Origin of the sequence: Paenibacillus sp. FSL K6-0108, assembly GCF_045040695.1 — a bacterium.
Taxonomy (GTDB): domain Bacteria; phylum Bacillota; class Bacilli; order Paenibacillales; family Paenibacillaceae; genus Paenibacillus; species Paenibacillus pabuli_B.
The window spans coordinates 634384-749726 of sequence record NZ_CP150288.1 but is presented as its reverse complement, the minus strand read 5'-3'; the positions used below and the strand labels follow the sequence as shown (position 1 = coordinate 749726).

Annotated in this window: 109 protein-coding genes and 1 riboswitch (2 of these 110 only partly in view); of the genes, 27 read left to right on the top strand and 82 right to left on the bottom strand. The window is 46.6% G+C overall.

The genetic code is table 11. The features are described 5' to 3' along the window. A protein-coding gene (gene cynS / locus MHB49_RS03670; protein ID WP_253497794.1) for a cyanase crosses the window boundary here: on the top strand, window positions 1-359 show its 3' portion. Its footprint begins 85 nt before the window's first position; only the last 359 of its 444 coding nucleotides appear in the window; its start codon lies beyond the left edge, outside the window; it ends in the stop codon at window positions 357-359. A gap of 52 nt (window positions 360-411) precedes the next feature. Next, a complete protein-coding gene (locus tag MHB49_RS03665; RefSeq protein ID WP_405155073.1) occupies window positions 412-1251 on the top strand; it encodes a formate/nitrite transporter family protein in 840 nt (279 codons plus the stop codon). A 286-nt stretch (window positions 1252-1537) separates the two neighbouring features. Here the strand turns inward: MHB49_RS03665 and cynS (MHB49_RS03660) are convergent, their stop codons facing one another. Together cynS (MHB49_RS03660) and MHB49_RS03655 are read right to left on the bottom strand one after the other, a co-directional pair. Beyond that, window positions 1538-1981 (bottom strand): cyanase, encoded by a 444-nt coding sequence (gene cynS / locus MHB49_RS03660; protein ID WP_405155072.1) that lies wholly within the window; start codon window positions 1979-1981, stop codon window positions 1538-1540. A 34-nt stretch (window positions 1982-2015) separates the two neighbouring features. Then, window positions 2016-2600, bottom strand: a complete 585-nt coding sequence (locus tag MHB49_RS03655) for a beta-class carbonic anhydrase (RefSeq protein ID WP_405155071.1) — start codon at window positions 2598-2600, stop codon at window positions 2016-2018. 159 nt (window positions 2601-2759) lie between these two features. On the opposite strand from MHB49_RS03655, the gene MHB49_RS03650 reads away from it, so the two are divergent. After that, window positions 2760-3176 carry an Lrp/AsnC family transcriptional regulator gene (locus tag MHB49_RS03650; protein WP_405155070.1) on the top strand — a complete coding sequence of 139 codons (417 nt, stop codon included), beginning with the start codon at window positions 2760-2762 and terminating at the stop codon, window positions 3174-3176. Window positions 3177-3860: 684 nt separating this feature from the next. Here the strand turns inward: MHB49_RS03650 and MHB49_RS03645 are convergent. Beyond that, window positions 3861-4955 (bottom strand): alpha/beta hydrolase, encoded by a 1095-nt coding sequence (locus MHB49_RS03645; protein WP_405155069.1) that lies wholly within the window; start codon window positions 4953-4955, stop codon window positions 3861-3863. A 33-nt stretch (window positions 4956-4988) separates the two neighbouring features. Then, window positions 4989-5510 (bottom strand): thiol peroxidase, encoded by a 522-nt coding sequence (gene tpx, locus MHB49_RS03640; RefSeq protein WP_405157032.1) that lies wholly within the window; start codon window positions 5508-5510, stop codon window positions 4989-4991. A 762-nt stretch (window positions 5511-6272) separates the two neighbouring features. On the opposite strand from tpx, the gene MHB49_RS03635 reads away from it, so the two are divergent. Beyond that, window positions 6273-6710 carry a MarR family winged helix-turn-helix transcriptional regulator gene (locus MHB49_RS03635; protein WP_405155068.1) on the top strand — a complete coding sequence of 146 codons (438 nt, stop codon included), beginning with the start codon at window positions 6273-6275 and terminating at the stop codon, window positions 6708-6710. Between the two features lie 281 nt (window positions 6711-6991). On the opposite strand, the gene MHB49_RS03630 is transcribed toward MHB49_RS03635, so the two are convergent. The 5 genes from MHB49_RS03630 to MHB49_RS03610 form a co-directional block, all read right to left on the bottom strand. After that, window positions 6992-7741, bottom strand: coding sequence for an amino acid ABC transporter ATP-binding protein (locus tag MHB49_RS03630; protein ID WP_405155067.1), 750 nt, complete (start codon window positions 7739-7741; stop codon window positions 6992-6994). Between the two features lie 35 nt (window positions 7742-7776). Beyond that, window positions 7777-8448, bottom strand: coding sequence for an amino acid ABC transporter permease (locus MHB49_RS03625; RefSeq protein ID WP_405155066.1), 672 nt, complete (start codon window positions 8446-8448; stop codon window positions 7777-7779). A gap of 14 nt (window positions 8449-8462) precedes the next feature. After that, window positions 8463-9302 carry an amino acid ABC transporter substrate-binding protein gene (locus MHB49_RS03620; RefSeq protein ID WP_405155065.1) on the bottom strand — a complete coding sequence of 280 codons (840 nt, stop codon included), beginning with the start codon at window positions 9300-9302 and terminating at the stop codon, window positions 8463-8465. Window positions 9303-9981: 679 nt separating this feature from the next. After that, complete coding sequence (locus MHB49_RS03615; RefSeq protein ID WP_253497856.1) at window positions 9982-10395, bottom strand: nuclear transport factor 2 family protein; 414 nt, start codon at window positions 10393-10395, stop codon at window positions 9982-9984. 37 nt (window positions 10396-10432) lie between these two features. Further along, a complete protein-coding gene (locus tag MHB49_RS03610) occupies window positions 10433-10849 on the bottom strand; it encodes a nuclear transport factor 2 family protein (RefSeq protein ID WP_405155064.1) in 417 nt (138 codons plus the stop codon). A gap of 179 nt (window positions 10850-11028) precedes the next feature. Between MHB49_RS03610 and MHB49_RS03605 the strand changes: the two genes are divergently transcribed. Continuing rightward, window positions 11029-12006 carry a GntR family transcriptional regulator gene (locus MHB49_RS03605; RefSeq protein ID WP_405155063.1) on the top strand — a complete coding sequence of 326 codons (978 nt, stop codon included), beginning with the start codon at window positions 11029-11031 and terminating at the stop codon, window positions 12004-12006. A 93-nt stretch (window positions 12007-12099) separates the two neighbouring features. Beyond that, on the top strand, window positions 12100-13011 hold the full coding sequence (locus MHB49_RS03600; RefSeq protein ID WP_405155062.1) for a pyridoxamine 5'-phosphate oxidase family protein: 912 nt from the start codon (window positions 12100-12102) through the stop codon (window positions 13009-13011). A gap of 157 nt (window positions 13012-13168) precedes the next feature. On the opposite strand, the gene MHB49_RS03595 is transcribed toward MHB49_RS03600, so the two are convergent. From MHB49_RS03595 to MHB49_RS03570, 6 genes are all read right to left on the bottom strand, one after another. Continuing rightward, window positions 13169-14737, bottom strand: a complete 1569-nt coding sequence (locus MHB49_RS03595) for an acetolactate synthase large subunit (RefSeq protein WP_405155061.1) — start codon at window positions 14735-14737, stop codon at window positions 13169-13171. A gap of 84 nt (window positions 14738-14821) precedes the next feature. Further along, window positions 14822-15274, bottom strand: coding sequence for a VOC family protein (locus tag MHB49_RS03590; protein ID WP_405155060.1), 453 nt, complete (start codon window positions 15272-15274; stop codon window positions 14822-14824). Window positions 15275-15412: 138 nt separating this feature from the next. After that, entirely contained in the window at window positions 15413-16510 is a 1098-nt protein-coding gene (locus MHB49_RS03585) for a GerAB/ArcD/ProY family transporter (RefSeq protein ID WP_405155059.1), read from the bottom strand. A gap of 1 nt (window position 16511) precedes the next feature. Continuing rightward, complete coding sequence (locus MHB49_RS03580; RefSeq protein ID WP_405155058.1) at window positions 16512-16733, bottom strand: hypothetical protein; 222 nt, start codon at window positions 16731-16733, stop codon at window positions 16512-16514. 14 nt (window positions 16734-16747) lie between these two features. Further along, entirely contained in the window at window positions 16748-17839 is a 1092-nt protein-coding gene (locus MHB49_RS03575) for a Ger(x)C family spore germination protein (RefSeq protein ID WP_405155057.1), read from the bottom strand. 13 nt (window positions 17840-17852) lie between these two features. After that, window positions 17853-19208, bottom strand: a complete 1356-nt coding sequence (locus tag MHB49_RS03570) for a spore germination protein (protein ID WP_405155056.1) — start codon at window positions 19206-19208, stop codon at window positions 17853-17855. Between the two features lie 491 nt (window positions 19209-19699). On the opposite strand from MHB49_RS03570, the gene MHB49_RS03565 reads away from it, so the two are divergent. Both MHB49_RS03565 and MHB49_RS03560 read left to right on the top strand, forming a co-directional pair. Next, on the top strand, window positions 19700-20269 hold the full coding sequence (locus MHB49_RS03565; protein ID WP_405155055.1) for a TetR/AcrR family transcriptional regulator: 570 nt from the start codon (window positions 19700-19702) through the stop codon (window positions 20267-20269). 196 nt (window positions 20270-20465) lie between these two features. Further along, window positions 20466-21302 (top strand): alpha/beta fold hydrolase, encoded by an 837-nt coding sequence (locus MHB49_RS03560; RefSeq protein WP_405155054.1) that lies wholly within the window; start codon window positions 20466-20468, stop codon window positions 21300-21302. Between the two features lie 530 nt (window positions 21303-21832). Here MHB49_RS03560 and MHB49_RS03555 read toward each other — a convergent pair. The 4 genes from MHB49_RS03555 to MHB49_RS03540 all read right to left on the bottom strand — a co-directional run bounded on the left by MHB49_RS03555 (window position 21833) and on the right by MHB49_RS03540 (window position 25504). Continuing rightward, complete coding sequence (locus tag MHB49_RS03555) at window positions 21833-22762, bottom strand: protein-ADP-ribose hydrolase (RefSeq protein WP_405155053.1); 930 nt, start codon at window positions 22760-22762, stop codon at window positions 21833-21835. A 60-nt stretch (window positions 22763-22822) separates the two neighbouring features. Beyond that, entirely contained in the window at window positions 22823-23692 is an 870-nt protein-coding gene (locus tag MHB49_RS03550; protein WP_405155052.1) for a Sir2 family NAD-dependent protein deacetylase, read from the bottom strand. Between the two features lie 34 nt (window positions 23693-23726). Then, complete coding sequence (locus MHB49_RS03545) at window positions 23727-24848, bottom strand: nuclear transport factor 2 family protein (protein WP_405155051.1); 1122 nt, start codon at window positions 24846-24848, stop codon at window positions 23727-23729. A 137-nt stretch (window positions 24849-24985) separates the two neighbouring features. Beyond that, window positions 24986-25504, bottom strand: a complete 519-nt coding sequence (locus MHB49_RS03540; RefSeq protein WP_405157031.1) for an NAD(P)H-dependent oxidoreductase — start codon at window positions 25502-25504, stop codon at window positions 24986-24988. Window positions 25505-25831: 327 nt separating this feature from the next. On the opposite strand from MHB49_RS03540, the gene MHB49_RS03535 reads away from it, so the two are divergent. Further along, window positions 25832-26278: an Rrf2 family transcriptional regulator gene (locus tag MHB49_RS03535; RefSeq protein WP_405155050.1), complete on the top strand. Its 447-nt coding sequence runs from the start codon at window positions 25832-25834 to the stop codon at window positions 26276-26278. 186 nt (window positions 26279-26464) lie between these two features. Here the strand turns inward: MHB49_RS03535 and MHB49_RS03530 are convergent, their stop codons facing one another. Continuing rightward, entirely contained in the window at window positions 26465-27148 is a 684-nt protein-coding gene (locus MHB49_RS03530) for an S-layer homology domain-containing protein (RefSeq protein WP_405155049.1), read from the bottom strand. Between the two features lie 237 nt (window positions 27149-27385). Between MHB49_RS03530 and MHB49_RS03525 the strand changes: the two genes are divergently transcribed. Continuing rightward, complete coding sequence (locus MHB49_RS03525; RefSeq protein ID WP_405155048.1) at window positions 27386-27847, top strand: DUF1348 family protein; 462 nt, start codon at window positions 27386-27388, stop codon at window positions 27845-27847. A 208-nt stretch (window positions 27848-28055) separates the two neighbouring features. Here the strand turns inward: MHB49_RS03525 and MHB49_RS03520 are convergent, their stop codons facing one another. Beyond that, on the bottom strand, window positions 28056-28955 hold the full coding sequence (locus MHB49_RS03520; RefSeq protein WP_405155047.1) for an alpha/beta fold hydrolase: 900 nt from the start codon (window positions 28953-28955) through the stop codon (window positions 28056-28058). Between the two features lie 667 nt (window positions 28956-29622). Here MHB49_RS03520 and MHB49_RS03515 point away from each other — a divergent pair. Continuing rightward, a complete protein-coding gene (locus MHB49_RS03515) occupies window positions 29623-30036 on the top strand; it encodes a nuclear transport factor 2 family protein (RefSeq protein ID WP_405155046.1) in 414 nt (137 codons plus the stop codon). A gap of 65 nt (window positions 30037-30101) precedes the next feature. Beyond that, window positions 30102-30515, top strand: a complete 414-nt coding sequence (locus MHB49_RS03510) for a nuclear transport factor 2 family protein (protein ID WP_405155045.1) — start codon at window positions 30102-30104, stop codon at window positions 30513-30515. A 52-nt stretch (window positions 30516-30567) separates the two neighbouring features. Here MHB49_RS03510 and MHB49_RS03505 read toward each other — a convergent pair whose 3' ends face one another. Further along, window positions 30568-31473 carry a LysR family transcriptional regulator gene (locus MHB49_RS03505; protein WP_405155044.1) on the bottom strand — a complete coding sequence of 302 codons (906 nt, stop codon included), beginning with the start codon at window positions 31471-31473 and terminating at the stop codon, window positions 30568-30570. Between the two features lie 1217 nt (window positions 31474-32690). Here MHB49_RS03505 and MHB49_RS03500 point away from each other — a divergent pair. Both MHB49_RS03500 and MHB49_RS03495 read left to right on the top strand, forming a co-directional pair. Beyond that, entirely contained in the window at window positions 32691-33161 is a 471-nt protein-coding gene (locus tag MHB49_RS03500; protein ID WP_405155043.1) for a DinB family protein, read from the top strand. Between the two features lie 68 nt (window positions 33162-33229). Further along, the gene (locus tag MHB49_RS03495; protein ID WP_405155042.1) at window positions 33230-33592 is read left to right on the top strand and encodes an iron-sulfur cluster biosynthesis family protein; all 363 of its coding nucleotides are present in this window, start codon (window positions 33230-33232) and stop codon (window positions 33590-33592) included. Between the two features lie 1109 nt (window positions 33593-34701). Here the strand turns inward: MHB49_RS03495 and MHB49_RS03490 are convergent. From MHB49_RS03490 to MHB49_RS03470, 5 genes are all read right to left on the bottom strand, one after another. Next, complete coding sequence (locus MHB49_RS03490) at window positions 34702-35997, bottom strand: ABC transporter permease (RefSeq protein ID WP_405155041.1); 1296 nt, start codon at window positions 35995-35997, stop codon at window positions 34702-34704. Beyond that, window positions 35990-36892, bottom strand: coding sequence for an ABC transporter ATP-binding protein (locus tag MHB49_RS03485; protein WP_090904353.1), 903 nt, complete (start codon window positions 36890-36892; stop codon window positions 35990-35992). Before MHB49_RS03485 ends, MHB49_RS03490 begins: the two co-directional genes overlap by 8 nt. 20 nt (window positions 36893-36912) lie before the next feature. After that, entirely contained in the window at window positions 36913-37809 is an 897-nt protein-coding gene (locus MHB49_RS03480; protein ID WP_405155040.1) for an ATP-binding cassette domain-containing protein, read from the bottom strand. 15 nt (window positions 37810-37824) lie between these two features. After that, complete coding sequence (locus MHB49_RS03475) at window positions 37825-38214, bottom strand: GntR family transcriptional regulator (protein ID WP_405155039.1); 390 nt, start codon at window positions 38212-38214, stop codon at window positions 37825-37827. A gap of 92 nt (window positions 38215-38306) precedes the next feature. After that, complete coding sequence (locus MHB49_RS03470; RefSeq protein ID WP_405155038.1) at window positions 38307-39020, bottom strand: hypothetical protein; 714 nt, start codon at window positions 39018-39020, stop codon at window positions 38307-38309. 245 nt (window positions 39021-39265) lie between these two features. Here MHB49_RS03470 and MHB49_RS03465 point away from each other — a divergent pair, with 245 nt between their 5' ends. Beyond that, window positions 39266-39604 (top strand): hypothetical protein, encoded by a 339-nt coding sequence (locus MHB49_RS03465; protein WP_405155037.1) that lies wholly within the window; start codon window positions 39266-39268, stop codon window positions 39602-39604. A 409-nt stretch (window positions 39605-40013) separates the two neighbouring features. On the opposite strand, the gene MHB49_RS03460 is transcribed toward MHB49_RS03465, so the two are convergent. From MHB49_RS03460 to MHB49_RS03425, 8 genes are all read right to left on the bottom strand, one after another. Continuing rightward, a complete protein-coding gene (locus MHB49_RS03460) occupies window positions 40014-40478 on the bottom strand; it encodes a DUF420 domain-containing protein (RefSeq protein WP_405155036.1) in 465 nt (154 codons plus the stop codon). Between the two features lie 36 nt (window positions 40479-40514). After that, window positions 40515-41438, bottom strand: a complete 924-nt coding sequence (gene ctaG / locus MHB49_RS03455; RefSeq protein ID WP_405155035.1) for a cytochrome c oxidase assembly factor CtaG — start codon at window positions 41436-41438, stop codon at window positions 40515-40517. A gap of 106 nt (window positions 41439-41544) precedes the next feature. After that, the gene (locus MHB49_RS03450) at window positions 41545-41865 is read right to left on the bottom strand and encodes a cytochrome C oxidase subunit IV family protein (protein WP_076290536.1); all 321 of its coding nucleotides are present in this window, start codon (window positions 41863-41865) and stop codon (window positions 41545-41547) included. A 3-nt stretch (window positions 41866-41868) separates the two neighbouring features. Next, window positions 41869-42495 carry a cytochrome (ubi)quinol oxidase subunit III gene (locus MHB49_RS03445; protein ID WP_192262929.1) on the bottom strand — a complete coding sequence of 209 codons (627 nt, stop codon included), beginning with the start codon at window positions 42493-42495 and terminating at the stop codon, window positions 41869-41871. Continuing rightward, window positions 42492-44342 (bottom strand): cytochrome c oxidase subunit I, encoded by a 1851-nt coding sequence (gene ctaD, locus MHB49_RS03440; RefSeq protein ID WP_405157030.1) that lies wholly within the window; start codon window positions 44340-44342, stop codon window positions 42492-42494. Before ctaD ends, MHB49_RS03445 begins: the two co-directional genes overlap by 4 nt. 71 nt (window positions 44343-44413) lie before the next feature. Next, the gene (gene coxB, locus MHB49_RS03435) at window positions 44414-45466 is read right to left on the bottom strand and encodes a cytochrome c oxidase subunit II (RefSeq protein WP_247900594.1); all 1053 of its coding nucleotides are present in this window, start codon (window positions 45464-45466) and stop codon (window positions 44414-44416) included. Between the two features lie 579 nt (window positions 45467-46045). After that, a complete protein-coding gene (gene map, locus MHB49_RS03430) occupies window positions 46046-46807 on the bottom strand; it encodes a type I methionyl aminopeptidase (RefSeq protein WP_405155034.1) in 762 nt (253 codons plus the stop codon). 237 nt (window positions 46808-47044) lie between these two features. Next, window positions 47045-47233 carry a hypothetical protein gene (locus tag MHB49_RS03425; protein WP_017690840.1) on the bottom strand — a complete coding sequence of 63 codons (189 nt, stop codon included), beginning with the start codon at window positions 47231-47233 and terminating at the stop codon, window positions 47045-47047. Window positions 47234-47630: 397 nt separating this feature from the next. On the opposite strand from MHB49_RS03425, the gene MHB49_RS03420 reads away from it, so the two are divergent. Continuing rightward, entirely contained in the window at window positions 47631-47912 is a 282-nt protein-coding gene (locus tag MHB49_RS03420) for a transposase (RefSeq protein WP_247900592.1), read from the top strand. A 103-nt stretch (window positions 47913-48015) separates the two neighbouring features. Here the strand turns inward: MHB49_RS03420 and MHB49_RS03415 are convergent, their stop codons facing one another. The 13 genes from MHB49_RS03415 to MHB49_RS03355 all read right to left on the bottom strand — a co-directional run bounded on the left by MHB49_RS03415 (window position 48016) and on the right by MHB49_RS03355 (window position 60659). Further along, entirely contained in the window at window positions 48016-49269 is a 1254-nt protein-coding gene (locus MHB49_RS03415; protein ID WP_405155033.1) for a hypothetical protein, read from the bottom strand. A 277-nt stretch (window positions 49270-49546) separates the two neighbouring features. After that, complete coding sequence (locus MHB49_RS03410; protein ID WP_405155032.1) at window positions 49547-50824, bottom strand: suppressor of fused domain protein; 1278 nt, start codon at window positions 50822-50824, stop codon at window positions 49547-49549. Between the two features lie 19 nt (window positions 50825-50843). Beyond that, entirely contained in the window at window positions 50844-51140 is a 297-nt protein-coding gene (locus tag MHB49_RS03405; protein WP_405157029.1) for a hypothetical protein, read from the bottom strand. A 94-nt stretch (window positions 51141-51234) separates the two neighbouring features. Further along, window positions 51235-51360, bottom strand: a complete 126-nt coding sequence (locus MHB49_RS03400; RefSeq protein WP_405155031.1) for a hypothetical protein — start codon at window positions 51358-51360, stop codon at window positions 51235-51237. A gap of 37 nt (window positions 51361-51397) precedes the next feature. Further along, complete coding sequence (locus MHB49_RS03395; protein WP_405155030.1) at window positions 51398-51787, bottom strand: hypothetical protein; 390 nt, start codon at window positions 51785-51787, stop codon at window positions 51398-51400. Window positions 51788-51863: 76 nt separating this feature from the next. Then, entirely contained in the window at window positions 51864-52247 is a 384-nt protein-coding gene (locus tag MHB49_RS03390; RefSeq protein WP_076290546.1) for a hypothetical protein, read from the bottom strand. A 339-nt stretch (window positions 52248-52586) separates the two neighbouring features. Then, window positions 52587-53276, bottom strand: a complete 690-nt coding sequence (locus MHB49_RS03385; protein WP_405155029.1) for an Imm3 family immunity protein — start codon at window positions 53274-53276, stop codon at window positions 52587-52589. Between the two features lie 23 nt (window positions 53277-53299). Further along, a complete protein-coding gene (locus MHB49_RS03380) occupies window positions 53300-56356 on the bottom strand; it encodes a deaminase domain-containing protein (RefSeq protein WP_405155028.1) in 3057 nt (1018 codons plus the stop codon). Between the two features lie 30 nt (window positions 56357-56386). After that, a complete protein-coding gene (locus MHB49_RS03375; RefSeq protein WP_064642503.1) occupies window positions 56387-56764 on the bottom strand; it encodes a DUF4280 domain-containing protein in 378 nt (125 codons plus the stop codon). Between the two features lie 20 nt (window positions 56765-56784). After that, window positions 56785-57435: a hypothetical protein gene (locus MHB49_RS03370; RefSeq protein WP_405155027.1), complete on the bottom strand. Its 651-nt coding sequence runs from the start codon at window positions 57433-57435 to the stop codon at window positions 56785-56787. Then, a complete protein-coding gene (locus MHB49_RS03365; protein WP_405155026.1) occupies window positions 57432-57929 on the bottom strand; it encodes an imm11 family protein in 498 nt (165 codons plus the stop codon). The genes MHB49_RS03370 and MHB49_RS03365 overlap by 4 nt, the downstream gene beginning before the upstream one ends. Next, window positions 57926-58843 (bottom strand): pentapeptide repeat-containing protein, encoded by a 918-nt coding sequence (locus MHB49_RS03360; protein ID WP_405155025.1) that lies wholly within the window; start codon window positions 58841-58843, stop codon window positions 57926-57928. Before MHB49_RS03360 ends, MHB49_RS03365 begins: the two co-directional genes overlap by 4 nt. A gap of 235 nt (window positions 58844-59078) precedes the next feature. Further along, complete coding sequence (locus MHB49_RS03355; RefSeq protein WP_405155024.1) at window positions 59079-60659, bottom strand: hypothetical protein; 1581 nt, start codon at window positions 60657-60659, stop codon at window positions 59079-59081. Between the two features lie 282 nt (window positions 60660-60941). Between MHB49_RS03355 and MHB49_RS03350 the strand changes: the two genes are divergently transcribed. Beyond that, window positions 60942-61280 (top strand): DUF4870 domain-containing protein, encoded by a 339-nt coding sequence (locus tag MHB49_RS03350; RefSeq protein WP_079348816.1) that lies wholly within the window; start codon window positions 60942-60944, stop codon window positions 61278-61280. 324 nt (window positions 61281-61604) lie between these two features. On the opposite strand, the gene MHB49_RS03345 is transcribed toward MHB49_RS03350, so the two are convergent. Together MHB49_RS03345 and MHB49_RS03340 are read right to left on the bottom strand one after the other, a co-directional pair. Next, window positions 61605-62966, bottom strand: coding sequence for a nucleobase:cation symporter-2 family protein (locus tag MHB49_RS03345; protein WP_405155023.1), 1362 nt, complete (start codon window positions 62964-62966; stop codon window positions 61605-61607). A 1-nt stretch (window position 62967) separates the two neighbouring features. After that, window positions 62968-63555: a xanthine phosphoribosyltransferase gene (locus MHB49_RS03340; RefSeq protein ID WP_024632141.1), complete on the bottom strand. Its 588-nt coding sequence runs from the start codon at window positions 63553-63555 to the stop codon at window positions 62968-62970. 299 nt (window positions 63556-63854) lie between these two features. After that, window positions 63855-63954: riboswitch (purine riboswitch) on the bottom strand. Window positions 63955-64223: 269 nt separating this feature from the next. On the opposite strand from MHB49_RS03340, the gene mscL reads away from it, so the two are divergent. Then, window positions 64224-64718 carry a large conductance mechanosensitive channel protein MscL gene (mscL, locus tag MHB49_RS03335; RefSeq protein ID WP_405155022.1) on the top strand — a complete coding sequence of 165 codons (495 nt, stop codon included), beginning with the start codon at window positions 64224-64226 and terminating at the stop codon, window positions 64716-64718. Window positions 64719-64889: 171 nt separating this feature from the next. Here mscL and MHB49_RS03330 read toward each other — a convergent pair whose 3' ends face one another. Continuing rightward, window positions 64890-65192 (bottom strand): hypothetical protein, encoded by a 303-nt coding sequence (locus tag MHB49_RS03330; protein WP_247900572.1) that lies wholly within the window; start codon window positions 65190-65192, stop codon window positions 64890-64892. A gap of 79 nt (window positions 65193-65271) precedes the next feature. Between MHB49_RS03330 and MHB49_RS03325 the strand changes: the two genes are divergently transcribed. Next, the gene (locus MHB49_RS03325; RefSeq protein WP_405155021.1) at window positions 65272-65955 is read left to right on the top strand and encodes an NUDIX domain-containing protein; all 684 of its coding nucleotides are present in this window, start codon (window positions 65272-65274) and stop codon (window positions 65953-65955) included. A 189-nt stretch (window positions 65956-66144) separates the two neighbouring features. On the opposite strand, the gene MHB49_RS03320 is transcribed toward MHB49_RS03325, so the two are convergent. Both MHB49_RS03320 and MHB49_RS03315 read right to left on the bottom strand, forming a co-directional pair. Continuing rightward, entirely contained in the window at window positions 66145-66942 is a 798-nt protein-coding gene (locus MHB49_RS03320) for a TrmB family transcriptional regulator (protein WP_247900570.1), read from the bottom strand. A gap of 68 nt (window positions 66943-67010) precedes the next feature. Continuing rightward, on the bottom strand, window positions 67011-67802 hold the full coding sequence (locus MHB49_RS03315; protein ID WP_405155020.1) for a zinc ribbon domain-containing protein: 792 nt from the start codon (window positions 67800-67802) through the stop codon (window positions 67011-67013). A 348-nt stretch (window positions 67803-68150) separates the two neighbouring features. On the opposite strand from MHB49_RS03315, the gene MHB49_RS03310 reads away from it, so the two are divergent. From MHB49_RS03310 to MHB49_RS03300, 3 genes are all read left to right on the top strand, one after another. Then, window positions 68151-70823: a UvrD-helicase domain-containing protein gene (locus MHB49_RS03310; RefSeq protein ID WP_405157028.1), complete on the top strand. Its 2673-nt coding sequence runs from the start codon at window positions 68151-68153 to the stop codon at window positions 70821-70823. 817 nt (window positions 70824-71640) lie between these two features. Then, on the top strand, window positions 71641-72009 hold the full coding sequence (locus MHB49_RS03305) for a hypothetical protein (RefSeq protein WP_405155019.1): 369 nt from the start codon (window positions 71641-71643) through the stop codon (window positions 72007-72009). Between the two features lie 207 nt (window positions 72010-72216). Then, entirely contained in the window at window positions 72217-73257 is a 1041-nt protein-coding gene (locus MHB49_RS03300; RefSeq protein ID WP_405155018.1) for a zinc-binding alcohol dehydrogenase family protein, read from the top strand. 114 nt (window positions 73258-73371) lie between these two features. Here MHB49_RS03300 and MHB49_RS03295 read toward each other — a convergent pair whose 3' ends face one another. Both MHB49_RS03295 and MHB49_RS03290 read right to left on the bottom strand, forming a co-directional pair. After that, on the bottom strand, window positions 73372-74442 hold the full coding sequence (locus tag MHB49_RS03295; protein ID WP_405155017.1) for a Gfo/Idh/MocA family protein: 1071 nt from the start codon (window positions 74440-74442) through the stop codon (window positions 73372-73374). A 38-nt stretch (window positions 74443-74480) separates the two neighbouring features. After that, window positions 74481-74957, bottom strand: a complete 477-nt coding sequence (locus MHB49_RS03290) for a GNAT family N-acetyltransferase (protein ID WP_405155016.1) — start codon at window positions 74955-74957, stop codon at window positions 74481-74483. A gap of 305 nt (window positions 74958-75262) precedes the next feature. On the opposite strand from MHB49_RS03290, the gene MHB49_RS03285 reads away from it, so the two are divergent. Next, window positions 75263-76324, top strand: coding sequence for a copper amine oxidase N-terminal domain-containing protein (locus tag MHB49_RS03285; RefSeq protein ID WP_405155015.1), 1062 nt, complete (start codon window positions 75263-75265; stop codon window positions 76322-76324). Window positions 76325-76486: 162 nt separating this feature from the next. Here the strand turns inward: MHB49_RS03285 and MHB49_RS03280 are convergent, their stop codons facing one another. The 21 genes from MHB49_RS03280 to MHB49_RS03180 form a co-directional block, all read right to left on the bottom strand. After that, window positions 76487-76903, bottom strand: coding sequence for a RidA family protein (locus MHB49_RS03280; protein WP_405155014.1), 417 nt, complete (start codon window positions 76901-76903; stop codon window positions 76487-76489). Between the two features lie 219 nt (window positions 76904-77122). Beyond that, window positions 77123-78097: a D-alanyl-D-alanine carboxypeptidase family protein gene (locus MHB49_RS03275; RefSeq protein WP_405155013.1), complete on the bottom strand. Its 975-nt coding sequence runs from the start codon at window positions 78095-78097 to the stop codon at window positions 77123-77125. A gap of 311 nt (window positions 78098-78408) precedes the next feature. Further along, a complete protein-coding gene (locus tag MHB49_RS03270; protein ID WP_405155012.1) occupies window positions 78409-79227 on the bottom strand; it encodes a hypothetical protein in 819 nt (272 codons plus the stop codon). A gap of 246 nt (window positions 79228-79473) precedes the next feature. Next, window positions 79474-82677, bottom strand: coding sequence for a DEAD/DEAH box helicase (locus MHB49_RS03265; RefSeq protein ID WP_405155011.1), 3204 nt, complete (start codon window positions 82675-82677; stop codon window positions 79474-79476). A 276-nt stretch (window positions 82678-82953) separates the two neighbouring features. Beyond that, the gene (locus MHB49_RS03260; protein ID WP_247900560.1) at window positions 82954-83406 is read right to left on the bottom strand and encodes a chemotaxis protein CheW; all 453 of its coding nucleotides are present in this window, start codon (window positions 83404-83406) and stop codon (window positions 82954-82956) included. A 215-nt stretch (window positions 83407-83621) separates the two neighbouring features. Further along, the gene (locus tag MHB49_RS03255; RefSeq protein WP_405155010.1) at window positions 83622-84590 is read right to left on the bottom strand and encodes an ABC transporter ATP-binding protein; all 969 of its coding nucleotides are present in this window, start codon (window positions 84588-84590) and stop codon (window positions 83622-83624) included. Further along, window positions 84587-85564 (bottom strand): ABC transporter ATP-binding protein, encoded by a 978-nt coding sequence (locus tag MHB49_RS03250; RefSeq protein ID WP_405155009.1) that lies wholly within the window; start codon window positions 85562-85564, stop codon window positions 84587-84589. The genes MHB49_RS03255 and MHB49_RS03250 overlap by 4 nt, the downstream gene beginning before the upstream one ends. A 111-nt stretch (window positions 85565-85675) precedes the next feature. Then, entirely contained in the window at window positions 85676-87013 is a 1338-nt protein-coding gene (locus tag MHB49_RS03245; protein WP_405155008.1) for a M20 family metallopeptidase, read from the bottom strand. Between the two features lie 95 nt (window positions 87014-87108). Then, window positions 87109-88692, bottom strand: a complete 1584-nt coding sequence (locus MHB49_RS03240) for an ABC transporter substrate-binding protein (protein WP_247900556.1) — start codon at window positions 88690-88692, stop codon at window positions 87109-87111. A 262-nt stretch (window positions 88693-88954) separates the two neighbouring features. Further along, entirely contained in the window at window positions 88955-89830 is an 876-nt protein-coding gene (locus MHB49_RS03235) for an ABC transporter permease (RefSeq protein ID WP_247903005.1), read from the bottom strand. Between the two features lie 51 nt (window positions 89831-89881). Beyond that, complete coding sequence (locus MHB49_RS03230) at window positions 89882-90892, bottom strand: ABC transporter permease (RefSeq protein ID WP_405155007.1); 1011 nt, start codon at window positions 90890-90892, stop codon at window positions 89882-89884. Window positions 90893-91200: 308 nt separating this feature from the next. Then, window positions 91201-92733, bottom strand: coding sequence for a PucR family transcriptional regulator (locus tag MHB49_RS03225; RefSeq protein WP_405155006.1), 1533 nt, complete (start codon window positions 92731-92733; stop codon window positions 91201-91203). Between the two features lie 401 nt (window positions 92734-93134). Then, complete coding sequence (locus tag MHB49_RS03220; RefSeq protein WP_247900553.1) at window positions 93135-93773, bottom strand: aspartate/glutamate racemase family protein; 639 nt, start codon at window positions 93771-93773, stop codon at window positions 93135-93137. Between the two features lie 223 nt (window positions 93774-93996). Then, window positions 93997-94950, bottom strand: a complete 954-nt coding sequence (locus MHB49_RS03215; protein WP_405155005.1) for an aminopeptidase — start codon at window positions 94948-94950, stop codon at window positions 93997-93999. Window positions 94951-94970: 20 nt separating this feature from the next. Further along, window positions 94971-95642, bottom strand: coding sequence for an AroM family protein (locus MHB49_RS03210; RefSeq protein WP_247900551.1), 672 nt, complete (start codon window positions 95640-95642; stop codon window positions 94971-94973). A 96-nt stretch (window positions 95643-95738) separates the two neighbouring features. Then, entirely contained in the window at window positions 95739-96689 is a 951-nt protein-coding gene (locus tag MHB49_RS03205) for a DUF1177 domain-containing protein (protein WP_405155004.1), read from the bottom strand. 239 nt (window positions 96690-96928) lie between these two features. Beyond that, the gene (locus tag MHB49_RS03200) at window positions 96929-98878 is read right to left on the bottom strand and encodes an alpha/beta fold hydrolase (RefSeq protein ID WP_405155003.1); all 1950 of its coding nucleotides are present in this window, start codon (window positions 98876-98878) and stop codon (window positions 96929-96931) included. A 103-nt stretch (window positions 98879-98981) separates the two neighbouring features. After that, window positions 98982-99548 (bottom strand): TetR/AcrR family transcriptional regulator, encoded by a 567-nt coding sequence (locus MHB49_RS03195; protein ID WP_247903004.1) that lies wholly within the window; start codon window positions 99546-99548, stop codon window positions 98982-98984. A gap of 499 nt (window positions 99549-100047) precedes the next feature. Then, window positions 100048-101346, bottom strand: a complete 1299-nt coding sequence (locus MHB49_RS03190; protein ID WP_405155002.1) for an ABC transporter substrate-binding protein — start codon at window positions 101344-101346, stop codon at window positions 100048-100050. A 552-nt stretch (window positions 101347-101898) separates the two neighbouring features. Further along, the gene (locus MHB49_RS03185) at window positions 101899-102735 is read right to left on the bottom strand and encodes a carbohydrate ABC transporter permease (RefSeq protein WP_405155001.1); all 837 of its coding nucleotides are present in this window, start codon (window positions 102733-102735) and stop codon (window positions 101899-101901) included. Between the two features lies 1 nt (window position 102736). Further along, window positions 102737-103618, bottom strand: a complete 882-nt coding sequence (locus tag MHB49_RS03180) for a carbohydrate ABC transporter permease (RefSeq protein WP_063567994.1) — start codon at window positions 103616-103618, stop codon at window positions 102737-102739. 143 nt (window positions 103619-103761) lie between these two features. Here MHB49_RS03180 and MHB49_RS03175 point away from each other — a divergent pair, with 143 nt between their 5' ends. Then, window positions 103762-105588: a sensor histidine kinase gene (locus tag MHB49_RS03175; protein ID WP_405155000.1), complete on the top strand. Its 1827-nt coding sequence runs from the start codon at window positions 103762-103764 to the stop codon at window positions 105586-105588. Window positions 105589-105593: 5 nt separating this feature from the next. Beyond that, a complete protein-coding gene (locus tag MHB49_RS03170; RefSeq protein ID WP_405154999.1) occupies window positions 105594-107225 on the top strand; it encodes a response regulator in 1632 nt (543 codons plus the stop codon). Between the two features lie 162 nt (window positions 107226-107387). Here MHB49_RS03170 and MHB49_RS03165 read toward each other — a convergent pair whose 3' ends face one another. Beyond that, a complete protein-coding gene (locus MHB49_RS03165; RefSeq protein ID WP_405154998.1) occupies window positions 107388-108353 on the bottom strand; it encodes an arsenic resistance protein in 966 nt (321 codons plus the stop codon). A gap of 694 nt (window positions 108354-109047) precedes the next feature. Here MHB49_RS03165 and MHB49_RS03160 point away from each other — a divergent pair. Beyond that, entirely contained in the window at window positions 109048-109806 is a 759-nt protein-coding gene (locus MHB49_RS03160; protein ID WP_405154997.1) for a tryptophan-rich sensory protein, read from the top strand. Window positions 109807-109908: 102 nt separating this feature from the next. Here MHB49_RS03160 and MHB49_RS03155 read toward each other — a convergent pair whose 3' ends face one another. The 4 genes from MHB49_RS03155 to MHB49_RS03140 form a co-directional block, all read right to left on the bottom strand. Next, window positions 109909-110283, bottom strand: a complete 375-nt coding sequence (locus MHB49_RS03155) for a RidA family protein (protein WP_024632179.1) — start codon at window positions 110281-110283, stop codon at window positions 109909-109911. A 146-nt stretch (window positions 110284-110429) separates the two neighbouring features. Next, entirely contained in the window at window positions 110430-111110 is a 681-nt protein-coding gene (locus MHB49_RS03150; protein ID WP_405154996.1) for an oxidoreductase, read from the bottom strand. Window positions 111111-111128: 18 nt separating this feature from the next. Beyond that, window positions 111129-112394: an MFS transporter gene (locus MHB49_RS03145; protein WP_405154995.1), complete on the bottom strand. Its 1266-nt coding sequence runs from the start codon at window positions 112392-112394 to the stop codon at window positions 111129-111131. A gap of 100 nt (window positions 112395-112494) precedes the next feature. Next, window positions 112495-113910 (bottom strand): sensor histidine kinase, encoded by a 1416-nt coding sequence (locus tag MHB49_RS03140; RefSeq protein ID WP_405154994.1) that lies wholly within the window; start codon window positions 113908-113910, stop codon window positions 112495-112497. A gap of 233 nt (window positions 113911-114143) precedes the next feature. On the opposite strand from MHB49_RS03140, the gene MHB49_RS03135 reads away from it, so the two are divergent. Then, window positions 114144-114797, top strand: coding sequence for a phosphatase PAP2 family protein (locus tag MHB49_RS03135; RefSeq protein ID WP_405154993.1), 654 nt, complete (start codon window positions 114144-114146; stop codon window positions 114795-114797). On the opposite strand, the gene MHB49_RS03130 is transcribed toward MHB49_RS03135, so the two are convergent. Continuing rightward, window positions 114790-115343 carry the 3' portion of an HD domain-containing phosphohydrolase gene (locus MHB49_RS03130; protein ID WP_405154992.1) on the bottom strand. The gene runs 970 nt beyond the window's last position, so 554 of the gene's 1524 nt are visible here — the last part of the coding sequence; the start codon falls outside the window, past its right edge; its stop codon occupies window positions 114790-114792. The two genes, MHB49_RS03135 and MHB49_RS03130, sit on opposite strands and share 8 nt — an antisense overlap.

Genomic DNA, 115343 nt, shown 5'->3' with positions numbered 1-115343 from the left:
GACGCTCCGAATCGTGGACAGCGACGGCGCTATTAGGTCAAGCTACGCTTTCTGAAGAAGAAAGCGAAAAAGTAGGTTCTCTACTTGAATTGGATCGTGATGCAATTGAATCCTTGACGGTTGTGCCTTATCGCGGTACGACTGTATCCATGCCTCCTACAGATCCGCTGATTTACCGCTTTTATGAAATTCTATTGGTTTACGGACCTGCGATTAAAGATTTGATCCACGAAAAATTTGGCGATGGTATTATGTCTGCCATAGATTATGAAATGGACATCCAACGTGTTGAGGACCCGAAAGGTGATCGTGTACTCGTAACCTTAAACGGCAAATTCCTTCCCTATAAAAAATGGTGATTTAGCCCAGAGAAATAATTATATATTTACTATATTGGAGGAGAGCGATGTAATGTCATACATTAAACCTGAGCAGATCATCGATTCAATGATTCAAACGGGCACAATCAAATCTCAGCTGTCCATAAAGCGGCTGCTGCTGCGCGGAGTATTGGCAGGCGCATTGTTAGGCGTCGCCACTACCCTAGCCTATCAAACGGCGGTTCAGACGAAAATCAATATGGCAGGAGCACTGATTTTCCCGGTCGGATTTGTGATGATCGTGCTACTGGGCTTGGAACTGGTTACTGGGAACTTCGCTCTCCTTCCTCTTTCTGTTCTGGAACGCAAAACCAAAGTACTGCATATGTTGCGAAACTGGTCATGGGTTTTTGTCGGAAATATGGTCGGTGCCATCTTGTATGGCCTATTATATTACATAGCCATCACCAAATTTGGCCATGTGAAGGATGACCCAATCACGGCTATGATTATCAAAGCCGCAGAGACCAAGACGGTCGGGTACAAGTCGTTTGGTTTCGACGGATTCGTCACTGTGTTCGTCAAGTCCATGCTGTGTAACTGGATGGTATGTTTAGGCGCAGTCATGGCTATGACATCCCAATCTACAGGCGGCAAAATCGCAGCCATGTGGCTGCCAATCATAACGTTCTTTGGTCAAGGATTTGAACACTCTGTAGTGAACATGTTTGTCATTCCGACAGGCATGCTGATGGGTGCTAAAGTAAGCTTTGCAGATTGGTGGCTGTGGAATCAAATTCCCGTCACTCTAGGCAATCTGGTCGGCGGACTCCTCTTCACAGGTCTTGCACTATACTTTTCACACAAAAGAGCTGTGCCAACTCCACCGGTCGAGGAGCAACATGTAGCTAAGTCAACGAGCAACATGTAGCAATACTACCTGCCCATTGATATTAAATGTCGATAGCCTGACACTTTCCATTACTTTATTTTTTCTGAATACTGACAGGTTCCGCATAATGCGAAACTATATCGCTCGATGAATAAAAATAGGAAAGTGGAGGTACATAGATAACAAAATTAAACTAGCGAGTTGATGAAGAGAGCCATCAAAATGAGGGCTCTCCCACTATCACTTGCAAATCTCATATCCTCTGACAAAATAACATTATTTCAGAAAGTCAGCTTCCATGAGCGTGACTAAACCAAGTTAGAAATTACCACTTTCTATACGGCAAAAACTTTCCGTTTAGGGTAATAAATACGCGGTCGCCTCTTGGATCCTCTATTTTTTGAAGATCTAATTCGAAATCAATAGCGCTCATAATGCCTTCACCAAATTTTTCTTGAATTAATTCTTTGATGGTAGGACCGTACACCATTAGCGCTTCATAAAGGCGATACAACAGCGGATCAGTTGGTGGCATCTGAACAGCAGAACCTCTTTGAGGGATATGAGTAAGGGCCTCAATAACTTCCTTATCCAAATCCAAGAGAGCACCTACTTTCTGGGCTTGTTCTAGTGTCATGGTAGCTTGTCCAAGAAGCGCTGTTGTAACCCAAGTTTCTGCATTCTCTGTAACTGAAGCGATATCCAACCAAGTTAGATTTTTCGCAATTTTAGCATCGATAACCTTTTGAGCAGCTTGTTGTCTGTCCATATTCGTAACATCCCTTCTATATTTACATTGAAAACTAATTCTTCGTGCCAACGGGTACTTCTTTATATCCATCGACTAAGAGATCCAACTTACCAGTATCAGGAGCAATGACCAAACCATGCACAGGCACATCTTTAGGAATCAGAGGGTGATTGCGTACTAAATCAATGTTGGCTTTAATCGAATCAACGACATCAGAAAATCCGAACAACCATTTTTCCAGATCGATTCCAGTATATTCAAGGGTTTGGAGCGCTTCTGGTGTCACAACCCCACGATCAATTGCTTTTTGCAATGTTCCCTTTGGATTACTTTGGCTCATTCCACAGCCGTGATGACCAATAATATATATTTCTTCTGCACTCAGCTCGTATACTGCTGTTACGATACTGCGCATAATACTTCCAAAGGGGTGTGAAATGATACCACCTGCATTTTTAATGATCTTGGCATCGCCATTTTGCAAATTTAAGGCCTTAGGCAGCAATTCGACCAATCGAGCATCCATACACGACACAACGACCATTCGCTTTTTGGGAATCTTTGTTGCTTCGTAAGGCACATACTCTTCATTTTTCACAAAATGATCGTTGTGCTGTAGGATTTCATGTAAAATCATTTGGATTACCTCCTCTTAAATAATGTATTGCTATCCGCCTCAATTCCAAGGTAAGCTGTAAAGTGAGGATGAACTAAGTATAATAATTTGCGTAGAAAAGCAGAACAAGTTGGCGAAAACCTTTCCCTGCTTTAAATTTCATGATGAAAGGGTTTAATCATGTTAGATGAGATCGATCTGAAAATTTTGGATTTATTGAAGAGAAACTCGCGGATGCTTTGGAAAGATATTGGTCAAGAAATACATATGACCGGACAATCTGTTGGAAACCGTATTCGTAGGCTTGAGGATTTGGGAGTCATTGAACAATATACGATTACAACCAATAAAAGCAAACTCGGATTGCCTATAACCGCTTTCATTACTGTCTTTGTTGAAACTGCCAATCACAAAGAGTTCCTTAAGTTTTTTATGTCAGAAGAAGCGATCATTGAAGGGCATCGAATCAGTGGGGATGGATGTTTTCTGTTAACCGCTCATCTTACCTCCAATGATGAGCTTGACAATCTTCTGGCCAGGCTTCTAGAGCACGGGAATTATCGTGTTAACCTCTCCATTGGGAAGTTGAAATCCTAAGATCGTCTCAGGTCATGTCCCGAGGTACACGAGGACTATAAGCATCGTCCAGCACAATGGACATGATGCCGTCACACTTCTTATCATTATAAAAAAGTGAATCGGACAGAAAAAAGTAACTCCCTCTCAAACGGACCATCCGACAGCATAATGGCATTGCAACCACTCACAATGAAGTGTGCAGTTGCAATGATTGAATATCTATTCTCCAGCTTCCTTCAGATTCCACTTCACGGTGGGAACATTTGCTCTTGGCTAACGGTAGGTGTTCGCCAGCCCCGTTTTGGATTTCCACCTTAGAGATGACGCCCATTCTGGACGTACATAAAAGGCGATCATCAAGTATTCTCGATGATCGCCTTTTCATTACATGCGCGACGCAAGGCCGCGAATGGTATCATTTTTTCCGGCGGTGTAAGCTCAGATCGAACCCGGTGACTATCAAGTTGAGCACAAAGTTGAAACCACCGTAAGCACACCTGATCCCAAGCCGAGACAGTATATAAGCAATCCTCTGATTCAACTCGCAAGAATCGGAACATCAATGCAGTTTTTTTTCTATGTTCCACTGACGATCCGTATAACACTTACTCAATTCGTTAGCGCCACTCCCCGATGAAAAAAGCCAATGCCTTTACGGAATAAAAAAGAGGAGGGAGCATTCACAGCCCCTCCTCTTTCCATTTACTGAGCCAGCCAAGAATTGGCCAAAAGCAACGCCCCTCGTGCGGCATTCGTATCCTTTAATGCGTTCAGCATTACGAAATCGTGAATGATACCTTGGAAGCGCACGGCGGTTACGGGTACACCTGCTTCTCTGAGTTTGTTGGCATAAGCCTCGCCTTCGTCACGCAGGACATCAGCTTCCGCAGTGATGATTAGTGTTTCCGGCAATCCCTTCAACTCCTCAGTCGTTGCACGAAGTGGTGAAGCGTAGATTTCGCTTCTTTTCTTCGAGTCTGTCGTGTATTGATCCCAGAACCACTGCATACCATCACGGCGCAAGAAGTAGCCTGTAGCGAATTGTTTGTATGAGGCTGTGTCGAAATTCGCATCGGTCACGGGATAGAACAACAATTGTTTGCTAATTTTCGGACCTTGACGGTCCTTGGCCATCAACGTGATTGCTGCAGACATATTGCCCCCAACACTGTCTCCAGCTACCGCGATTTTATTCGAGTCCAGTCCGTAGCTGCTTCCTTCTTTCGCCACCCACTGCAGTGCGGCATATACCTCTTCGATGGCTACCGGATATCGCGCTTCCGGTGAAAGGCTGTAGTTTGTGAAAACGACAGCCGAGCCCGAGCCCACAGCCAATTCCCGAATGAGTCGGTCATGCGTCAGCTCGTCCCCAAAAACCCAGCCCGCGCCGTGCGTATACAAAATAACTGGCAACTCTTTTGAAGTATCTTTAGGGCGAACAATTGTGATTGAAACACTCCCTTTTGGCCCACCTTGAATGGTTAATTTCCGAATGTCTGCGTCTGGCTTCTGTACATCGCCCGATTGCACCTGATCAACAGTTTCGCGCCCCTTTTCCGGACCAAGATCAAACAAGTAAGGCGGGTTTGCCGTAGCCTCAACGAATTCCTGAGCCGCAGGCTCTAGGACTACTTTGTTTACATCGGCAGGAGCCGACGCGCTCACGCTCGCCGCAGGTGCTGAAGAAGGTTCGTTCGCCGTATTTGATTTCACACTATTGACCGTTCCGCACCCCGACAGCAGCATAATCGAAGCAACACTTGCAATAAAAATAGACTTCGCTTTTATTTTATTCATTGTAGTAATCCTCCCGTGTAATAGATTTAAGATTTAACCGACCAATTCTCTCAACGCATTCAATGCAGATTCATAATTAGGATGTTCCGACATCTCCCTCAGATACTCCACGTATTGGATGGTGTCGTCAGCGTCAATGATAAAGACAGCGCGATGGTCAAGCTGCAGTTCTTTAATCAGTACGCCATACGCTTGACCAAAAGATCCGTGTTTGTAATCCGACAAAGCAACGACCTTATCAATGCCCGCAATCGAACAAAATCGGCTCTGAGCAAAGGGCAAGTCGGCAGAGATCGTCAAGATGACAACATTTTCGCCTAGGTTCGCCGCCTCTTGGTTAAAACGACGCGTCTGAGCGTCGCAAACCCCTGTGTCGAGGGATGGAACGACAGAGATTAATTTGACTTTGCCCTTATAATCAGAAAGGCCTGCTTCCGTCATCAAATCTTTATTTATTTTAAAATCGGGCGCTTGGTCCCCTACCTTTAATTCAGGACCTAACAATGTAATCGGCTGCCCAACAAGCGTTGCTGCTCCTGTACGTTCTTGTACCATAATAATGACCTCCATATAAAATAATCTAAGTACTAAAAATGATTCCTTTTCCCGTTTCTTCTTTACTGCCGAAAGTCCGATAAAGACGCCCGCAACCTCTGCCTGACGGTAGGTACGATCCTGGAGGCGCCGGAGCAACCTCAATGTTACCCAGCTCGTCGTTTTCTAGCCGATCTTCCAGAAATCTAGTGGTCGGCTGATGGCCAGAAAGATATAATGCGCTCCCAAGAATTCTTCTTGGTCGTTCGCGTTATCGCCAACTTTCAGGACAGTGTAGAAACGACTCCTGTAGGCGTGTAACCGAGACTCCATTGAATTTCGTATTGCCCCTTCAGCTTCGCCTTCTATAGACAGGCGATCAGACCGTTCGACGTGTCCACGCGAGTTGCATATCCAGATTAAAACCCAGATGTCAAATTTTCTGCCTATTTCCGCATACTGTCCATAAGTTCAGCGCCTGTTATTCTTTCCGGAAATCCTAGGAGATTCTCGACTTCCGTTGTTTTCGTTATTTTCCTACCTGTAACGTAACAATCAATTAATAGCGCATAACGACCCCTCCATTAATATCTTGCACAATATATTTGTGCAAAATTCTTTTGTGCAAAATCAATATACCCGAATCATACACCCTCTTTTTTATTTCGTCAACAATTTAATTTTGCACAAAATAAATTTTGGTTGACAACTTCTCATAATAAGAGTATTTATTGAGATAAGTTCGCGCAAAATTTAATGATCGGAATAAGGAGATGTTAATATATGGACCCTAAAAACCTCTTAAAACTGGATGATCATATTTGCTTTTCCTTATATGCTTGTTCGAGGGCGATATTTCGCATGTATCGGCCACTGCTCGACGATTTGGAGCTAACGTACCCGCAATATCTCGTACTGCTGGTTTTATGGGATCATCAGGAATGTTCGATTAAGGAGATTAGCGAAATCCTCACCCTAGATTCGGGGACGCTTACTCCCATGCTCAAACGGATGGAGTCTGCAAAACTCATCGTCCGTAAACGCTCCGAAACCGACGAGAGAATTGTAATTATTCAAATAACCGATTCGGGGATGGCTCTTCAGGAGAGAGCTGCCTGTATTCCAGAAGCCATGTTGGCATCAAGCGGTATGGATAAAGAGGAATTCAACGCATTGAATCAGGCGATTAAAAAGTTAATGTCTCACGTTGAAAACGCTTGAACGGAACCCATGACTTCGACCTTTTAAGTACTCCTGATGATGCTTGAGTGAGGAGCATTATTGCACCAAAAACACGACTCTCGGTAAGAAGAGTCGTGTTTTTTTAGTGCTAATTAGACCACTTCTACCTTCACTACAGGGAGGCTTTAAGAAAAACATCGCTTCATTCGGGAGAACTGGATGATTATTATATCCCCTAACCAAATATTCCAGCTTGGCGCTATTGCCCGAGCTTAATGAGATGATCGTTCGTCATATTGAACGATGTACGGTATACATAGTTATTTCTGTTCCATCAACAGCGAGAGAAATTGCCGGGTACGCGCTTCGCGGGGCTGACTGAAAAACTGCTCCGGCGGCCCTTCCTCCACAATGACACCTTTATCGAGTAGAACAATACGGTCTGCCACCTCGCGGGCAAACTTCATCTCATGAGTAACAATTATCATCGTTCGCCCCTCTTCGGCCAATTCCCGGATAACTTTCAACACCTCACGCACGAGTTCTGGATCGAGCGCGGACGTCGGCTCGTCGAAAAGCAGAATCTCCGGGTCAATTGATATCGCCCGAGCAATGCCTACCCGCTGTTGCTGCCCACCCGAGAGTTGATGCGGGTACGCATCGATCTTATCGGCTAACCCAACCTTGGCAAGCAATTGTAACGCCTTTGTTCGTGCTTCGTCCTTTGGCCTGCGCCGTACCGCAATTTGCCCCTCCATCACGTTCTGAAGCGCTGTCAAATGAGGAAATAAATGATAAGATTGAAACACCATGCCTGACTGACGCCGTAATGCGAGAACCTCTGCCTTCCGTGGCTTTAAGTCCGGACGGAACTCCAGCCGAAGCTTCCCGATTGTGACCGAGCCCGATGTGGGAAATTCCAACACATTTAAACATCGCAACAATGTCGACTTGCCAGATCCTGAAGGTCCGATCAAAACAAGCACTTGCCCCTGTTCCAGAGTCAAATTGATACCACGAAGCACAGAGTTATCGCCGAACGATTTGGTTAATTCGCGGACTTCGATCATTTGGGGGAAACCTCCTAAACATGAACTCTACCCATTTAAGCCATAAAATAACGATTAAAAAATATCTCAAGTCGCCGCTGTAATACTGACAGCGCCGTGCAAAAAATCAAATATATCAAAGCAACTTCGCAGTAGATCAACAACGGCTCATAGACAGCCGCCGTGATTTGCTGCCCTTTTTGAAATAACTCAGTAACCGTCACCGTTGCTGCAAGCGACGTGTCCTTCACCAACGATATGAACGAATTAGACAATGGCGGCACCGAGACACGCGCCGCCTGGGGTAAGATTATACGGCGTAGCGCCTGCATTCTTGTTTCTCCAAGGGAGAACGCTGCTTCCCACTGCCCCTTTGGAATTGACACGATTGCACCTCGAACGATCTCTGACCCGTAGGCGCCGACACTAAGCGAAAAGCCAATGATCGCTGCCGGGAAGGCGTCAATCAGAATACCAAGGCTAGGGAGCCCATAGAATATAATGAACAATTGGACCAGGAGCGGGGTTCCGCGTATGATCCAGACGTAGAACCTCGCTACTAATACCAGAGGATAAAAATCCGACAGCCTTGCGATTGCCGTTAATAGCGCAAGTACAAGTCCCAGCACGAATGAAATCAAAGTGAGAGGAACAGTAAACGTGATTCCTGCTTGCAGCAGGGGGAGGAATGAATCAATGAAAATATCCAGGCTTGTTCGGTCATTCATGATGGCCCCCCCTTTTATTTCGAAACGTCCTCGCCGAAATAGGTTTTGGAAATTTCTAAGTACTTGCCGTCCGCTTTCATATCTTTAATTGCATTATTTACGGCGTCTATGAGCTCTTTGTCTCCTTTGCGGAAGAGCATGCCACTTTGCGAAACTTGATCCGTCTCCGCAACCACCTTGATTGGCACATCAGGACGCGCTTTTTTCAAGTCTAGAAATGACAATTTGTCGTTGATCGTTGCATCTATTCGTCCAGAAGTGAGCAAATCGACAGCCTGATTGAATCCATCAACTGAGATGAGCTGCGCGCCATTCGCTTTGGCGATGTCTCCAAGGTTACTGGTAAGTGACTGTCCGGACTTCTTTCCTTTGAGATCTGCCAAACTCTTAATGCTGGTATTGTTCTGATTCACAATCAGAACCGCTTTCGAAAGGATATACGGTTTGGAGAAATCATACTTTTCCTTCCGGTCATCTCGAATGGTTACTTCGTTTGCCACCATATCGAAACGCTTGGCGTCCAATCCGGCGAGCATACCATCCCATTTGGTTTCAACAAACTTCGCTTTAACCCCGATCCGCTTGGCGATCTCCTCAGCGATTTCAACATCGAAGCCCGTCAATTCGCCGTTTTGGTCATGGAACGTGAACGGTGCATACGTTCCCTCCGTGCCGATTGTGATTTCTCCATTTGATTTAATCATTTTCAGTGAATTGTCGGACGTCTGGTTGCTTTCATTATTGGTGCTGGTATTCTCCCCACTTTCGTTGCTTTTATTGCTACATGCCGATCCACCAAATAGAATTAACGCGGACAACACCATTAAACAGACGCCTTGTTGCCAAGTCTTCATATACAGTCCTCCTTTTGATGATAGTATTTCAGACATTCCCATTGTTTATCCCGGGCACATCCTTCTCCCAAGCAAACAAAAAGCTTTCGACGACTTCGAAACCTGTAGCTGTTATTCGAAATCTCGTTTTTATTCATTATCAGCCTTTCTTCTAAATGCTCCTCTAAGTCAATTGCCCAGCATGCATTTCGCAACATCTTCATACACAACATTCATTTCATGAAATCGGCTGAACAAGTGACAGGCTATATCTGCGTCTGAATACGCCATGATCCTCTCCTGCATCTGCACGGACAAGGCTTCCGTTGTTACATGTAGATGAACCGGATCCGAAATGTTCCCTCTGCAAGCGGCCACTAATGATTAACTTCCACTGGGGTCATTCTGATGTGTCGTCTCTTGTTAGCATGATTCAATTCCACATTACAATTTCGGATATTTTCACAACTTCCGGTGTTCCCATCAATTCCACTCTCGATGCCGTGTGGAGATGCCTCAATTTCATTATTGACTTAAATTGCAATGCGGGACTCTGCGTTACAATAAAATACATCCATCAATATAATGGATGTATTTTACCAAGGGGGAGGGGCTCCTTTTTATTGTATGACCTTGGAGAACGGGGCTGCCCTGAGTCTTCTTATGACTCGTGTGGGAGGACCCTTCTTTGTCACAACTGTTATTTATAACGGCGGTCGATTTCCTGGATTGGGTAATCGTTCGCGCTCATGTCCCGGCGCTTCATAAGGCCATCCTCGGCATACTCCCACAGCTCATTACCATGCGTCCGCACCCATTGGCCCGTATCGGCATCCCGATACTCGTATTCAAAACGCACGGCGATACGGTTGGCTGTATAGCACCATAGCTCTTTCTTTAGCTTATAGTCCAGTTCTTTCTCCCATTTGCGGGTAAGGAATGCCTTAATAGCTTCGCGTCCTGTGAAAAACTCCGTACGGTTGCGCCAGTTGGAGTCCTCAGAGTAGCCCATGGCTACCCGCTCCGGGTCTCTCGAATTCCAAGCATCCTCAGCGAATTGAACTTTTGCCAAAGCAGTTTCCAATGTGAACGGTGGCCGAATATCTTTACTCATGTTAAATCATCCTCTCCGTTATTTTTGTTTATGAATGTCACTTCTTATACTTACGTTCGCTTTCTTCAATCGGGAAATCATTGCCTGTCATTTCTCTTCTTCTCATTAATCCATCGTCAGCGAATTCCCAATATTCATTTCCGTGGCATCTCATCCACTGACCCGTCTGCGCATCCTGGTATTCATACTCGAAGCGTACGCCGATTCGGTTATCCGTATAGCACCACAATTCCTTCATTAACTTGTAATTCAGTTCTCTCTCCCACTTGCGGGTCAAGAAAACTTTAATGGCTTCACGCCCAGTGAAGAATTCCGTACGGTTACGCCAGTTGGAATCGATGGAATAGCCTAAAGCTACCCGTTCGGGATCGCAGGAGTTCCATGCATCCTCTGCAAACTTTACTTTCGCTAGCGCGGTCTCGTGGGTAAATGGAGGTCGAATATCTTTGCTCATCTTGTCATTCCCCTTTCACTTATTCATATTTTAATAGGTGTTTATATGTATATAATACTAGTTATTTAAAATATGTCAACACTAAAAGCGCGAAATATCTTCATTCCTTGCATTTCTATGGTGATTAAAGTAAATTTAAAGTACCAAACAAATAGTAATTAATGAAAGGAGCTATGGATATGGAGAACCATCTCGTTTTAAAGGTGAATCCCAAGCTTACCTTCTCGGTAAACACCCAAATTCGAGAACAGCTGAAGTGGCTGATCGGAGTCGGACAAATTAAACCAGGCGACATGTTGCCTCCCGCTAACCAACTAGCGGACCTGCTTGGGCTTAATCGGAATACGGTTAATCTTGTCTATAATCAGTTGCAGGATGAAGGGATTGTAGAACTGCAGAAGGGCCGGGGCACAACTGTCCTCAATGGCCTGAAGACCGACGAGCTGCGGAGACTTCGTCAGCCCATGCACGATCTGGTAAATACAACCATCCAGGAAGCAGAGCGGCTCGGAATTCCGCTCGATGAGTTTTTCACGGCAGGTCTTGCTTACATTTTGCTGCACAATTCGAAAGCATCTCATCCATTGCGGTTATTGTTTATCGAATGCAAGGAGCATGATCATATTTTTTATCGCAAGGAGATCGAGCGAGTCACAGGAGCAGATGCCATAACCGTCTTTCTCGAGGATGTCTCAGAGAATCCCGGAGTATTGACCGCTGCGTTGGAGCATGCTAATACGGTCGTCACCACATTGAATCATGCCGATGAGGTAAAAGTCTTGCTGGCTGGCTTCGATGTTAAAATTTTGGTCATCGGTGCTACCACCGAAATGTCTTTTTTGTTGGAAGTAGCCAAACTGGAGCCCGGAAGCAAAGTAGGCTTCGCGTGCCTCGGCAACGCCGGCGCTCAATGGATGTCAGAAAGAGTCGATGATGCAGGAATTAGGCAAATCGAAGCAATAAATGTTGGCTTGAATCATCCGGAGCAATTAAAGGATAAGCTTAAGCATTCAGATAAGGTATATGCTTCTGCCGCCGTCTTTGACGAATTGAAATCATTGGCGCCCAATAAGGTAGAGCTTTACCCTATGGTTCTTGAAAAAAGCAGCGAAACATTGCTCAAAGAAGCTGCCACAACAAATCTCAGTAAAATTTGAGCATACTAAAGCCATAATCCCTCGGATTATGGCTTTAGGTTTAATTCACACCCTTATCTTTCTGATCAGGTTTACTTTAGAGGAGGAATTTTGATGGATTCTGTATACCACCGTGGTGAGATTGCTGTTCAACAAATGGCCGGAGAGCTAAACATGGCCGAACAAACTGGTAGATCCGTCCGTGATTACATGCCCAAAGCAGCATCCGATTTTCTCGCGAATCAAACCTTTATCATCATAAGTACGATTGATGGCAACCATAGGGTATGGGCGACACTACTGATCGGTGCCCCTGGATTTGTCGAGCCGATCGACGAGCAAAACGTTCGTATTCATATCTCTCCACTCCAGCAGACTCAGCTTCGAGATCATTTGAATTCGATAAAGGAAATTGGCATATTGGCGATCGAACCTACAACCCGAAGAAGAATGCGGCTTAACGGCACAGCTGAGCTACACCCTGACGGAATTATGGTCAAAACCGAGCAGGTCTACGCCAACTGCCCAAAATATATTCAAGCCCGAGATCATAGAAGAGCAGGGCTTGAACAAACAGAAGCTGCAGTTTCCCGCACAGCCACAACATGGAATGATAAACAAATTCACTGGATAGAGCAGGCGGATACTTTTTTCATAGCAACGGCTAGTCCCGATCACAAAGCGGATGCTTCCCACCGGGGCGGTTCCCCCGGGTTTATTCGTGTCATTGATAATAAAACCCTTGTTTTCCCCGATTATGCTGGGAACTCAATGTACAACACCTTGGGCAATATTTATACTAATCCTCATTGTGGCATGCTCTTCATTGATTACGAGACTGGAGATACGATGCAGCTGACCGGAAAAGCAACGATATTACCGGACAGTGACGAACTTCTCTCAACATTTCCAGGCGCCCTGAGACTGACCCAATTCGAATTAGAACTTTCCATCGAATGGATGAATGCCAATCCGAACCCATGGCCAATGATCAGCTACTCCCCATTCAATCCGAAACTAGTGTGAGACCCTAACTTATCAATAATAATTTGCCATGGAGCGAAGACAGTCGCTTTGCTCCATGCCTTCCCTTTTCAGCTTCTCAGCAAGTTTCTTGTCAATTAAAAAAGCCGTCCTGGTCTGGACGGCTTTCTTGTTCTTGAGCTTTTGGTAGAATTTACAGTTACAGGACGATCTCCAATAAGTTCAGGTTCCCGCTTTCCAGAGCTTCTTGTAACGCCTGTGCAAATTCTTTGGCGTTACTTGCACGTCGGTGTTCAGCCCCAAAACTATGAGCAAATAACTGGAAATCCGGATTGGTGAAGGTTGTCTGCGTGACGGCCAAACTTGCTTCGCGCTGATGTTTCTCTATCAAGCTCAAGCGCTGATCATTAAATATAATTATGGTTATGACAAGACCGAGGCGTTTGGCCGTTTCCAATTCCTGAGCGTTCATGAGGAACCCGCCATCGCCGGATACTACAATAATCTGCGATTGGGGTCTAACAAGACCAGCTGAAATAGCTGCCGGAAGTGACGCGCCCATAGAGGCAAAACCATTGTAGATGATGGTTCTGCCCGGGGCTTTGGGTTGATACCAGCGAGATACCCAAACTTTATGCAACCCTACATCGGCAATGACGATTGCATCTTCGGGCAAAGTTTCACTGAGTGTTCTCATCACTGAGCGAGGAAGCTCCTGGTCTTCTGGCATTTGAAGCATTTCATCGATTCTTTGTTCTCGTAACGATACAAATGATGCGATATCGGGACGTCGCAGCACGGCCGCAGTCAGGGTCTCCAGTGAATTCCGTATATCACCAACAAGATCCAGCGCCACCGGGTAATGAGTATCAGTTTCTGCAGGAACCGTGTGAATATTCAGCACCTTGCGAGATGAATCCTCATTCCACACTACAGGATCATATTCGACTAAATCGTAGCCAACAGCGACTATCAAATCCGCTTCCAACAGAGGGAGTAGGCAATCCGCCCCTGATGTCCCTCCTACAGTAAACAAGTTATTAGGATGATCGAACGGCAAAATACCCTTCGCCATATACGTGTGAACTAAAGGCAGGTTTGCCTTCTCTATAAATTTCAGCAGCTGCACTGCTGCATGACTGCGGATAACCCCGTTTCCTGCAAGAACAATAGGTTTTTTGGCTCCCGCTATAAGCGATGAAGCATGAAACAGCGAAATCGGATCAGGGCTTGAAGCAGCCTGTCTTTTTACAGGGAGAGGAGAAGCTTCAATCTCTTCCTTCGCGACATCCGCCGGTAGTTGAAGATGAACGGCACCGGCTGATTCAGCCACTGCATGAGCAAAAGACTTGCGAATAATCTCAGGTATGGTTGATGCCGAGACGATTTGCTGGTTGTATTTGGTTATTCCGTTGAATAGTTTTATCGTGTCTATATTCTGGTGCGATTCTTTATGAAGACGAGTCGTTGCAGCCTGACTTGTTATTGCGATCATCGGAGAGTTGTCAAGATGAGCGTTGGCGACACCAGTAACAAGATTCGTTGCACCAGGCCCGAGCGTGGCTAGACACACACCAGGCTTTCCTGTCAGCCTGCCGTACGCATCCGCCATAAAAGCGGCTCCTTGTTCATGTCTAGTCAGCACAAATCGTATCGAAGATCGCGTCAACGAATCCATGAGATCAATGGTTTCTTCGCCTGGGATTCCAAATATATATTCAACCCCTTCCGCTTCTAGACAACGCACTAAGAGATCACTAGCCTTCATTTCGTACCTCCAGATGAATTTTATTGAACTGCTTGGAGCAAGTCTATCAAATGGCAGCCCAGTAGGGTTCTATTCTTGTTGCATTTAGAAAAAGCCGCAAGACGGGCCGCCATGTTCGGCCACCGATCCGTGATTCTGTGCGCCATTCGCCGTGAAAATTTCGAGCCGAACACCGTCTGGGTCCTCGAAGAAAATCCCCCCGGATTTACTTCCTTCTTCGTGCATTACAATATTGTCATAGAGAAACGGCGTACGGGCTTCCTTCAACCTGCCCTCGAATCGCTGGACCTCTTCGATAGAATCCACTTCAAACGCCAAATGGTGTAGCCCAGGAGTATTGGTGGAGAAGCGCCCCTCACTTTGCTCCCACAAGGTGATTAAATCACCACCCGTTTCTTTCCCGAGAAAAGCGTATTTACGCGGCCCTTCAAGAGACGCCGTTTTTACGACAAGTCCGAAAACGTCGGTATAAAAGGCGATAGATCTTTCAAGCGATGTGACATTGATGCCTACATGGCCAACATGAAAATTTGTCATTAATAATTACCCCCTTCTTTTTTTGCATAATACCTATATGTATAGTATTATAGGTATATAAGATTGTCAATTATCCTTCTTCAATATTCAGTAAAACATTAAATACCCGCGGTTACTGCAGTGGTGTGATTCTCTTTGTCACTGAAGTCTTGCTCGAATAATACCTTTCAACTTCAAACCTACCCATAGTACTACAGGAATAATGATTTGAAATACCGTAGCATAGATTGCATAGGTTTCCGGGAAGCGGATGATTTCGAGTTGATTTTGAAACATAATCATCGTGATGGACCACACAATCAATCCAACTGGGAAAAGGTAAAACGTGGAGCTTTCATTCCCATTCCCGGTTAGCTTAGAGGCAATCCTAACTAGAATATAGTACTCTATAGAAAACTTTATGATCGCAGTCGAGAACCAAGCAAGTATAACCAGTGATTCAATGCGAATTTGTGCGTTGCCAATGGTCAAAACACCGGACGCCACCGCTCCCGGTATGGAAACATATTGCAAATATTCACCCAAAAAACCGACGGAAACAACGTATTTGATCAGGTTTGTCATCATAATGCATAGTACCGGAAATAGATACCTTTTAATAGTTGTTCTGATTTCCGTACAAATTTGAGGCACTAGCAAAAACAGCATAATTTCACCGGAGGAGTTTGTGGAAATAGAGAAAGATTCCTGAAACAGGGGTTTCCATCCTTCATAAAATAGAGGAAAAAAATAATTGGCTTCAATATCTTGTATACTGAATACGAGAATAACTATATTAGTCAACAAGCATAACGTTGAAAAGAAAACGCTTAAGTGGAGAATGGTCTTCATTCCACCCTGAATACATATCAGAAAGATGTGAATGACCAACAGAGCGGCAACGAATTGTGGAGTCTGCTTCGGTAACATCATATTCCCGATCGTTCCCCAAACGATAGCTAAGTCCTTACCGATCATCAGCAGGACAAAGATCCCGTAAACGTAGATCATCAGTTTGGATATGACCCTGCCAAAAGCCAAACGGATCAGATCGAACAGATCATCATGTTCGTCACCGAAACGCAAGATCGACCGATAAAGGGTAAACAGTGCTAATATCCAAATTCCCCCAAGGATGATCGCCACCCCTTGATCTTGAGGCCGATTCATTAAGCTATAGGGGATTAATGCTGAAGTTCCGACGCAAACTCCATAGGTTAGGAATGAATCGGCGCCCAAATTAGCTCCTTTTCTCATTTCATGCACCTCCAAAAATGAAATAGGAAAGAGGTTTTACAAAGCGGGCCAAGTAGGTGCTAACGGAAATGTTGACGTTAAGCAAAGCGACGAAGAACAATATAATAGCCAAGCAGGACATGACCCAATCCCCCTTACGACTGCCGGAATGTCGTGCATATACGTTGCGTAAAATAACCAATCCAACAATGGCAAGCAGCGTAATCAAACCTGTTTTTATCATCAGTTGTTCGCCCCTCAAATATGCATTCCCACATTCTTAATATGAATCTTCATACGATAAGCAATATCGATATCTGGCAGAATCGTATCCCAATCCTTATTATGTTTTTTCCAATAGGAGGGCCGATATCGGTACAGATGGTCGGCAAGTCCCAATATATCGGATTGATATCGTGTGTTGACTTTATCTACAAGCTCGGTAAGCTTGAAATTCAGTTTTTGCGATAACAGCTCTTCCATCCTTGCAATGTCATCTGGCGAGACAACAGATCCAAGCTTTGACTTGTAGACGTTAAAAGTTAGATTACCCTCATAACTGAACTCGGGCCGCCCCCCCATTATTCGGGAGACCAGATTCAATTTGCTGTGGCTGATGATGAATTCTACCGGCTCTCCATTGTATTCTACCGTAACATGTACATTCGATTTCTGACGATTCAATAGAGCGACGAGGCCCATTTCCTCTTCATTCAGATGACCCTTTAGCTTCCCGTGGCTCAAAATCGCAGCGCCGGAAACCGCAAGACGTTTCTTACCTTCGGATTCGACAGTACCCAGCAGCGTAATAACCATGTCTTGAGGTTTGCCAGATGCCTCTTGGAGAAATTGCACCGCTCTGGCTTGAATGCCTTGGCGGTTGACTAGCTCTGTTATGGAGGTAGAGATAGACTGTTCCTCTACTGCCGTTGATTTCAGAAGCTCATGTGCAGTGCCTTTGGCAGCTACAATAGATGTGCCTCCACGAATGGAACGGATACGTAAAAAACCGGAAATGATGTCCGTGATTCCTTTTTGCAGCATTTTTTCTCCAAAAACCAAGACTGCATTATGTGAAGGCATCACTTCATTGGGATGTATCCCACTTTGTCTAGTCATGGCATCTGATATCGTTTGACCCGTTACCGATTCAAGAAAATATTTCGGAGATCCTCCACCTGTTTGACTGCTTCCTTCCTTTTGTATGTTGAGCAGCTCGGTCGTTACGGTAACTCCCTTCTCTTCCTTATCCATGCCTACCGACAACGTGATGGCCAAATCCTCAATTTGAGTCCCGTTATCGCATCCGATCAGAATGGTAAGCGCCAGCATCACAACCCCCTTCCTCAATGCAATCCCCCCCTCAGTCTTTCTTTTGGACCGAATTTATAAACCAAGCTGCAGTGGGCTTTCCGTGCACTTTACTGGTCAGGCTCATGTAAGGCTTTCCGAATGATGTCGTGTTAATAAAGTGAGCGACGATGACGGAAAAGCCCAGGAGCAGTCCCGGCAGACCCGCGAATGTAGCTACAGCTAGCAGTGGAAATCGCAGAAATCGGGTTAACGTACCAAAGCTGTATTTTGGCACGATATATGAGGCTATCCCAGTAAAGGCCACAACAATGATCGTAGGAGCGGATACAAATCCCGCTTGAACGGCTGCTTCTCCGATAACAAGAGCGCCAACAATACTTACAACCTGTCCAATATTTTTGGGAAATCTTATCCCTGCTTCCCGCAGCACTTCGAATACGAACTCCAACAGCAATATTTCCAAAATCAACGGATAAGGAACGCCGGATCTGGATGAAGCGAAGCTGATTAACAGATTGGTTGGAATCAATGACCAGTGATACGTTGAGATGGCGAGATATATGGAAGGCAAAGTGATCGAGAGTACAAATGCGAATAATCGAAGAAGTTTTACGACTGCGCCAAACATAGGCATTTCATAGTAGTCGTCAGGACTTTCCATGAAATTCAAAAAAACAGCCGGGAGCAGAATCGCCTCCGGTGTACCGTCAACGAGAATAACGATTCGACCTTCCATGAGATTACATACAACGGTATCGGGACGCTGTGTATGTTGAAGTATCGGAAGGAATTTCAGCTTACGTCTGTCGAGAGCTCTCTCAATCAAGCTTGAATCCGTTATGAAGGGCACATTCATGCTTTCGATTTGCCGTATAATGCCCTTGACCATATCTTGATCTGCAATCCCGTCGATATAGTAAATCTCCACAGGGGTATGCGAGTAACTACCTATAGTGACAGATTCAATTCTCAACTGATCCGTCTTCAGGCGTTTTCTTATTAAACTCCGATTAGCTGACAAATCTTCAACGAAGCCGTCTTTTGGCCCCCGTGTCGTAACTTCCATCTCAGGTTCCATAATGCTTCGTTTCGGGAAATTTCCCAATCGAATGTCAAGAAACTGATGATGCATCCTATTGATCAGGATGACCGATCCGTTCAGCAAAAGTTGAGGTATACTACGATCGTCTTCTTTTATACCCACATCCAAGGCAGCCAAAGAATCGATGATGTTTTGTAAAGAATCGCTGCTCGGAGAACATGTCAGCAAAGGCTTGACAACCGATTCCTGACAGAGCTGTAGATCGACGATCCCTCCAATATATAGCAGGCATATATCATGATTCAGAAGATACCGCACAAGCAGATCGGACGGATGCTGCATTGTTTCTTCAATTTGGTGCACCCTTACAAGTAACGAATCCATTTCCATCATATTCACCCAAGGACATTATGTCCCAGGGCAGCTTAGCCTATGCATAAGCTTCAAACAGCCCCCACCTTGTTTTCAAGATGAGGGCTGTTTCCCACAGGTTAGTGAGTATTTACATGTTCGGCACGTCGGCAGCAGTGCCCCGACCACGAAAGCATCTTGTTCCGACCCTATTCCTTGCCGGATCTTCGTTGTCTAGGTGCATATTGTCTTCGGGGTTAAACTAATGAGTATTTTGCACCTGCTATAAAATATAAACTTGCTTTCCTAAACCGATCAGTTTATAATGAAACAAATAGTACAGAAAGCGAGGAAAGTCTAATCAATTATTTAGCTCCCCCATTCACTCGCGAGACGGCGATCCTAAAATCACGTATAGCAGAAGGTAGCTGGAATAGCCATGAATTCCAATGGTCTCCTGGTTTGCATCCTGCTGATCATCCAGGCTTAGGCGGGTTGGAACTATGACTCGTACTGTTTTTGAAAAGTCTGATGTTATCCCTCTTGTTACCGAGGTTTTTCGTGAATTAGGTTATGAAGGTGCGTCTTTAAGTAAAATTACAGCCCGTACACGCCTATCTAAAGGAAGCTTATACTATTTCTTCCCGGGTGGAAAAGAACAGATGGTTGCTGAAATTCTTGCTCATATTGATCAATGGTTTATCAACAACATTTTTGAACCGCTCGAAAAGAATGAACCCCGAGCAGCCATTGATCATATGTGGAGAGAGGTCGATGCCTATTTTCAATCTGGACAGCGTATATGCCTTTTAGGTGCGTTCGCTATGGATGGAACAAGAGATCGGTTCGACACTGTAATTCGGCAATATTTCATGAGATGGATTGAAGCCTTAAGTACGGCACTGGTGCGAACAGGGGTTTCTAAGGAGACCGCTGATCAAATTTCAGAGGAAACAGTTGCTGGTATTCAAGGGGGATTGGTCGTGAGTAGGGCACTCAATGATGATTCTTTTTTCGAACGCACGTTGGCCAGGCTGGCACAGCGACTCTCGACATATCATTATCTTAACTAAGGTGCTTGCAATCAACTCTCGTAGCTCAGGGATCTTCTGCCTGCAGCCAACCACTGTACCATCTGGATAACTTTAGGTAGTGGGCCAGCGATGTCCGTCGCAACTGTCTTATTTAGAGTTCTGCAGATTAAATGGGGATGAAACGTGCAACACTGCTACAGATTCAATCAAAATAAAACTAACGGAGTGATTTCACATGGCTAAACTTAATGTAGGCGAAGAAAATGCACAACCAATTGAGCTGTATTATGAAGATCACGGTGCGGGAAAGCCAATCATTCTGATTCATGGCTGGCCCTTGAGTGGGCGGTCCTGGGAAATGCAAGTACCTGCTCTGATCGAAGCAGGTTACCGCGTAATCACGTATGATCGTCGTGGATTCGGTCAGTCTTCCCAACCTTGGGATGGCTATGAATATGACACCTTTGCTTCGGATTTGCATAAATTGATTCTGCACCTTGATCTGCGCGATGCCACACTAGTCGGCTTTTCCATGGGTGGTGGCGAAGTGGCGCGTTATGTAGGAACCTACGGAACAGAACGCGTTTCTAAAGCCGTTTTTGCGGGAGCGGTTCCTCCTTACCTCTATATAACCGAGGATAATCCTCAAGGAGGATTGGATGATGCAACGATTGCAGGATTCCAAAATGGGGTAAAAGCGGATCGTCTAGCGTTCCTGGATGGTTTTACAAGTAACTTTTTCGCTGCTGGGGAGCGTACAGATCTTGTGAGCGAGCCATTCCGCATTTATAACCGGGATATTGCTGCTCTGGCTTCACCTAAAGGCACGCTAGATTGTATTGCTGCCTTTGCTCTTACTGACTTCCGAAAAGATCTGGAGAAATTCAACATTCCAACGCTGGTTATTCATGGCGATTCAGATGCCATTGTACCTTTGGAGGTGAGTGGACAACGTACTCATGAGTCCATTCCTGGCAGCCGTCTGGTGGTTATCGAAGGTGGACCACACGGATTTAACGCGACCCACCATGAGCAATTTAATTCAGCATTAATTGAATTCTTGCAGGGATAAGTTTACTGCAAGGTACAAAACAAATGAGCAGAACACCCCATACAAGGATGGGGTGTTCTGCTTGTGTCTCATATGATGATTTGAAAGAATTTGTTACTTATAAAATAACAGTATCTCAGCCCAACTATCTTTTTTAACCATTTAATCTCTAAAAATTATACATACATGTAAAGGCAAAGTAATTCCCATTAACAGACGATGCACAAGGAATGTTTTGGCTACGTGGTACCTTATAAATACGAACCGATAACCGATGCATGCCACCTAATGCCATTGTTTTTCCTAATACAAAAATTGTGAAAAGAATAGCTGGATCTGGTGTCGAAAGCGAAAACTCAACATTGGGTATTCTTTTAGCTGAAGACACACTTCCCTCTTGTTCGCAGTACAAAGGTAAGATTTATGTGGGCTATTAAAAAAAGGCGTAATCCCAATGTTACCGGATTCTAGGCCGTCCTTTTACAACGGTCGCCAGGAATCCATTTTTCTGTTCGAAAGAATTTGATCCATCGTATTCATAACCCCCCTGATTATTTGCTATAAGCAGCTAATGCGCTCCTGTAAATCACTTCATCTTCTTGACTAAAGGCATTAAAAATAACCCGTTCGAAGCGTTCCTTGTGCTGGTTGACCCACTCACCTACCGTACGAATTGCTGTCTTAGCTGCTGGGAGCTTGGGATAACCAAATACACCTGTGGAAATAGCACAAAATGCGACTGACCGGATAGATTCAACCTGAGCAGCCAAATTTAGACAAGACGTATAGCAAGAAGCCAAGCTCTCTTCATCCGCTTCGCTTAAGGGTGTATGAGAAATAATAGGACCTACTGTATGAAGAACAAACCTTGAGGGAAGATGATGAGCTCTCGTTATTTTTGCATCCCCAGTCCACTCGGCATGGCCTTGGATAGACATAATGGTTTTGCAATCCTCACGAAGCTGCGGTCCTGCTGAGGTATGAATTGCATTATCTATGCATGCATGTAGCGGTTCAAAGCAGCCAAGCAGTTGGTTATTTGCTGCGTTCACAATAACATCAGCTTTTAACCTTGTAATATCCCCCTTCCAAATCATAAGTTGAGTCAACGGCAACCCTTCGGCAGATACTCCTTCTCCCTCCAATGAGGGGAGTGTATTGATATCCACTATTCCTTTTTTTTGCATTTCATAATCAAGTACGATGGCGAACCTTTGATGAATCATTGGATCGAGCGGTTTCGCCCATATATTTTGAATAGCGTGAAGAAGTTTTCGTTTCTCAGCTTTTTGGATGGGAATTTGAGTAGATGTAATGATGCCTTCAGTCGTAAAGAAATTCAGCAGATCATTTACTGCATCGATATATTGATCTTCCGTTACAGAGGAAGAATCTATTTTTTCTTTAGCTTCGTCCAATTTTATCATTTTCCGATAATCATCTAGTCTCAGACCGGGTAGATTTTTTAGAGTACCCTTCATTTCTGGCACACCCTCTCAAATGAAAGAGAAAAGCCAATGATGACTTTTCTCTTTATTTTTCTACATAACCATTAATCTACTTCTTAATTCAGATATGAACATACTCGCATTGCCTGAGTAAGATACAGCACGTTCTTCAATTTCCTTCGGTACCTGTGGTTCCTGCTGATTTACTCGTATGAGATGCGTATTCTTGTAGGTGTAAGTTAAATCTTGAAAAGGGAAACGTATAATAACGGGTGTGTTGTAACCCACGCCAAATTCCATAAAAACTGTTTTTTTGTTGACGTTCTTTTTTAGAAATTCAATATATTTGATCTCCTGTTCTTTATAAGGAGCGCCTATAAACCCTGCGTCAACTCTGACATTCAAAAAGACGGGACCGCCGCAATGTGGACAACGCGGAACGAGATCACTGTCCAGTATAGTAAATGTTTCTGGATCAATGTTAGGGAGGATCCGGTCCACGATTGGCTTCGTAGGCCAGGTTTCTTGGGTACAAGGCGTTACACACTGATACCTAGCATAATCACCTTGTGGTGTAAATAATCTCTCCTCATCGAAACCCGTCTTTTGAAACATTCCATCTACATTCGTAGTAATGACAAAATATTCTTTGGAGTTCACGATACTGCGAAGCCGTTCATACATCGGGCTTGGTGGGAACTGAAAACGAACATGATTGACATGTGTTGCCCAATAAGCCCACTTCTCTTCTTCCGACCAATTGTTGTAGCCTATTAGTTCATACTGTCTGCGAAATCCCTTTTTAAGCAATGGGGGGAACAATCTGGCGAACGTCTCAGTATCACCATAGTCCATCCCGGCAGCTGCTGACAAACCTGCCCCCGCACCAATTACAATACTGTCTGCTTGTTTTACCAACTCCACTGCCCTCTGGATCTCGCTAATGTTGATATTTCTCGCCATGATTTTATCTCCCCTGAATATAGTTCGCTTTTATTTAAAATTTCCCGTTACTATTTCCCCATTCACTTTGTGCGGGAATCGTTTCGAGCACATCCCAATGTTCAGCTATTTTGCCATCTTCCACTCGGAACAAGTCATAGTATGAAGTTGGTTTTCCTCCAAAGGCACCTTCACTGACAACCAGAACCATGTTGCCCTGACCGATTACTTTATGAATCTTGTCATATTCCATGGTAATTCCTTGAGCTGCCATTTTGCCGAGTGCTTCTCCTAATCCAGACACACCGTCCGCAATGGATGGATTATGTTGAATATAGTTATCACCATCAAAGTAACTATTCAGTTTCTCCGGATGTTCACCTACCAAGATATCTTTTACAAATCGCTCGACTAACGCTTTGTTTTCTTCTGTTTTGTCTCGATCTGAAATGACTGTTGTTCCATCCAACATTGTGTGTCCACTAGGGTTTGGATCAGATTTCATTTGAAGGTTGTCCCAGTGCTCGACAATTTTGCCTTCTTCAAAACGGAAAATATCAAAGCCCGCCTTTAATCCCCCAAAGTTGTAATCTGTATGAATGGCTACGTAATCACCATCAACTAAAACACGTTTGATATTAACCTTAGTCCCAGCTGCTTTTAATTGATCTAAAGCACCCAAAATTACATCACGACCATCCGGGAAGGATAGGTTATGTTGAATGTACTTATCAGGGTTGACATATGTTTGAATTGCTGTAGGATCTCCTGATTGCAAGCTTCTTAGAACAGCAATAGCCTTATCAGCATTGCTTACTGCTGTAACAGGCGTTACAGTAATAAATTTTTTAAGTGTATTTTCTACAAAAGAAGCTGGGATATAGAAACGGTTATCCTCGTTAATAAAAGGCATCTCTCCCAATTTAACATTCTCTCCGTTAACCAGCGCTGTACCATCATTTGCTTTGAGAATGACGGTTGCCCCTTCAACAAAAAGAGTTAGAGATTTATCCTTATTATCCCACTTGGCAGTTCCAGATTGAAGCTCATTCAAAACACTTGATACAGATTTAAAACTGTTATCTGGAATGTTCGGAGCGGCTGCGGATACGACATTTAGAGAACCTACTGTCAATGCAGCTCCCAAAAAAGCTGTTACGACCATTCTTTTATTCATACAATTCTTCTCCCTCACGATTTGACTGAAATCAAATTAGTTTTAGTTACTGTAACCAGTATAGTTTTAGTTTTTGTTTTTTGTCAACGAAAAATTCATAAAAAAACTGCCCCTTAATAGGGCAGTCTAATCATTCATTATGATAAAACAGTCTTAGCGTATTCGCGGGCTGAAATTTCCAGATCCTCATCGGAAATAGCCATAGCACCATGCTGAACAAAATATGGAAGGAGTTTTGAACCAATCAGATTGCTTGTCGCTTCTAATGGTCTTAAAAATTCTTCCATTGTGTATTTATTCATTCCATCATGCTGGTAACTTTCTTTAGGGCTTCCTGTCGATAGAGCTAGGAGAAGTTCTTTACCATGTAAATTCACACCATCACTACCATATGCCCAACCGTATGTTAAAACCTGATCTTCCCATTTTTTAAGGAGTGGCGGTGTGCTATACCAGTAGAACGGAAATTGAAATACAATTCGATCATGTTCAAGCAACAGCTTTTGTTCACGTTCAACATCTATCTGTTCATCCGGATAAGATCCATACAAGTTATGTATGGTTACATTCAGATTCCCATCCAATTCTTGAACCCAACGTTTATTGACACGTGATAGTTCATAATTTGGGTGGACGACAATAACTAAAGTTTTCATCTGTAATCCTTCTTTCATAGGAGTTTTTAACTAAAACCAAATCAGTTTCTGAAATCAATATAGTTTCAGTATTGTCTGTGGTCAGGCATTATATTTCAAAAGAATCCTCCCTGAATCAAAATTACAGGTAAAAAAAATGTGAACCTGATATTTCATCTTTAAATCTTTGAAGTTACATTGCTTGACTTTCAGTTTTATTGACAGGAAAAAATAAATTCTTTAGTATATTATCTGTAATTAGAGTGATTTTAGTTTACTTCTCGATTCAGCCGATCCCGATAGGTAATAATACTTACTGGATCGTGAAATTATTGGAGGTTTTGCCTTATGTCAGTGAGCTGGTTCCCTGTAGCGGTGCATGCCCTGGCACTGCTCTCAACATCTGAGGATGGGTATTCGAGTGCCTACATCGCTTCTAGCGTTAATACTCATTCTGTTTTCCTGCGTAGAGTTTTGGCTAAACTTGTGAAAAATGGACTTCTTGGAACCAAGGAGGGTGGCGGTGGTGGCTATCGTTTGTTAAAGCCAGCAAATCAGTTGACTCTTTCTGAGGTTTACAAATCACTAGAAGGTAATTCATTTATATCGGTGAGCCCAGCTGAACCAAACGAAGGCTGCCCTGTGGGCTCTGGTATCCGTCCAGCTTTTCAGGAAGTTATTGATGATGTTGATAACCTGGTTCTCCGGAAACTCGAAAACACTACAATAGCCGATGTTGCAGAACGTGCAATTGCACACGGGAGACACCGAAAAGCAACCGAGCCCACCAGTTAAGGTGGTTCGAAATAGACCGATTGTAAGTGCTATGCTTTACCACTCATATTAAACTAATATGCCTATTTATTTGAAATAAAAGCAGCCGCATGTCCCCCCCCCCGGGGAGCATGCGGCCATTTGCTGTGAGAAGCAGGAAGGATTGGGTGCTCAGCAACCATCATTTCCCTCTCTTCATTGCAAATCTTATTTTTCAGGTGTTTCGGGGATTTGCGGGGCATGGAAGCTTTCCATATATTCGATGGCGTTGTACATCATAACTGCAGCTTCTGCGCGAGTGATGGTTTCCTTCGGATTGAAGTTGCCATCCGCATCAAGCGTGTTGATTTTAAGAACCAGCGAGCGCTGAACGGCACCCTGAGCCTCCGGAGTAAGCTCCTGTTCATCTGTAATTTCTACCGGTTTGATATTAATCATCGGCAGGCCGCCTTTGGCTTCGATCCCCTTCATCAGGAACAGAGTGAATTGTTCGCGTGTCATTTCTGCAGTCGGATCAATGTCCTTGGGCATCTGAATTCCATTATACTGGGCACGAACGAAGGCATCGCTGTACCACACGCCGTCCTTGACGTTGCTGAAAGTGTCACTCGGGAGCGGTAGTTTGATAAAACGAATGGCATCTAGGTTCAGATCGAGACCATCGGTAATCAACTGCACTCCTTGTGCAGTATTTAATTGCTGTTCCGGCTTAAACAAGCCGTCGCTCACTCCCTTGACCAATCCATCCTGATGCAGAGCTTCAATTTTGTCAGCGCCTGCAATACCTTGAAGGTCAGTAAAATTGGCTTGAGCAGCGTTAATCGGGCCAGCACTCAGGGAGAGTGTGAGCAGTGCTCCGGCAGTTATAGTGGCTAGTATATTTTTTTTCATGTTGAATTCGCCTCACTTTTCTGGGAAGTTCCCTCGTATAAAATCATTTGCCCCTATAGACGACCCTTGTCTAAAAAAGGTTGCGGCAATTTTTCCCCATTACAATTAGTGATACATCAATAGTATTATTTTGCATAAAATCAGTGGCTATTTGTCACTCTATAAATATGAACTAATGCGTGCCATCTAAAGCCATTGGTTTACCTAATACACAATTGTAGAAAGTGAGGAAATTTTGTGAATATCATAACTCCCCCATTTACTCGTGAAACAGCAATCCAAAAAGCACGTGTAGCAGAGGACAGCTGGAATAGCCGAGATCCTAAGCGTTGCTCGCTTGGCTATACTGAGGATTGTTTTTGGAGAAATCGGAGTGAATTTGTAACAGGCCGCCAAGAAATCGTCTCTCTTTTAACTAGGAAATGGGCCAAAGAGCTGGACTACCGACTTATCAAGGAACTTTGGTCATTTACGGAAAACCGTATTGCTGTAAGATTCGCATATGAGTGGCATGATGATAGCGGAAATTGGTTTAGATCATATGGGAACGAAAATTGGGATTACGCTGATGATGGTTTGATGAAACGTAGATTCGCCTCGATTAATGATATGCCGATTAAGGAAGAAGAACGAAAGTTCCATTGGCCTCTCGGCTCGCGTCCAGCTGACCATCCGGGCTTAAGCGAGTTAGGCCTTTGATTCAATTGTTTTGGAACGTCAAATGTAGCTTCTCTCGTTCAGTGGAGTCTCACTCTGAGTAGAGCACTTAATGATTGTAAGTTGGCAAACTTTGCATAGTGAGTCTCGACTCAAATACCCCGATTGGGAAGGTACCATCGCTGTACCTCTTCTCCAATCGGGGTCTATCAACAAGTTCCTGCACATTCTTCTATGCATTCATCCTGTGTTATTTATTTAATCGATCATTTAGAAATTGAAGAATGAGAGTTGAACTAATCTCCAAGTCCTCTTCTAAAGGAAAGTGACCTGTGTTCAATAAATGTATTTCAACATCCTTCAAGTCCTTGTTGTACGCTAATGCTCCATTGGGTCCAAAGAACATGTCGTTTTTCCCCCATGCTACTAATGTTGGCGGCTGATATCTTCTAAAGTAATCGTGCCAGATAGGATATGCTTTCAGGTTGTTTTGATAATCGTAATGCAATGCGAGCATGATTTCACGATTACCTGGCTGGTTCATACGATACATATCGGAAACCCAATTGTCCGGGCTAATATGTTCAGGATTACGAGTTCCACTCACATACTGAAGCCTTACGATTTCCTCGCTAAACAAATCCATCACTGCTTTGATATTGTTCTCGTCTTTGGGGTTCTCCCAAAACGCACGCACGGGAGCCCATGCAGGCTCGAGTCCCTCTTCGTACGCATTTCCGTTTTGAGAAATAACAGTCTGAATACGTTCCGGATGCTTTGAAGCTAATATAAAACCAACAGGTGCGCCAAAATCGTGCACATAGATGCTGAATTTATCCATTTCCAGTTTTTCAATAAACGAATACATGACCTCAGACAAATTATCAAATGTATATGCAAACTCCTCAACGGTTGGCTGATCACTGCGTCCGAAACCGGGGTAATCTGGCGCAATAACATGATATTGTCCTGCAAGCTTAGGAATTAAATTTCGATACATATGTGACGAAGATGGATATCCGTGAAGTAAGAGAATCGTTGGGTTATCTTTATTCCCTGCTTCTCTGTAAAATATTGAAATACCATCCACCGATATGGTTTTGTGCTCAATTTTCATGTTCTCACCTTTTCTCATTAATTTTACAATCATGACAAAACGATTCGCGCTCCACTTTGAGCTGCCGCCAACCTGGCTATTGCTTTATGATAATGCTGGAATTTCCCGTTCAGTGTGAGCACTGTATGACCTGTTCTAATTTTACTGTAGATCATTGCTCTAACCATCTTTCCATAAACATGGATATTTCATACAGGCGATCCACCTTGATGTTGTCTTTAAAAAGTTACAAGTTGTGAACTGTTTCTTTTCTTCCCTGTTTCACGGCGAAGGAATCTACACATATTTAACTCTCTCGGCGCACAGCGATGCCTTAAGACGAAGCTTTCACTGATCCCCTCCAGCCGTAAAATGTTCCCCCTTCGATGAAATAGTATCACAACCCTTATATCAGAGTTATGAATAGTTTTGATTCTTAGTATTCGTATTTGAAATATCTCAGATTATCCTCTCAGAGGTACAACAAATGAACTAGCATCTTTTAGGAACGATGTAAGCATTCGCAGTCTCTATCTTGGTCATATAGTAGTAAATCAACTTTCTGCATATCAAAATTCAGTTTTGCAAGCAGATGTATTTCATTTTAGAATGGCAGCAATTGAATAGATTCATAACTGAAATACCTAACTTCGTGATACTATCGTCTTCGAGGATTACACTCAACTTGCCTGATGAAACATACATGAAGGGATGAGATGCTATGAGTAAAGACATACGACCTCCATTTACACACGAGTCGGCGTTGGCAAAGGTAAAGTTTGCTGAAGACGCTTGGAATTCACGCGACCCGGAACGGGTTTCCCTAGGGTATACTGTTGAATCCAACTGGCAAAATCGCGCCGAATTTTTCACGGGACGTGAAGCGATCAAGACTTTCTTGACCCACAAGTGGGCCAGAGAGCTGGATTACAAGTTGATGAAAGAGCTTTGGTGCTTCACGGATAACCGCATTGCTGTTCGTTTCGAATATGAATACCGCGATGCTGTTACAAACCAGTGGATGAGATGCCACGGAAATGAATATTGGGACTACGACGAGGAAGGTCTTATGCAGCGTCGCGTTATGGTCGGAAATGATTATCCAATAGAGGAAGCCGATCGTAAGTATAAGTGAGTTTGCAGAGCGGATGCGACATTAGTCAAATTTATCTAATTAGAAAAGGTAAAGGATGATGAAGGATGAGCAAAGACATACGACCACCGTTTACACTTGAAACTGCGTTAGCAAAAGTGAAATTTGCAGAAGATGCTTGGAACTCTTGCGATCCAGAGCGAGTATCCTTAGGCTATACTGTCGATTCTAATTGGCGCAATCGTACGGAGTTTTTTACGGGCCGTGAAGCGATCAAAGAATTTTTGACACGTAAGTGGGCAAAAGAGGCTAACTACAAACTGATGAAAGAGCTCTGGTGTTACACTGATAACCGTATTGCTGTTCGTTTTGAATACGAGTATCAGGATGCTAATACAAAGCAATGGATGAGATGCCACGGAAATGAGCTTTGGGAGTTTGATGAAGATGGGCTCATGAGAAGACGGGATATGGCTGGGAATGATTATCCGATAAATGAAATTGATCGGAGATATCGCTAATAAAGAGGAGCCTCGGCTCCTCTTTTCCTTATTTATTTTGTCTCTTGTAGCACTATAAGGTAGCCGGCTTTACGCTGTAATAATCTAACACTGCATTTTTAAATAATTTAGCAGCATAGCTTAGCTCCCTGTCCTTATTAACGATTAGACCGTGTAAGGAAGAAAGTTCAGCATTTAATTGCAGAGACTTGAATTCACCAGATTCAAGTTCTTCCTTTACAGATACTTCGGGTATCATAGCAAACCCTATTCCTTGCTTCACAGATTGTTTAATCATCTCAAGACTCGGAAGCTCGAGTGCATCCGCAGTGAGGATCCCTTCTTCCTCTAACACTTTACTAGATTGCGAATGATACAAACAACTTGTCCCAAAGCTGATAAGTGTTTGGTTATTCAATACATGAAGACCATCACTTTCAACCTCTTGTGACAATTGGTTCGAGGCAACAAAAATTAACTTTTCTTGTACTAAGGGATAGAAAAGTATTTCATGCCGCTGAGGATCACGAGGCACGATGCCAAAATCAACCCCGTGATCCAATACTTTATCAATAATATTCTGATTGAATCCTGATTCTATGCGTAATTTTATTAGAGGATGCTCATCTTTGAAAAACTGAATTAGTTCCGTCATACGAGTCAAGAAAAAGGATTCTTGCACCCGAAGTGATACTGTACCACGAGCTTGGTCTAAATCACTCATTTCTTCTTGTATGCAATTACCCAGATGGATATACTGGTTCGCATACTTTTCCAATTTAAGCCCAGCCTCCGTCGGGATAACCCCTCTAGCTACTCGATGAAATAGTTTTTGGTTACATAACCCTTCAAGGAGTTTAACATGGGTCGTCACCGTTGATTGCACATATCCCAGTCTATCTGCTGCCCGACTAAAGCTCTTTTCCTCCAAGACAGCAATAAATGTTTTAAAGTAACGTCCTTCTAATAATTCAACCAATGTGCGTAAAGCCTCCCTGCCGCTAAAGTATATTAAAGCCTCTAGTTAGTTCGACTCCCTCTGCTTCCAGAAACGTATCTTAAGATCGCTCACTTTCATATCCTACTTCCATGCTTTTGCATCAAATTTTCTTATATTCATGTCTTAAAACTCTAAAGTAGCACTAATTTAGACTGTACAGACTTATTCTTTTCTTAAAAACAATCTTTATGAAAACAATGCACAATTCCTCGTATACCTAAGTTCTTATCGAATTATGTGTTTTGAGTTTAGTTGTGAAATAATATTATGTCAACAACAGTCACATATTATTATCATTCTTGCATTGTAGGTTTAAGTTCCAATGCACTCAATTGATAATTCAAGTCGGAACAGTTTCACTTGAATCTCGGTCCAAAACTAACGTACAACATTACCAGGCGAATAAGAGAACAATTAAACAGTTCTGGCCAAGGACTTTCGAACAGTTATTCTGTGAATTCGGACCGATTGTGCTTGCTATAATCCTCATAGAGTGCTGCAAGCACGAAACGGGACTTAATTGTTCACTTGACGGTAGATCATGTCACTGAATTCCAACTTGTAAGATTAAACGGGCTTTCCAGCTGAATTGAATAAGTGTCTGAACCGCAAAGGCTGCGTGGAAACAACCTCGAATCACGCAGAGGAAGTTCGCTCCGCGCTTCATAACTGGTGATAGACGAGAGGTCATCGTTGTGGGGACTGTCGATTTCATGTTGTTTCTGGAACTATACAAGTTAGCAGATAGGATAAGATGCGACTTCGACTTGGGCTTCGATTGCTGCAGCCGGAGATGATTCTAGCCCCTCTCGATCAGTGATAATGAACAAAAGAGTCACTACGCATAAGATTGATGGCTATTGGATAAATTATGCATGTCAGAATCGATTCGAAGTTGGCACTTTAGTAGGGATGTACACTTGTATTTACAAACCGATCGGTTTATAATAATACAATCAGTACAGAAAGTGAGGGATTTAATGAATAATTTTCTCTCCCTGAACACTGTGAGACAGTGATCCTGAACACTCGTATGGCAGGAGACAGCTGAAATAGTCGGGGCCTAATTCGTCTCGTTCGTATGTGCTGAAGACTGTTGATGGAGAAATCGGAGCGGGGACTGGGTTAATTCCTTCAACTAAAGACAAGGATTTTTTCTAACGAATTCATTAGCGACTTTATGGGAGGTCATTATCATGAGCAATTTTATCGTAGATCAGTTGGAGTTTGTTCGCCGGCAGGCAGTTGATTATGTAAGGAATATAAGTGACTCTGCTTCGGAGATTATTCCAACCGGTTTGAGGAACAATATAAAATGGAATCTAGGCCACATGTATGTTGTACATGAGAAGTTCGCTTTCCAACTTACTGGGGAAAAAACCAAATATCCTTCTAATTTTAGTAATTTGTTTGATCCAGGAACTAAACCATCTGATTGGGATATAGAGCCTCCAACGTTGTCTCAGATCATTGACTTGTTAACTGAACAAATTGAAAGAGTTCGATCGATCCTTTCAAGCAAATTGAAAGAAGAGATCAATCCTCACTACAAGTCTTCTACAGGACTTATCTTTACGAATGTAGAACAATTACTAGGTTTTCTGGTTTACCATGAAGCAATGCACTTTGCAACAATTAAAAATATCAAGAGCATAATTGAAAGTTAGGTCTATAGAAGCTGAATGAATTCTTTTACCACTTACAATCATGACCACATATAAAGGAGTGTACCTATATGTATATTCAAATTACTGATCTGGCTGCAAAACGATTGACGGAAAGCCTGAATGACCAACCCGGATATTTCAAAGTGATCTATGACTTGGAAGGTTGCGGATGTAACGGAGTTATTGCGATTATCATTGTTGGTGAACTCGCGGCTCTTGACGCTCAAATAGAAACCAATCTGGTTCCGTTCTATGTTGATCCGAAACAGCAATTGAACCTGGAACAACACATGAAGCTCGATACAGAAGAAAATTATCCTTCCTTCAAATTAAGCAGTGACTCCGGTGTGCTCAGCGGTAATGTTCGTGTGCGCGATACCCGTGCCGTAGCTGTCGGAAGCGCCGGTGGATCTGACGCCTGCATGCTATAAGGCAATCGCCAGCACAAGCGAAGTAATCTCGTATTAACTCTCTTCACATCAAAAGCCGTTGCATCTAATGCAACGGCTTTTTTAACGTTCTCTTCCTTACATGCCTCTACGAGAGTTGCAAAAAAGACTCTATAAAAGATGAACTAAACATTTACACGAAACGGAGAGGACAGAAAAAACCTGAAACGAAGTGTTCGCCTAAAAGCTTTCTGAAAGAAAGCTGCATCGGAAGCATACGCTATCCTAAAATTTTCACCATTATAAAGAAGGTTGTTCTTTCATCGTAGTGTCCAGTGTAAATATCTTTGGTTCAACTTATATAGTAAAGAATTTATTGAAATGTTTCCATGAAATATTGAGTTATCTTACTCTTTACTGGTAGTGTTCCCCTTCACTAAAACAAACGAACCGACCTTAAATTCTACTGGAATCGGAATGAGGTCGGTTTCTTTTTTAACTTCACCTTTCTAATCGGAATGGCAATATGCTTTTTCAATTCGGCAATCAGACTATGTTCTTGTCCCGCGAATAATATGCCTATGAGAGTCGATAGTTGCGACCGTGGTTGTCATGTGTGTCTTTCTCTACAACCACTATTCTGTTCTAAAACCAGAATGGATTCCAAAAAAGTCCAAACGACCGTTTCTTTTAAAATTCTGCAGCAACAAAAGTTCCACTAGAAGCAGCCCGACCATCTTCTCCCTTTCAGCAAATTGATATTTCTTGATGCCGTCTCCTTCTTCTCTTCTTTTAGTAGTTCATATAACAAATCAAAATCATTCATATTGGATCCTTACCTGTTAGTCCTATTCAAAGAGGGAAGTAACTTAAAAGCTACTCCCAAAATATAGTGGTGGGATTAGCTTTGTTTTGTTCTTTCTTTATGGAAAAGGGACTACCTCCAGCAGTCCCTTTATTATTAAATCTAAAATTTTATAAAAACGACATAATACTGTAAAGCCAATTCGTTTCTAGTTTCATAATTACTTCGATGAAAAACCTTGATTTATCAAGGGAAAACGACATTTTAAAATAAAGTTACCGACATAACACCATCAAGTTACCGACATTTTAATTTAAAGTTAACACCGACGATTCTAATTCGCTGATCAGATTTTATACGCCTTCATCGCTTTGAACAATTCCTTAAACGTTGGGCGTTTACCATACATCAGCACACCTGTACGATAGATTTTCGCTGCGAGCCAGCCGAAGATCATAATGGATACCACGAGAATGGCCAGGGACGTCCAGATCTGCCAGGTTGGCGCAACGCCTGCCCCGATCCGAACCAGAATTGCCGTTGGCGATGTGAACGGAATGAAGCTTGCTACCTTCAACAACAGGATGTTCGGTGTAGCAATACTGAAGATCGCAATATAGAAGGAAACTAGAGACAACATCGTAATCGGCAATACGGCCTGACCCAGTTCTTCTGTCCGACTTACCATCGAACCAATGGCCGCGAACATCACCGCATACAGGAAGTAACCCAGAATGTAGAAGATGAGTCCATATACAATGACTGCGACGTTCACATCACTTAGATTCATGTTAAAATCACTCAGTACATCGCGGTTATGCGGTAACAGCATATTGCCGGCAACTACTGCACCGAAGATACCGATTTGCAGCAAACCTACCATGAAAATACCTATAATTTTACCAAACATCTGACTGAGCGGAGAAACACTCGTAATCAAAATCTCCATAATACGCGAACTCTTCTCGGCTGTAATCTCGGAAGCAATCATATTCCCTGTCATCATCGTTGATGTGAACAACAGGATAATGAGCAGGTATACCACAATGTAGTTGATGCCACTCATGGTACCTTCCGACTCCGCAGCAGCTCCGCTTTGGCTAGAATCCAGGCTTTGCTCTGTCAGTTTTACCGGCGTGCTGATGAGCTGTTTTTGCTCCGCCGTGAGTGTATCCTTCACCACCACATCCAGCTTCACAATTTGCAGCGCAGCTTCAATAGGTGCTACAACCTGCGGGGAAATATCTTCGTTTGCGTACAAGACAGGTTGTGGGAAATCTTGCCCTGCAACAGGTTCAAACTTCAGGTACCCATCCAAAAGCTCCGACTCCACATCGGCTTTGAGGGCCGCTTCATCTTTACTCACGTCGTTAACAAAACGATACGTCTGGTTGCCTTGTGCAGAGGAGTAGGTCTCCAGCTTCTCGGCTACCTCCGTTTGTCCCGTACTCAGCAGGCCGATATTCACCGGATTCGTGCTCGAGCCTCCACCGATGGAACCCCCATTAAATAACGTAATGAAATATGGAATATTGAGTCCAATCGTAATTAAAAGTGCAAGTACAATAGTCGTCACCATGAATGACTTCGTTTTCACTTTGTTTTTGAACGTAAATCCGATAATCGTCCCCATTTTATTCATTCGACTCACCTACCTCACGAATAAAGATTTGGTTAAGCGTTGGTTCCTTAATTTCAAAATGTTCAACGGTCGTCTGAGCCATGGCTGCTCTCAAAATTTCCTGAGCTGCTTCCATCTGACCAATATGGATCAGGTATCCACGCTCATTTTGCTCTACCTTTTTCACACCTGGCAGCTGTTCCAGACCGCCCACATTACCCGTGGTGCTCAGGAATACATGCTCACGTGGATAACGGCTCTTGATCTCCTTGATCTCTCCCTGCACAACGGTATTGGAACGATGCAGAATGGTTATCTGACGACATAATTCTTCAACGTGCTCCATACGGTGTGTCGAGAACAGAATGGCTGTGCCTTCGTCACGCAACTCCTTCACCGTAGATTTCAGCAATTCCACGTTGACCGGATCAAGTCCGCTAAAGGCTTCATCCAGAATGAGAATTTGCGGTCTGTGGACCACTGCGGCAATAAAGCCCATCTTTTGCTGATTCCCTTTGGATAGTTCCTCAATCTTTTTGTCGTAATACTCGGGCACTTCGAATCGGTCCAACCAATACTTCAGGCTCTGATCCGCATCCTTTCCATTCATACCGCGCAGACGGGCCAGATAGTTGATCTGTTCACTGACCTTTACCTTCGGATACAAACCGCGCTCTTCCGGAAGATAGCCCATAATTTGCTGCAACTCCGTGTTGTAGGGCTTGCCGTTGTACAGGATATTCCCTCCGTCCGGATGGATCAATCCGAGCACCATACGCATCGTTGTTGTTTTACCAGCACCGTTGGCTCCGAGCAGACCGTAAATCTCCCCTTCTTGTACATTAAGCGTCACACCATTAACTGCCGTTTTGTCTGCATATTGCTTGACTACCTGCTTCAATTCCAACCGGTTCATCATTTATCGTCTCCCTTCGGTTATTTCCACTGTACGGGTGCATACCCGGCAATCCAGAATGCCAGGACTTCATCCAATTCCAAGTTGCGGATTTTCAATACCCGGTTATTTGCCAGCTCCAGCCTTTCCTGCGCTTCGCTGATCCGGGTTGTAATGACGCGAACCAGACCCCTCTCTTCGAAAGAAGATTCCACAACACCGGGGATACTCTCTGGTCGCAGGTCTCCTTCATACCAGACTTCTTTCCACTGATCGAGCACCATATCTTTCTCGGCCATCCCCAGCGACTGACCACGGTGCATCAATACGATGTAATCCGCCAGCCTTTTAACTTCATCCGCAATATGCGTGGCAATCAGAATCGTGGTGTCTCCCTCAGCCATGAAGGTACGGAACTGCTCGACCATCACTTTCCAGGCAAAGGGGTCCAGTCCGGATGAAGGCTCATCCAAAAGCAAGAGTCTTGGGCGAGCTGCGATTGCGGCAGCGATCTCGAATTTCCGCCGTTCTCCCTTGGACATCTTGTTCAGCTTCACATCAACAGGTACTTCCATATCGTGAATCAGTTGGTCGAACAACTTCATATCCCAACGCGGGTACCAGTAGGCCCGAAAATTAGCTGCTTCCTGTGCAGTAATCCGGTTTTCCTCGAGCCCAGCGTTGTCAGCCACAAAACCGATCTGTTGTCTCAACTCAATGGGAAGAGGCCCCTCATGTTCCTTCCCAAACCATATAATCTGCCCTGCATCAGGCAGTACCACTTGTTGCAGCATGTTGAGAAGTGTGCTTTTACCTGATCCGTTATGACCCAGGATAGCAACTACATACCCTTCCGGGATGGTCAGATCAATCGGGCCAATGACTCTGCGTTTTCGCATTTTGGATACGCCGTTCAACTGAACTGCTATAGGTTCCATGTATGATTCACTCCCTCACTTCGAGTAAACAGCCTTCAGGACTTCCCGGAACAGAGTCTCCATTTCTTCTTCCGTACATCCTACCGATTTTCCAGACTGCACCGCTGCCTGCATGGCATCCTGCGCAGCCTTCAATCTATAATTTTCTCTGTCGCCGGCTTCTACCTGGGCCACAAATGTACCTGTCCCCTGCTTCGTACGAAGCAGCCCTTCATTCTCCAGATCCTGATAGACCCGCCTAACCGTAATAACACTGCAATTCAGTGCTCCGGCGAACTCACGAATGGATGGCAAATGTGTTCCCTCCCCCAACTGACCCGTAACAATTAACGATCTTAACTGATTTTCAATTTGGTGGTATAAAGGTTCAGCGCTATTTTCATTAATTTGAATGGGTATTTTCACATCCTGCACCTCGCCCTCCGGTACACTCCAGTCTGTTACCTGTCCGTGCCGGTTTCATCCTGTATTCATTTTTATGTTCATCGCTCATACCGTTAACTCAAATCCCGAGTGGACAGTTTCTTCAGCGTCAATCGACTGGAAAGCCATAATCCCGCTAGGCCAGCCACCAAAGCAATCCACATCATCGGGGAAAGCAGCCCCCATGTTTTACTCATATCGATTACAATCGAAAATCCGTAACTGCCGGACAATCGGATCAGCAAGGATATGATAATCGTAAGCGGCAAGAACAGCGAACTGAGAAGCAAATATTTTTTACCACTATACAGAAACTCTCCGTAAATATATAAGCCTGTCATGAGAAGTCCGTAACCTGTACAAGTTAGGCCAAAGGCCAGGTACTGATCCCACCGGAATCCTTCCTCGTGCAAACCAACCACATACAGTGATCCATAGAAAAAGATACCATTATACGTAAACGCCATCAGAGACTGCTGAAGTCTCGACCACATCACCGTTTCGTTTGGAATGGGAAGTCTGCGATAGTAGGCCAACATCTGTGTATAGGAATCCTCATGTATGTAACGGAAGGAACGCCTGCTGAACACAAATCCCTGAAATGGCACCATGATCAAAAAGAAAGTATCTACAACAGGATTAATGAAATCTGTCTTCTGTTGTCCTAAAAACAACACACCGCTCATGCTGCCCGTGTATATCATAAAAATTGCAGTCCACAGCCATTGGAGCTTATCCTTGTTCATCTCGCTGCGGGTCAACCACCACGCCTGCTTCCATGCGCTCATATCTTTGCCTGCCTTTCCATCATTCATTGGAACACTTTGATCACTGTGCCTACTGTATATATCAATATACACAGTATACAGACCGTCCTCATTCCCGTCAACCCCTTATTTTCCTGAATCAGGAAGATTGGATAGGATTCAGGTTAGAGTTACGATACAATAAAACTTGATTCTGAACGTACAATGATCCATTGTAATTTCGTTTGTTCAACTTAAATAGAAACATAGAAAGGATTGATTCACTTATGGATTCGCTGGTCGAAATCGGGTTTGTGTTCCTTTTTCTGATTGTGGTCATCTGGCTCATTGTTCGCGACGAACCCAAACGACATTCTGCCAAAAAAGGCAGACATCGTGTGCGGCGTAGCAGCGGCTACACCGACTCTTCTCCGGCATACCCGGTCATTACCACCAATGATGACTCCTATTCTCATCATTCCAAACACACTCACGATCACAAGCATCATGACAGTGATTCTTTTTCGGGATCTTATCACCATCACAGCAGCGATAGCGGAAGCAGCAACGACAGTGGGGGAGATAGCGGTGGTGGGGACAGTGGCGGTGGTGGTGGTGGAGATTAAGATGACTCCTCAAACTCCACAAACCCAAAAAAGAGCTGTATCCGATATTGTGCGAACACAATTCGGAACAGCTCTTTCCTGTTACCCGGCACCTGAATACAGAAGAGGTTTAATTCTTTAAATCAGCTCATAACCACTTGGCAGAGTACGATTCCTACGAATGGCACGAATCTCTTCCAGAGACAGCCGCTGATTGGTGGAGATGAGGGATTCCACATCATTGCCACGGATCAGATCAAGGAATACACCGTGAGACGTGGATACGTTTGACTTACATGGACTGTTTTTTTATTTATTTCCCCCTCTCGATCTCATTCTATGAATGAATGCGAGAGGAAGCTTGGACCAATCAACAGATAGATTCATCCATTTTCATATTTTCAAAGAATTCTATTCATCACATGAACTATTAAACACCTAGGATGACCTCCCATACCGGGTGTGTGTGACCACCAGGATACAGCAGGTACAACAGAACGTATACAATGACACCTGTGATAGCACTGCCAAACCAGATCATGGATGTGAATCGCCCCCAGCGGCGATGTGTCTTGAATTTCTTTTTGAACCCCAGCACCAAAGTGGAAATACCAAACACCGCTGCCACCGTGGCAAGGATAATATGAAAGATCAAAAATATTCGATAAAAGATCTCCATCTCGGGGTCCCCGCCCCAAGCTGTATTCCCGACAAAGATGGTACGAGACATATAAATGACAAAGAACAGCAGCGCAGCAACGGCCCCTGCAACCATGGCAGTCTGGTGGGCTTCCCGTTTGCCACGGATAATTAGCACCCAGCCAATTCCAACCAGCACCGCGCTAATCACAATGAAAGAAGTACTGATCGTGGGTAGCCAAAAATTCATATCCATCGTGTGTTTCCCCCTCTTGTCCAAACAATACTTGTGTTATTTCGCTGCTGGATTAAGTGGTCCTCCCGAATTCTCTACAGGATACGGATCATCATCATCTTCCCGTTTTTCCTTGCGGTACCATTGGAAAAAGACATACGCCAGCATGGAGACAAAGATGCCTTCCTGTATGAATTTCATCAAAATACCGCCCACCTGCTGATCCTCCTTGGCAGAGGACAGGAAGTTGAAGAACGCCGGCCCACCGAATGATCGCAGCAATGCCGTGGAATCCCCGGATACACAATACCGCATCGCCTCAGCCCACACGGCAGGGTTGCTGTAGGTCGCATACAAGGGCTCGGAAGCAAAAATAATCAGTCCACAAGCTGGTGTCAGCAGCACCATATTCAGAAAAATAAATCCAATCTTGGACAGCCCCGACGCTTGTCTCCCTTCCGGCAACGGATTGAGCAGCGTCCACCACATCAGCATGGAAGTAATGAAAAGTACAAGATAATACAACCGGTGAACCGTAAAGTTTAACATCACGTAATCATGTACAACGGGTAGATGATATAACGAGAACAGTCCGTTAAACAGTACAGCCGCTACAATTGGATGGGCCAAAAAAGAGAATTGACGTGTCGGCAGCCATCGAATGATTCCGCGCCACACCCAGAGGGGCAATCCCTTCATCAGCAGCGGTGGCGCTACAAGATAGGACAGAGCCATACTCACCATATGGAAGCTGAACATCACATGACCCAACAGATTGAATGGACCCGCTTGAGCCAGATACAGCACGGTAAGCCCCGTGAGAAACATGATTTTTTGCGTAGCTGTTGCTGGTTCTGCCCCCTTGATCCGCTCAATGAACGGACCTACGAGCACCAGATAAGCTGCAGCAATAAGCAGAAACAATGCCAGAATAAGTGGACTCCATAAATCGTTGAAACTAAAATATTGCAACCCGAGCATACGGGAAACCTCCCCGTGACCTGATTTGGTTGTTGCCTGAATCCATTGACGGATTGGTTCGCCTAAAAGGGGAAAAGACGGCGACACTGCGCCGCCGCCATCTCTTTTACCACCAAACCCAATAGAGTGCCATAATGATGCACGTAAAAGCTACGAAAAATCCGAAGCACATGAACAGGATCGGCATCAAATGCCCTTTATCCTTCAAGTGCATCCAGTAACCAAGCTGTACAAACACCTGAAGGATCGCCATAACCACCAAAATAATAATGGTAAAGGTCGTATTAACTCCTCCCGCGGCAGCAGCCGCGAACGCAATTAACGTCAGGACGATCGAGAAAATAAAAACAACGACGTGTTTCTGTGGCCCTTCCGCCCGGTGACGATGCTTCACAGGCTGCTGGTCACTCTTATCCTGTACCGACATGTGTTACCCCACCTTTCCGAGCAGGTACACGACCGTAAAGATAAACACCCAGACCACGTCAATAAAGTGCCAGTACATTGCGGAGACGTACACTTTAGGTGCAGTTACGACCGTTAATCCTTTTCTGAACAGCTGCCCGATAATGAGCCCGATCCACATAATACCGAATGCAACGTGAGCTCCGTGGAACCCAACCAGCGTATAGAACGCTGAACTGAATGCACTTGTCGTCATGCCGAACTCTTTATGTTTCACATATTCATAGAACTCGTAAATTTCCAGACCGAGGAATCCGAGACCCAGTACAACGGTAATGCCAAGCCAGAGAGCAAGAGCATTGCGCTTCCCCTTATGCATAGCCTGGATGGCAAATACGCTTGTCAAACTGCTGACGAGGAGAATAAAGGTCGCTGCTGCCACGAGCGGCAGATGGAACAATTCATTCGCCGTGGGACCTTCATTCGTCTGGCCACGGAGGGCCAAAAAGGTCGCGAAGAGGGTTCCGAACAATACGGTCTCGCCGCCAAGGAACAACCAGAAGCCAACAAGCTTGTTGCGCCCTTCCAGCGTCGCCTTTTCCGGCTCATGCGGCAGCTTGCCGTTTACCGGTTCGGCATGTGAAGTTGTCATGTTCTAACCCCCTTCTCATCCTGATCCTCCGGTTCGATATGCCAGCCATGATCATCGTAGAGTGACCGCAGCGCCATTGCACCAAATGTAATCAGAAGGCCAATAATGACCACAATATAATGGTTGAACAATCCGTTCATAAACGCATTGCCAAAATCATCCTTGCTGAACATGAGACCAAGTCCGGCAATGAATATACCAACAGACATAACAAACGGCAGTGGAGTCGCTGACGGCATATGGATCGAACCTACAGGTTCGGCCGGTGTCATCTCCGTATGTCCTGCCATCTTTTCCTTCCAATACGCATCAATTCCACGTACCAGAGGCGTCTGCTTAAAGTTGTATTCCGGTGGTGGAGACGGAATCGACCATTCCAACGTACGGCCATCTTCCCACGGATCATTCGGTGCATCTGCTGGTTTTCTCGTTGTAATTACGATGTTCACGAGGAACATGATAACCCCGACACCCATCAGGAATGCACCAACGGAGCTGACCAGGTTAAGCAGGTCAAAATCCTGATTCGGCAAGTATGTAACGATCCGACGCTGCATCCCCATCAAACCAAGGAAATGCTGTACAAAGAACGTTAGTTGGAAACCGATCATGAACGTCCAGAACGTCCACTTCCCGAGCGTTTCGCTCAGGACGCGACCGAACATCTTCGGCCACCAGTAATGTAACCCTGAGAACAAACCTAGCACCAATCCACCAACGATAACGTAATGGAAGTGAGCGACAACAAAGTACGTATCATGGAACTGGAAATCCGCAGGTGCAGAGGCCAGCATGACACCGGTAACCCCACCCATAACGAAGGTTGGAACGAATCCTACAGCAAACAGATTTGCTGCCGTAAAACGGATCTGTCCACCCCACATCGTAAAGAGCCAGTTAAATATTTTGATCCCTGTTGGTACAGCAATCAGCATGGTAGAGATCGAGAACAATGCATTCGCGACGGTTCCCAAACCTGTCGTAAACATGTGATGCGCCCATACCATGAATCCCAAGAAGGCAATCAGGATCGTTGCAAACACCATGGAGCTGTAACCGAACAATCTTTTACGTGCAAAGGTTGGAATAACCTCAGAGATAATACCAAATGCCGGCAATATGAGAATGTATACTTCCGGGTGCCCGAAGATCCAGAAGATATGCTGCCAGAGTACCGGGTTACCGCCACCTGCAACATCGAAGAAGTTGGCTCCCAGTATACGGTCAAACGTTAATAATACAAGTCCTACCGTAATGGCAGGGAATGCAAAAAGGATGATGGCTGATGTAATGAATGTGGTCCAGGTAAACATCGGCATCCGCATATAAGACATTCCCGGCGCACGCATCGTAATGATGGTCGCGAGAAAGTTAATGCCCCCGATGAGTGTGCCCAGACCGGCGATCTGGAGACCTATCGTATAGAAATCCACACCGTGCGTCCCACTGTACTCGCTGCCAGAGAGTGGCGTATACGAAGTCCAGCCGGCATCCGGTGCTCCTCCCATCAACCAGCTGAGGTTCAAGAGCAGTCCTCCAAACAGGAACGTCCAGAAGCCCAGCGCGTTAACAAAAGGGAAAGCTACGTCCCGCGCCCCAATCTGCAAAGGCACAACTGCATTCATAACGGCAAAAATAATAGGCATGACACCAAGGAAAATCATCGTTGTTCCGTGCATTGTAATCAATTCGTTGAAGACCTGTGCCGACACAAAATCATTCATCGGTTTCATGAGCTGAATCCGAATCAAAATGGCTTCAATGCCGCCGATTCCAAAGAAAAATCCACCCGCAATTAAGTAAAGCACAGCGATTTTTTTGTGATCGACGGTGGTAATCCAATCCATCAAGCCCCTATACCGCTTGACGCTGTGAGCATGAGCCAAGGTTGTGTACCCCCTTCTTCGTCCTTGCTGTTCTATTCATAGTCCAATTTGTAATTGGCCAGATATTCGGCAATTCCGTCGATTTCTTCATCTGTGAGTCCAAGGTCTTTGGGATTCGGCATCGTATTGCCCGGCTTCACGGATTGTGGATCATGGAGCCATTCTTTCATGTTGTCGAGCACCGGATTACCGTCTTCCTGGCCTTCGCCCTGATTCAGCAAAATGCCTGCCACGGATTGCTTCCCTCCAATACCTGTAAGGTTAGGTGCAACTGGCCCGCCCTGATCCCCAACTGCATGGCAAGAAAGGCAGTTCGTTTTGAACTTCTCAGCCAATTGGGTATCTTCCGGAAGTACTGCCGGAGCTTTCATTTCATTGACCCATTTGTCGAAGGACTCCTGACTGACCGCTTTTACCTTGAATTCCATAAAGGCATGCGATCTGCCGCATAATTCAGCGCATTTACCTCGGTAAACGCCTTCATTAGGTGCCGAGAAGCTGAACTTGTTAAGCGTTCCATCCGGGTTTGTGTCCATTTTACCCGCAAGTGACGGCACCCAGAAGGAGTGAAGCACGTCAGCGGTTTTCAATTCGAATGCGATTTTCTTTCCGGTCGGGATGATGAGATCTTGAGCGGTGGTTACATCATATTGAGGATAAGTGAATTCCCACCAGTACTGATGCGAGGTGACTTTGACCTGAATTGCATTTTTGTCATTGGACAGATCTTCGCCTTGGGCAAAAATTGTTTTTACCGTCGGTACTGCCAGGACAATGACGAGTAACAACGGAATGGCTGTCCATATTACTTCCAGCTTAAAATTGCCTTCAACCTGTTCGGGCATTTCATTCTGCCCGGCTCGTCTGCGAAACCGGATCAACACATACGCAGCAATAGCAAATACAATGATGAGCACCACGATCATAATCGTAATGGACAGCTTCATCAGATCATATTGGCCTTGCGCCACAGGACCCTGAGGTTTCATTACTGACAAGTCTTCCCGCCCGCATGCGGATAGCAGCAAAGAGAGCACCGCCAGCAAGGGGAGAATTCGCTTTGCAACCTGCCACTGTTTCATCATTGATCTACCCCACTTTTCTTACATTTTCGTAGATTGCCGTTGTCGCACGGAATAAACTCAACTCAGTTCATTTCAGCACGATGCACGTAATCCTGTCCGACATACAGAACGCTTACAAAAATAACGCTTCCACCACTCCCGTCATTTCCTGCTAAGGGCATGTCTGCGCATTCTTCCAATTCATTCTATATGGTTCAATCACTTATTAAATATAAGTTGAGGGTATGATTTTGTCAATCTTTGGACACATGTTCACAAATTGTTCACTATATGTAAAAAACCGCACCACAACTTGATTTGTAACCGATTTCAGTTAAAAATATTACTCTCTACTTTTGAAAATTTTTGCCAAATTTCGGTGATGAAATTGATTTTTTTAGCGATTTTTCTCACATTGAAAACATGCAGTATTATGCAAAAAGGAAACTCACGGTTACGGTTGCCTCTCTTACAACTCCTGGAAGCTCAGTAAAGCTCCATACCGCTTCCTTTTAAAACCAAAACGGCATGGAGCCCAAGCTATTGTACACCCCGCATTCCATAATGAGCATCCTTACCATCCTGCTATAGATAAACCTTTCAAGTCCCGTCTGTCAGTATAAGAGGACCATCACTTGTGATGGCTACCGTATGCTCATACTGGACGCCCCAGCTTCCATCCACTGTTCTCACAGTCCATCCGTCTTCATCCCATACAACCGCTCCAGAGCTTCCCTTTGTAAATATGGGCTCGATCGTGATGACCATGCCCTCTGTCAGCATCATGCCTGTTCTACGTTTCCCGTAAGGGAGGACATTAGGTGGTTCATGGATATATTGACCGATCCCATGACCAATAAGAGGCTTCACAATCCCATAACGATACAGCCTTGCTGTCCGTTCAATCGCGTTTCCGATATCCCCCAGCGTATTTCCTGGCACGGCCTGTGCAATCGCCTTATGCAGGGCCTTTTCTGTACGATTCATCAGCTTGCGAATAGACCTGCGTTGTTCACCGATCCCATACGTCCAGGCAGAATCGGCAAGCCAGCCATCTTTGTTCACCACCATATCAATGGTCACCACATCCCCTTCGACCAGTTTCCGATCATTCGGGAAGCCGTGGCAAACCACTTCATTAACTGAAGCGCATGTCGCATAAGGATAGCCCCTGTATCCCTTTTGCTCAGGTGTGGCCCCGTTCTTAGCCAAAAAAGCCTCTACCCGCTCATCAATGTCTCCCGTCGTTACACCAGGGGCGAGCCACTTTTCAATAAGATCGTGACAGCTTCGCAGGATTCGTCCCGCTTCCCGCATGTAGCCAATCTCTTCTTTCGTTTTCAAAATGGGGTCCACATGCATTCATCCTTCCTGCCATATGTGTGTGTACTTCCATGTATATGCAGCAGGCATGGAACAAAGCCCCCAAAAATGGAGTGAAGCTCTACAGCTTATTCGGTTTGCTTTTAGGTAAACGAGTGGCTCCTTTGAAATATTGTACATATCATTTTCCAAGCAAAAAAAACCGTCTGCCGGAGCTTAACGCCCGGGAGACGGTTCTATTCATATCGGAACAGTATAATCAGAGTTGTGTGTGTTTCAGGACACGGAAGAATCCATCTTGACAAGCTCATGCTCAACCACAGAAGTCAATTCTTCCTCGTATCCACCCGTAATCCGGTATTTTCTCACGTACTCCTTCACGAATTTTTTTGGATCTTTAGGACGGAAAATCCGAGTCATTTCCCTCAAACTTTCTTTGACCTCATTGTGACCTTTCGTTGCCATTGTAATTCCCTCCCAAAACGTTGAAAGTGAATGCTCCGTTTAGAGAATGCCGAATAAGTCTTAAATGCCATCCATGAAGTTGTGTGCGCGGCTCAAAGCAAGCTTTAGGTCGGGAACCCTTGCTGAAGCAAGTACCTGACACTATAAATACCCGATATGATCCAGTTTGAATCATAATCTTATTGTAGCATATTCGGAAGTATCTTTCGACTTGACAATTTTACCTAATATTTATAACGGTTTTTAAGCCCAAAAAGTTTAATTCCGAATCATATATTATACATATGGCATTTCTATACGGAATTAATATATCCAGCATAACACTGAACTATTCGGGGGATATTATCACGGACAACCCATACAGTTAAAATACTGGGATCTAAGGAGGCGTTGTTTTATGGATCAGAAAGAAAAAGAAATGCTGCCCCTTTCGCATGAAAAGGTGGAAGTGGACGGAATATACACCAATGAAGCAGGACAAGAAGAACATCTGCATCGCGGACAACACTTCCCGGCCGATCCCGTTCTCGGCAAGACCGAGTGGGAACTGACGGAATTCGCTTTTGACAATCATCACGAAGGTCGTACTGACGAGCGTTTGGTTCCCAAAGAGAATGACACCGATAAAATCGGCAAGATCACCCACCCACGAAGACACTTTCAGCGTGGCGACCGTTAAATTCTAAACGCAATAAATCACTTTAAAACTAGGGCGCATCATACCAATTATTGGTTGGTGCTGTCCTGTTTTCTATACTATATGCAATTGAGAATACAGAGGGTTAACTTGCATCCCTTAGATCGTTAAGAAGAATTTTCTGGGAACGCTGTTCCAGCTGTCGAAACTCCTCATTGATTCTTCGTTCTTTAGCAGCATCCGGCCGATATGCAGGAATCATCGCCCAGTGCTCACGTATCAATTCGATGCGATTTTTCATTGGAGGATGGTAACTACGGTTCTGAGTATCATTCATTTCCTGTATCCGCTGAATACGAAGAATTTCCTGAGTTGGAACGGCAGAAATCCGTTTTCTAAACTCCTCATACAGCTCTTTGTTATATTGATATTCCGCAACCTGTTCAGCCGTTTGTGCAAAAAGACCTTCCATCTCGGCCTTCAATAATAGAGATAATACTGCTTCACTGCCAGCTGTCTCCGATGCTTCATTATCTGCGATGTAGAATACTCGCTGCATCTCATTCCGCATGCTTTTGATTAATAATACATAGATACCGCCTATAACAGCAAATAACAATAAGCGTAGTATTATAAGTGGAAACACCACCCAATATAACAGGCCGCTACCTTGTGGATCAACGGTGTCAATCCAAGAATTCAGTACATGCATGGCTCTCTCGACCAATGAACTGTTGGAAATGTTCGGATGTGCAAATTGACTCATATGGTGACTGATGGCGGCTATCTTCTCCTGTAACGTTAGGGCTGCAAAAAAAGGAATGCCCAGGACAAGTGCTCTCTTTTTTCTTTTGAGATGCAGGTTGTATGCGTTATATTCTTCACTAATGATGACCATATCCACAGGTGGAACATTCAAGCGCTCCCCAATCTCGTCAATCATTCCATACAGTTCTGGATAATCGTCTCTAGAGATCACCCTGCCTGGAAGCCGCTTCCGGTATGGCAATATAATTGTGATCCAGAGGAAAAGCAATGCAATACCAAATATACCCAGCCATGTTGAATTAGTTGAAAAGAAAAAGATGGCTACGCCCAAAATGGATAACGTTGACAGATGCACGGTTAGAGCAACCAAATAGGTGTAAAACCTCTGTTTCGTGAAGGGAAGAACCCGATTGATATTATACTTAAACTCCTCTAACAATCGGTCTGATGATCGTTCATCAGCATTCCTGTTCATCCCGTTTAACCCTTCATCTTTTCCTTGTCCTCTTTCATCCTCATAAACATTCCAATTACACTTCTCACACCATGTGCTGTACCCCGGATTCACTTTCATCTTGTTTGCACATTCCGGACAAGTCTCTTGCTCTGTGTAATGCAAAATTCCTTTCACTCCTCAACTACACTATGTAATATCAAATTCCGAATGAAGCTTGCTGTTCCCTCCCTTTCATTTAAATCTAAATCTGTTATTTAAATGAATCGGAATTTTATGGAATATTTTGAATATGCAGAAAGTCTCAAATTGGATGTGTATATACGCACTTCTATTTTTCAAATATGTTCTTATCACCAAAGTTTTCAACAAAAAACAGATTGATCCCTTTGACCGAGATCAATCTGTTTTATTTAAAAGTTTCATATTCTATATCTTCAAGTATTTCAATTATCTACAGACAACTATTTTGCCGATCCCATTGATACACCGCCTCAACGCCATGGGCCATCAGCTTGCTGATCAGCGAATCCCGTCCCTTTTCAAAAAAGTGTATGACCTCCTCCCGGTACAAAGGCAGCAACGTATGGAAATAGATCGGCCATTCCCCCTCCATCTCCTTACCCGCATCCCGGTAAGGCATGGTTAACGCTTCTGCGCATTGCGGCAGCGGCGGGACAATCATGACTCCGCAGTAGGTAATACTGTCGTTATACGGTAGGATTTTTGTATGCGCAGGTACTCCTGTCTCGCTAAACATCTCACGATATGTGTCCGCCAGATCTTCCTCACTTTGGTTAGGGAAGACGAGCCACTGTCCTGTAAAATATCCACGCTGCATGATTTCTTTTACAAAATGTCTCATCATAGGTACGACCCAGCCGAGCGGCCGATTCTCCCAGTTCTTTTCCTTCAACTGCGCATCCACTGGTAGATGCATTACAATTTCCGCATATCCGGTATCCAGTGAAGCTGGCGTCATCCCCCGGAAGTAACTGTTCCCAAATGAAACCAGCGTTTGATATGGTACGGCAGCAGTCGGTTCAGTTATATAAATTTCCGGGTCGCCTGCATCGTTCGAATCGGCTGGAATCATATGCTGAATAGGTCCATAGAATGTGCTGATATGTGCCTCCGCATCCTGACGATCCGTTACTCGAATCCGTGGATTACGTTCTACGTATGCTTCGGGTTCGCTTGACCAAGCTAGGCGGAAGCGAAATCCCTGTAACCCTCCCTCTTCGACGCGTTGTTTGAACTCATCGGAAACAAACGTTTGACTCGAAATAATTGGGAGCTCCGTTAGCTCATAATCGTATGATATTGTCTTGAATATATGTTCGTTGTTAATTTCCTCTTCTATAAAAACATAATTTTTAAATCCCCCGTACTTGTCGGCAATAGAACTGTTTTTATCAATGCAATCCAGAATATTTATAACATTCATTACATAATGTTTTTCGTTATTATATTTTACTGGTAAAAGTTCTACCTTATTTTCTAGATAATCTTTTAACACTTCTATTGCCCGAGCGTTGATAACCATATCTGCTAGCTGACTAGTGATTTCGTAAATATCAGTATTATTTTCTCCATAAGTATGCTTCATTTCTAGTGTTGTCCATTGATTAATGAGAGAGACGCCACTACCAATATTATCTATAAAACCTCTTTCTTTGACAACATCGAGCTCTTTAGTATCAACTGCATTAGTCATTTTCCATATTTTCAACGACATTCCCCTCATTCCATTAATCTTGATATAAAATCTCCAGTTTACCTGTTAACAGGCCTTCTCTTGTTTCTTCTAGAAATGATAGTATACGCTCCTTCTTGACTTGAGAACTTAGAGGTAACTTGTCTATTTTTTTAAAATTTTCTCCTATATATTCAATATACTCCTGACCATGCCTGAACATAGGATTCCCTTTTTTATCTATGTTGTTAAACGGGAAATGCGTTACTTGCCCTGGCCAATCCGACATTGCTTTCTGAGGAAGAAAGACTCCGTTTGCCGAGGAATTGATGTTAATCCCATACTTCTCGATTAGCTCTCGGAGTCCTGCCTTGATGCAGGATATTCCTTACTGAGCTCCCATCCGTTACTTCCCTTAACTTTATCAGAATAATCTTCTGCAAGCTTCAAAGCTGATTGCGCAATGTCATAATCCGATCTGCATCCACATTTTTCCCAGCGATGAGCAGCTTATTAATTTCTTGTAACTCACGTTGTGTTAGATGATCCAGATCCCCACTCTTACATTCCAATTTCCCGGTCCATTGGTTGGGTGTAATGATCCCTTCATCAGCTGCTTAGTTTGGATATACTCTGTTGATTCAGATGTGGATCATCGTATTCATGGTGATTTCTAGTCTTCGGCTTGGTGCTTTCGGATGGACTATCTTTGGGAACCCATGTATTTTGGGGTTTGGATGCCCCAACCTTCGGTGAAGTTGATGAAGAACCAGACTCCACATTTTGTGGCTTCCCTGTCTTCTTCGAATCCACATGGGATGTGTTCGGCGATCCCTTCGAACTTCCAGAATCATTGCCTTTCCCACGATTTCCACCTGTATCCGAGAACATGTGACTGTCATTCTTCACAATCACAGGCACGGTCTGGCCGTTGCTCAGCCTCACCCGCTGAACCCGCCATGGAACACTGGCTGCTGCGCCTGCGGTCATTTTACCCATAGCCTGGTTGATTCGTTCCCCCAGTTCCGCAAGGATGAAGGCATTAATGCGGCATTGGTCTTGAGCTTGCCATCCTTCATGGCACCACCTGAGGTTCCATCTGGCCCATCTCCATTACCATGCGGAACACCGCCCTTGGCTCCATCTCCATCTGCATGGCCAGACTTCTGCCACCACCCTTGAGCACTTTGGCACCATTTTTGACCAGGGATGCTCCACCAGCTACAGCCGTTACCGTATCCACGACTCGCATCGTAGCACCAACATCGTTTAACCCAGCGTCGTAACTCTCTTGTTCCGTCAGGGTCAGCATTGTGCGATTGTCTTCACCTTTCAGATCCATGAACGGTTTGGCATACGCTTTTCCCGCGCCTGATACATCTTGCCAGATCTCTTCCCCTGATTTTTGAACCGTGACCAAGTCTCCCGTATAATCGATGACGTTATAGATTTTGGGCATGCAAAAAAAGCTCATTCCTACTCATGATTCAAGTGGGAAAGAGCTTTGAAAGTTAATCAAGTGTTTGAATTATTTATTGTTTGGTTTGTTGGTTGTATTGTACAATCTTACTATTACGATGTAAACCCAATCTAAATTCTTGTATCAATCATATGTGTTATTGGTTGAATGATGGATTCATTCGGCACTAGGTGGGGCTTTTAAACAGTCGCCGCTTGTATGATTGGATTGTTTGGATAATAAAGGCGGATAAAAAACCACAACACAGCGTTTAGCTCGTATTGTGGCGTTGTTGTTTGTATCATTCTAAATACAGATCGTTGAAAAAACAAATTGATCCTATAAATTTTGAAGTTTAGTTAAGACTTCCTTAATTCGCATAGAAAGATCCAACTTTTCATTTTCCGACAATTGTTCCCCCAAATCATTCATATCGAATTGCTCTAATTCATTTTTTATTTTCAAAAACTCGCCTTTAGCATTAATTCTATATCTGATAAGTAGTTCTGCAAGTGTTGTTCTAACAACTATTTTTTCACTTAATGTACTCCTACATTCACGCTCGAATCGTTCCATTATTTCCTCAACAAGCTCAATTGCATCTTTCTTCTCATTGAATACAATCCCAAAGAAATTTTTAACTTCCTTTTCTATTTCAAAGTAGTAATATCTTGTATTCGGACTATAATCTACAGGTATACTTTCAATTCCATCAAGCACCATATCTCTTCGTTCTAATATGTCCTGATAATCATCTGGAGCTATTTCATGTTGTAACTTATTTAAATCTAGAGAATTTAATGCATCAATTATCTTTTGTTTCGATTTAACAAAAATTTTCGAATGTGTTAAATGAATTCTCCCTTCCGCAATAGACAATACTGCTTTTTCCATTTCACCTCTTTTATCCATACCGAAGTATGCCTCACATGTGCAAGCAAGGGCTTCAGGACCACTCATTCCCTCACTTTTAAAATAAAAATAGTTTTCATAAAAAGCTCCAAATAAAGCCTCATAATTTCGTTTCACTTTATGTCCTCCCAATAAATTTCTTATGGCTCAACTATCTTATCACCATTATGGATTACCTCAATATCAATATTGGGATAATCTTTGTGGAATTTTTCTATAATTCTACTACAACTTCCACATGTATCTAATTCGGTAAATAATTTAATTTTTCCACGAGCTTTTGATGGATCTGGCAATTTATCAAGTCTAGATGCCAAATCATTGAGAATTTTATACTCAGTATCATTGTCTCTTAATCTTACATTACCACTCCTATCTGGTGCTTCAGTAGCCTCGTACTTTGGTTTTGTTGGTTTTAATGAATAATCAGCATAGGTCTTTTCCTTATTATCCCCGTTCAAACTACTGTGGGAATAAAATTCACCCTTGTCAATTCCTTCAATTTCTACCTTCGCATACGCAAAATTTAGATCACCTTTAATCCTATTAGAAAGCTTACTTCTTAACACTTTAACTTTATCAATAATAAAACCTTCTGTTTCTAAATCAATTACCCTTGTTGGGAATACTTTTCCATGACTTACATTTGGAACATTACCCGTCCCCTCAGTTTTTCCATCCCTGGCCTTAGTTCCATCTTCCGATGACGGAGCATCTTTAGGTTTAGAAGCATCCTTCGGCTTAACCGGCGTAACGCTTGAAGAATTAGACGATTCTTTAGAAATGGTTCCTTTCGATGGCGCACTACTTTCTCTCGAATCCACATGAGATGTGCTCGGCGATCCCTTCGAACTCCCGGAATCACTGCCTTTCCCACGATTCCCACCTGGTTCCGAGAACATGTGACTATCACTCTTCACAATCACAGGCACGGTCTGGCCGTTGCTCAGCCTCACCCGCTGAACTCGCCATGGAACACTGGCTGCTGCGCCTGCGGTCATTTTACCCAGGGCCTGGTTGATTCGTTCTCCCAGCTCTGCAAGAGATGAAGGCATTAAAGCCGCATTGGTCTTGAGCTTGCCATCCTTCATGGCACCGCCTGAGGTTCCATCTGGCCCATCTCCATGACCATGCGGAACGCCGCCCTTCGCTCCATCTCCGTGGCCAGACTTCTTGCCACTACCCTTGAGCACTTTGACACCATTTTTGACCAAGGATGCCCCGCCAGCTACAGCCGTTACCGTATCAACAACTCGTACCGCAGCGTTGACATCGTTCCGACCAGCGTCGTAACTCTCTTGTTCCTTCATGGTCAGCATCGTTCGGTTGTCTTCGCCTTTCAGGTCCATGAACGGTTTGGCATACGCCTTTCCCCCACTGGATACATCCTGCCAGATCTCTTTCCCTGATTTCTGACCCGTGACCAGGTCTCCCGTATAATCGATGACGTTATTTACGCCCGTAATCGTTCCTTGTACCGTGGCATTCCGCTCCGTTAATGACCCAACCTGTTCTCCCTTTACCCAGCTGTATAATCCCTGGGCATTGTCACCCCCGACGATCCCTGTAAATGCCAGGTCAGCCACATCACCGACCATACTGAGCAGGCTTTTCCCCTCTTCGATTACACCATCTCGTTTGCCCTTTTCACGTGCATCCCAGTTTCGTTTCAGCCGCGCTTCCTTCAGCGCGCTCTCTCCCATACTGGCCAGACTCTGGTCGAACGCAGACTGGATCATGTCAAAGGAACGATGGATCTCAGCTTCCAGGACTACATTCTCACTCTTTCCATTAACCTCTTCTACAAGCTCCACATGATCTGTCATCGTCTGAATATACAGACCTTCTGTACCCTCCAGACTGACGCTGGCTCCGCTGATGTTCAGTTCACCCATGCATTGGATCTGCACGTGGGTTGTGCTATTCAATGTAACCCCGTTACCCGCAGCCATCGAGATATACAAAGCGCCCTCTTGGGCGTTCATGACAAGTTCGCTGTCGCCAAGGGTGAACGATTTCCCCTGCGGGTTACCGAAAGACTTTACACCAGGGTCCTGCATCACTTTGCCGCTTTTCTCCACATGTCCCGCTTCCGTTGGTTCCTGACGAACCGACTGCATCACCATGGCTTCGTCTTCTTCTGCACTTGGGAAATACAGTTTCACCTTTGCTCCGGGTTCGGGCATCATGTACCATACTTGACTGCCTTCCGCGGCATACGGGAACCAGCGTGCCTCTCCGGCCTGCTGACCCTCATCCATATCCAGATGAACCTTCACCTGGTTACGTTTCACATCAATGATTTTCCCTTCAATAGCAGCACCCGTGATCATCGTTTGAAGCTGTCTGGGCAGTGGATGCGATGCTGGCAAAGCACATGTATATTTCCACTGTAGCAAGCTCCGTTCCAGCATCGCCTGGCGAGAGGTTATGTTGTAGATACGGCCATCAGAGGATACTTCATCCCCCAATTGAAGCTCCTGCCCCAAATCGAAGGTATACGTTGTATACTCCTCCTCGGTTACCGCATGTTTCCCCTGGGCTTCGGTATGAAAAAAACGCTCAATATTACGACTCTTCTCAAAAGGGATGGCTTTCAGCTCAAATGCCCCTCTGCCTTCGGGATAACCGATCCAGAACCTGGGCTTGTGTGCAGTCACATCCGGCACCAGATCTGCTCCCAGATGAGAAGCGAGCCGTTTCAGAAAGCTCCAATCGGTCTCCTGATACTGCATAATAAAAGCGCCCGTTTTTGTCTCATCAAAGGCAAAATCAATATAGTCTCCTTCAGGATAACCCTTCATAACACGATTAACAATGTCCAAATAACGCAGATTCTCGTTCTGATAGGATTTCGTTCTCTGTAAGGCATCCAGTTCGTAGGTATGTGAGATGACTACAGCCATCACATATACGATCCCTCTGGTGGCTTCGACTTTGATCTCATGGAGCTGTCCCTTGAACAGGGGCAGCTCCCTTCCGGATTCATCTATCTGGATGAATCCGACTCGATCGTGACTTCCAGCTTTCTGGATAATGGTCTCTTCCCATTCTTCATCGACCCATCCACTGAAGGATAACCGGGCATGGGCCCCTGCTTGCTGGATCAATTCCAGCTTATCCAGGCGTATCTTGCCATACGGCCAGTGGACATGGATATCCCCATAGGTTAGCGTTGATTTTTCCAAGGTCTGCACAGTGTTCCCCCTTTCTTATCCGTCTGCATCTTACAACTGACCATCGACCTCAATCTTGATAATCCCACCTTTTCGGCATATCAGTTCAGATCGACTAAGCAGAGCAGCCTCACCTTCCACCAGCACGTCCTCCTTGCCCTGACTCCATTTATTGAAGAACGTATCTGGTTCGCAGAGGGCGCCATCCATTTTGCAAAACCCGCATCGTCCAACGTTAGCCAGTGGAATCACGTCCGCAATGTTTAATACAGGCTGTTCCTTAATATAAATGCCGTGGGAAAGCGGCAGGTTCAGTACACCCGGATCTGATCCCTGACTACAGGAAATCTCGGCACCTCTGACCACATAGGTAAATTCACCACCGAAACCTCCTGACATCAACGCTTTGAACAGCATGGGTAGCAGCATTCTAGTCCCCCCTATGTTAATTAATGAATTGGTCCATTTCCGTTTTCACTCATCCGGGCACATGTGAATATCGCCCTTGTTAGAAGTCGCCATAGATGAAGCTGTTCAACCGGAAAACGGACATTCCCTGTGACCGCTCTTCCTTTTACCGATGTAACGATCACAATATCGTAAGCCATTCCCAAGGTTGAGGGCTGAATGGATTCTCCATAGAAGACAATCAGGCTATCTCCTTGTACCGTCTCTTCATGTAACCATTGCGCATCCTTTTTGAGCGTTCGAATCTGGTCTGTGATGATACTGCCCATTCCCTCAATCTGGCTTACGTGCAATGGATGAGATAATCTAGATAGGCTTAAGCTGATACCCTTTTGCTCATCAATCCACATGACCTCATCTCGTCCATGGCTGTTTCTGCCCTCCTGTAGTTTGCCTCGGGGAACCTGGACCAGATGATCCGGTAAAAGAAGGGTTATTATCCCCTCCCAGATTTGATGATTGTTCAACGTGATGATTTCTGCTTCGGTCTCAATCAGACCCTGGCGTACTCCGTATGTAACCTCTTCCTGCGTCATCAGCTCCCCACTCGCCGCTTCAGCTTCCTGAATGCGCTTTGCCAAACGCAAATCCCGATCCATTTTCAGCAGTATCTCATCACCATATCGGTTCATTCCAGATCCACCTTTCGTAAAACAAAGCCACTTAACCCTCTGCGAAGCATACTCTCTGCTACATCAAAACGCACGATTACACCACTCCCTCTTACACCCTCCAATGTAAATATGCGTTGATCTTTAACCGCCTCACCCTGCAATACAAGCTGCTGTATCGAACCATTCGGATAAAACAGGCTATGGTCAGACAAAGCCAGCACAGCAGGGATATGACTCGCCCAGTAGCTCAACTGTTCCCCACTCCCCTGATCGATGAAGGTGACGGATTTGAACAACATTGCTTCATCGACCATTTCCATCAGCCGCTTCATGCGATCACTAACAAAATATGAAGGCCTACTTATCCAATCCGTTGGCTCTTCATTCGGTTTGCGTTCAATCATCATGACAGATGAAATGGGCAACTCATCAAAACTGGTTTGTAGTGCAGGGGGCCTAAATGGATTCAATATCCGATGATCCTCGGTCAGTTCATAAAATCGTGGGATCATAACTCTTCCTCTTTCTCATGGGAGACAACCCAGCGTATTGATTCAATCTGCTCTTCACTCAAAACATGTGTATACCTCTCACGGTCATGAAGCCATATCTGTGCCTGACTCAGCCTAGCCCCCTGGAAATCAGCATGGAATAGCTGTGCTCCCCTGAGGTCGGCGCCTTCCAGATTGGCTCCTGCAAAACAGATTCCCTGAAGACCAAGAGCACCTTCATGGAATTCCATACTCGCTCCGTCACTGACATCAGACAGGTTGGCTCCACGCAGACTACATTCCCGGAACACAGCATCCATGAGTAGCGCCCCTCTGAGGTCAGCTCCACTCAGATCACTCTGTTCCCATTTGGTCCCAATCAATACAGCACCTCTTAAGTCGCTCTTGCTCAGATCAGCAAGACTGAAATCGGAATACCTGATATCAACGTGATCAAATAGTCCCTCTGTCAAGGATAGTGACGTATAGTCTGCATAGGCACATTCCAGCCCTTCTGCTAACGTCAATTTCTTGCGAATATTCTGAATATCCCTATACCGATAGTCCCTGACATACACAGGCTCACTCCAGTCCTTGTATTCACCTACCCTGATCTGAAACTGATCCCCACGGTGCAGGCGTTCCATCTCTTTCAAGTTCAACATATGAGGAACAGCCAAACGTACAATCGCAGTGACATAGGCATTGAAACGACCCGCAGACTGCAACATCATCCGTTCCGCGTCAGAAGCATTAAGTACACCCCCATAACGTCTCATTTCGATATGAAGAAACTCTTCTAACGAAGACAACGACTGGAATGCCCACGTCGCATCATATGTATGCAAACACTCTACCTCATCCCAATACCATTGATCGGAGTACGCTTCCAATAAGCAGATGTAACTCCCTTCCAATATTGATGTTCTCAACATGGAACAATGAAGAATTGAGATTGGTTCTTTCCCGAGTTCCTGTTGTGCCAACTCTGCTTTTAAACAGAGTTGCCGCATAGACTCTACGAAAGATTGAATTAACGAGTTTTGATGTTCCATAATGTACACCCGGAGGCTTGAGAGATGATCCTGAAGTACAGGTTCCAATGTTTCCTGCTGCAAATGTGCGATCGCTTCCGCTTTGTTCATATCTCTTCCTTTCTACCACTCTTGGCTAATTCATCTTGATCTCCGCCCCGTGCATCTTCAACTCTTCTTCCAAAGTGATGGTATTGCCCTTTCCGGTTAACTCAACCTTCTCGCCTGCGATTCGAATGGTTTGTCCAGACATGACGACATCCTGACCCGCTGTAATACTGACATTCTGATCGCTTACAATCTCGATGCCATTCTCGTCACTGACCGTGATATACATTCCACCCGCCGAGATCACAATTTTGTCTGGAGCCAGCATGATCTCTTTCCCATACTTGGTTCGGAATGTCTTGATGTCCGGATTGCCCATTCGATCTTCGGGCACCGGGGGTGGGGCTACTCTGCTGGCCGCACTAGATGTTCCTCCGCCTGCACTTGCGCCTGAACTATTTCGATTGCTCCCACTTGAACCTCCCCCAGACTGTCCTGAAGCACCACCCTTTCCAACCGCTGGTGATGCGGTTGAAACCTGCTTCGGTGCAGCCGGTACAATCTCAGGATCTTGCCTTTTTACAGAGCTTATGGCGATGCCATCTTCCTCTTTTTTGCTCGGAAAATAAATACGGATGTTGTCATTCACTTCAGGCATGCAATACCAGCCCGTATTGTTCTCGGAAGCATAAATCGTTGAATAGGGAAAGAAATAGGCCGTGCTCTCATCCTGCTGCTCATCCATATCGAGCTTCGCACGAACTTTGTCCCCCTTGACTTGAAGAACCGAAGCCTGAATAGAAGCGCCAATAATGGAAGTATTGTAGCTCTTCTTATAACGAAGCCCCTCTGCTGGGAATAAGGAATATGTATGATTTAGCAAACTATCGATGAATCGGGTCTTCGCCTCACCTACAATCCACTTTTTGGATTTAAACTCTACTTCATTCCCTACTTCGAACCATTGCCTGCTGTCCGCTTCGTATACGATATAATCCGGATCTTTGACACCCGGTACTTTGTTTTCCTTGGCAGATCGATAGTCGGCAATTCGTTTGGTTGCTGTGTAATGGGATGCTTGCAATTCTCCCTTATACTGGCCTTCGGGTAAGCCAAAATAAAACTTTGGCTTACCCGAAGCTGTATCCGGAACAACTCCAGTGTAGAAATGGGAAGCCATCCTTTTGATAAATTGCCAATCTGTTTCCTCATACTGCATCACAAAATCTCCGATCTTACGGCCGTCTGTAGCAAAGTCAATGACATCTGAACCTTCATAGGGAGAAATAATCTTGCGTACCAAATTCTTGTAGGACAGATTAGGGTTTTGAAAGGAACGCTTGTGCAGTTTTACATCCAACAAGTAGGTATGGGACACCGCTTCAACCATAAGTGTATGTACATCGTTAATGACGTTCACTTTCACGTGCAGCACCACACCGGAGAAAAAAACCTTCTCATGTCCATCGTCATCGGCAATTTTCACTTTAATATCGGTTTGGGATGTTGTTGCCTGCACATAGCTGTCTTTACGAGCTTCCGGTATCACTGCCGTCATTCTCATTCGTGCATGTCCGTTCATCGTTTTATTCACTTCAAGGGTCTGAAGACGAACGATTTCGTAAGGTGTTACCCGAACTTGACCGTACGTTGTTGCGGATATATTCATGAATAAGCCTCCTTATATCTCAAATTAATTAATGGTTTACCCTTTATAATTATATTTATATAATTCGGAATTTTATGGAATATTTTGAATATGTAGAAAGTCTCAAATTGGATGTATATATACGCACTTCTATTTTCAAATGAATCTATAGTCTCACGTGGTGTTACCTATATTCAGTGTTACATTTTCTTTGTCCATCTGGAACATTCCTTGATCAAACCGGTTCAGTTCTGTCCCCCTCCCTCATAGCCTAGTTAAAAAGGACAAAGGAGGCTGGACCGGATGTCCCCCATGAAATCGTCAAGCGGTCTGGATGAAAATATTGCCGGCATGCTCTGTTATCTGTTCACTTTTGTAGGTGGAATCGTCTTTCTGGCTGTAGAAAAACGTAGCCGTTTCGTTCTGTTTCATGCACTTCAATCCGTCACGGTATTTGGCATCATCATGGTTGGTCATGTGTTATGTGCATTCCTCCCGCTGTTTGGGCCACTGCTGGCATCGCTGTTGTCCCTGCTTGGTGTGGTGGTCTGGCTTCTCATGGTGGTCACCAGTCTGCAAGGCAAATGGCTGAAGCTGCCCTGGGTCGGAGACTTTGCAGAGAAACAGATGCGGCATCTGTAATATGTAACGAGTCTTTATCGGCTTCATCCAAAAGTAGTTCATCCCGTGAGTCTACATAATAATCCATCTTGTTTTCGGTAAAAAAAAGAAAAAACACCGGATCTCCTGCTCTCTAACGAGCAAGGTCTCCGGTGTTTCATGTATTATGCCATCAATAACATTTCACAGGATGGATGATTTATCCCCTGAATAGTTCAAGCCGTGTAACTTTAATATTCATAGCATTTATTATTTATCACATAAGGAATTTAAAGTTAACATAACATACATGTTGAAGGCGTTTCGTTCAGGCAAAGGATAACAACCCTATCATCTCTTTACACTTTACGCCGACTTGTTGTTATCTCCGAGGATCACATCCGCTTGGCGTTCAGCCATTTTGGCAGCCGTTGTTTGAGTACCCAGACCATTAAAGAGCAAATTCATGAAAATCGCCGTAAAACTACCCGCAATGATTCCGTTACCGAGCATAATCTGGGCCCAGTCCGGTGCACCTGCGAACAATTGAGGCACAACCGTTACACCCAGCCCCATGCCTACAGAGCAGGCGATGATGAACAGGTTCTCATGACGGTTCAGATCGACCTGACTGCCCAGAATACGAATACCAGAGGATACGACCATACCGAACAATGCAACCATGGCCCCGCCAAGGACAGAACCTGGAACAAGCTGTGCCAACGCAGCAATCTTCGGCACAAAGCCGATGACCACAAGCAGTCCACCTGCCACAACGATAACATCGCGCGTTTTGACACGAGTCATCTGCACAAGCCCTACATTTTGTGAATAGGTCGTGTAAGGGAATGAGTTGAAAATACCACCCAGCACAATCGCCAAACCTTCTGCACGATAGCCACGGGCGAGATCTTTGGAAGACAAGTCTTTATCCAAGATTTTGCCAAGAGCCATAAATACACCAGTGGATTCTGCCACGCTGACAATCGCCACCAGAATCATGGTCAGAATCGGTACAATTTCAAACGTCGGGGTACCAAAGTAGAACGGCTGCACGACATGGAACCAGCTCGCTTCACGAATTGGCGCAAAGTTCACTTCACCCATAAGCCCTGCGGCGACGGTGCCCACGAGAAGGCCGATCAGCACCGAGATGGAACGAACGAATCCTGTCGTGAACCGTGTCATCAGAATGATGAACAACAATACGCCGAATCCGAGCAGAAGATGAACACCACTGCCAAAATCTTCTGCACCCTGACCGCCACCAAGATCGTTGAACGCAACCGGAATCAGGGTCAAACCAATAATGGTCACGACTGATCCGGTAACGACTGGTGGAAAGAGCCGAATCAATTTGCCAAAAATGCCTGAGAACAATACAACGAATATCCCTGATGCAATGATCGCACCATAAATGGCAGACACGCCGCTCTTCATCCCAATTAAAATCATCGGTGATACGGCCTGGAAGGCACAGCCAAGCATGACTGGAAGCCCCACTCCGAAGAAACGATTGCCCCATACTTGAAGCAGTGTTGCCACACCACAGGCGAGCAGATCAATCGCAATCAGATAGGTTAACTGCTCCGTTGTAAAACCAAGGGCCTTGCTGACAATAATCGGTACAACGACAGCTCCTGCATACATCGCCAGTACGTGCTGGAGACCTAGCGAGAACGTTTTGATCGGATGCCGATGCCGCTGAAAAATACGTTCGCGTGCCATATTAGATCGTGACCTCCTCGTCCGCAAACGTAACTTGACCGTCTGACAACGCCCCGATGCGAACCAGCGATTCCACACGGTATCCTGCTTCTTTCAGCAAGCGGCCTCCCGGTTGGAACGCCTTTTCAATCACGATGCCAATTCCCACCACTTCAGCGCCTACTTGCTCCACAATGCGGGCGAGACCAAATGCTGCTTCGCCATTGGCGAGAAAATCATCAATGATCAGTACACGGTCACCTGGCTGCATGAACTTCTTCGCAACTGTAATTTCATTGGTCTCCTGCTTCGTAAAGGAGTACACCTTCTCAACCAGAATGTCTTCCGTGAGGGTAAGTGACTTCTGCTTCCGCGCAAAAATAAGCGGCACGTTGAGTTCCAGCGCAGTCATGATGCCTGGTGCGATCCCTGAGGATTCAATCGTCAGTACACGTGTGATGTTCTCCCCTTCAAAACGTCGGATGAACTCCTTACCGACTTCCTTCATTAGAACCGGGTCCATCTGGTGGTTCAGGAATGAATCCACTTTGAGTACCTGCTCGGACAGGACAATGCCTTCCTGTATTACTTTGTCTTTTAACAATTGCATCGTCATTCTTCCCCCTGTGCGCCCTCCCGTACAGAAGCCTGCATGACCCCGATCCCCGCTGAAAAAAAACAAAAAGCCCGCCTTTTTACACGCTGCGGAAGAACCGGAGACGGGAAAAGACGGACTTGTACGTATGTGGACAAGCCGTATGGATACTGCAAGTGTAGTGTAATGGACGAGCTTGATAACCGGTTAACTCCGAGCAAACCTCGAAACTCCCTATCCAAGAAAGGATATGAAAGGGCCTGAACATGCTTTTTTCAGACACGCTGCCCGAGAATCCTCTCTCCATACCTTAAAACGTTGCAGATCTTTCCCGTAGTCCGATCATTCCGGTGATCGGGTAGAAACATGCAGGCCTATTCCTGCACATATACGAGTCGGCATATTTAATTTTTAAGCTCCATGATTCGGTACAATGTATAATCGCGAACCTGAATGTAAAAGTGTGAACGGAACTGATAATGTTAGAAGTATACCGAATCGGCGCCGTGAAATAAAGAAGTATTTTCATGGAAGTTGCGGAAACTTGTCTTAATTTGCATAAAAGAGATGATTGCTGCGGTGTTTTTATGTACAATATGAGAACGGAAGCGCGTGTCCGAACGGAGAATCGATGGAAACGCCGCCTGTATTATGAATTTATTGGGTAAAGGAGATTTGCAGACATGAAAGGCGTACTGAAGGAATTTAAAGAATTTGCTGTACGTGGCAACGTCATCGACCTGGCGGTCGGGGTCATTATCGGAGCTGCTTTTGGTAAAATTGTCACGTCCCTCGTGAATGACATTATCATGCCGCCGGTAGGTAAGTTGCTTGGAGGGGTTGATTTCAGTCAGAAAATCATTAATCTGGATTGGGATATGCGTACTGCCAGCGGACAGGAGATCACAACACTCGCTCAAGCCAATGAGGCTGGCGCTACGGTAATTGCATATGGGCAGTTCATCAACGTGATGATTGATTTTCTCATCGTCGCTTTCTGTATTTTCATGCTGGTGAAGGGTATCAATTACATCAAAAGCAAGGAACACAAAAAGCCCGAGCCGCAAAAAACGACCAAGGCGTGCAAATACTGTCTCTCTGAAATTCCCGCTGCGGCTACTCGCTGTTCGCACTGTACTTCAGAGCTGGAAGCAGAAGGTAACGGCGCAACGGCTTAATCGTTTCCATACAGCATTATGTAAAAAAACTCCTGCTTGATCTGTCCGTCATTCTTTTTCATCCGAGTTGTTACAATCCCGCACAGGGCAGGGAATCAAATCGGTTCCCGCATGAAAGGTCTCACCATAAAGGTGGGGCCTTTCTTTATCTCACAAGCAGGGTCTTATAAACTAGAATCGACGCGGCAACAAGTGCTCCAAAATCGACTTCAAATCCCGATCTTCCTTATAAACCTCTTCCCCGGTATCGAGCTCTGTTACGCGGATGTAATCAAAATTCATCGATGCATCCACAGGTTTGAACAACAATTGGCTCTCGTCTTCCAAACGTACGTTGAATCCCATATCCTTGAACATCGTTATTAACTGGCTATTCGCCGGCTCTTGGCCTTGCCCTACCATAATCAATCCTCTAAGACTTTTGCGTTCCTGAGGTTGCGGATAAATGACCTGAAAGTGTACAATGCATTCCATAAGATGGTTCCCCTTTCGTTTAAAACATACTTTGTGAAATTTTGAACTTTAAAAATTGCTATATAAGGAGATACGTATCATGACCCCAGAACGTTTCGACATTTACGACGATCAGCAACATTGGATAGGTACGGAGCTGCGCAGCGTGGTCCATGCCAAGGGATTCTGGCACCGTTCATTCCACTGCTGGATCGTGCGGGACGAAGGTTCACAGCGGTTGGTTCTATTTCAGCGAAGACGGGATATCAAGGATACCTTCCCCGGATGTTACGACATTACAGCAGCAGGGCATCTCACTGCCGGCGAACAGCTGCATGAAGCCAGTCGTGAGCTTGAGGAAGAATTGGGTGTGCAAGTGCCCTTTGAAACGCTGACCTACCTGTTGACGGCAAGACAGCAACTTGAAGGACAGGTTCGCGGTGTACCTTTTATCGATCGGGAATTCAGCTCCGTCTTTGGGCTGTGCTTGAACCAGCCTCTTGAAGCCTATACCTTACAGGCAAGCGAAGTCGATAGCCTATACGAAGTGCCTTTGGATGACCTGATTGCCTTGTTCCGTGGTGAAACCCATGTGATTCAAGCCGCAGGAGTGCAGGCCGTACAATCAGTGTCCGACCAGATGGTTCAGGCCAATAGTAACCCTGTTCCTCTTCACGTTCAAACACGTCACATGCGCGAAATTAGAGCAGCCGAGTTCGTGCCACACGGTACGGAATATTATATCGATGTACTTGAAGCGTTAGTTCACGTGCCAAAAAATTAGCCAATTTTGCCTATGATGAAGTTACGTTCATAGCTTCATTTTCTCAAAAATAGCATGACTTCATACCCTATTACATTAGCTCAACAGGGAACATTTGCTGTGATGAACATCACTGCTTCTGTTAACTAGCATGAAGAGGCGTCTGCCTCATGGCAACGCCTGCTTCCTTTAAGCGATGTATTTTGGAGTTCATACTTCCTCTGAAGCGACTGTCCAATAACGTGCTGAGAGGTTTTGGTATCGATATCCGTAACGGGACTCCAGTTCTTCCCCCATGTCCTGCTCCAACTCATACAACACTAATTCCTGAGCAAAATGATTCAGCAGCAATCCGGTCATCACCGGATGTTCTGTCACCATCGCCTGAGTGGCACAAGATTCTCCGCGCATCCCTATCATGCACCAACGACGATCCACCACTAAAGAGAACTTTCGGCCATTACCTGTTCCGATAGAAGGCAGACCAGGCCAAGGAGCAGGCTGCTCTATTATGCCTTCTCCACCATCACATGACCATAACAGGCGCACGCCGCGGTCCTCGGCACGCTGCAAGTCAGCACGCAGCAACTCCGCTTCCTCACGCCACACGTCCACCACAATTTCATGTTTGGCCTCAGCCAGTTCGCGGCTCAGATTTTCCAAAACATTTTTGTCGCCTTCAATGTTGTAAAAGACCGGCTTCTCCGGCTCATGCTGTGGCATACTGCTCTGCACATATTCAAGGGATGCACGCATCTGACTGGAGATCATGCTTGTCATCTCCTCAGGCTTCAAGACACTGTATTTCGCAGGCTCTCCTGCGCTGCAGAGCAGGAATCCACGCTGTTCCAGCCTTTGCAGGGTAGCATACACATTGGAACGGGACACACCCAGCCTTTTCGCAACCTCATATCCCGAGGCTGAGCCTTGACGAGCAAGTTCCACCATAATTCTAGATTCCATCTCGGTAAACCCCAGATGACGCAAATGATGCAGCAGTTGGTCCATATTCCCGTCCCCCCATGCTGTAAGCAACCAGCGCTATCTCACAATAATTCGACAGCGCTTCTACTGCATCAGATCTGCTCTGCTCCGCAGCGTGGGCACCACTTCGAGCCTTTGGGCAGCTCCGCTGCACAAATCTGACAATTCACCATTTCACGTGGCACTTCGGTCTGTACGTCCACCGTGTTTACGACCGGATTGTTTTCTTTCCAGTACCGAATGCGCTCATCCAGCTCCTGCTGGCGTTCACGCTCCCGCTGCATTTCTTCATCCCGGCGGCGTTCCCACTCGGCATCGAAAGCTTCCTTTTCCTCTTGGGTAAACTCCGAACTATTATACTCAGATTCGGTCTCCAGGTCCGCAATGGACGGAATTACTGTGTGATACGGCTCCACTTCCTCCAGTTCCTCTTCAACTGGCGCATCATAGATCGGTTGCTCCGGGCTGTGGGCCACAGCCGCTTCCTGTCTCGCCGGGTTTGTCGTCCCCACAGACGCTGCCGCGGCTTTGAATTCACCCAACTTGCGTCCGCATTTCGGACAGAAGTTGGCATCCAGTGAAGCGACGTGCCCACACTCGCATAAACGCTCATTTTTGAGTAGTGCAATCTTGTTGCGCAGACCATCGATCTCATCCTGCAATTCATCGCAAAGCCCCGATAGATCCACCATCTCTTTTTCGGCACGCGTCATGTCCTGTGCGCGATAACCTTCATAGAAGATACGACCCATATCTGTAAAATGGACTTCCTGTTCCTGTTGCAAGCCCACAATCTGATTATTTATTTTTCCGATTTCAACGGCGTGCTGGGCACGTTCTGTTGCCTTGTTTGCTCCGTTCTTAATTCGTTGAAGCAGTTTCATGACTTCTCCTCCTCTGTCCCGTCAGAAGTTGAACCTTTTGATTCAACACCTATTTGTTCCACAATCCATTTTCATTTGATTTTTTTATAGTATATAACTTATACGATATCATGCCAAAAAGTTGCGAAATCTCGCGTGGATGCCCGTTTTCTGCCGATGCTGGATGAATTCGGGGGCTTTCGTCAGGACCATACGTTCGGGTATAATGAAGCTTTGGCCCTGTTAATCCGCCTAATTGGGCGGTTATCCCTATCATACCAATTTACAATGCGATTGTGAAAAGGGCAAATGAATTACTTTTAAGCCGGGATAGTCCTATCCCTGAATGCATATAGAGGTGGATTAATGATGTTAAGTCCGAACTCAACGTTTTACCCCCGTCCGCTCGGGGTTACCCCGGCGGCATCCTTGCCCCAATCCCCTTCAGCGCCACTGGAGACCAGCAGGCAGCTCGTTGCCAGTGATGAACGGGATGCACCCTATTTCCGTTCTCTGGAAGAGGTAGGCATCCGCCTGAATGGACCTCAGATCTCAGCGGTTCGCCACGGCAAAGGACCCCTGCTGACTCTCGCAGGAGCTGGCTGCGGCAAAACAACCGTACTGGCTGCACGAGCCGGCTACCTGATGGAGGTTCGTGGCGCTCACGCAGGAAGCATCCTGCTGGTGACGTTCACGAACAAAGCTGCCACGGAGATGAAAGAACGCATCGCATCGCTTCCTGGCATTCGGCCCGCATCCGCAAGAGCAGTGCAGGCCCGTACATTCCACTCGTTCGCGCTGACGCTGCTGCGTCATTACGGCGTGCAGGAGGAGATCTTTGGTGAGTCACGCGCGCAGCATACCGTGCTTAAGATGCTTCTGCGCCAGAATGGTATGAGTGAGGCGTTTCAGCCTGAGAGTCTGCTGGCTATGCTGTCCGCCTGGAAGATGCAAGGCTCAGAGACGAGTGATCTTCCCGAAAAATCACAGGAGGAACGAGATGCCAAACGTGTTCTCCTTGGTTATGAAACCTGGAAGCGGGACCGCAATAAAATGGATTTTGATGATATTTTGCTGCGAGCTGCCGCATTGTTACGTGATCCTGCTGTACTGGGGCCGCTTCAACAGCGTTTTCAGTATATTATGGTTGACGAGTTCCAGGATACCAACAGTCTCCAATATGAAATTGTACAAAAGTTGGCTGCCGCCCATCGCAATCTGATGGTAGTGGGAGACGATGACCAGACGATCTATACGTTTAACGGGGCACGTCAGGAATCCATTCTGGAATTCGATAAAGTTTACCCCGGTGCACGCATCGTGACGCTGGATATCAACTACCGCAGCGATGCGCGTATTCTGGGACTGGGCAGTGAATTGGTCGCCCGGAACAAACGAAGACGTGACAAGCGACTGCGCGCAGCTGGTCATCGCGGAGAAGCACCGCGCTTCGCAACTCCCTCCAATGCCGAGGAAGAAGCCGCCTGGGTTGTTAACCAGTTGTGTCAGCAAGTTGAGGAAGGTCTTCATACGTATCGAGATATCGCGATCCTGCATCGGACAGCCAGCAGCAGTCGAGCTATATTTGAGCAGCTTGTGTTGAAAGATGTGCCGTTTGTACAACATGGTGCTTCCCCGGTCTTCTATGATCAGTCCCTGATCAGACCTTTAATGGATCACATGCGCTTGTCGCTGAACCCACGGGCTATGGACGCATTGCCAAGTGCGCTAGGGCCTCTCTATGTGTCCCGAGATGCCGGACTGGAATGGATTCAACGCAGTGAAGAGCAGCAGGCGAAAAAATATCCGCTCATCCATCTGGCCAAATGGGACAAGTTGAAGCCCTTCCAACAAGAACAGGTCAAGGAACGCATCAAGCTGATCAAATCGCTGACGAAGCTGAAACCGGTAATTGCGATCCAGGAGATGCGCCGCCAGTTTTACGACAAGTATATGGAAAGCGGTGATCCAAGCATCATTACCCATTATAAGGAAACGATGCTGGAGACACTGGATGAGTTCGAAGCGGCCGCCAAAAAATTCGAAACCGTAGAAGAGTTCATTCAATTCGCCGATGAACTCTCCCGCAGACACCGCGAGATGGAATCGCTGCGCCGTGCACAGGACAGCGATGCAGTCCAGCTGATGACGATTCACCGGGCCAAGGGGCTTGAATTCCCATGTGTGTACTGGATCGGAGCCAGCGAAGGAATCGTGCCTCACAGCACGGCATTGCGGCAGGATATCCCCGAAGACCAGAAGGCTGCTCTTACGGTGCAGCAGACTGATGCCGAACTGGACATGGCGCTCGAAGAAGAGCGACGGCTTGCCTATGTCGCCATTACACGGGCCAAACAGCACTTGTACGTCACTTCTCCCGCCAGTCATCACGGAAAACCGGCGGACGTTTCCCGCTTTCTGCTGGAAGCCTTCGGCATGGAGGTTCCGGACAAACGCAAAAACCGCGAGGATGGCCCAACTGGCAATCACGCGTCATATGGCAGTGGTAGCAGCAACTGGAGGGGAAACGGGAACACGAATGGTAAAGCTAACGGCAGTGAGAATAGAAATGGAAATGCAGCATACGCCCGTTCAGGTTCACGGTCTCAGGGACGGGATGCAGTGAGTCCAGTCCAGCGTGGTTCAGATCTACGAAGTGCAGATCAGCGCAGCGCAATCCGTCAAAGTGATCGGCGTGATTTTGAAGTACTCGATGAACGTGACGAGGATCGTCTCAGTGAACGACGCGGGAGCGGTGTAATTGGCAACCACAAGGCGTTCAGCACAACAGGTGTAAGTCAGACAGCTTCGTCCTCCAACAGTTCGGAGTCGCATTCTTCAGGTGCAGAACACACGGAGACCGTAGCGATCTGGAAGTGCAGTTCTTCCACTTGTAAAGCCTGGCTGCGCCAGAAGCCGGATGGTCCTTCCGCCAAGGCATCCAAAAAGGCGGCGTCTGGTCCTCCGGCTTGTCCGTTATGTTCAGGCACAATGGAAGCCAGTACTCGTAAGGTGCCCGTGACGGGGCGGTTCGGAAGGTAAACATATGTTAGGACCGATATACATCATAGCGAACTTATATTATATGAAGATCGTAGGAAGGCCGTAGGAGATTTTAGGAAGATTTCAGGAAGATTTTAGGAGGATCTTGGGGAAATCTTAGACAGGACTTGGGTAGGTCATGGGTAGGACTGTCCTGTTAGTCATGCATAAGTACCTGAGATCGACCAACCTTTGTTAATTTTTGGGGATCTAAAGAACCTAACGCACGCTATTTGCTCCGTTATGTTCAGAGCTGAGGTGTAATGAATCACAGAGACCTTATATCTTCGATTTTGGCTGATTTCGAGCTTTTAATGCATTTTATACCGAAATAAGGTCATTGAAGTTCGTTAAAACTTGCAACCTTTGAGAATCGGCCTTTTAGGGTGCAGTAGGTTCGTTAGCGCTCAAAAAGTGAGAGGAAAATTTCTTTACCGATAGCCTTTCTTCTGTTGTAAGATCGATTGCCCTCTCCTCTTTTGCGATAGTTCCTGAATTAGTCCCTTTGCCATTAGAAGAGGTGAAATATGGAATTAGAAGCCGTAATTAAAGCGCGAATACAAGAAAGATTCGACATATTAGAAGAACTGTTCCCGTAGAAAACGAACCGGAAATGGTTGGAGTTCGTATCACAGTTGATGGAATTGATTTTTTTGAACAAGGCCGCTTGGATGGCAAAGGCAATGGATGGTCGGTTGTTACCGAGCACCTTGATGGGTAAGACGGAGACAAACGATAGCCATTCGTTTCAGGACGCTTCCTGCTGTTTATTAACAGAAGAAGCGTCTTTTTTCCATTTTAGAGTGGAGGTTGGATTATGCAGGACGTCAAAAAGCATTACTATGTGTCGGTAACCCATAATCTCATTGAACAGACCAAGAACGAATCAACACCGTTTGAAGTCATGGTGGACGATGAACAGTTAAATCGGCTGAAAGACCTGATGAAAGTGCTGGAGGATGAAGATGCCTATACACTGCAGCGAGCTCCAGTACCTTACAAATCGGCGGATCATGACGAAGCGACGGAACAATTCTCGGACGGCATAACGTTGCTGTATGCCTTTTTGTACGATCATGGCACTATGGATACCCGCCAGTCGATTGAAAGCATGAATGTACTTCCACGGCTGCAAGATACGGATTATGATAATCCGGGCTATGAGAATTCACCGCTGAATAAATGAACCCTTCCCTCAAAGACTTCCTCTCCAATGGACTCAGACCGATTGGTCTGCTTCAGGAGTGATTGAAGTCTTTATTTTTTTGCAAATCCAGCTCAATAGTATCATAATTGATACTATAATCCAAAAATGATACTACTATTAATTTTAGATATTATAATATATATTTACACATATGACCTATTTCTACGAGGAGGATAACTTATAGCGATGGAAAATCCAATCATGATGAAAGCGTTCGGATATTACGAGCCTGGATTAGAGAACGATATACCGCCATTTCAGGAGGTAAAAGTGGAGAAGCCACAACCTACAGGACAGGATGTACTCGTTGAGGTGAAGGCGGTGTCTGTCAATCCGACGGATTGGAGATCACATATTTCCAAAGATCCGGACGATTTATCCCTGACCATAGCTGGTCGTGATGTAGCGGGCGTGGTCGTGGACATCGGCTCCGATTGCAGTTTGTTTAACATTGGTGACGAAGTGTATTATGCGGGGAGCAATACGCGTCCTGGCGGACACAGTGAGTTTCATTTAGTGGATGAACGCATTGTCGGCAGAAAGCCGAAAAATCTGGATTTCGCCCAGGCAGCAGCTTTACCCCTGACAAGCCTTACCGCAGGCGAAGCTTTTTTTGAACGCTTGGGCATTTCCAGGAATGCATCGGATAACGAAGGCAGCAGTATGCTTATTATCGGGGCAGCGGGAGGCGTCGGATCGATCGCTACTCAATTAGCCAAGCTGGCTGGCCTTAAAGTCATAGCAACTGCCTCTCGTCCCGAATCGGTCTCTTGGGCAATATCAAATGGAGCAGACCATGTGATCAACCATCATCAACCATTTGGACCACAACTTAAAGATCTCGGACTCGCCGGTGTACAATATATTTTCGTGCTAAATCATATAGATGAGCATATGGAACAGATGGCAGACGTTATTTTGCCGCAGGGGAAAATTTGCTCCATTCTGCCCTTCGAAAAACCAGCCGAACTTCAAAAGTTATTCTCAAAAAGCGTAACGCTCGTCTGGGAAATGATGTTCACCCGTCCAATGTTCCAGACTGATGATATGATCGAACAGCATCTTCTGCTTAATGAAATCGCAGATCTGGTGGAGGCTGGCAAGATTCATACAACGATGGCAGAGCGGATTGAACCGATTAATGCGGCTAACCTGCTGGAAGCCTATCGAAAGAGCAAATCGGGCACTGCAATTGGCAAAATCGTATTGGAAGGGTTTGAAAAGTAAACATACGTCCGTCTTGTCTCATTACGACCAATAAATAACTTAAGGGTGTTGTCTCTCCAATGGTAAGATGGAGAAACAACACCCTTTGACACTACGTTAAACTCAACCTCTATATCAGTCCAGACGAATCTCCTGACCTTTTTCGGCCGACTCGTAGATGCCACACAGTATTCTTGTCGAAATCACACCATCCGCAATCGGACTGATTGGTTCTCTCCCATTCAGACAACAATCCACAAAGTGATCAATCTGATTCTGGAAGGCACCGTGAATATTGAGACCTCTATAGTCTGTCTGAGGTTCAATGTTCAGGATCGTATTGTTTTTCTCGGTGACAATTAGCGTCTCCGGCTCCAGTTCAAACCCACCACGCTCGCCGTACAATCGGACGGAAGACTCTTCCCCACGTGCATGCAGGGTAAAGCTCACATCTACCGCCAAAGAAGCCCCGTTCTCGAAGCGAATCAGCGCATTTGCCATATCCTCCACATTGTTGACAGAGGAACTGTAATCTGCGGCTTTGTAAAAAGAAAGATGCTCGATATGGGCACGATTGCCCAGTTTTCGATACGTATTGCCACTCACCGAAACAGGTTTCGGTTTGCCCATCAGGTACCAGCATTGATCGATAATATGTACGCCAAGATCAATGAGCGGGCCACCGCCGGAACGGTTTTTGTCTGCAAACCAGCCTCCGGGATTACCCAAGCGACGCAGGATAGATGCTTTGGCATAATACAACTCACCAAACTCGCCAGCATCAATGAAACTGCGCATCATCTGCATATTGTTGTCATAACGACGCACAAATCCCACGATAAAGGTACATCCGCTTTTCTTCACAGCCTCTTCAATCCGCAGCGCATCCTCCACATTGGTGGCTACCGGTTTTTCCAGCAGCACATGTTTGCCTGCCTCCAGAGCAGCGATGGCAAATTCGGCATGCGTATTATTCCACGTACAGATACTAACGGCATCCACATGCGGGTCCTTCAGCATCTCGCGATAATCGGTGTACACGGATTGTGCATCATACTTCTCCGCAGCCGCAGCTGCACGCTGTTCGTTCAGGTCACAGATGGCGTAAATGACGGCATGCTCGTTCTTGGCATAACACCTCATATGAAGATCCGAGATGGAGCCTGTACCGATCATGCCGATATGCAGCATTTTGCTCGTGGTCATCTTCTTCCTCCCTTCCTTTTCCAGAACATGAATATCGTCTAGTCTGCCCGGAGCATGCCTTTGTAAATCCCTGGTGTTGAATTTTCGATCTTAACAGCCCCCAGGGTCTGAGCATAGAAATCTACGGGTCCCGCCGATCCAATAATCGCGTAAGCGTAACCATCTGCCTTCATGGCATGCATACAGGCCAACAGCAGCGCTGTACCGACACCTTTGCCCCGTGCCTCCTGACTAACGCCTGTTGGACCAAAGAAATTACGACATGTTGCTTCATAACAAGCGAAACCGATCATTTTCCCATGCTCGATTGCAATATAACAGGAGACCGGTTGACGCGCAAAGGCTACATCACATTCATCCACCCACGGTTGACTAAAATGGGATTTCACCCAATCCAGCACAAGCTGCTTCTCCGGTGCGATGGCTCTTCGGATGACTATAGAGGACTCCTCCAGCTTCTTCAGTCCACTCTCTTGCTCTGGCAAATGGTAAAGCGCAACCAACATATCACTCATATGAACGTCCCCCTCGTATTAAATGGTACCAACCACATCAGAATTCATTGCAATATCAAGACGATTCAGAACTTGAATCACAAGTTATAACACTCACTTGAAACTTAACCCTAACTTGATGCCGATAACCTGAAAATATGGACGATATTGTAATTTAAAACGAACATACTGCCTCCATAACCTGCATCTTAAGTGCAACACTTGATCAAGTTGTCCCGTCTATAAGAATGAAGCGCGGCCTTAATTAGGAGTTTACCGCGATGTAACCAAGATGAGAAGGGATGAAATCAACGATGAACAACAACATGAAAAAAGTTAGCGCCCTAATGGTCCTGTCCTTGGCCCTGAGCGGGGGAGCTGCATACGCAGCAAACCTGGACAGCATTCAACCCGTCAATTCAACTTCCGTATCTGCCGATAGCAAAGGAACTGAAGCGGTAAAAGTATCTGTGAACGGTGCACCGATGACTGACGGTTATTGGAACAAGGATGGTCAAGAACCCATGATCGCGCTGCGTGATCTCACAGAAGCACTTGGCATTGAACTGAAATGGAACAAGGAAAACAAATCTGCTGAGCTGACCAAAGGCACGCTTTGGACAATCGTCACCACAGGCAAAGACCAGTATTCAGTTAATAAAATGCTGCTTAAGCTGGGAACAGCACCTGAAATCACAAATGGCACACTGTATGTACCCGCTTCTTTTGCAGATCAAGTACTGCACGCACAAGTGAATACAACAGATAACCAAGTAACCATCTCCAGTGAAGAGGAAGTGAAAACCGTTACTGAGCGTGGGGTCATTACGGGAATTAACAGCGAAGGCAAATATCAATCCATCCATATTGGTGGTGCAGGCACAGATGGTATCGTCCTTAATGTCGGTGAGGATACCACTTTCCAATCGGCGGATGGCAAGGATATCAAGCTTACCGATCTGACCATTGGCATGAACGTGGAAGCTGAGCATTCAGTGATTGCAACCTTTAGTTTACCGCCGCAAACACCTACTTACAAAGTCACTGTACTGGACAAAGCTGCTTCGGAATCCGAAGCACAACCAAAAGATGTTCTGGGTACAGCAGGCACGATTGAAAATGTAAAAACAACAGAAAATAACGGTACTCAGATCGAGATCTCCGGCTCCCGTCTGACAGAGACAGCTCCTGACCATGTTATTCTTAACATTAGCAAGGATACACAACTGGTGAATCATCAAGGAGAAACGATCAAACCAGAAGAACTGACCAAAGGGACCAAAGTGATCGGCTTCTACAGCCCGGTGCTGACTCGCAGCCTTCCTCCAATTGGAACAGCTTGGAAAGTGGTCATCGAAACGCCAGCGGAACAGCCTGAGGCGAAATAAGCTGCCAGAAAAGAAGGCTAGCCTGATTATGCGTAGAGCACAGTAGAGCTAGATCACACTATATCAATGCAGAAATAACCTTATCCCACGCTTCCTCCTTCATGGAGGTTGGGGTAAGGTTATTTCTCTATACTACATTTTGTGTATATGTATGTAATAGTTCTATTTCGTTATACGGGCATTAACTTCAGCTTCTGCCTCAACAATCGCTTCTGCCTCAATCTCCACCATCAGCAATGGATCAATCAGTGCACTAACCTCCACCATCGTGGCGACAGGCTGGATCTGACCAAAAAATTCACCATGAGCCTTGCCCACTTCTTCCCAACGGGAAATGTCGGTTACAAACATGCGGGTTCTGACGACATGGGACATGTCTGCTCCCAGTTCTTTCAGTGCATTTTCAATCGTCTGCAAAACAAATCTCGTCTGTGCATACGGATCGCCTGCTCCAACCACAACACCGTCCTGCATGGCGGTAGTACCCGCAACCTCAATCCGGTTGCCAACACGGATGGCACGGCAATACCCCACAAGCGGCTCCCATGGAGAACCGGTAAACACCTGCTGTCTGCTCATTCTGCTTTCCCTCGCTTCATTGTCATTTACTTGATTAATCTCTAAAGTATATCAGTCCATCGTTCTTCCCGGCAAACCAATCCAGTTTCATTACAGTTTGTTCTATGCATATCAAAAAGCCCTTGCTGACCACCAACTGCCCTCGGCAAATGGCGGTCTTACAAGGACCACGGAATAACAGCATTGGTGATATTTAAACACGAGACAAGCAGACTGTGTTTACAGCTTAATATTAGCCTCGTCAAAGTATTCTTCGAGTGTCAATCCGCTTTTTACAACATCAGGAGCCAGATCCGTGCCGACATAGCGAATATGCCACGGCTCGTACACATATCCGGTTATCCCTTCCTCACCTTTCGGATAACGGATGATGAACCCATATTCTGCTGCATGCTCAGCCAACCACTGGCCTTCTTTCGATGTGCCAAACACCTCTTCAATGGCATTACCTACACTTGGACTGGAAACATCAATGGCTAGTCCAGTCTGATGTTCGCTGTGGCCTGGCACAGAGCTTACACGATCCGTGTATTCTTTACCTTTGGTTTTGACATTGTTGTTATAGATTGAAACCTGACGCTCATACGAACGATATCCAGATACCGCACGAAGTTCAATGTCGTCTGCTTTGGCACCTGCAAACAGCTTCTCCAACGCCTCGGCAGCTTCCTTACGCATATGACGCTTTTCATGCGGTCCGTCGAAGGAGAACGGTACGTTAGGCTCCACCAGATCATCTGGCTCGTACCCTTCAGGCAAGCTGCGCTGTTTGTTAACGATAACGGTCATTGCCTCTGCATTGGTCACTACGGATTGTGCATCAATCGTCGTTTGCAGCGCGCTAATGCTGCGTTTCTCCATCATCGGATCCTCTGCTGTGGCCCCATTGCCTGCGTCAGAAGAACCTTGATCTTCTCCAGCTGAAGCATTGCCGGAACCACTATCGGCAGCTTCACTGCTATTGTCCGAAGATGAACTGCCTTCTCCGCCTGTATTGCTGCCATCATTGCCAGTATCCTCGGTAAAATGCACTGTGGTACCGTCCGACTCTTGCTGCGCGTTTCCTGCTGCGTTCAGATTCTGGTTCTCCTCTGATCCTGAACCGTCCTGGCAAGCAGACAGCAAGGCTCCGCATATCATAAGTGAGGACAGCATAACCGCAATATGGCGCTGTCGTCCTGTACGTGATTTCATGTAAAAACTCCTATCGCATAATGTATTAATGATTGCTGCAATCGTGCATATGGGCTTGTCTTCCCCTGCGACAGTATACCTTAAATTTTAACGAAGCTCCACCGGTAAAGACCTCCTTGAGAGGAGGTCACCGTATAGATATGCCGGGTGTACAGCTTGTACAGTCGTTTTTTGGACTTTTAAAGCCGTATCCCTTGGTGCGATACCAAAGAAGCGAATCGAAAACGTATGATATCCGTTTTCACCTTGCACCGATGCATATCACAAACAAGAGGGGATGATCTGAGATCTCCCCCGCTCCGAGTGGTGCATCATTTGGTTGCCGGGCTGTCCTTCTTCTTCTTTTGGACAGCCTCCCACATCCGTGCAGCTACGCGCTCACGGATCAATGCCAGCCCTGCGGTGGCAGGCACGCCTGGCAGCAGTGCCGCCAGCTCCGGCGTTGCCGGGGGTTTGCCCGGCTGCGCCAGCCGCACCTCCACGGCGCCGAAGCCAGGCCCCGGCTGGTGCATGGCGCCGTCCGCGGCGGCCTCGGCGATCCACTCGCCGACGGCTGCGCCGCCTTCGCCGCCCCGCGCCTGCGGGCGGCCGGCCGTTTCGGCTGCGCGGCCGGGGCCGCTTGGATCATGGGCGAGTTCTTCCGCCCATGATCCAAACACGCCGGCAAGCAGCGCTTCGCGCGGCAGGCCGGCGTGCGCCAGCTGCAGCAGCGGCTCGGCAGCGAAGCGCGCGGCCACGGCGCGCTCAGCGGCAGCAGCATGCGCGCAGCCTGGGCGGCCGCAGGTGCACGCCGCTGCGCCGCCCGCGCCAAGCAAGCTGCCAGCGGCGGCTGAGCCCAGCGCGGCCTCGCCTGGAGCAGCGGGCAGCAGCCCGGCGAGCTCCGCCGGGGCAGGGCCGCCGCGCAGCAGCGCGTACAGCGCCAGCGGGCGCTTGCGCAGCTGTGCCAGCACTGCCTCGCGCTCAGCCTCACTGAGCTGCGGCAGCGTGCCCGTTACCGTGAACAAGCCTTTGGCTGATTCAATCTTGCCTGCGGATGCTAACGCATCCTTTCCTGCATCAGCATCCGCACTAACTTCTGCTGTCCATCCACCGGGGGACATATGCAGCTCTACATTCCATTTTTCGCTCACAACAATCCCCCTTCCTATCATTACACTCTTCATGTATGTGAGTGTGTATCTATATATGTTTAACTAAACATTTACACAATAACGGAGAGGACAGAAATAACCTGAAGAAGCAAAGCGTTCGCCTTTATCCCCGGATTTCCCCTTTTATAAAGGAATTAAAGAAATCTGGGGATAACAGCGATCGGAAGGTTGTTCTGTCATCGGAGTGCCAGTGTAAATATTCATTAGTTGAACTTATATAGCAACTTACAGCCATGTCTCGCCCTGAAGCGAGATCAGGCCCCGCAGCTCGTCATCCGACATTTCGGTCAACCAGTTCTCACCAGAACCGACGACTTGCTCGGAAAGTGCTTTTTTACTCTCAATCAGCTCATCAATCCGTTCCTCCAGAGTACCCTGGCAGATCAGCTTATGCACTTGTACGTTGCGATTCTGCCCAATCCGGAATACCCTGTCTGTCGCCTGGTTCTCCACCGCAGGATTCCACCAGCGATCGTAGTGAATGACATGACTGGCACGAGTCAGATTCAAGCCTACCCCACCGGCACGAAGAGACAGGACAAACAAGGATGGCCCCTCTCCTTTTTGGAAGGTTTCCACCATATCATCCCTTTGCGCCTTCGACACACCGCCATGCAGGAAATATGGTTCCTCCTCATACCGCTGTGTAAGCCGGGAGACGAGCAGTTCCCCCATCGCCACATATTGGGTGAAAATCAGCGCCGACTCCCCGTTATCGCGAATCGCATCCACCAGTTCCAGCAGTCGTTCCATTTTGCCTGAAGCCTCAGCCTTGCCATGTTCCTTCCGGTTGCTATCTGCCAGCACCGGATGGTCACAGATCTGCTTCAACTTGGTCAGTGATGACAAAACAATCCCCTTACGAGCGATACCATTCCGGCCATCCAATCCACCCATCAGATCGTCCACCACACGCTGATACAGAACCGTCTGCTCTGGCGTCAGGGAACAATAGGATTTTAGCTCCAGCTTCTCCGGCAGGTCCTTGCGGATATCCGGATCACTTTTCAGCCTGCGCAGCATAAAAGGCGATACAAGCCGATGAAGCTCACGCAAAGAGGCTGCGTTTTCTTCAGAGGGGCCCAATCCGGTATACCGCTGGCGGAATGAAGAAGCCGTACCCAGATAACCCGGATTAAGGAATTGGAAAATGGACCACAGCTCGCTTAGTCGATTCTCCACTGGCGTGCCCGTCATCGCAATGCGATGCGGCGTAGACAGACGCATCACGCTTTGCGCTTGCTTCGTACGGTAATTTTTAATATATTGCGCCTCATCCAGCACAACGGTAGACCAGTGCAGCGAAGCCAGATCCGGGCCATCCCGGCCAGCCAGATGATAGGTCGTCAGTACAATATCATGGGACTGCGCTTCCGCCTGAAACGCATTGCCATGCAATCGTTGTCCTCCATGATGAATATATAACGACAGATTCGGGGCAAACCGCTTCAGTTCACGCTGCCAGTTCCCAAGCAGCGAGGTAGGGCACACAATAAGTGCTGGCAGATGTACGTCTTGGGCATTCGGCTGCTTACCGTTCGTGGACAGCTCTCCCATTCCCATAAATGCTTCGTGCTCGCGCGCTTCCTCAGCCGCGGCTTGTTGTTCCTCATGTTTCAGGTCCAGTAGGCAGGTAATGACCTGAATCGTCTTACCCAGCCCCATATCATCGGCGAGACATACGCCGAACCCAAGCTCACGCATCGCGGATAACCATTGGTACCCTCGCTCCTGATAAGGTCTCAACTCGCCATGCAGCTCTGCCGGAACCTGACGCGGCTCAATGCTGCGGAGCACCTGTCCGTCGAGCAGAAAGGAAAGTAATCCCTCGGATTCCGCACCAAAGACGGAAAGCCCCTTCCATGCGGTATCTTCGCCTTCTTCAGCTGCCAGATGCAGCCATTCGGAGAGAGGCATATATTGTTCTTCCTCTTTCTTCATATAACGCAAAACCTGGCGAATTTCTTTCGTATCCACTTCAATCCATTCGCCGCGGAACATCACATAAGGCACCGTTGCTTCCGCAAGGGCAGCCAGTTCCTCCGCCGTGACCGGTTTGCCGTCCAGCATCGGTTCCGCCTTAAAAGCAACCAGCTGCTCCATGCCCAGTGCAGACGGGGCCCCAAGCGGTCTTTCCGTTCCACGATTGAGCATTTGCAGACGCAATCCGGCACGGCGTTTCCCTGCACGGCTCCAGCGGGAGGGCATTAACACCGTTACTCCCGCCTTCTGCAGACGAGGCACAGCATAGGTCAAAAATTCAAAAAAGGCCTGCTGCTCCAGCTTCATTCCTTCCGGACGTGCATGAAGAAGCGCCGTTTCCAGTTCTGGTGCCAGTTCTGATGCATGCCCCAGCGCTATAAGGAGCTGTTCTGCAGCTGAACTATAACGCACTTTGCCACGCTCCAGATCCTGTTGCGGGTGCGCCCAGATCGTGCGCGCAGGCAATCTCAGACCCACTTCCTGCTCACTGTCTACCCAGAAAGTAATTCCCCACAAGGTTTCATGCTCACCCAGAGGCGGTTCGAGCCTCAGTACCAACTTCAGTTGACCTTCTGTCGGTACTGTCTCTTCAATGCCTATGACGGGCATCGCTGTTCCACCAGCTTCTTGCAGTGTGCCAATGAGTTCCGCCATTTCATCCGTTGGGCCCTGCACCGTGACTGGGCGGAACATCGAGATTAAACTATTCCACCACATCTCTGTTACCGGAGAGGACCCACGCCTGAATGGGGTGCGGTAACGAGATAATTCACTGTCCATGCCTTCCATCTCACCCGTGACAACCGCATGAACCATTCCGCTCATAAATGAAAACAGTACTGCCGCTCCCGCCTCTTCCCGTGATTCCGGTTCAGAAGAAGCGTATGCTCCCGGAGCAGATAATCCAATTGGCGGCATGGATTCCGCCAACTCTCGGAATCGCTCCACATCCACTTCTTGCAACAAACGCGGACGCCATACACCTGTCAGCGTTTCCTGTCCGGTGCGGCGGCGCGCACCCGTCTTGGCCGCAAACTCAGCAGAAGGAGCAAATTCTCCGCGCAGCAGCAGTTCCTGTGTAAACTGTGCTGCTTTTACCCAGTAGCGAATCTCTTCTCCAGCCTGAATTCCTGCCGCATTCAATATACTTTCGTCCCAATGAAGAAGAAGCTTGAATGTATCTTTGGGCGAGATTGCGAGCCCTTCTAACGTCCGTCCGAGCAATGGACGCCGCTTCGTACCCTTCGCTTCCGCGGCATTACGCATCGGATTGGGCCAACGAAGCTCTGCAAGGCGCAGAGCGGCAGGCTGAAACAGACGACCCCCGTCGCCAAATTTCAGCTTCCGTACCACGTGGCTCCACGCATCCACACGCGGCTCCGATGTTTCACCGGAAAAACAAAAAAATACGTCACCAAGCCATACTCCATACAGCGATTGCATCATTACAGTCTCCCGTCATCCCTTCGCATTGTTACTCTCCATCATATACGAAAATGCTCGGATTTAAAAACTTTTACGCATAAAAAGTGCTTCTTTTAACCCTTCCCTCTCTGATCTGTACCTGAATATATATCTTTTCCCGTTTTTCCTGTTCCCACATCATTCAATCAAGGATAGAATGTTCATACTGAAAAATGCTCCTCATCCCCAAAAAGGGATAAGGAGCATCTTCATAATCAGACGGTTTTTGGCTTTGGTTATCATATTTCAGAGTTACATTTACTGTGATTTGGTTAAATTACCGAGCAATACATCCAGATTAAGAATACCGGCCTCATGATCATCATTGTGTGCGATTTCCTTGAATATTCCAGTTGTGTAACGACGATATTCTTCCGTGGGCTCTTCAAACCGATCATACATCACCACGGAATCCACGGAATCAACTACCAGCGGCACATAATGGTCGTGGTAAGGCACCACGATAATGCGTGTGGAAGGTGTTGGCTCTTCGTCAGGCATACCCAGGAGGACACGTACACTCACAACGGAAACCACTTTACCGTACAAGGGTGTAAAGCCTTTAATCTCAGGACTCCCAAAAGGAACGGTGGTTACAGGGAGCATTTTGATAATTTCATGAACTTCATCAATACGAAGCGCACAAATCTGATTGCCAACCGAGAAATTAATGTATTGAACTTGAACTTCCTCATCCATAGATGTTTTCATACCCTTCTTGTTTTCAGTCTCAGTAAGAAGCTTCTTTATTAATCATATTAATCATGAATTATCACATTTCATGTTGCATTCTCTGTGATTATATCGGTTGAAACAAGAGAAATTTTTACCCTTCTTAATACATAGTATCTTTTTCAGAAATTGAAAAGACAAAGATGACAAAAAGACCCTCACCGATGGAATACGGAAAGGGTCGCGATTTCAATCTATCCCTGATATAAATGACAGGCCACCTGACGTCCTGGTGAAATCTCCCGCAGCTCCGGGATAACGGATCGGCACTCGTCCTTCACATACGGACAGCGGGTATGAAATGTACAGCCGGATGGCGGATTTTCCGGATTGGGTACATCTCCGCCCAGGACGATCCGTTCTTTTTGCACACTCGGATCAGGAACCGGAACAGCGGACATCAGTGCTTTTGTATATGGATGCAGCGCCTCGGTGAACAGCTCGGATGTGGGTGCAAGCTCGACCACTTTGCCCAGATACATAACAGCTACACGATCACTGATGAACTTGACGACGGATAAGTCATGAGAAATGAACATATATGTCAGCCCGAATTGTTCCTGGAGATCCTGCATCAGGTTCAGTACCTGTGCCTGAATGGACACATCCAGCGCTGACACTGGCTCGTCACACACAATGAACTTGGGGTTCAAAGCAAGAGCACGGGCAATCCCAATCCGTTGACGTTGTCCACCCGAGAATTCATGCGGAAAGCGGTGAGCCTGATAGGGAGATAATCCGACCACCTCCATCAGTTCTTCAATTCGGCTTTTCAACTCTTTTTTGCCCAGATTGTGGTGGGTGACCAGCGGCTCCTCCAGTGTACGCTGTACTGTCCAGCGCGGATCGAGTGAGGCATACGGGTCCTGGAACACCATCTGCATATCGGTTCGGAAACGGCGAAGCTCTTCTGGCGGCAGCTTCCGTACATCCTTGCCTTCGAAGAACACCTCGCCATCCGTCGGCTCAATCAGACGCAGAATCGCACGCCCCGTGGTGGATTTTCCGCAGCCGGACTCCCCAACTACGGCGAGTGTTTCCCCGCGCTCCACGGACAGTGTGACACCATCGACGGCCTTGACGGCACCAACCTGTTTGGAGAACAGACCTTTGCGAATGGGATAATGCTTCTTGAGGTTTCTGACTTCCAATATGGCACTCATATAATCCCCTCCTGTTGCAGCAGACAGCGGCAGCTATGACTTGGTGCTGTCTCCAGTAATTCGGGTTGTATCATCTCGCACCGCGCTTCTTTTACCGGACAACGCGGGGCAAAACGGCAACCGGACGGCATATGAGCCGGATTCGGTACCTGACCTGGAATGGATTGAAGACGATCCTGATCTCCCGCAAGCTGTGGCAGTGAAGCCAGCAAACCACGGGTGTAGGGATGCTTCGGATCGGCAAAAAGGGTTTTGACATCCGTCTCTTCCACCACTTGTCCGGCATACATCACCATGACACGATCACACATCTCTGCCACGACGCCGAGATCATGAGTGATCATCATGATGGCCATATTCTCTGTCTGCTGGAGATCACGCATCAAGTCCAAAATCTGCGCCTGAATGGTCACATCCAGGGCTGTTGTCGGTTCATCCGCGATGAGCAGCTGCGGGCTGCACACCATTGCCATGGCAATCATCACCCGCTGGCGCATGCCGCCGGAGAGCTGGTGCGGGTATTGGTCTGCAATTTGTTCGGGACGGGGAATACCGACTTTGCGCAGCATCTCAACCGACCGTGCCCAAGCCTCTTTTTTGCCCAGCTTCAGATGGTATCGTGCCGCTTCCGAGATTTGTTTGCCGATCTTGAATACCGGATTGAGCGAGGTCATCGGCTCCTGAAAGATCATGGCCATTCGGTTCCCCCGAATGCGGCGAATTTCCCGCCCGGACAGCTTAAGCATGTCTTTTCCCTGGAAGCGGACTTCTCCTGATGCCACGCGGCCGATCTTCTTGGGAAGCAGCTGCATGATCGATAATGATGTAATACTTTTCCCGCATCCAGACTCTCCGACAATACCCAGTGTCTCTCCCTGCTGTATCGAAAGACTGATTCCGTCCACAGCACGGATGACGCCTGCATCCGTAATGAACTCTGTCCGCAAATCCGAAACTTCGAGCAGTGCAGTCATGTTGTTCCCCTCCCATACCATTACGTTCTGAATCTTCTGTCTGCATTCACATGTCCCTGCTGTGCTGTTGTCCAGCCTTGTTCCACCATCGCCTCTCTCTGCGAAGAAGGATTAGCGTTTGGACGTTGCAGCTTCTTCAGAAGACGCTCCTTCTACATCCTTCAATGACGTATCATCATCCATGCCTTCCACACCCAAATATTTAAGTGCGCTCAGCGCATACACTTTGGCGCACTGGATAATCTGCCATACGGGTGCTTTTTCGTTAAAATTGTGTATCGTGGACAGCTCTGCCGGACCATATTGCAATACCGGAATGTGATGATTGCGGAAATGACGCGCATCACTGGAGGCCCATTGCAGCACACCATATGCCTCTTCACCGCTGACTTCGCTAATACTTTCCACCAGTTGGCTAACGATCGGTTCATGGGGTGGAGTCCAGTTTGCGTTGCCCTGGAATCCAAACGGCTTCAATTCCGACTCGATCCCTGCTTCAAGCAAAAGCGAGCGGGCGCGATCCAATACATCGCGGTAATCCACGCCAAATGGAACACGGGAGTCCACCTGAACAGTGCACCGATCCGCTACCACATTTACCTTGGTTCCACCCTGAATCGAACCGATATTTACTGTGACATGGTCGAATACCTGATAGGCAAGCCCTGCCTGTTCACGGTCACGCGCATACTCCTGCGAGATACGGATGATATCTTTCACTTCCTCCGGGATATCCGGCTTGATGTCCCACAGCCGCTGCAATGCTTCGATCCCTTTTGTCGCCTTCACAATGGCATTATCTCCTACAATCGGCTGCAGACTGCCATGACCCGGTGTGCCTTCTACCGTAAATTCGAACCAGCAGCTTCCCTTCTGTCCAATCGTTGGATGAAGCGGGCTGGAAGGTTCAGCAATTACAGCGGCAGTTCCTGTTGCGAGACCACGTTCCAGAACCCACGGGACTCCCAGATCGCCGCCTGTTTCTTCATCCGGAACAATCATCAATGACAGATCACCGCGCAAAGGTACACCCAGCTTCGCCAAAATAGCCGTTGCATAAATCAGGCCTGCAAGCCCGCCTTTCATGTCGGATGCCCCGCGACCAAGCATGTAACCGTCCTTGATTTCGCCGCAGAACGGATCAAAATCCCAACGGGAAAGATCCCCGGCTGGCACAACGTCCGTATGTCCACAGAAAATCAGATGTTTATCTGACTTATCTGCGCCTTGTCCGTTCAACGTGGAGATCAGGTTAAACATCGTTTCCGTTGCCGCATGCACTTTCGTGTCGATTCCGGCCTGATGCAAATATTCGATAATAAAAGCACTAATCTCACGCGAATCACCCGGAGGGTTCTCCGTCGGAAAACGAATCAGTTGTGAACAGAGCTCCAGTAATTCATCCTGGCCTTCCTCGATTGCATCAAGTACCTTCTGTTTCCAATCCATCCTGTTCAGGCTCCTTTCAATATTGGCTGTATTGTGGTCCGTACGAATCGTCAGAAGACAGGCATGACTGCCTGTCCCCCAAATCGCCTGTTCGTTTACTGCTCTTTGCTAAGCGGGTAGAAACGCAGAACCTCATCCGGGTAATACACATATCCGCTGACTTTGTTGTTCATGCCGACAACCCGGTTGTATTCGTAAAGATATGCCCATGGTGCTTCTGTTGTAATAATCTCCTGTGCCTTCATGTACAGCTCGTTTCGTTTCGCCTGATCTGGCTCTGCGCCAGCTTCTTCCCACAGCTTGTTGACGTCCGCATTGTTGTAGTGAATGTAGTTGGAAGAACCTTTGCCATAGAGCAGGAAGCCCAGGTGGTATCCAGGATCATTAACAAAAGAGGTCCATTTGGAAATATAGGAGACCAGGTTTCCTTCTTTTTGCTGTTCCAGGAACTGTGCACGAGCCACTTTGTTGATGTTCATTTTCACACCGATTTTGGCCAGTTCCGCTTGAATTAGAACCGCATCATACTCCCAATCGTCAAATCCGGAACCGAGGGTAAAGTCAAAGCTGAACCCTTCCGCATAACCTGCTTCTTTCAGCAATTCTTTGGCTTTGTCCAGATTGTACTCGTACACATAGCCTGCATCCGTGAAACCTGGTGTGTTACTTGCCACAGCACTTTTCATCTCTTTGGCCTGACCGTACATAACATCGTTGATCAATTGGTCATAAGGGATGGCATAGTTGATGGCCTGACGCACTTTTTCATTATCAAACGGTTTGACATTGTTGTTCATGGCGAAGAACAAAATACGGTTACTCGCGTTCGACTTGATGGTTAAATTACTGTTTTCTTGCAAAGCCGCAACATCTTTGGGAGGGATCTCGATCGCCATGTCCACGTCACTCTTGTTCAGCAGCAGAACACGGTTGGAGGCTTCCTTCGTGAATTTCAGCGTGACTTTGCCAAGCTTCGGTGCACCCTGCCAGTAGTCGTTATTGGCCTGGAACACCGCTTCACTGGCCGGGTCCCATTTTTCAAGTGTGAACGGACCTGAGCCGGCAGCATTTGTTTTCAGATAATCGTCACCTTTTTCCTCGACCAGCTTCTGGTCCACAATGGAGAAGGTATACATGGCAATGATCTGGGTGAACATGTGGTTGGCTTTATTCAGCACAATCTCGACAGTGGAGTCGTCCTTGGCGGTCACGCTCTTGATGTCGGCCATTCCGTAAAGAAAACTGCCGGAGCTGGACTTCGCCACACGGTCAAAAGAGTACACAACTGCATCCGCATTGACCGGATTTCCACTTTGGAATTTCAGACCACTTTTCATTTTGAATGTATACGTTAAATTGTCATCAGACACTTCCCAGCTCTCGGCGAGCATCGGCTGAATATCCTCCGTGTTGGCAACGTCAGCACCATCCACCGTTTTGACACCATAGGTTACCAACTGGTCATAGGTTGCCAGTACCAATGTGTCTGAGGTCAGGTCATTCGCCTCTGCCGGATCCATCGTGGTTCCACCCTCAGAGTAAGCAACCGTCAATGTTGGCGCAGGTTTCGTTTCCTCTCCTGAGCCGGATGCCGCAGGCTGCTGGTTGGCATTGCTGGCACAGCCACCAAGAACAACGGTAAGAGCAATCATTGCAGAAAACCATTTGAGCTTTTTCATTTTTAGTTTCCTCCCCTTTTTGAACCAGTCTTATGATGCGATACTGTAAAACGTTGCAGCTTTTATTAGACAAAGTAAATGTGTGGACCAGTACCCGGAAAGTAACTCACTCATATTCCTGATACCAACCGCAGCAGCATTTAATCTGCCTACTGCCGGTGATGGAACCCCGCATGCCATTATTGAAAGGCATTCCCCGCAAATCGGTTCCCCAGCCAGCTATCTATGAATCGGTTCTGTAGGGGCAGATGGTAATCCACCTCTATTTTCCCGAACGCAACCTTGGGTCCAGTACATCACGGAAACCATCTCCGAGCAGGTTAAAGCCAAGAATGGATGTGGCTATAGCCAGTCCAGGGAATGTCACGAGCCACCATTGTCCGGAAATGATATACTCCCTACCTTCAGAGATCATGGCTCCCCATTCGGCTGTAGGCGGTTTGACGCCAAGACCGAGAAAGCTCAAACTGGATGCCGTCAGAATGGCAAAGCCCATGCCGAGCGTGGCTTGTACCAACAGTGGTGCCAAAGCATTCGGCAAAATGTGGCGAAACAGAATCACTCTGTCTCTGACACCGATGGCTCTGCTGGCCTCCACGTACTCCTTTTCGCGCAGGGATACCGTCTGCCCATACATCAATCTGGCAAATTCGGGAATACCCACAATCCCTACAGCAATCATGGCACTTGTCAGTCCGTTGCCGATGGAAGCCGCAATCGCCATGGAGAGTACCAGCGAGGGAAAGGCAAGCAATACATCCATGACCCGCATGATGATATTGCCAGTACGTCCGCCGTAGTAAGCAGCGATTCCGCCCAGCGGAACCCCGATGACAAACGAGATGCTGACGGCAATCAGGCCCGTCCAGATGCTGATTCTGGCGCCATACAGAACACGACTCAGAATATCCCGGCCATAGTTATCTGTGCCGAACCAGTGACCGCCTGACGGGGATTCCAGCTTCACAGCCGTATTCGTCATATACGGATCATAAGGGGTAATCCAGGGGGCAATAGCTGCGATGACAGTCCACATTACGATAAAGGTTAGACCAATGGCAGCGAGCCGATTGCGGAGCAACAGTCTCAGAAAGGTTTTGGGTTTGGGAACAACCGCTGGTGCAGGCTTGGTTCCCATGGAAGTCGGTGCGGCAGTATTCACAGCGGTACTCCTCCTTTCGCGGCGGCCCTATTCATAACGGATTCGTGGATCAATCAATCCATAGACCAGATCCACCGCCAGATTGATAAAGCTGAACAGAATGGCACTTACCAGTGTGAATGCCTGAATTGGTGCATAATCGGCAGCCAGAATCGAATCTGTGACATAACCGCCGACACCGGGCCAGGAAAAGATCGTTTCCGTGATTACTGCACCGCCGAGCAATCCGCCAAACTGAAGGCCAAGTACGGTCAACGTGGGGATCAGGGCATTGATCAGGGAGTGTTTGCCGACAACTGCCGTTTCGCTCAAGCCCTTGGCTCGTGCGGTACGCACATAATCCTGTCCGATGACTTCCAGCATGCTGGACCTGGTCATACGCGCCACAATCGCCATTGTCCCCGTGCTCAGGCAGATAGCCGGGAGCAGCAAATGCGCAAGACTGCTTTTGAGTGCAACCATATCCCCCGTCATCAGACTATCTACCACGTACAATCCGGTGATATGTGTCGGTGGATTGAGTTCTCCGCTGATGCGTCCCATTGGAGCTGGAGCCCAGCCGAGGATGGAATAGAAGATGTAAATAAACAGCAGCCCCAGCCAGAAGATTGGCACACATGCTCCAATCAGTGAGAACACTCTGGAAATGTGGTCAACGAAGGATTCTTTCCGGGTAGCAGCGATAATGCCCACCGGAATTGCAACACAGATGGCTATAATGACACTGGCCAGCGTCAGCTCAATGGTGGCCGGAAAGCGGGTAGCGAAATCACTCAGCACCGTATGACCGGTATGATAGGCAAATCCCAGATTCCCTTGAAATAGCTGTCCCACGTAACTAAAAAACTGTACAAATAACGGCTTGTCCAATCCCATGTCCATTCGGATTTTGGCAATGACATCATCCGTGGCCTGTTCGCCAGCCATGACGATGGCGGGATCTCCCGGAAGAACGCGGGACAGGATGAAGGTAATCACCACAATGCCGAGCAGCGCCGGAATCATCTGCAGCAGCCTTCGGAGCGTGTAAGCAAACAATCGATCAACCCCTTTAACTCTGATGTCTCACTTGCTGTTTTACGGTTCTCTGTGGACGGCACAGTTTGAGAAACTTGTCTGTACATTCGTCCTTTGTAATTGTGCTAATTTTACCTAGAATCTGAGCGTCGAACTACGTCCCTTTTAGCTAAAAAAAAGCACAACCGTTTGTCGATTGTGCACTAATGTCTCTTATTTATGTCATGTTAAATTACACTCTAAGACATAGTTCGCTATTTTTCGACCTATATCTACCATCTCGTCCTTTGTTGATGTTGCTGTAGAAGCAAGCATTCGATTGGCAGGACCTACACCTCTTGTTTATCCTGCTTCATGTAGTAGTACACCAGACACAGATGACAGACAAATTGTTCACGCGGTTGGTTCAGGTCGAAGCCCGTAATGTCTCGAATTCGCTCCAGTCGATATTTCACGGAGTTCCGGTGAATATAAAGGCGATTAGCTGTTTCGATCAGGCTCCCCCGGCTCTCTAGGTAGTAAAAAAAAGTCCGCAACAAATCACCACTGTGTTCATCATCATATGCGCGCAATTTTCCCAGCTTCCGCTCAAACAGTGCCGCAAATCCCGGATCATTCGCCGTTTCGCTCAGCAAATGATATACCTCCACATCTTCAAAACGAGTTGTGCGTCCGCCCGACAAACGGGACGAAACCATCAGGGCATTTCTGGCCTCGCCATAGCTTTGATGCATGTTCCAAAGTGGAACCCGGGTGCCCACGCCTGCCCTGAACTGCCCAAGTTTGTTGGCCGGATCTTCGAGCCATAGCCCGATGGTATCCGTCCAGGATGGAACATCATCCCTCCATGCCGCATCCCGGGATTCCGGTGTAGGCAAAAAGAGCACAGCCCTGTTAGTCCGGAACTCAATATGAGGCGCAACCCTCCGTTTTCTGGCTTCCAGTGCAAGCAATTCGGACAACAGATCTTCGTCAGGAGCCGTCTCTCCTTCCATGACTGCAACTTCCCATAAATGCTCCGGATTCATCCCGAGCTTCCGGCCTCTCGATTCAGCCTCGTGCGGCAATAACAGTGGCGGTGTCAGAAGTTCGTCAATGAAGTTGCCCCGAAGGCGCAACTCGGTATCTTCCGCAACTTTGTTTCTCATCAATTCCAAGGATAGTACCAGTCTGGCCTGTTCAATTCCGACTTGTTCCATCTCATCCAAGGAGTCCTTGTCCACCAGCAATCTGGCAACCTTCCGCCGATCCAGATTTATTTCCCATACGAGTGGGTCCCCAGCCTTCTTCCAGTCATAATCCGGCGGTGAAGACACGATCATCTGCCCCACATTATCGATAACACCTACGGGGGCCTGAAGCAATTCGGCCACGTTGTCCCCTACGGCCTGGATCCCACTGTTTTCAAGTACCATGGTCATCAGTGTTCGATATACTTCTTCTGACTTGCGGAGCAGAGCAGCCTGTCGATCCAACACTAACTCCATAACAGGTTGCGTAATATCCATGTAGGGTATCTCCGGAGGAATTTCAATGATGGGCAGACCGCAGTCATTGCTGGCTGCAACGGCTTCCATGGGGATTTTCTTGAGGAAACGCGCAGGCTTGATGGCCAAAGCAGCCGCCCCCGCTTCATTAAGCGTATAGATCAGTTCTCCGAGCAAGCCGGGATTATCACGAATTGAATAGGCTGTCGTCAGCATAAGCATGCCTTCCCGCAACCAACCTTGCAGATCGGGCACCTCCATAATATCCACGAACCGCACAACCCGATCCAATCCTTGATGCCCGCTGATGACTTTCGCCTTGCTGAGTATAGGAATATTCAACAGTTCTTTCAATGTTATACCTGTCGTTTTCAAGCCGATCGACCACCCTGAGCCAGATTTGCAAATCATTCTTGCATACTGTATCTAATTTTTTTGGATAGTTTACCAGACAATCTGATCAAAAAAAACGGGAATTTCTGTGGTATTTGTATGTTCCGGATGATTCAGATCGAATGAAATATCGATTTACTGTTGTTACTAGCACTAAATAAACCAGAAAATAAATGTATCACTTTATCGCGTCACCCCAAAAAAATTATCCACAGTTCCATCTATCCTTACGTTCTTTGTTTCCCCAAACCCGCCACACCCATCCAACACAAAAACGCCGATGCAATTATTCACCATTGCATCGGCGTCTAAAATTGAAAAAGCAGCAAAGCAACCCTTGATTCAAAACTATATCCGTAATAAAACTTCTGCCATTACACTGGCTAGACATTGGATGCAGAAACAGAAACAGCTGCTCCCAATGAATAAATTGGATCAAGTGCCCGGATATGCAGTTCTTTTTCCACATCCATGGCGAAACCCATCGTAGCAAAACCGGTACACGCAAGTACAACGGATTCGGCACCTTCTGCTTTCAGTTTTCTGGCGGCTTCCATAGCCGCAATTCTCCCCTGTGGCGTGTTGAGATCCAGTGTGGTTACCACACCTTCGGGACGCCTCATCCCGATGTATGCATCGCCCAGTATTTCTCGAATCAGGATAGGCACTTCCTCCAGAATGGTTAGCACACCTACTCGTTCTGCTGAAGTGAGTGCAAGATGGGCGGCACATGACCCCGCACCATAGACCGGGATGTGAACAGCGGCACGCATTTCTGCAAGACCCGGGTCAGCTGCACAACTGATTCCTATGGAAGTACAGCCCTCCTGCTCCAGTTCTCGCGCCAAATCCACAATTTTGGGTATCGCTTCAAGCTCTGTAGCCTGATCATATACACCCAGTGGTTGATCAGGAATGCAGCGACTGTGAACCCGCATGCCATATCGCTCTTCAATCAATGCCCCGTGTCTGTGGATATCCGCTTCCTGATGAAGCGTAATCACTCGGATAAGACCCAACATCGGCATTCCTCCCCAGGTTGTGGATATCTTGTGCATATGTTACCCACAAACTGTTGATAGTTACCCTCAATTTTGTGGATATACCTTAATATATTGTGAATATGTTGTGTATTTGTCCCCAAACTTACCGCGTGATTTACACCTTAATCCCCCATTGTGGATATGTTGTGCACACGCTCTCGCACATCAATTGAACATAGGGTTTTGCCACCATCACATTGTACTATTCCCGATCAAGCAGTTCACCCTGACGCATAATAAGCACATCATCAATGTATACATCCGGCTTTTGCACCACGGCATCAATATGAACACCCGCTGCAACTGTGCCACCAAAGGTATTATTACTGCCGAACGCAACATGAATGGTACCGTAGACTTTCTCGTCCTCCAGGACAACTCCTGTGATTCGAGCCTTGTCATTGGTACCAATACCAAATTCACCAAGAATTCGACCATCACCTTCGCCCAGCATGGTTAACAGCTTGTCTCCTTCTGAGCCGCTTGCCGAAACAAGACGACCTTCTCTAATCGTTAATAATACAGGTTCACTAATTGCACCTATTCCTGCAATTGAGCCATCCACAAGGATTTCACCCTCGCCAATGTCCTCAACAGGAGCAATGTAAGCTTCACCGGAAGGCAAATTTCCTGACTCCCCCGGATTGAGATACATGCCTGTGCTCGGCACACCATTACGCTCCTGTATTGAGAATGCCAGCTGATGTCCATCTTTCTCAATGCGGACACGGCTTCCTGCAGTCAGCATGGCCGTAACCTTATCCGTCAAAGCCTTCACTTTGGGATATTCTGCGGTAATGGCACCATTCATGAACATATCGTCCGTCATACCCGGCATCGTGGCTACGCGGGTTCCAGCAGCTGCTGCCTGTTTACGCGCCTGCGTATGGGTTAGTGAATAACGGGTTACGCATACGGCAACATCTGCACGCTTCATTGCTTCCGCAATCGGTGCAGGCGGTTCTTCACCGGATTTGCTTCGTTCTTTCATCACCATAAGCACTGCATCTGCTCCCAGTGCCTTGCCTGCCTCATATATGGATTCGGCCAGTTCTCTCTTGGCATCATCCGCCACAACAGCCAGCGTTTCACCACTGCGAAGTCCAAGGCATTCCACCAAAACATTTTTACTGACGTCAATTCGTTGCTGATTCATGTGTTCGTCTCCTCCTAATGTCAGACCATTTCCGCTACTAACTTACCCATTAGAGCATTCGACAAAATGACCGGGATTCCTTCGCTGGCATCGGCAACCCATTGACGGTGGCGCTCATCATACCCCATGCAGTCCAGTAAAATGAGTTCAACACGCCCCTTCAAGGATTCGGCAGCCTGACGGAATTCAGATTCGCCGGATGTATAGGGAGAAGCAGCAGCAAACGCAGGCTGAACCAGGGAGGAGAACTTCAGATCAAGCTGTCCCGCTTGTTCTGGCAACGGCCCGATCAGCCCAAGGCGGCGGCCATCGGCCAGGGCCTGTACGGCTGGAGGAACGATGCGGTCAGGCTCAATAAGGTGCACCTTGGCTGAACGCAAGCCCGGAAATGAACCTGTGCACAGCAACAGAATATTGGGGACATTCAAAGCTTCAAACTCTCGGATTTTCCGTTCCAGAATCGGCCTTATTTTTTCACGGGATACGATGGCCGCACTGCCATCCTGCAGCCGGGAAGTTAGCACGTAATCACCAGGCTCCGGTGCCAGCGCAGTAATCTGAGCGGCTGACAAGCCGTCCAATACTCCGACTTGAATGAGCTCCGCCCGTCCCTCCAGATACTTTTCTATGACAGGCGCAACATCGGTGCGCGGAGCTTGTCCAATCGTAATCATGCCAAGCTGCTTGATCATCTTATTTCCTCCTACATATCAGATCCCCGTATGTGCCATGCTGGTTTACAATAGCTTTTTCATCCGTCGCTTCAATTGTGAACTTCTCGAATAGAACTATGCAGACGGAGCCACTTGTAACCCTGGGGTCTGAAGCACTTTCATGGAACCATACAGACGAGTGATCAGGTTATATTCCTCCACATTGTAGAACGAGCAGGTGCCATTCGTGAATTCCTTGGCTGTCTCCACTACCAAACGAACCGCGCTTGCAATATCAACTTCATGGCTCGCCCCCGTGCCACATCCCGGAACTGCAGATTGAGCTGTTATAGCTACGCCTACAACGGGAGCATGTGTAGCCACCGCTGGCTGCAAAATGGAATTGATATGGTATAAGTCATTGCCATAAGGCGTAATATCCTGCGTCGTGATTGGGAAAGTCACAGGCAGCTGCCCTGTAGTCATCTCCATGATTCGGAGCAAATCATCGCTCACCCGTAAAATGTATCCCTCTTTCACCGTTGGTGAAATGGCGATTCCTTTATGGTTAATCACCCGGTTTCCTTTGGTGGTATCAATTGACAAGATGGCTTCCATCTCAGGCAGAACCTCATGTTCGTTCATTTGCAAAATGTCGACCGGAGAGTCCATAAAATCAACCGGTTCATGCGGAAGAGTAGGGGCATCTGGACAAATATGTGTCGTCACAATGACATCCCCCTTGAGCGAGTCACCTTTGGTCTGCATATCCGCAAGTTTTAGTCCTGCTGCAACAGCAGCGACGGCGCCATCGGCATCCGACACGAGTCCGATGCGTGTTGGACGGGCACCAATTCCACCCAGCCGTCCGACGATCCCCATCGTAGGCGCCTGTCCTCCGGACAACTTGCCTTCCGTACCAGGGATGATTATTTTAACAAAATCCGTACTTCCTTTTTCTCCTTGTACCGTCAGCACTTCAACGGAAACCTGTGGATATTGAACAAATAATTGTTTTACACTCTCACCATTTACATAAGCGCTGTCCAGCGCGTCCAGTGCCAATAACGTTTTTTGAAGTGGCATCGTACACATCCTCCTCTTAGCTGTTGATCTTGAAATCAAGTCTATCGCAGTTCGGAAGAGAGTCACAATGTACTGTCTTGCCAAAATGAGCATCGTTTTATTGTGCGACAAGTATAAAAAGGAGGGAAAATAACGTTATTATTCATCTAATCTAACTATACGTGTAATATAATTTAACATTTTATTATGGAGTTCCATGATTATTCTGTAATTTGGGACTGTATACCTCAATTCGATGTTTACTGTATCTTCATTTGCCAATTCACAAGCAGTGAGGCCGTTTCATTGGCATGAAACAATGGGAATTGATGCCCATAGGGGAGTTCCACATGTTGAACCAATGAATGAATATTTTCGGGGCGTGAGTATCCCTGATCATTTATCCCCCAAACCACGAGTGTGTGGTTCGCCTCCGCACTCACACTTGTCTGCAGCACTTTATTGGTTGAATGGGACTGTATCCAGTGAAGCAAATCAGCATTCGCTCCTGCGATGCGTGGAGATTTCAAACCGGAAGAGGCTCTCCTCGCATAATCCTCAAGCATTGTTGGATAGCTCTCCGACGCTTCTGCTCTTTTTAGCTGCGCGGCTACTTGCTGAGGAGTCATCCGTGACAACAATCCTCGCAGCAATCTTCTCGGGAAGCTTGAGACCAAGCGCTGCCTTCCGTCCCTTGCTCCGCCCCATACCGGTTGAAGCATGGCAAGCTGAATATTTTGACGCCCACTCTCCTGCATGGCCACCGCGGCGATAGCCGCTCCAACAGAATGCCCTACTAGTTTGACCGGACCTTGTACCTCATCCAGTACACTACGCACCGCTTTGACCTGCCCTTGAAAGGCCGTCCCTCTTTCCTTGTTCCGCTGAACCGGGGAACGTCCAAATCCGGCAAGATCCACAAGCCATACCGGATTTCCCGTCATACTCCATAACGTATCTCCCAGGCCCATCATATCGTCAGCACTGCTCATCAAACCATGCACAATCACCCAGGGGTCCCCCTGACCTTCATGCATCAGCGCCGCCAGAACACCTACGCGTGTCCGAGTCCAGCCCTGAGGCAGATCATTCTGTGAAGGATAGCTGAAACGATAGTCCAAATCAGCTGTCACGTAAGGCAATAGCTCGCTAACCTCAGGCAACCTTTTGCCCATTCGCTCAAATAACCGCTCCGTCTGCTGCACTTCAAAATCCTGTTTCGTAATAAACGCAATGGATTCTGGCGGTATTCCGCTGATCTTTGTGCCACCAGCCTTCATGGCTGCATGGATCATGGGCAGAGGCACTGACCATCGCGGTGCCGCTACATCCAGTTCTGCTGCCAGCAACCGAATCAGTTCCTTCATATCCGGGCTGTCCGATTTTCTGGATAACAAGGGATAAGTACCGCCGGAAGGATTGCTGTCCCTCGTCAGAAAAACAAGGGTCTGTGCAACCACGTCATTGGAGACGAGTGGCAACCAGTGCTGCAGACCACCAGGAATCACCGGCATTCTCCCTCTTCTCATCGCCTGTATCATCATGCCAATCCCGCCCGTTTGTTCGGTAGCACCTGTCGGATGTGGACCGACGACCGTACTGGGGTTTACCACCGATAAAGCATACGCATGTTGTTCGGCGTGTTGTCGAATATAACGATCCGCTTCAAATTTCATATGCTCATAAGCGCTTTCGGAGTGGAACGCTTTGCTAATCCATAGCTTCTGCCTGCCCGACTTATCCCCAACATCTTCATTGACTGAAGATATGGACGGAGAATCCTCCCTCCCATACGGACTCATAAAACCGACGACATGGATAAAATGCCTCAATCCGTGTGTACGCTGAATTTCCTCAGCCAGTTTGGCAATCTCTCTTGCCCCATTCATAAAAATCTGTTCTGCCACCTTCGGCTGCAACGTGACATCCATTGTTCCACCTGCATGTATAATGATATTGGCCTGAAGAGCACGTTCACGATCTGCTTGGTTCAGCCCCAGACCAAGGGCCGACAAATCCCCCTGAATAAAAGTAATGTGCCTAAAGTCCGTTACTCCGTATGCATTCAGAACCGTCCTTGCTCTGGATTCAGAGCGTACAAGCAGCAATAATTGTGCTTCACTGTCCCCAAGCTGTTTTACTGCCTCTTTGCCTATAAACCCGGTACTGCCTGTCATTAAAATAGTGGTTGATTCATTATGTACACTCATTTCTAATCTCTCCTCTTAGCATTCTGTATTTAATAATGCATGCTGCACATTGTATTTTTTTAGTACCACACAGTACTAAATTAACTCAAAAAAAGAGCTTCGTTCACCGAAGCATCTGACAAAATGTACGTGCTGACTGTTCAATAATTCCTATGTCGCGCGCAGTCTCGGCAAGTACGAGTGAACCCTCCAGAGCTGCAATAAATAACGCAGCGGCAGGTCCCGGCTCAATCCCTTTACGAAATTCGCCACGATCCAGCCCTTGCTGCAACAACTTCTCCATCATCGGCTGCAGCTCACGGAAAAAGCGGGCTATGCTTTCTTTCACTTCGGGTGCGCTGGCTGGTGTCTGCATATACAATGTAATAAACGGACAACTTCCTTTATAATCGCGCCCTTCCATGCCTGCGGACAGTAATGCCATGAATGAATAGATCCGTTCTTCCACACCTCGTTCACGCTGACTGAGCAGCAGGTAGAGCTGCGATTCATACTGGGCAATCCAGTATTGCACTACGGCCTGGAGCAATTCCTCCTTGTTTTTGAAATGATAATAAATATTCGATTTGGATACTCCGCTTGTCCGCACGACCTCGTCCATGCTGACATAGCTGTATCCCTGACGCAAAAATAACTGAGCAGCCACTTCGACTGCCTTGGTCCGATTCACTGGATTGGAACTTTTGGATTTCACAGCATCTGAGATTGATTTTTGATTTGTCATAAATAGAACTATACAGTACTAATTATACAAACACAAGTTTTATCGTTAACAAAAGATGGTCTTTGCCGGAGTTTTGTCGGACTTGTCCACATTTAGAACATTGTACACACAGGATATCCACATATAGTATTAACCCTGTGTTAAATATGTTATTGAGCCTCTACATTTGATGGAGTTATCCACATTTCATGAGCAGTATCGCAAGCTATTCTTTCGATTGCGATAGCGGAGCCCCAAATCTAAAAAAATAGGCCAACCAGAATGCAATTCTGGCTGACCTATTTGAGTTCGAAACTTTTATTCAATCCTGTGACCGTGGCTCCGGTTGTCTGTGGATAATCAAATGCGACTTCAATTGCGAGCATGTGGATAACCAGTTAGACTGAGAGCGCTCTTACTGTATTGTACTGATGTGTACTGTAGGATGGAAAGGGTCCGGCTTGGCTTACTTTTTCAGACTATCCCAGTTTTGTTGCAATGCATCAAGCAGCGCTTTTTTGTCCGATTTACCTGCAACATACGCTTGAATTGTGCTGCCAAATTCTTGTGGAACACCTTCAGGGAAACGGTTGAAGTTCCAGCTTAATGTTTTGTTCTCTTGGCTGTACTTCATGATCTCGGTTGCAAGGTCACCCAGGTCCTCTTCGGATGCTTGGATCGAACTGAATGCCGGGATGAATTTGAACTCTTTGGTCATATATTGTTTACCGATATCCGATGTCACGAGCCATTCCAAGAACTCTTTTGCTTCCGGTTTTACTTGCGAATTCTTGTTCACAACCCAGTAGTTTGGCACACCAACAAACAATTTGTCATTCGGTTCATTCGTAATTGGCATTGGCAGAATGCCGAGATTCAGATTCGGATCGATGCCATCAATTTGTACCTGCGTCCAGTTCCCTTGCTGCATCATCGCTGCTTCTCCACTGGCAAACAGGGTTACCTGTGTGTTGTAGTCAGTTGTGAGCGGGTTTTTGTTGCTGTATTTCAACGTCAAGTCAAGCATGTTCATCCAGTCCGTGAATACTTGGTTACCAGGGATTTTCTCAGTGCCTTCGTTAAGGCCTTGGATAAATTTCACCGGATCTGCCTGATTCGCAAATGCCACGTTTACGTTATGATTGCCAAGTACCCACCACTCCTGATATCCATTGGAGAACGGGGTAATGCCTGCGGCTTGAAGTTTCTGTGCAGCCTGATCCAATTGTTCCAATGTGGTTGGAATTTCAGTGATGCCTGCTTTTTGGAAAAGGTCTTTGTTATAAATGAAGCCATAGCCTTCCAGCGCCAGCGGTTGTCCATACAATTTGCCGTCTTTGGTCATCGGCTCTTTGGCAACATCAAGCACATCTTTTACCCATGCTTCACCTGACAGATCTTCCAGGTATTCGAGCCATGTGTCCAGTTCACGATATCCACCAACGTTGAAAATATCCGGTTGTTCGCCGGCAGCGAATTTGGCTTTCAATGCAGCGCCGTAGTCACTGCCGCCACCCACGGTCTGAATGTCCAGTTTGATGCCTGGATGGGAGGACTCATATTCCGCTTTGAGCCGGTTAAGCGCTTCCGCAATTTCGACTTTGAACTGAAAGATTTTAATGGTTTTTTCTCCTGCAGCAGCCTCTCCGCCACTTTGGGCGTCTGTGTTGACAGGACTGCCACTCTTATCTCCGTTACCACAACCTGCGAGCATTACGGAAAAAGCAATCAGCATAAGCAACGTCAACTTGGTCATTCTTTTCATACATACACTCTCCCTATAGTAGTTTCAGTATAACAGCTTCGTTGCATTTTTTAGCCACTCGATGCAGGCGACGATTGATTTATAACCGTTCCCTCATCGGTGTCTCCCCCTTACACCTTGCAAAGTTACGTGGTTCTTTCCTAAAGAGGGGTGTCCCCTCAGCCATGAGTATGGCGAGTAAGGGTTAAACTTCTTTCTTCGCTCTTCCAGTCTAACGAACCCAACGCACGCTATTCGCAACTATTTGTTATGGTTTGCATTCTAACGAATCCTGGAAGCGTTATTTCGTCGATATGATCGATTTTTAAGGTTTTGACACCTTTTTTACCAGATTAACGTTACTGAGATTCGTTAAACTTTGCATGCCTTGATTATTCACCACATAAGATGCGGTGAGTTCGTTAGAACTTTGACCAGCAAGTATGTCATTCCCCCTTAGAAGAAGCGCTCGCCTTTGATACTCGGTGGCTTCTTTACTTGAATTCATTCAGGCCACCGAGGAGCAACAGCGACCGAAAGCGCACATGATCCCGGAGCGGACTTCCCTCGCACTCACCCTTTAACTGATCCGGCGGTAATCCCCTGAATGATGTATTTCTGCATCAGCAGGAAGAAGATGATAATTGGCATAATGCCAAGCACCAGTGCAGGCAGGGCGAGATCCCATTGTTTTGTATATTGTCCGAAGAGCGCAAAGGTCGCAATCGGAATGGTACGCAAGTTGGAGCTTTGCAGAATCAGGGATGGCAGCAGATAGTCATTCCAGATCCAAAGTGTGTTCAGGATGATTACGGTTACATACATCGGCTTCATGAGCGGGAATACAATCCGGAAGAACACGCCGTAAGCGGAGCTTCCATCCACCCGAGCTGCCTCTTCAATTTCGAGCGGAACCGATTTGACGAATCCGTGGAACAGGAAGATGGACATCGGTGCGCCAAAACCGAGATAACAGATGATGAGTCCGAAGAGGCTATCGATCAGTCCAAGATTACTGGTTACGGTAACGAGTGGAATCATGATAGACTGAAACGGAATTACCATGGCGGCAATAAACACGCCGAACAAAATCCGGTTGAAGCGCGTATCGCTGCGTACCATTCGGTAGGCGGCCATGGAGCTAATCAACACCAGCAGCAGATTGCTGACTACGGTGACGATGAGCGAGTTCATCAGCGCTGACGGGAATTTAATTTTCTCCCAGGCGTTTGCATAGTTGCCCCATTGGAACACCTCCGGCCATGCGGCCGAATTGGTAAGCAGGTCACCGAATGTTTTGACTGAATTGACAAATAGGAAGTAAAACGGAACCAGGAACAATAATCCAATGACCACCATAACAATCTCGGTTACAATGGTACTGAAGCGGTAATTTTTTGACGTGTCCATCTTATGCCTCCACCTCCTTGCTCTTCGTTACACGCACCTGAATCATGGTGATAATGGCAACGATGACGAAGAACACAAGTGCTTTGGCGGTACCGATGCCGTACCGATTATTCACAAAAGCCTCATTGTAAATATTCAGCGCTACCGATTCTGTTGATCCAAACGGTCCGCCTTTGGTCAGCGACAGATTGAGATCGAACATTTTGAATGACCAGGAGATGGCAAGGAACAGACAGATTGTGACTCCCGGCATAATGAGCGGGAAAATAATGCTGCGCAGTACCTGCCAGCGGCTGGCACCATCAATTTCGGCAGCTTCCAGCAGATCGGGTGAAACGTTGGTCAAGGATGAGATGTAGATAACCATCAGATACCCTGCGGTCTGCCAGACAAATACAATGACGATACCCCAGAAGGCGGTCGGCTCGTCTCCCAACCATGGGAGGTTGAAGAAGGACCAACCTGTTACGTCGCCTACTGCTGAAAACCCTTTCACAAATATGAACTGCCAGATAAAGCCGAGCAACAATCCACCGATCACGTTAGGCATAAAAAAGATCGTGCGCAGAAAGTTTCTCGTCTTGAGCGGTTTGGTCAGGAAATACGCCAGGAAAAAACCGATAACATTGGTCAAGATTACACCAACCACGGTGAAGCGCACCGTAAACCAAAACGCAGATAGAAACTTGGGGTCATTCGCAAAAATTTGCTTGAAATTGTCGAATCCTACCCAATGAATGTTCGCCGACACCCCGTTCCAGTCGGTAAAGGAATACACCATGCCAAGCAGGAAAGGGACCACGATGATGAGAATAAAAAAGACGATGGAGGGACCCACGAACACAAGCTGCTGTAACAGCTGTGAAGATTTGCGATGCTTCATATCGTTCTCCCCTTCTATAGATGGATGAAATTGGTCTCTTGTTCTATTAAACTCCAATCTCGCACAGGGAAACACCGACCCTGGTGAACAGTTGGGTGTAAAATATTGTCCTTTCTTAACCTGCAACCAGAAGGGGTGTCACGATGTCAAAATACTACAGCATTCGCACCAAGCTAATCGCTTTTATGCTCATTGCCACAACCATTCCGCTGCTGGCATCCATCAGCATGACGTTTATCCAGACCAAAACCGCCCTGCGCGAGCAGGCCGTTGCCGAGAATAAACGCCTGATCTTTCAGGCGTCTACCAATCTCAACAATTACGTGGATAACGTGGCAAGAGCTTCGCTTGCTGTGTACAATGATCCGAATTTTCTGCGGAATCTGGCGAAAATCCCCGGCGATTATCGTGCCGTTGCCGAGGTATACACTACCTTGCAGACGATACGCTCGGCTGTTCCCGATGTATTTCAGCTGTATCTGCACTCCTTTGCTGCCAATCAATCGACATTGATTGCGAATCCTTTCCCGAAGCGGGAAGAGCGCAAACAGGCCTACTCCGACTCGCTTCATGGAAAATCGGACGATAAAAGTCCGGATATCTGGGTCGAATCGGCGCACGTTAGTCATTCCTACGGCTTCAAGGCGGCGTCAGCCGATGACCCTCCAAGAACGGTGATTACCCTTCACCGTGTGATCAAGGATGTGCCTTCGACCAAACGATTGGGCGTGCTCGCCATTGATTTGAACATGAATACCATTGCTGAAATCTGCAGCAGACTGTATGATCCGGCAAAAGAACAGATCTATGTCATCGACAATCAGAACCAGATTATTTTCGAAGGAAAGTCGGAAGTCAGCGGAACGGATAGCTTACGTCAGGAAGCATCGACTAAGCTGAATTCGGCACGTTCCGATGCAGGAACAACACAGACCGCTTCCGGTCATTTTGAACAGGATCATTCGATGTATGTGTACCAGCAATTAGGCAGCCCATTTGCAGACTGGACCATTGTTAAACAGATTCCGAATGAAACGTTGTACGCAAGTGCCACCACTTTAACGTGGAATAATGCCATGATCGCTATTGCTGCACTGTTATTGGTCATTGTGGCAACCCTGTTCATCTCGATCCGGATCACCGGACCACTCAAGCAATTGATGCGTTATATGAATCAGATTCAGGCAGGGCGTCTGCATGTGGATATCCGGTTAACGAGCCGGGATGAGATCGGTGTGCTGGCCCGTCATTTCCGGGATATGATGGATACGGTGAACAATTTGATTTTGCGGGAATATCGCCTTGAAATTGCGAATAAAACGAATCAGCTTAAAGCGCTGCAAGCCCAGATCCATCCGCATTTTCTGTACAATACACTGCAGTCGATTGGTACACTTGCTCTGCAGCAGCAAGGGCAGCGGGTATATGTACTGCTCTCTTCCCTATCCAAAATGCTGCGCTACAGCATGCGTGACCAGACCAAGGTCACTTTGCACGAAGAAGCCGAGCATGCACGGCTCTATCTGGAACTGCAAAAAGAGCGGTTCGGTGACCGCCTGGAGGTTGAACTGGATTTTGCCGAAGATACCCTGCGCGCCGAAATGCCGAGGATGACCTTGCAGCCTTTAATTGAAAATTACTTCAAGCACGGAGCGGATGTTCAGCCTGGCAAAGGCAGGATACGCATATCCAGTCAGCGAACGCCGGACGATTGGATTCAGATTCGGCTGGAAAATAACGGACCTTGCATTCCCGAAGAGAAGTTGTCCGAGATTCAGCGTTGGTTGCGTCCGGTATCCATGTCTTCCGATTCCTCTCAAGAATCGGATGAGACCGAGTCGATTGGACTTCGTAACGTGATGCGCAGGCTCCAGTTGAACTCACCTCCGGGATACAATGCAACACTTACGATCGGCAATCTGGAACCGAATGGTGTGGAGATCATAGTCAAAATATACGCGGGAGAGTGAACAACATGAAAGCCTTGATTGTCGATGATGAAAAACACGTCCGCGATGCGATTAAGCTGCTTGGTCAATGGGAAGCCGCAGGAATAGATACTTTGTATGAAGCGGCCGATGGTCACGAAGCGATTGCTGCCATCACGGCTCATCAACCGCAAATCGTACTCAGTGATATGCGAATGCCTGGCAAGGATGGCATGGCTCTGCTGGAATGGATATCTGTTCATGCCCCGAATAGCAAGGTACTGGTCATCAGCGGATATGATGATTTTGAACTGGTTAGACATGCGATTCGATACGGAGGTACGGACTACCTGCTCAAACCAGTGGAAGCAGACGAACTGAATTCATCCTTATATAGAGCAGTCGATGCCTGGAAAGAAGCCGATGCTGTTCGTATGCAGTCCACAAGACAATCCATGGTCGTTAATCAGATGCGTCCGCATTATCATGACAGACTGCTCACCGAGCTTGTCGTCGGACGCGGAAGCAACAATAGCCAATTCCAGCGGCTGCGGGATGAATTAAATCTGCCCAAGCAGATCGACAGTTGCAGTGTGGCCGTCACCAGCCTCTCCCATCTCGATGCGCAATGCTTGGCAAAGTATCGCAGCCAGCCTGATCTGCTCGTATTCTCCGTGCTGAATATCTGTGCAGAGATGTTATCCCCACCTGCCGAAGGTGTCGTGTTCCGCCAGCTTGATCAACCGGATGAAGTCGTCCTCCTATACTGGGGTCAGTGTTCATCCCTCCAAACCATTCTCGAAAAAGTGAACGATGGTCTGGAGCAGACCATCCAGCGCCGTCTTCATTTTGGCATCTCCAGCTGTGAGTTTCATCCTACGGGAACCTCGGGAGCATATCAGGAAGCAAGCTTGCGGTTGTGGCGGCGTAATGCTCTCCAAACAAAGCAGTGTATTCACGATGCATTGGAGCCGTCCAACGGAAACAAAGGAATGCGGTTATCTACCTTTGAGGAGTCCTTACGTCTCGCATCAATGAGCGGGCGCGCTTCCAGCGTGTCCAATGCGGTTGCAGAATGGATTGATCCCATCACCCGGCTCGATGTCATCACAGCGGAGCAGATACAGCAATGGGTGGATGAAATGGAATGGATGATTGGCCGTTGGCTCGACGATGCCGCCGGCGCCCCACCGAAGGAGGAAGATGAAACGATAGAGGAACAATCCATTCCATTCGCCGAATTACCTTTGGATCGTGATGGATTGTTATCGCTGCCCTTGCTCCGCTCCCTGCTGGAACAGCGGCTGCTCGCAGCCGGAAAAGCCCTCACTGCACATCATCACGCCACACCGGACCCGATGAGTGAGATCGCACGTTATATGGATGCTCATTACCAGGAGGACCTGTCTCTGCAGCAGATTGCTGCACGGTTCTACCTGAGTCGCGAATATATATCTCGCAAATTCAAACAGCAGTTCGGATTGAACTGGTCGGAGTATTTGGGCAAACTAAGAATCAATAACGCCAAGCTGCTATTACAGAACCCTTCCCTACGAATTGCAAAAATCTCGGAGATGGTCGGCTATCAGGACGAGAAGTATTTCAGTAAAGTGTTCAAAAAAATGGAGGGCATCACACCGGGGGAGTACCGCAAAACGTTATCTGACGGAAATGCTTAATAGACCTGCGAGCACTGTAGAAATTCATCTGCCGGTACGCGGTCCATTCGTCCAACTATAATAGGAGCATCCCGTCATATTATGACTCTGGGGTGCCCCTTTCCTGTTACATATTATGAATGCATCTCCTTAGATACACCCTTGATCTACTTTTCTAACAGATCAGCGATCCCGCAGTATTACGGAAGGAACAATACGAATATAGATCAACTCTCCCGCCAACTCGACGATTGTCTGAGTTACAATCACTGCGGCAGCAATTGTGGCCCACTCTGCAGGCAGTGCAAGCGCCAATGGCAGAACGACAAGTGAATTACGGGTCCCTGCACTGAAAATAACGGCCCTGCCTGCGCCCGTATCCAACCGGAAAAGAGCCGCAATGATTCGTGATATGAAGGGCATAACCACCAGAAAAAGAAGATAGATAGGCAGAACATCCACAATCACGGCAAAATCATGGTACACCTTCCCGATCTGCGATGCGACAACAACAATCAAAGCCAGAGCCATCATGGGCACAGGCAGCCAGGCTGTTGCGTTCATCACCCGTTCTCCTCCCGATTTGCCTTTGGTCAAGACTTGCGTAAGAACAGCTAACAGCAACGGAATAACGATCAGGAACAGAAAAGCCTCAACGAAGGGCCCCACATGCATGACCTGTGCCGCTTCCTTCCCGATGAACAGCCACAAATATACCGGCAGCAAGACCATTTGTATCACAAACAGGATTGGCGTTGCTGCCAGCATTAATTTCTCATTGCCCCGACCCAGCTGTGTAAAAACAATGACATAGTCAATGCAGGGGGTTAGCAGTACCAGATAAACGCCTATAAGTACGGCAGGAGGTTGCGGAAATACCAGGGTTAACAACCACACAACCATAGGCACAACGATAAAATTAGCGACCAGCAAAGCTCCAATAAATCGCAGGTTGGACAAGGATTCTTTCAGCTGTAAAAAAGGAATCTGTGCAAACATGCTATATAATAAAATGGCAAGCACAGGTGAAACCGTATAATACAGCGCTGATCCCCATTCAGGGGTGCCCAGCCCAATCGCTGCTCCCACGAACAGAGCAACGACATAAAACCACGTTTGTTGCTTCTCCATCGTTTCTCTCGTAAACAACCTTCTTCCTCTCCCTCTGAGAATTAGCATTTTATCACAATATCAAAATGATAATTGTACGTATGTAGTGAGTTGTAGTGAATAGAAGTATATGTTATTGTCATATTAGAAAGCAGTTCTGGGTAATATGAAAATATCCGCAATGCGCTAACATTGCGGATATCCAGACAAAAGACCGATGGGTGACCACGGCGCGAATTTCAAATGCATGAAAAACCACCGAATTAAGGGGCCAACCTATCGTCGGTGGTTTTTCTTGTTCTTACGTGTCTTCTTAACGCTGAATAAAGTTCTCAGGCCAGTACAAATACTGACGACCTTTAATAAAGCGTCCAGAATCTTCACGATCAAATCAAGGGACACGGCTCCACCTCCTTTCGGAGCAGCTTCGCCATGTCTTCCCACCGATTCCATTTGTCCTAAATTTGAGTATAGCAGAACGTTGTGAACGAATATAGATAAACTTACCAGACAAATGAATATGAAAGACGTTCATGCTATTAACATATTTCTGTTTCAACCCGCGTACATTGAGACGTAGCACAGCGAATAGGAGAGTGGCAAACCGCAGGATATCAGACACCGGTCCTGTGATTTTTTTGCGGCTTCTTATTAGAATGCGAAAGAACTGGGTATATTCATTGTAGACTGACCCGTGGTTCATTCACTTTTGTTAAACCAAGGAGGAAACACCATGTCACGTAACAATCCGTACAAGTGGTTAAACGCAATTGGGTTTATCGCTGTTATCGTCGTAAACTACCTTTCCAACGCACTGCCGATCGGAGGCAGGACCAACAAAGAAGTATCGGATATGTACCCTGTATTACTCACACCTGCTGGCTATGCTTTCTCCATATGGGGACTGATCTATCTGCTGCTCGCAGGCTTTGTCATCTATCAATTCGTTCCCTCTTCGTGGAAAAGGGACTCCATTACCCGCCTCGGGTACTGGTTTCTAGCAAGCTGCGCTTTTAATGTAGCGTGGATCTTTGCTTTTCAAAATCTCAAAATCGGTCTCGCATTAGTCATCATCGTTCTGCTTCTGCTCACCCTCATCATGTTGTATGTAAAGACGCGTGCAATCACCCTTCCCACAACTGCCGAAGTCTGGCTCGTAAAGCTGCCGTTCAGCATATACCTTGGATGGGTGAGCGTGGCAACCATTATCAATGCGGCTGTACTATTATATAAAATCGGCTGGGATGGCTTCGGACTCAGTGAACCTACCTGGACGATCATCATGTTAATTGTAGGCCTGGTGCTTGCTGTTCTGGTGAGCTTCCCTTACCGGGATAGCGTATATCCACTTGTCTTTACATGGGCATACATTGCCATCGCACTCAAACAGAAAGACGTCACCTCCGTGTATTATACGGCAATTATCGTTGCGATCGTACTGGCCATTTATGCGGTATGGCTGTTCTTCGCCCGTAATCAGGATCGGGATTGATCTGGATTTGAACTGCTTACAGAAACTAAAAAGCCGATTTCAGTCATTTGACCAGAAATCGGCTTCTATGTATCCTTCCTTGCTTGGCAAATATCAGCTTCCCTATTTGAGGGCAATGACCTCAATCTCCACAAGTGCATCCTTCGGCAGACGAGCGACTTCAACCGCACTGCGTGCAGGGTAAGGCTGTTCGAAGAACGTGCTATACACTTCATTTACCGGAACAAAATCATTCATGTCTTTCAGGAAAACAGTCGTTTTCACGACTTTGTCCATACTCGTGCCTGCTGCCTCAAGAATGGCCTTCACATTGCTCAGGGACAAACGAGTCTGCTCCTGTACATCGGCTCCGAATTCTCCTGTTTGCGGATTCAGGCCAAGCTGACCGGAAGTATAGATGAAATCGCCTGCTTCAACGGCCTGGCTGTATGGACCGATGGCGCCTGGCGCCTGATCGGTAGAGATTGGTTTTTTCATGGACGAGTTCTCCTTCATGTTCGCTGTCCTGCCGCCGAGAGGAGACAAGCTCGAACTCATTTTTGAAGCTTATTATACCATGATCACGTCCAGCCAAGAAACATCTAGCTTAGCTTTCACTCCGGTATCGGGTGATCATGAAAATATCAGGAACCATCCAAACCAAGCACATGAATGACATCATTGGAATACACATGGTTTCCATGAGTTTGAACAAATGCAATATTCATCATGGCCCGAGCTATGGTGGAAGCCTGGATTGCCCGGTATTTATCCACTCTGCCTTTCATCCAGCCATCCAGAAACGTCATGACACGAGCTGCCAACTGCTCACCCAACCGTTTTTCTTTGCGATCTCCGAGGATTAACGACGGACGGAAAATATGCAGTGAACGGAAACCGATAGCCGACAACGCCTCTTCCATCTCTCCCTTGGTCCGACTATAAAATACACGTGACCCGGCATCGGCTCCCATCGAAGAAATGACGAGCATTTGGGATACCCCCTGCTCCTTGGCAAGTTTGGCAGCTTCTACTGGGTAGTGAAAATCCACTTGGCGGAACTTTTCCTGACTTCCGGCTTTCTTAATCGTTGTACCCAAGCAACAATATAAATCATCAATATCGCGAAACAGATCTTTGTGCTCTGTAAGTTGTTCCCAGTCCACGACATGCTGCTCCAGCTTTGGATGTTCCCATTTCAGCGGGCGTCTGACCAATACACGGACCCGGCCATAAGCCGGATTCTGAAGCAAGCTGCGTACCAGCAATCCACCCACAAGCCCGGTAGCTCCAATCACAAGGGCTTGCCGTTCGTGAATATCCAAGTACATCCCTCCACATCTCTATTTCAGAAGCACACGACGTCCAAGCGTAAACGTAAGAACCAGCATCGCTGTACCAACTCCTACTTGGAAGCCATAGGCGGAAATCCAATTCAATGCTTCCGGCCAGGTTTCCATTCTCTCATATAACCAGCCGCCAATCAGCGGTCCAAGGAACGAGGTCACACCAGTCATAGCCGAATACACGGCGACAAACATCGGTCTTTCGCTTTTCGGTGTATCTCCTATTGTGAAGTTAAAGGCAAGCTGGTTGAATCCACCTACACCAATACCAAGAAAGATATGAGATAAAAAAAGCGCTATCAAAACAGGCATAAACGACATCAATCCCCATGACAGACAGGAGATAGCAATAATCGGCAATGTCCAAAACAATAAGGTTTTGTTGCTGAATCTCGCGTTCAGATTGCCCCAGATATAGAACCCAGCCATCATAACGAGGGTCTGCACAACGGTAATTATAGATACCGTCTGATAATTAATGTTAAGCAGGTCAAGCATCACATAGGAAAAAAGCGGAACGATCAAGGTCTGGATCAGTAACCAGGCCGCGAGGAACAGTGCGGCTCTCAGAAAGGAAGGATCCTGAAACGGCTTCTTGAACATGCGCCAAAAAACTTTTTCAGTTGAACGTTCAAACGGTACGTCGGGATAAAAGCAATAAATAACCGTATTGGCTACGGCGCAGATCCATACAGGAATGAACAGAATTAAGAAGCCCATCTCCCCGGGAAAACGGTCCAGAACAATGCCTCCCGCAAATAAGCATACGCTTCCAAGTGCGTTCAGAATCGTGTTTCGAATTCCGAAATAACGCCCTCTCACCTTGGCAGGAACGATATCTCCAATCAACGAAGTCCAGATCATGCCGCCAATCGTATTGGCAATGAATGCAACCGTATACACACCAATATAAACGCCTACCCACCAATCCTTGGGAAACAGGAACGGGATCAGTCCCGTCGAACTCCACAGGATGCGATGCATCCCGACAAACAATATCAGCATACGTTTGCGGCTGCGAATGCGCTGCATCCAGTAAGCCGCTCCAATCTGGGCAATATTAACAAACGTCGTAATGGCGAGCACAAAGCCAATATGTCTTGACCCGGCCCCAAGGTACAGCAGAAATCCGGTTAAAAATGGGCCTCCCAGCAACGTCTGCAAAATAATTGCCGGTACACCCTCCCATGTTGCAATGGATAAATTCGTGCGTTGTGTCGAACCCTTGCGCCGTGGTTTGCCTGCAAACGGAGGAGGGTTCACGTTGACCGTCTTCTGTATGGGGATACACTCCTTAGACCGGATTTCAAGTGCCGGTCGATGCTAGTTGTCACCCCAAATTCTACTCACAGCGTGCAGGTTGTCAACTCATTTTTTCACGTTTCAAAGGGAGATAGAGACTGAAGGTGCTTCCCTTGCCCTCAACACTTTCAAGTTCTATAGATCCATCCAATAGTCTCGCCAAATCCCTACTGATGGACAGGCCGAGTCCTGTTCCCCCGAATTTTCGGCTAATCGACCCATCAGCCTGCTGAAATGCTTCAAAAATGGATTGATGTTTATCTTCAGCAATCCCTATTCCCGTATCTTGCACGGAAAAAACAATCCAGTGACTCTGAAAACCCGATTTTTTGATCTGCCTGGTGCTCACGGTCAGTGTGACCTTCCCCTGATGCGTAAATTTGATGGCATTGGATATCAGATTTCGAAGAATCTGCTGAACTCGCTGAGGATCAGACCAGATATTCTCGGGCAATCCAGGTTTCATATCCAGATGCAGTCCAATTCCCTTTTTCTCGGCAATCATCTGGAAGTGATTCATGGCATCTTCAATAAGTTGTGCAACACTGATATCTTCCAGGGCGATATCCAACCGGCCTGCCTCCACTTTGGACAGATCAAGAATGTCGTTGATTAATGTAAGCAATTCCTGACCAGACTGTTCAATCATGGCTGCAAAACGGACAATATCCTCCTGGTCCATCGTATCTCCGTTCTCACTGATCATCTGTGCAAAATTAATGACACTGTTCAGCGGTGTTCGCAGTTCGTGCGACATATTAGCGAGGAATTCCGATTTGTACTGTGAAGCAATCATTAACTGCTTCGCACGGTCTTCCAGTACAATCTTGGCTTTCTCCAATTCTTCTTTTTGAACAGACAATAAACGATTGGTGCTCTGAATAAGCAATATTCGATTCTGCTCATTCTGAAAATCTCGTAAAATAAAAGCAAAAACAAGACTGAGCACAATACCTGCTGGCAGGGTATACGGCATAATGTGCGAGAAAAAATATGCGGCTGGGATAACACCAAAAGCAGCAATATTCAGGCTGTTGATCACATTTACGATGACAGTGACGATGATACCTTTAACAATCAGTCTGTAGTCACTGCGTCTCATCCATATATTTACCCCTGCACACAACACACCTAGAATGGACATATTGATCAGGGCAGCCACCGTCGCATCATTGATGCCGAAAGTTAACCGAGTCAGTCCTATCCCCACCCCTACGATAATAACGCTATAGGGTTGTCTATACGTCATAACGGCAACAATTAAAGGAACAAAGCGAAGGTCGAAGACCACTTCATCATTAAGCTGAAATCCAAATACCGTGCTGATCCAGCCTGCAAAAATAAGTACGAACAATGAACTGATTTGTTTTATTCGTGATGAAACGCGTATAACGATGTATTTATAGAACACACTGGCAAGGTAAGCGATGGTAATAAGCATCCCCATATTTAATACGAACATTTTTGAAAGTTGCATTCACTCACTCCTGTTGTCGTGTATTCATTGATAAAAAATCCATAGTCCGTATGCATCTCTATCATATCATGCCCTTTCAACCTTCGACATTCCTTCCTCGTCAATAAAATGCACAAAAATACACAAATCAGTGATTCAATTTGTGCGCCGAAAGTAGTAAAATATATTGTTGTTCGATTTTAATTGTTGTGATCCAGTTCCTTGCGAACATGGATGAAAGGAGAAACGGTGTTGTGCATGTGTTAAAAAGCAAATCCTACTGGCTGTCATTAAGCTTGATGCTTTCCTTGGCTGTCATGGGGATGTTCTATGATATTCTGAATAGTCCGGAGCGAGGTTTCTCTGTGCTTAACTCCCCGTTGGACCGGATCATCCCTTATGTACCTTCCATGTCCATACCCTATCTGGGCTGGTATCCGTTTGTCTTTGGTGTACTGGCTTATTTATGCGCCAAGGATCGACTCACCTATTATCGTGTCCTGTTATCCATGAACATCTGTGTCTGGATTTGTTACCTGATCTATTTTAATTTCCAGACCATGGTGCCGCGTCCCGAGTTAACCGGTACAGGTCTCGGTTCATCTCTTCTTGGATGGCTCTACGGCCAGGACCGTCCATATAATTGTTTTCCAAGTATTCATGCCCTTCATTCCTATCTGGTGATGCGCGCTGTTCTCTCCGTTCAGAGCATTCGCAAACAGGTTAAAGTATTTGTTGCTGCCGGGGCAGCACTGATTATATTATCCACCTTAATGATCAAACAACATGTAATCTATGACGCCCTGGGTGCGGTCGTACTCGGTGAATGCGTTTTTACAATTATCACTGGGCTTTCCCTGCACCGTCGTCGCAGAAAAGAATCGAAGTGGACAGAGGGGATCAGCTGATCCCTCGTTCCGACGGCTTCTGGAGATCTTGTTGCCGTCTCCATTCCTCAATAAACAAGCTTGCAAAATAGGGATCCCACTGGGTCCCTTTTCCTTCTTCCAAAATAGATAACGCTTTCTCGTGGCTCATCCCATTCCGGTATGGTCGATCAGACGTCATGGCATCAAAAGCATCGGCCACAGCAATGATACGGCCAAACAGCGGAATCTCCTGGCCTGCTATGCCATCTGGATATCCTTTGCCATCATATCTTTCGTGATGAGATCTTACACCCGGCAGAAAGTCTGCCATGGCATCAATCGGTTCAATCTGCAGCAAAATACTCTCTCCAAGAACGGGATGCGTGCAAATGATGGCGAATTCCTCATCGGTGAGTTTCCCATCTTTTAATAACACTTCATCGGGGATTCCGATTTTCCCGATATCATGCAGCAGCGCTGATTTGTATAACAGGTCTGCTTGTTCTTCATTCATGCCGCTCAATCTGCCTATCATAATGGAGTACTCTGCCACCCGCATGGAATGACCAGCCGTATATTTGTCCC

What these genes read in the sequence shown, in the direction of transcription:
- MHB49_RS03320 (WP_247900570.1), bottom strand. Translation starts at nt 66,942, where the DNA reads ATGGACCAACTGCTGCATCATTTGCGTCATCTGGGGTTTACCGAGATG.
- MHB49_RS03170 (WP_405154999.1), top strand. Translation starts at nt 105,594, where the DNA reads ATGAAAGCCTTGATTGTCGATGATGAAAAACACGTCCGCGATGCGATT.
- MHB49_RS03420 (WP_247900592.1), top strand. Translation starts at nt 47,631, where the DNA reads ATGGATCAGAAAGAAAAAGAAATGCTGCCCCTTTCGCATGAAAAGGTG.
- MHB49_RS03375 (WP_064642503.1), bottom strand. Translation starts at nt 56,764, where the DNA reads ATGCTGCTACCCATGCTGTTCAAAGCGTTGATGTCAGGAGGTTTCGGT.
- MHB49_RS03260 (WP_247900560.1), bottom strand. Translation starts at nt 83,406, where the DNA reads ATGAAAACATCTATGGATGAGGAAGTTCAAGTTCAATACATTAATTTC.
- MHB49_RS03565 (WP_405155055.1), top strand. Translation starts at nt 19,700, where the DNA reads ATGACTCGTACTGTTTTTGAAAAGTCTGATGTTATCCCTCTTGTTACC.
- MHB49_RS03315 (WP_405155020.1), bottom strand. Translation starts at nt 67,802, where the DNA reads ATGAAACTGCTTCAACGAATTAAGAACGGAGCAAACAAGGCAACAGAA.
- MHB49_RS03650 (WP_405155070.1), top strand. Translation starts at nt 2,760, where the DNA reads ATGTTAGATGAGATCGATCTGAAAATTTTGGATTTATTGAAGAGAAAC.
- MHB49_RS03585 (WP_405155059.1), bottom strand. Translation starts at nt 16,510, where the DNA reads ATGAGAAAAGGAGCTAATTTGGGCGCCGATTCATTCCTAACCTATGGA.
- MHB49_RS03595 (WP_405155061.1), bottom strand. Translation starts at nt 14,737, where the DNA reads ATGAAGGCTAGTGATCTCTTAGTGCGTTGTCTAGAAGCGGAAGGGGTT.
- MHB49_RS03510 (WP_405155045.1), top strand. Translation starts at nt 30,102, where the DNA reads ATGAGCAAAGACATACGACCACCGTTTACACTTGAAACTGCGTTAGCA.
- MHB49_RS03370 (WP_405155027.1), bottom strand. Translation starts at nt 57,435, where the DNA reads ATGAACCGATATGGTGATGAGATACTGCTGAAAATGGATCGGGATTTG.
- MHB49_RS03325 (WP_405155021.1), top strand. Translation starts at nt 65,272, where the DNA reads ATGACCCCAGAACGTTTCGACATTTACGACGATCAGCAACATTGGATA.
- MHB49_RS03390 (WP_076290546.1), bottom strand. Translation starts at nt 52,247, where the DNA reads ATGCCCAAAATCTATAACGTCATCGATTATACGGGAGACTTGGTCACG.
- MHB49_RS03555 (WP_405155053.1), bottom strand. Translation starts at nt 22,762, where the DNA reads ATGAAGGGTACTCTAAAAAATCTACCCGGTCTGAGACTAGATGATTAT.
- MHB49_RS03545 (WP_405155051.1), bottom strand. Translation starts at nt 24,848, where the DNA reads ATGAATAAAAGAATGGTCGTAACAGCTTTTTTGGGAGCTGCATTGACA.
- mscL (WP_405155022.1), top strand. Translation starts at nt 64,224, where the DNA reads ATGAAAGGCGTACTGAAGGAATTTAAAGAATTTGCTGTACGTGGCAAC.
- MHB49_RS03160 (WP_405154997.1), top strand. Translation starts at nt 109,048, where the DNA reads ATGTCACGTAACAATCCGTACAAGTGGTTAAACGCAATTGGGTTTATC.
- MHB49_RS03340 (WP_024632141.1), bottom strand. Translation starts at nt 63,555, where the DNA reads ATGCAATTGTTAAAAGACAAAGTAATACAGGAAGGCATTGTCCTGTCC.
- MHB49_RS03395 (WP_405155030.1), bottom strand. Translation starts at nt 51,787, where the DNA reads ATGGGTAAAATGACCGCAGGCGCAGCAGCCAGTGTTCCATGGCGGGTT.
- MHB49_RS03290 (WP_405155016.1), bottom strand. Translation starts at nt 74,957, where the DNA reads ATGAGTGATATGTTGGTTGCGCTTTACCATTTGCCAGAGCAAGAGAGT.
- MHB49_RS03615 (WP_253497856.1), bottom strand. Translation starts at nt 10,395, where the DNA reads ATGAGTAAAGATATTCGGCCACCGTTCACATTGGAAACTGCTTTGGCA.
- MHB49_RS03605 (WP_405155063.1), top strand. Translation starts at nt 11,029, where the DNA reads ATGGAGAACCATCTCGTTTTAAAGGTGAATCCCAAGCTTACCTTCTCG.
- MHB49_RS03580 (WP_405155058.1), bottom strand. Translation starts at nt 16,733, where the DNA reads ATGATAAAAACAGGTTTGATTACGCTGCTTGCCATTGTTGGATTGGTT.
- MHB49_RS03620 (WP_405155065.1), bottom strand. Translation starts at nt 9,302, where the DNA reads ATGAAGACTTGGCAACAAGGCGTCTGTTTAATGGTGTTGTCCGCGTTA.
- MHB49_RS03490 (WP_405155041.1), bottom strand. Translation starts at nt 35,997, where the DNA reads ATGAATAAAATGGGGACGATTATCGGATTTACGTTCAAAAACAAAGTG.
- map (WP_405155034.1), bottom strand. Translation starts at nt 46,807, where the DNA reads ATGCATGTGGACCCCATTTTGAAAACGAAAGAAGAGATTGGCTACATG.
- MHB49_RS03265 (WP_405155011.1), bottom strand. Translation starts at nt 82,677, where the DNA reads ATGATGCAATCGCTGTATGGAGTATGGCTTGGTGACGTATTTTTTTGT.
- MHB49_RS03200 (WP_405155003.1), bottom strand. Translation starts at nt 98,878, where the DNA reads ATGAGTGTACATAATGAATCAACCACTATTTTAATGACAGGCAGTACC.
- MHB49_RS03355 (WP_405155024.1), bottom strand. Translation starts at nt 60,659, where the DNA reads ATGAATATATCCGCAACAACGTACGGTCAAGTTCGGGTAACACCTTAC.
- MHB49_RS03330 (WP_247900572.1), bottom strand. Translation starts at nt 65,192, where the DNA reads ATGGAATGCATTGTACACTTTCAGGTCATTTATCCGCAACCTCAGGAA.
- MHB49_RS03665 (WP_405155073.1), top strand. Translation starts at nt 412, where the DNA reads ATGTCATACATTAAACCTGAGCAGATCATCGATTCAATGATTCAAACG.
- MHB49_RS03560 (WP_405155054.1), top strand. Translation starts at nt 20,466, where the DNA reads ATGGCTAAACTTAATGTAGGCGAAGAAAATGCACAACCAATTGAGCTG.
- MHB49_RS03350 (WP_079348816.1), top strand. Translation starts at nt 60,942, where the DNA reads ATGTCCCCCATGAAATCGTCAAGCGGTCTGGATGAAAATATTGCCGGC.
- coxB (WP_247900594.1), bottom strand. Translation starts at nt 45,466, where the DNA reads ATGATGAAACAGTGGCAGGTTGCAAAGCGAATTCTCCCCTTGCTGGCG.
- MHB49_RS03205 (WP_405155004.1), bottom strand. Translation starts at nt 96,689, where the DNA reads ATGCCACTTCAAAAAACGTTATTGGCACTGGACGCGCTGGACAGCGCT.
- MHB49_RS03645 (WP_405155069.1), bottom strand. Translation starts at nt 4,955, where the DNA reads ATGAATAAAATAAAAGCGAAGTCTATTTTTATTGCAAGTGTTGCTTCG.
- MHB49_RS03515 (WP_405155046.1), top strand. Translation starts at nt 29,623, where the DNA reads ATGAGTAAAGACATACGACCTCCATTTACACACGAGTCGGCGTTGGCA.
- MHB49_RS03220 (WP_247900553.1), bottom strand. Translation starts at nt 93,773, where the DNA reads ATGTTGGGTCTTATCCGAGTGATTACGCTTCATCAGGAAGCGGATATC.
- MHB49_RS03235 (WP_247903005.1), bottom strand. Translation starts at nt 89,830, where the DNA reads ATGGGAACCAAGCCTGCACCAGCGGTTGTTCCCAAACCCAAAACCTTT.
- MHB49_RS03470 (WP_405155038.1), bottom strand. Translation starts at nt 39,020, where the DNA reads ATGAGCGCATGGAAGCAGGCGTGGTGGTTGACCCGCAGCGAGATGAAC.
- MHB49_RS03445 (WP_192262929.1), bottom strand. Translation starts at nt 42,495, where the DNA reads ATGACAACTTCACATGCCGAACCGGTAAACGGCAAGCTGCCGCATGAG.
- MHB49_RS03190 (WP_405155002.1), bottom strand. Translation starts at nt 101,346, where the DNA reads ATGAAAAGAATGACCAAGTTGACGTTGCTTATGCTGATTGCTTTTTCC.
- ctaD (WP_405157030.1), bottom strand. Translation starts at nt 44,342, where the DNA reads ATGGATTGGATTACCACCGTCGATCACAAAAAAATCGCTGTGCTTTAC.
- MHB49_RS03280 (WP_405155014.1), bottom strand. Translation starts at nt 76,903, where the DNA reads ATGAGCAGACAGCAGGTGTTTACCGGTTCTCCATGGGAGCCGCTTGTG.
- MHB49_RS03310 (WP_405157028.1), top strand. Translation starts at nt 68,151, where the DNA reads ATGTTAAGTCCGAACTCAACGTTTTACCCCCGTCCGCTCGGGGTTACC.
- MHB49_RS03300 (WP_405155018.1), top strand. Translation starts at nt 72,217, where the DNA reads ATGGAAAATCCAATCATGATGAAAGCGTTCGGATATTACGAGCCTGGA.
- MHB49_RS03425 (WP_017690840.1), bottom strand. Translation starts at nt 47,233, where the DNA reads ATGGCAACGAAAGGTCACAATGAGGTCAAAGAAAGTTTGAGGGAAATG.
- MHB49_RS03345 (WP_405155023.1), bottom strand. Translation starts at nt 62,966, where the DNA reads ATGGCACGCGAACGTATTTTTCAGCGGCATCGGCATCCGATCAAAACG.
- MHB49_RS03535 (WP_405155050.1), top strand. Translation starts at nt 25,832, where the DNA reads ATGTCAGTGAGCTGGTTCCCTGTAGCGGTGCATGCCCTGGCACTGCTC.
- cynS (WP_405155072.1), bottom strand. Translation starts at nt 1,981, where the DNA reads ATGGACAGACAACAAGCTGCTCAAAAGGTTATCGATGCTAAAATTGCG.
- MHB49_RS03600 (WP_405155062.1), top strand. Translation starts at nt 12,100, where the DNA reads ATGGATTCTGTATACCACCGTGGTGAGATTGCTGTTCAACAAATGGCC.
- MHB49_RS03635 (WP_405155068.1), top strand. Translation starts at nt 6,273, where the DNA reads ATGGACCCTAAAAACCTCTTAAAACTGGATGATCATATTTGCTTTTCC.
- ctaG (WP_405155035.1), bottom strand. Translation starts at nt 41,438, where the DNA reads ATGCTCGGGTTGCAATATTTTAGTTTCAACGATTTATGGAGTCCACTT.
- MHB49_RS03140 (WP_405154994.1), bottom strand. Translation starts at nt 113,910, where the DNA reads ATGCAACTTTCAAAAATGTTCGTATTAAATATGGGGATGCTTATTACC.
- MHB49_RS03655 (WP_405155071.1), bottom strand. Translation starts at nt 2,600, where the DNA reads ATGATTTTACATGAAATCCTACAGCACAACGATCATTTTGTGAAAAAT.
- MHB49_RS03365 (WP_405155026.1), bottom strand. Translation starts at nt 57,929, where the DNA reads ATGATCCCACGATTTTATGAACTGACCGAGGATCATCGGATATTGAAT.
- MHB49_RS03255 (WP_405155010.1), bottom strand. Translation starts at nt 84,590, where the DNA reads ATGAGTGCCATATTGGAAGTCAGAAACCTCAAGAAGCATTATCCCATT.
- MHB49_RS03540 (WP_405157031.1), bottom strand. Translation starts at nt 25,504, where the DNA reads ATGAAAACTTTAGTTATTGTCGTCCACCCAAATTATGAACTATCACGT.
- MHB49_RS03625 (WP_405155066.1), bottom strand. Translation starts at nt 8,448, where the DNA reads ATGAATGACCGAACAAGCCTGGATATTTTCATTGATTCATTCCTCCCC.
- MHB49_RS03450 (WP_076290536.1), bottom strand. Translation starts at nt 41,865, where the DNA reads ATGTCGGTACAGGATAAGAGTGACCAGCAGCCTGTGAAGCATCGTCAC.
- MHB49_RS03215 (WP_405155005.1), bottom strand. Translation starts at nt 94,950, where the DNA reads ATGAATCAGCAACGAATTGACGTCAGTAAAAATGTTTTGGTGGAATGC.
- MHB49_RS03530 (WP_405155049.1), bottom strand. Translation starts at nt 27,148, where the DNA reads ATGAAAAAAAATATACTAGCCACTATAACTGCCGGAGCACTGCTCACA.
- MHB49_RS03295 (WP_405155017.1), bottom strand. Translation starts at nt 74,442, where the DNA reads ATGACCACGAGCAAAATGCTGCATATCGGCATGATCGGTACAGGCTCC.
- MHB49_RS03155 (WP_024632179.1), bottom strand. Translation starts at nt 110,283, where the DNA reads ATGAAAAAACCAATCTCTACCGATCAGGCGCCAGGCGCCATCGGTCCA.
- tpx (WP_405157032.1), bottom strand. Translation starts at nt 5,510, where the DNA reads ATGGTACAAGAACGTACAGGAGCAGCAACGCTTGTTGGGCAGCCGATT.
- MHB49_RS03180 (WP_063567994.1), bottom strand. Translation starts at nt 103,618, where the DNA reads ATGAAGCATCGCAAATCTTCACAGCTGTTACAGCAGCTTGTGTTCGTG.
- MHB49_RS03500 (WP_405155043.1), top strand. Translation starts at nt 32,691, where the DNA reads ATGAGCAATTTTATCGTAGATCAGTTGGAGTTTGTTCGCCGGCAGGCA.
- MHB49_RS03520 (WP_405155047.1), bottom strand. Translation starts at nt 28,955, where the DNA reads ATGATTGTAAAATTAATGAGAAAAGGTGAGAACATGAAAATTGAGCAC.
- MHB49_RS03210 (WP_247900551.1), bottom strand. Translation starts at nt 95,642, where the DNA reads ATGATCAAGCAGCTTGGCATGATTACGATTGGACAAGCTCCGCGCACC.
- MHB49_RS03285 (WP_405155015.1), top strand. Translation starts at nt 75,263, where the DNA reads ATGAAAAAAGTTAGCGCCCTAATGGTCCTGTCCTTGGCCCTGAGCGGG.
- MHB49_RS03550 (WP_405155052.1), bottom strand. Translation starts at nt 23,692, where the DNA reads ATGGCGAGAAATATCAACATTAGCGAGATCCAGAGGGCAGTGGAGTTG.
- MHB49_RS03485 (WP_090904353.1), bottom strand. Translation starts at nt 36,892, where the DNA reads ATGAACCGGTTGGAATTGAAGCAGGTAGTCAAGCAATATGCAGACAAA.
- MHB49_RS03610 (WP_405155064.1), bottom strand. Translation starts at nt 10,849, where the DNA reads ATGAGCAAAGATATTCGACCTCCATTTACCCACGAGACCGCGCTAGCG.
- MHB49_RS03480 (WP_405155040.1), bottom strand. Translation starts at nt 37,809, where the DNA reads ATGGAACCTATAGCAGTTCAGTTGAACGGCGTATCCAAAATGCGAAAA.
- MHB49_RS03175 (WP_405155000.1), top strand. Translation starts at nt 103,762, where the DNA reads ATGTCAAAATACTACAGCATTCGCACCAAGCTAATCGCTTTTATGCTC.
- MHB49_RS03185 (WP_405155001.1), bottom strand. Translation starts at nt 102,735, where the DNA reads ATGGACACGTCAAAAAATTACCGCTTCAGTACCATTGTAACCGAGATT.
- MHB49_RS03245 (WP_405155008.1), bottom strand. Translation starts at nt 87,013, where the DNA reads ATGGATTGGAAACAGAAGGTACTTGATGCAATCGAGGAAGGCCAGGAT.
- MHB49_RS03240 (WP_247900556.1), bottom strand. Translation starts at nt 88,692, where the DNA reads ATGAAAAAGCTCAAATGGTTTTCTGCAATGATTGCTCTTACCGTTGTT.
- MHB49_RS03630 (WP_405155067.1), bottom strand. Translation starts at nt 7,741, where the DNA reads ATGATCGAAGTCCGCGAATTAACCAAATCGTTCGGCGATAACTCTGTG.
- MHB49_RS03305 (WP_405155019.1), top strand. Translation starts at nt 71,641, where the DNA reads ATGCAGGACGTCAAAAAGCATTACTATGTGTCGGTAACCCATAATCTC.
- MHB49_RS03495 (WP_405155042.1), top strand. Translation starts at nt 33,230, where the DNA reads ATGTATATTCAAATTACTGATCTGGCTGCAAAACGATTGACGGAAAGC.
- MHB49_RS03275 (WP_405155013.1), bottom strand. Translation starts at nt 78,097, where the DNA reads ATGAAATCACGTACAGGACGACAGCGCCATATTGCGGTTATGCTGTCC.
- MHB49_RS03460 (WP_405155036.1), bottom strand. Translation starts at nt 40,478, where the DNA reads ATGGATATGAATTTTTGGCTACCCACGATCAGTACTTCTTTCATTGTG.
- MHB49_RS03465 (WP_405155037.1), top strand. Translation starts at nt 39,266, where the DNA reads ATGGATTCGCTGGTCGAAATCGGGTTTGTGTTCCTTTTTCTGATTGTG.
- MHB49_RS03250 (WP_405155009.1), bottom strand. Translation starts at nt 85,564, where the DNA reads ATGACTGCACTGCTCGAAGTTTCGGATTTGCGGACAGAGTTCATTACG.
- MHB49_RS03590 (WP_405155060.1), bottom strand. Translation starts at nt 15,274, where the DNA reads ATGACAAATTTTCATGTTGGCCATGTAGGCATCAATGTCACATCGCTT.
- MHB49_RS03360 (WP_405155025.1), bottom strand. Translation starts at nt 58,843, where the DNA reads ATGTTGAGAACATCAATATTGGAAGGGAGTTACATCTGCTTATTGGAA.